Source organism: Enterobacter sp. Taxon_8, from assembly GCF_058354585.1.
Map to the genome: position 1 here is coordinate 4,234,244 of NZ_CM177989.1, position 115,343 is coordinate 4,349,586.

General features: G+C 55.9%; 103 protein-coding genes, 1 tRNA gene and 3 rRNA genes. 31 read left to right on the top strand and 76 right to left on the bottom strand.

Annotated elements, in window-relative coordinates:
- Positions 1-2: 2 nt before the first annotated feature.
- Both AC4IBF_RS20175 and actP read left to right on the top strand, forming a co-directional pair.
- The gene (locus AC4IBF_RS20175; RefSeq protein ID WP_008503396.1) at positions 3-317 is read left to right on the top strand and encodes a DUF485 domain-containing protein; all 315 of its coding nucleotides are present in this window, start codon (positions 3-5) and stop codon (positions 315-317) included.
- On the top strand, positions 314-1,963 hold the full coding sequence (gene actP / locus AC4IBF_RS20180; protein WP_274241769.1) for a cation/acetate symporter ActP: 1,650 nt from the start codon (positions 314-316) through the stop codon (positions 1,961-1,963). Before AC4IBF_RS20175 ends, actP begins: the two co-directional genes overlap by 4 nt.
- 32 nt (positions 1,964-1,995) lie before the next feature.
- On the opposite strand, the gene AC4IBF_RS20185 is transcribed toward actP, so the two are convergent.
- Both AC4IBF_RS20185 and AC4IBF_RS20190 read right to left on the bottom strand, forming a co-directional pair.
- Positions 1,996-2,685 (bottom strand): LrgB family protein, encoded by a 690-nt coding sequence (locus tag AC4IBF_RS20185; protein ID WP_024906731.1) that lies wholly within the window; start codon positions 2,683-2,685, stop codon positions 1,996-1,998.
- Positions 2,678-3,088 (bottom strand): CidA/LrgA family protein, encoded by a 411-nt coding sequence (locus AC4IBF_RS20190; RefSeq protein ID WP_021242769.1) that lies wholly within the window; start codon positions 3,086-3,088, stop codon positions 2,678-2,680. The genes AC4IBF_RS20185 and AC4IBF_RS20190 overlap by 8 nt, the downstream gene beginning before the upstream one ends.
- A gap of 102 nt (positions 3,089-3,190) precedes the next feature.
- On the opposite strand from AC4IBF_RS20190, the gene AC4IBF_RS20195 reads away from it, so the two are divergent.
- The gene (locus tag AC4IBF_RS20195; RefSeq protein ID WP_115876908.1) at positions 3,191-4,078 is read left to right on the top strand and encodes a LysR family transcriptional regulator; all 888 of its coding nucleotides are present in this window, start codon (positions 3,191-3,193) and stop codon (positions 4,076-4,078) included.
- 66 nt (positions 4,079-4,144) lie between these two features.
- Here the strand turns inward: AC4IBF_RS20195 and AC4IBF_RS20200 are convergent, their stop codons facing one another.
- The 4 genes from AC4IBF_RS20200 to soxR all read right to left on the bottom strand — a co-directional run bounded on the left by AC4IBF_RS20200 (position 4,145) and on the right by soxR (position 9,003).
- Positions 4,145-5,791, bottom strand: a complete 1,647-nt coding sequence (locus AC4IBF_RS20200; protein WP_008503391.1) for a Na+/H+ antiporter — start codon at positions 5,789-5,791, stop codon at positions 4,145-4,147.
- 150 nt (positions 5,792-5,941) lie between these two features.
- Complete coding sequence (ghxP, locus tag AC4IBF_RS20205) at positions 5,942-7,291, bottom strand: guanine/hypoxanthine transporter GhxP (RefSeq protein WP_115876909.1); 1,350 nt, start codon at positions 7,289-7,291, stop codon at positions 5,942-5,944.
- 293 nt (positions 7,292-7,584) lie between these two features.
- Positions 7,585-8,256: a glutathione S-transferase family protein gene (locus AC4IBF_RS20210; RefSeq protein ID WP_115876910.1), complete on the bottom strand. Its 672-nt coding sequence runs from the start codon at positions 8,254-8,256 to the stop codon at positions 7,585-7,587.
- Between the two features lie 288 nt (positions 8,257-8,544).
- A complete protein-coding gene (gene soxR / locus AC4IBF_RS20215) occupies positions 8,545-9,003 on the bottom strand; it encodes a redox-sensitive transcriptional activator SoxR (protein WP_008503388.1) in 459 nt (152 codons plus the stop codon).
- A gap of 98 nt (positions 9,004-9,101) precedes the next feature.
- Between soxR and soxS the strand changes: the two genes are divergently transcribed.
- Complete coding sequence (gene soxS / locus AC4IBF_RS20220) at positions 9,102-9,428, top strand: superoxide response transcriptional regulator SoxS (protein WP_008503387.1); 327 nt, start codon at positions 9,102-9,104, stop codon at positions 9,426-9,428.
- A gap of 6 nt (positions 9,429-9,434) precedes the next feature.
- Here the strand turns inward: soxS and AC4IBF_RS20225 are convergent, their stop codons facing one another.
- Positions 9,435-11,000: an EAL domain-containing protein gene (locus AC4IBF_RS20225; protein WP_111964200.1), complete on the bottom strand. Its 1,566-nt coding sequence runs from the start codon at positions 10,998-11,000 to the stop codon at positions 9,435-9,437.
- A 644-nt stretch (positions 11,001-11,644) separates the two neighbouring features.
- On the opposite strand from AC4IBF_RS20225, the gene AC4IBF_RS20230 reads away from it, so the two are divergent.
- The gene (locus AC4IBF_RS20230; RefSeq protein ID WP_136196011.1) at positions 11,645-11,926 is read left to right on the top strand and encodes a YjcB family protein; all 282 of its coding nucleotides are present in this window, start codon (positions 11,645-11,647) and stop codon (positions 11,924-11,926) included.
- A 62-nt stretch (positions 11,927-11,988) separates the two neighbouring features.
- Here AC4IBF_RS20230 and ssb1 read toward each other — a convergent pair whose 3' ends face one another.
- Complete coding sequence (gene ssb1 / locus AC4IBF_RS20235; RefSeq protein ID WP_023310055.1) at positions 11,989-12,519, bottom strand: single-stranded DNA-binding protein SSB1; 531 nt, start codon at positions 12,517-12,519, stop codon at positions 11,989-11,991.
- A 250-nt stretch (positions 12,520-12,769) separates the two neighbouring features.
- Here ssb1 and uvrA point away from each other — a divergent pair, with 250 nt between their 5' ends.
- Positions 12,770-15,592, top strand: coding sequence for an excinuclease ABC subunit UvrA (gene uvrA / locus AC4IBF_RS20240; RefSeq protein ID WP_491463067.1), 2,823 nt, complete (start codon positions 12,770-12,772; stop codon positions 15,590-15,592).
- 3 nt (positions 15,593-15,595) lie between these two features.
- Here the strand turns inward: uvrA and AC4IBF_RS20245 are convergent, their stop codons facing one another.
- The 4 genes from AC4IBF_RS20245 to tyrB form a co-directional block, all read right to left on the bottom strand.
- On the bottom strand, positions 15,596-15,949 hold the full coding sequence (locus AC4IBF_RS20245; RefSeq protein ID WP_111964201.1) for an MmcQ/YjbR family DNA-binding protein: 354 nt from the start codon (positions 15,947-15,949) through the stop codon (positions 15,596-15,598).
- Between the two features lie 2 nt (positions 15,950-15,951).
- Positions 15,952-16,368 (bottom strand): secondary thiamine-phosphate synthase enzyme YjbQ, encoded by a 417-nt coding sequence (locus AC4IBF_RS20250; RefSeq protein ID WP_111964202.1) that lies wholly within the window; start codon positions 16,366-16,368, stop codon positions 15,952-15,954.
- Positions 16,369-16,481: 113 nt separating this feature from the next.
- Entirely contained in the window at positions 16,482-17,195 is a 714-nt protein-coding gene (gene aphA, locus AC4IBF_RS20255; protein WP_133293590.1) for an acid phosphatase AphA, read from the bottom strand.
- 216 nt (positions 17,196-17,411) lie between these two features.
- Positions 17,412-18,605 carry an aromatic amino acid transaminase gene (gene tyrB / locus AC4IBF_RS20260; RefSeq protein WP_491463068.1) on the bottom strand — a complete coding sequence of 398 codons (1,194 nt, stop codon included), beginning with the start codon at positions 18,603-18,605 and terminating at the stop codon, positions 17,412-17,414.
- A 206-nt stretch (positions 18,606-18,811) separates the two neighbouring features.
- Between tyrB and AC4IBF_RS20265 the strand changes: the two genes are divergently transcribed.
- The 6 genes from AC4IBF_RS20265 to AC4IBF_RS20290 all read left to right on the top strand — a co-directional run bounded on the left by AC4IBF_RS20265 (position 18,812) and on the right by AC4IBF_RS20290 (position 21,760).
- Positions 18,812-19,369: a DUF2589 domain-containing protein gene (locus AC4IBF_RS20265; RefSeq protein WP_045335167.1), complete on the top strand. Its 558-nt coding sequence runs from the start codon at positions 18,812-18,814 to the stop codon at positions 19,367-19,369.
- 75 nt (positions 19,370-19,444) lie between these two features.
- Complete coding sequence (locus AC4IBF_RS20270) at positions 19,445-20,047, top strand: DUF2589 domain-containing protein (protein ID WP_491463069.1); 603 nt, start codon at positions 19,445-19,447, stop codon at positions 20,045-20,047.
- On the top strand, positions 20,047-20,496 hold the full coding sequence (locus AC4IBF_RS20275; protein WP_213802735.1) for a lysozyme: 450 nt from the start codon (positions 20,047-20,049) through the stop codon (positions 20,494-20,496). Before AC4IBF_RS20270 ends, AC4IBF_RS20275 begins: the two co-directional genes overlap by 1 nt.
- Positions 20,497-20,513: 17 nt before the next feature.
- Positions 20,514-20,996 (top strand): ribonuclease domain-containing protein, encoded by a 483-nt coding sequence (locus tag AC4IBF_RS20280; protein WP_115876917.1) that lies wholly within the window; start codon positions 20,514-20,516, stop codon positions 20,994-20,996.
- A gap of 65 nt (positions 20,997-21,061) precedes the next feature.
- A complete protein-coding gene (locus AC4IBF_RS20285; protein WP_115876918.1) occupies positions 21,062-21,469 on the top strand; it encodes a hypothetical protein in 408 nt (135 codons plus the stop codon).
- On the top strand, positions 21,470-21,760 hold the full coding sequence (locus tag AC4IBF_RS20290; RefSeq protein WP_111967849.1) for a hypothetical protein: 291 nt from the start codon (positions 21,470-21,472) through the stop codon (positions 21,758-21,760).
- Positions 21,761-21,840: 80 nt separating this feature from the next.
- On the opposite strand, the gene AC4IBF_RS20295 is transcribed toward AC4IBF_RS20290, so the two are convergent.
- Complete coding sequence (locus AC4IBF_RS20295; RefSeq protein ID WP_491463070.1) at positions 21,841-22,434, bottom strand: response regulator transcription factor; 594 nt, start codon at positions 22,432-22,434, stop codon at positions 21,841-21,843.
- 304 nt (positions 22,435-22,738) lie between these two features.
- Between AC4IBF_RS20295 and AC4IBF_RS20300 the strand changes: the two genes are divergently transcribed.
- Positions 22,739-23,881, top strand: a complete 1,143-nt coding sequence (locus AC4IBF_RS20300; RefSeq protein ID WP_254208642.1) for an ENY2 family protein — start codon at positions 22,739-22,741, stop codon at positions 23,879-23,881.
- 51 nt (positions 23,882-23,932) lie between these two features.
- On the opposite strand, the gene alr is transcribed toward AC4IBF_RS20300, so the two are convergent.
- Together alr and dnaB are read right to left on the bottom strand one after the other, a co-directional pair.
- Positions 23,933-25,012, bottom strand: coding sequence for an alanine racemase (gene alr / locus AC4IBF_RS20305; RefSeq protein WP_491463071.1), 1,080 nt, complete (start codon positions 25,010-25,012; stop codon positions 23,933-23,935).
- Between the two features lie 16 nt (positions 25,013-25,028).
- A complete protein-coding gene (gene dnaB / locus AC4IBF_RS20310) occupies positions 25,029-26,441 on the bottom strand; it encodes a replicative DNA helicase (protein ID WP_023310046.1) in 1,413 nt (470 codons plus the stop codon).
- A 66-nt stretch (positions 26,442-26,507) separates the two neighbouring features.
- Between dnaB and AC4IBF_RS20315 the strand changes: the two genes are divergently transcribed.
- A complete protein-coding gene (locus AC4IBF_RS20315) occupies positions 26,508-27,491 on the top strand; it encodes a quinone oxidoreductase (RefSeq protein ID WP_133293585.1) in 984 nt (327 codons plus the stop codon).
- Positions 27,492-27,675: 184 nt separating this feature from the next.
- Here the strand turns inward: AC4IBF_RS20315 and pspG are convergent, their stop codons facing one another.
- The 4 genes from pspG to AC4IBF_RS20335 form a co-directional block, all read right to left on the bottom strand.
- Complete coding sequence (pspG, locus tag AC4IBF_RS20320) at positions 27,676-27,918, bottom strand: envelope stress response protein PspG (RefSeq protein WP_111964222.1); 243 nt, start codon at positions 27,916-27,918, stop codon at positions 27,676-27,678.
- A gap of 136 nt (positions 27,919-28,054) precedes the next feature.
- Entirely contained in the window at positions 28,055-29,050 is a 996-nt protein-coding gene (gene dusA / locus AC4IBF_RS20325; protein WP_133293584.1) for a tRNA dihydrouridine(20/20a) synthase DusA, read from the bottom strand.
- An 82-nt stretch (positions 29,051-29,132) separates the two neighbouring features.
- Positions 29,133-30,443 (bottom strand): conjugal transfer protein TraF, encoded by a 1,311-nt coding sequence (locus AC4IBF_RS20330; RefSeq protein ID WP_115876924.1) that lies wholly within the window; start codon positions 30,441-30,443, stop codon positions 29,133-29,135.
- 172 nt (positions 30,444-30,615) lie between these two features.
- The gene (locus AC4IBF_RS20335) at positions 30,616-31,104 is read right to left on the bottom strand and encodes a cupin domain-containing protein (protein WP_115876925.1); all 489 of its coding nucleotides are present in this window, start codon (positions 31,102-31,104) and stop codon (positions 30,616-30,618) included.
- Positions 31,105-31,219: 115 nt separating this feature from the next.
- Here AC4IBF_RS20335 and zur point away from each other — a divergent pair, with 115 nt between their 5' ends.
- A complete protein-coding gene (zur, locus tag AC4IBF_RS20340; RefSeq protein ID WP_008503369.1) occupies positions 31,220-31,732 on the top strand; it encodes a zinc uptake transcriptional repressor Zur in 513 nt (170 codons plus the stop codon).
- 47 nt (positions 31,733-31,779) lie between these two features.
- Here zur and AC4IBF_RS20345 read toward each other — a convergent pair whose 3' ends face one another.
- The 4 genes from AC4IBF_RS20345 to AC4IBF_RS20360 form a co-directional block, all read right to left on the bottom strand.
- The gene (locus AC4IBF_RS20345; RefSeq protein WP_024906712.1) at positions 31,780-31,989 is read right to left on the bottom strand and encodes a CsbD family protein; all 210 of its coding nucleotides are present in this window, start codon (positions 31,987-31,989) and stop codon (positions 31,780-31,782) included.
- 120 nt (positions 31,990-32,109) lie between these two features.
- Positions 32,110-33,447: an MATE family efflux transporter DinF gene (dinF, locus tag AC4IBF_RS20350; RefSeq protein ID WP_136196006.1), complete on the bottom strand. Its 1,338-nt coding sequence runs from the start codon at positions 33,445-33,447 to the stop codon at positions 32,110-32,112.
- 63 nt (positions 33,448-33,510) lie between these two features.
- A complete protein-coding gene (lexA, locus tag AC4IBF_RS20355) occupies positions 33,511-34,119 on the bottom strand; it encodes a transcriptional repressor LexA (protein ID WP_111964211.1) in 609 nt (202 codons plus the stop codon).
- Positions 34,120-34,227: 108 nt separating this feature from the next.
- Positions 34,228-34,596: a diacylglycerol kinase gene (locus tag AC4IBF_RS20360; protein ID WP_111964212.1), complete on the bottom strand. Its 369-nt coding sequence runs from the start codon at positions 34,594-34,596 to the stop codon at positions 34,228-34,230.
- 154 nt (positions 34,597-34,750) lie between these two features.
- On the opposite strand from AC4IBF_RS20360, the gene plsB reads away from it, so the two are divergent.
- Positions 34,751-37,171 (top strand): glycerol-3-phosphate 1-O-acyltransferase PlsB, encoded by a 2,421-nt coding sequence (plsB, locus tag AC4IBF_RS20365; protein ID WP_136196005.1) that lies wholly within the window; start codon positions 34,751-34,753, stop codon positions 37,169-37,171.
- Positions 37,172-37,287: 116 nt separating this feature from the next.
- Here the strand turns inward: plsB and gntU are convergent, their stop codons facing one another.
- The 5 genes from gntU to AC4IBF_RS20390 all read right to left on the bottom strand — a co-directional run bounded on the left by gntU (position 37,288) and on the right by AC4IBF_RS20390 (position 42,239).
- Complete coding sequence (gene gntU, locus AC4IBF_RS20370) at positions 37,288-38,628, bottom strand: gluconate transporter (RefSeq protein ID WP_127729256.1); 1,341 nt, start codon at positions 38,626-38,628, stop codon at positions 37,288-37,290.
- Between the two features lie 3 nt (positions 38,629-38,631).
- A complete protein-coding gene (gntK, locus tag AC4IBF_RS20375) occupies positions 38,632-39,159 on the bottom strand; it encodes a gluconokinase (RefSeq protein WP_008503362.1) in 528 nt (175 codons plus the stop codon).
- Positions 39,160-39,285: 126 nt separating this feature from the next.
- A complete protein-coding gene (gene gntR, locus AC4IBF_RS20380; protein WP_021242747.1) occupies positions 39,286-40,281 on the bottom strand; it encodes a gluconate operon transcriptional repressor GntR in 996 nt (331 codons plus the stop codon).
- Positions 40,282-40,382: 101 nt separating this feature from the next.
- On the bottom strand, positions 40,383-41,078 hold the full coding sequence (locus AC4IBF_RS20385) for a pirin family protein (protein WP_021242746.1): 696 nt from the start codon (positions 41,076-41,078) through the stop codon (positions 40,383-40,385).
- Between the two features lie 123 nt (positions 41,079-41,201).
- Positions 41,202-42,239, bottom strand: a complete 1,038-nt coding sequence (locus AC4IBF_RS20390) for an oxidoreductase (protein ID WP_491463072.1) — start codon at positions 42,237-42,239, stop codon at positions 41,202-41,204.
- Between the two features lie 256 nt (positions 42,240-42,495).
- On the opposite strand from AC4IBF_RS20390, the gene yhhY reads away from it, so the two are divergent.
- A complete protein-coding gene (gene yhhY / locus AC4IBF_RS20395; RefSeq protein WP_021242744.1) occupies positions 42,496-42,984 on the top strand; it encodes an N-acetyltransferase in 489 nt (162 codons plus the stop codon).
- 86 nt (positions 42,985-43,070) lie between these two features.
- Here yhhY and ggt read toward each other — a convergent pair whose 3' ends face one another.
- A complete protein-coding gene (ggt, locus tag AC4IBF_RS20400) occupies positions 43,071-44,816 on the bottom strand; it encodes a gamma-glutamyltransferase (protein ID WP_248260583.1) in 1,746 nt (581 codons plus the stop codon).
- 123 nt (positions 44,817-44,939) lie between these two features.
- Here ggt and AC4IBF_RS20405 point away from each other — a divergent pair, with 123 nt between their 5' ends.
- Entirely contained in the window at positions 44,940-45,317 is a 378-nt protein-coding gene (locus tag AC4IBF_RS20405; RefSeq protein ID WP_021242742.1) for a DUF2756 family protein, read from the top strand.
- Here the strand turns inward: AC4IBF_RS20405 and ugpQ are convergent.
- From ugpQ to livK, 10 genes are all read right to left on the bottom strand, one after another.
- The gene (ugpQ, locus tag AC4IBF_RS20410) at positions 45,301-46,047 is read right to left on the bottom strand and encodes a glycerophosphodiester phosphodiesterase (protein ID WP_008503355.1); all 747 of its coding nucleotides are present in this window, start codon (positions 46,045-46,047) and stop codon (positions 45,301-45,303) included. The two genes, AC4IBF_RS20405 and ugpQ, sit on opposite strands and share 17 nt — an antisense overlap.
- Complete coding sequence (locus AC4IBF_RS20415; protein ID WP_133293579.1) at positions 46,044-47,114, bottom strand: sn-glycerol-3-phosphate import ATP-binding protein UgpC; 1,071 nt, start codon at positions 47,112-47,114, stop codon at positions 46,044-46,046. The genes ugpQ and AC4IBF_RS20415 overlap by 4 nt, the downstream gene beginning before the upstream one ends.
- A gap of 1 nt (position 47,115) precedes the next feature.
- On the bottom strand, positions 47,116-47,961 hold the full coding sequence (ugpE, locus tag AC4IBF_RS20420) for a sn-glycerol-3-phosphate ABC transporter permease UgpE (RefSeq protein ID WP_111964220.1): 846 nt from the start codon (positions 47,959-47,961) through the stop codon (positions 47,116-47,118).
- Positions 47,958-48,845: a sn-glycerol-3-phosphate ABC transporter permease UgpA gene (gene ugpA / locus AC4IBF_RS20425; RefSeq protein WP_023618241.1), complete on the bottom strand. Its 888-nt coding sequence runs from the start codon at positions 48,843-48,845 to the stop codon at positions 47,958-47,960. The genes ugpE and ugpA overlap by 4 nt, the downstream gene beginning before the upstream one ends.
- 127 nt (positions 48,846-48,972) lie before the next feature.
- On the bottom strand, positions 48,973-50,289 hold the full coding sequence (gene ugpB, locus AC4IBF_RS20430) for a sn-glycerol-3-phosphate ABC transporter substrate-binding protein UgpB (RefSeq protein WP_023310025.1): 1,317 nt from the start codon (positions 50,287-50,289) through the stop codon (positions 48,973-48,975).
- Between the two features lie 252 nt (positions 50,290-50,541).
- Positions 50,542-51,255, bottom strand: coding sequence for a high-affinity branched-chain amino acid ABC transporter ATP-binding protein LivF (livF, locus tag AC4IBF_RS20435; protein ID WP_008500102.1), 714 nt, complete (start codon positions 51,253-51,255; stop codon positions 50,542-50,544).
- A gap of 1 nt (position 51,256) precedes the next feature.
- Entirely contained in the window at positions 51,257-52,024 is a 768-nt protein-coding gene (livG, locus tag AC4IBF_RS20440; protein WP_024906698.1) for a high-affinity branched-chain amino acid ABC transporter ATP-binding protein LivG, read from the bottom strand.
- Positions 52,021-53,298, bottom strand: a complete 1,278-nt coding sequence (gene livM, locus AC4IBF_RS20445; RefSeq protein WP_048226437.1) for a branched chain amino acid ABC transporter permease LivM — start codon at positions 53,296-53,298, stop codon at positions 52,021-52,023. Before livM ends, livG begins: the two co-directional genes overlap by 4 nt.
- Positions 53,295-54,221: a high-affinity branched-chain amino acid ABC transporter permease LivH gene (livH, locus tag AC4IBF_RS20450; RefSeq protein ID WP_133293577.1), complete on the bottom strand. Its 927-nt coding sequence runs from the start codon at positions 54,219-54,221 to the stop codon at positions 53,295-53,297. The genes livM and livH overlap by 4 nt, the downstream gene beginning before the upstream one ends.
- Before the next feature lie 46 nt (positions 54,222-54,267).
- Positions 54,268-55,377 (bottom strand): high-affinity branched-chain amino acid ABC transporter substrate-binding protein LivK, encoded by a 1,110-nt coding sequence (livK, locus tag AC4IBF_RS20455; protein WP_047653117.1) that lies wholly within the window; start codon positions 55,375-55,377, stop codon positions 54,268-54,270.
- A 424-nt stretch (positions 55,378-55,801) separates the two neighbouring features.
- Here livK and panM point away from each other — a divergent pair, with 424 nt between their 5' ends.
- Positions 55,802-56,185, top strand: a complete 384-nt coding sequence (gene panM, locus AC4IBF_RS20460; RefSeq protein ID WP_023334145.1) for an aspartate 1-decarboxylase autocleavage activator PanM — start codon at positions 55,802-55,804, stop codon at positions 56,183-56,185.
- A 177-nt stretch (positions 56,186-56,362) separates the two neighbouring features.
- Here panM and livJ read toward each other — a convergent pair whose 3' ends face one another.
- From livJ to ftsY, 6 genes are all read right to left on the bottom strand, one after another.
- Positions 56,363-57,463: a branched chain amino acid ABC transporter substrate-binding protein LivJ gene (livJ, locus tag AC4IBF_RS20465; protein WP_143344528.1), complete on the bottom strand. Its 1,101-nt coding sequence runs from the start codon at positions 57,461-57,463 to the stop codon at positions 56,363-56,365.
- A 197-nt stretch (positions 57,464-57,660) separates the two neighbouring features.
- Positions 57,661-58,926: a 4-aminobutyrate--2-oxoglutarate transaminase gene (locus AC4IBF_RS20470; RefSeq protein WP_133293574.1), complete on the bottom strand. Its 1,266-nt coding sequence runs from the start codon at positions 58,924-58,926 to the stop codon at positions 57,661-57,663.
- Between the two features lie 136 nt (positions 58,927-59,062).
- Positions 59,063-59,920 (bottom strand): RNA polymerase sigma factor RpoH, encoded by an 858-nt coding sequence (gene rpoH / locus AC4IBF_RS20475; protein ID WP_115876938.1) that lies wholly within the window; start codon positions 59,918-59,920, stop codon positions 59,063-59,065.
- Positions 59,921-60,171: 251 nt separating this feature from the next.
- On the bottom strand, positions 60,172-61,227 hold the full coding sequence (gene ftsX / locus AC4IBF_RS20480; protein ID WP_045909157.1) for a permease-like cell division protein FtsX: 1,056 nt from the start codon (positions 61,225-61,227) through the stop codon (positions 60,172-60,174).
- Entirely contained in the window at positions 61,220-61,885 is a 666-nt protein-coding gene (gene ftsE, locus AC4IBF_RS20485; protein WP_045402529.1) for a cell division ATP-binding protein FtsE, read from the bottom strand. Before ftsE ends, ftsX begins: the two co-directional genes overlap by 8 nt.
- A gap of 2 nt (positions 61,886-61,887) precedes the next feature.
- Positions 61,888-63,348, bottom strand: a complete 1,461-nt coding sequence (gene ftsY / locus AC4IBF_RS20490; protein WP_133293573.1) for a signal recognition particle-docking protein FtsY — start codon at positions 63,346-63,348, stop codon at positions 61,888-61,890.
- Between the two features lie 127 nt (positions 63,349-63,475).
- On the opposite strand from ftsY, the gene rsmD reads away from it, so the two are divergent.
- Both rsmD and AC4IBF_RS20500 read left to right on the top strand, forming a co-directional pair.
- Positions 63,476-64,078 (top strand): 16S rRNA (guanine(966)-N(2))-methyltransferase, encoded by a 603-nt coding sequence (rsmD, locus tag AC4IBF_RS20495; protein ID WP_023310014.1) that lies wholly within the window; start codon positions 63,476-63,478, stop codon positions 64,076-64,078.
- On the top strand, positions 64,062-64,343 hold the full coding sequence (locus AC4IBF_RS20500; protein WP_010436509.1) for a DUF1145 family protein: 282 nt from the start codon (positions 64,062-64,064) through the stop codon (positions 64,341-64,343). The genes rsmD and AC4IBF_RS20500 overlap by 17 nt, the downstream gene beginning before the upstream one ends.
- Before the next feature lie 60 nt (positions 64,344-64,403).
- Here the strand turns inward: AC4IBF_RS20500 and AC4IBF_RS20505 are convergent, their stop codons facing one another.
- Positions 64,404-64,760 carry a DUF2500 domain-containing protein gene (locus tag AC4IBF_RS20505; protein WP_136195998.1) on the bottom strand — a complete coding sequence of 119 codons (357 nt, stop codon included), beginning with the start codon at positions 64,758-64,760 and terminating at the stop codon, positions 64,404-64,406.
- A gap of 129 nt (positions 64,761-64,889) precedes the next feature.
- Here AC4IBF_RS20505 and AC4IBF_RS20510 point away from each other — a divergent pair, with 129 nt between their 5' ends.
- Complete coding sequence (locus AC4IBF_RS20510) at positions 64,890-65,516, top strand: lysoplasmalogenase (protein ID WP_024906687.1); 627 nt, start codon at positions 64,890-64,892, stop codon at positions 65,514-65,516.
- Positions 65,517-65,592: 76 nt separating this feature from the next.
- Complete coding sequence (gene zntA / locus AC4IBF_RS20515) at positions 65,593-67,764, top strand: Zn(II)/Cd(II)/Pb(II) translocating P-type ATPase ZntA (protein ID WP_133293572.1); 2,172 nt, start codon at positions 65,593-65,595, stop codon at positions 67,762-67,764.
- Positions 67,765-67,851: 87 nt separating this feature from the next.
- Here the strand turns inward: zntA and ubiA are convergent, their stop codons facing one another.
- The 5 genes from ubiA to malK all read right to left on the bottom strand — a co-directional run bounded on the left by ubiA (position 67,852) and on the right by malK (position 72,989).
- Positions 67,852-68,721 (bottom strand): 4-hydroxybenzoate octaprenyltransferase, encoded by an 870-nt coding sequence (gene ubiA / locus AC4IBF_RS20520; protein WP_111965826.1) that lies wholly within the window; start codon positions 68,719-68,721, stop codon positions 67,852-67,854.
- A gap of 12 nt (positions 68,722-68,733) precedes the next feature.
- Entirely contained in the window at positions 68,734-69,231 is a 498-nt protein-coding gene (gene ubiC / locus AC4IBF_RS20525) for a chorismate lyase (protein WP_021242729.1), read from the bottom strand.
- Between the two features lie 180 nt (positions 69,232-69,411).
- Positions 69,412-70,371, bottom strand: coding sequence for a maltose operon protein MalM (malM, locus tag AC4IBF_RS20530; RefSeq protein WP_133295391.1), 960 nt, complete (start codon positions 70,369-70,371; stop codon positions 69,412-69,414).
- 111 nt (positions 70,372-70,482) lie between these two features.
- Entirely contained in the window at positions 70,483-71,808 is a 1,326-nt protein-coding gene (locus AC4IBF_RS20535) for a maltoporin (protein WP_047173657.1), read from the bottom strand.
- A 71-nt stretch (positions 71,809-71,879) separates the two neighbouring features.
- Positions 71,880-72,989: a maltose/maltodextrin ABC transporter ATP-binding protein MalK gene (gene malK / locus AC4IBF_RS20540; RefSeq protein ID WP_023310005.1), complete on the bottom strand. Its 1,110-nt coding sequence runs from the start codon at positions 72,987-72,989 to the stop codon at positions 71,880-71,882.
- Positions 72,990-73,359: 370 nt separating this feature from the next.
- On the opposite strand from malK, the gene malE reads away from it, so the two are divergent.
- The 3 genes from malE (at position 73,360) to malG (ending at position 77,125) form a co-directional block, all read left to right on the top strand.
- Entirely contained in the window at positions 73,360-74,550 is a 1,191-nt protein-coding gene (gene malE / locus AC4IBF_RS20545; protein WP_461842292.1) for a maltose/maltodextrin ABC transporter substrate-binding protein MalE, read from the top strand.
- A 125-nt stretch (positions 74,551-74,675) separates the two neighbouring features.
- Positions 74,676-76,220, top strand: a complete 1,545-nt coding sequence (gene malF, locus AC4IBF_RS20550; RefSeq protein WP_136195996.1) for a maltose ABC transporter permease MalF — start codon at positions 74,676-74,678, stop codon at positions 76,218-76,220.
- A 14-nt stretch (positions 76,221-76,234) separates the two neighbouring features.
- Entirely contained in the window at positions 76,235-77,125 is an 891-nt protein-coding gene (gene malG, locus AC4IBF_RS20555) for a maltose ABC transporter permease MalG (RefSeq protein ID WP_023310002.1), read from the top strand.
- A 97-nt stretch (positions 77,126-77,222) separates the two neighbouring features.
- On the opposite strand, the gene psiE is transcribed toward malG, so the two are convergent.
- The 6 genes from psiE to pgi form a co-directional block, all read right to left on the bottom strand.
- Positions 77,223-77,633: a phosphate-starvation-inducible protein PsiE gene (gene psiE, locus AC4IBF_RS20560; RefSeq protein ID WP_136195995.1), complete on the bottom strand. Its 411-nt coding sequence runs from the start codon at positions 77,631-77,633 to the stop codon at positions 77,223-77,225.
- 193 nt (positions 77,634-77,826) lie between these two features.
- Positions 77,827-79,923, bottom strand: coding sequence for a YjbH domain-containing protein (locus tag AC4IBF_RS20565; protein WP_133293571.1), 2,097 nt, complete (start codon positions 79,921-79,923; stop codon positions 77,827-77,829).
- Positions 79,923-80,660, bottom strand: coding sequence for a capsule biosynthesis GfcC family protein (locus AC4IBF_RS20570; RefSeq protein WP_133293570.1), 738 nt, complete (start codon positions 80,658-80,660; stop codon positions 79,923-79,925). The genes AC4IBF_RS20565 and AC4IBF_RS20570 overlap by 1 nt, the downstream gene beginning before the upstream one ends.
- Positions 80,657-81,295 carry a YjbF family lipoprotein gene (locus tag AC4IBF_RS20575; RefSeq protein ID WP_127729233.1) on the bottom strand — a complete coding sequence of 213 codons (639 nt, stop codon included), beginning with the start codon at positions 81,293-81,295 and terminating at the stop codon, positions 80,657-80,659. The genes AC4IBF_RS20570 and AC4IBF_RS20575 overlap by 4 nt, the downstream gene beginning before the upstream one ends.
- A 63-nt stretch (positions 81,296-81,358) precedes the next feature.
- Positions 81,359-81,601, bottom strand: coding sequence for an exopolysaccharide production protein YjbE (gene yjbE, locus AC4IBF_RS20580; protein ID WP_008503423.1), 243 nt, complete (start codon positions 81,599-81,601; stop codon positions 81,359-81,361).
- 367 nt (positions 81,602-81,968) lie between these two features.
- Positions 81,969-83,618, bottom strand: coding sequence for a glucose-6-phosphate isomerase (pgi, locus tag AC4IBF_RS20585; RefSeq protein WP_115876949.1), 1,650 nt, complete (start codon positions 83,616-83,618; stop codon positions 81,969-81,971).
- Positions 83,619-83,992: 374 nt separating this feature from the next.
- Here pgi and lysC point away from each other — a divergent pair, with 374 nt between their 5' ends.
- Positions 83,993-85,342 (top strand): lysine-sensitive aspartokinase 3, encoded by a 1,350-nt coding sequence (gene lysC / locus AC4IBF_RS20590; RefSeq protein ID WP_033144379.1) that lies wholly within the window; start codon positions 83,993-83,995, stop codon positions 85,340-85,342.
- 41 nt (positions 85,343-85,383) lie between these two features.
- On the opposite strand, the gene AC4IBF_RS20595 is transcribed toward lysC, so the two are convergent.
- The 3 genes from AC4IBF_RS20595 to AC4IBF_RS20605 are packed head-to-tail and all read right to left on the bottom strand — an operon-like array spanning position 85,384 to position 88,535.
- Positions 85,384-86,172 (bottom strand): nucleotidyltransferase domain-containing protein, encoded by a 789-nt coding sequence (locus AC4IBF_RS20595; protein WP_115876950.1) that lies wholly within the window; start codon positions 86,170-86,172, stop codon positions 85,384-85,386.
- 4 nt (positions 86,173-86,176) lie between these two features.
- Positions 86,177-87,403 carry an RtcB family protein gene (locus AC4IBF_RS20600; RefSeq protein ID WP_491463073.1) on the bottom strand — a complete coding sequence of 409 codons (1,227 nt, stop codon included), beginning with the start codon at positions 87,401-87,403 and terminating at the stop codon, positions 86,177-86,179.
- 4 nt (positions 87,404-87,407) lie between these two features.
- Complete coding sequence (locus AC4IBF_RS20605; RefSeq protein WP_023618733.1) at positions 87,408-88,535, bottom strand: slipin family protein; 1,128 nt, start codon at positions 88,533-88,535, stop codon at positions 87,408-87,410.
- 441 nt (positions 88,536-88,976) lie between these two features.
- Between AC4IBF_RS20605 and rtcR the strand changes: the two genes are divergently transcribed.
- The 3 genes from rtcR to AC4IBF_RS20620 all read left to right on the top strand — a co-directional run bounded on the left by rtcR (position 88,977) and on the right by AC4IBF_RS20620 (position 91,924).
- On the top strand, positions 88,977-90,551 hold the full coding sequence (rtcR, locus tag AC4IBF_RS20610; RefSeq protein WP_039024657.1) for an RNA repair transcriptional activator RtcR: 1,575 nt from the start codon (positions 88,977-88,979) through the stop codon (positions 90,549-90,551).
- Between the two features lie 105 nt (positions 90,552-90,656).
- On the top strand, positions 90,657-91,601 hold the full coding sequence (gene panS / locus AC4IBF_RS20615; protein ID WP_252093648.1) for a ketopantoate/pantoate/pantothenate transporter PanS: 945 nt from the start codon (positions 90,657-90,659) through the stop codon (positions 91,599-91,601).
- Between the two features lie 50 nt (positions 91,602-91,651).
- Positions 91,652-91,924, top strand: a complete 273-nt coding sequence (locus AC4IBF_RS20620; protein WP_023309994.1) for a YjbD family protein — start codon at positions 91,652-91,654, stop codon at positions 91,922-91,924.
- On the opposite strand, the gene rluF is transcribed toward AC4IBF_RS20620, so the two are convergent.
- From rluF to metH, 4 genes are all read right to left on the bottom strand, one after another.
- Positions 91,925-92,797, bottom strand: coding sequence for a 23S rRNA pseudouridine(2604) synthase RluF (gene rluF, locus AC4IBF_RS20625; RefSeq protein ID WP_252093647.1), 873 nt, complete (start codon positions 92,795-92,797; stop codon positions 91,925-91,927).
- Positions 92,798-92,964: 167 nt separating this feature from the next.
- Positions 92,965-93,168 (bottom strand): type II toxin-antitoxin system CcdA family antitoxin, encoded by a 204-nt coding sequence (locus AC4IBF_RS20630; RefSeq protein WP_127729223.1) that lies wholly within the window; start codon positions 93,166-93,168, stop codon positions 92,965-92,967.
- Between the two features lie 49 nt (positions 93,169-93,217).
- Positions 93,218-94,849, bottom strand: a complete 1,632-nt coding sequence (locus AC4IBF_RS20635; protein ID WP_252093646.1) for a Na/Pi cotransporter family protein — start codon at positions 94,847-94,849, stop codon at positions 93,218-93,220.
- Between the two features lie 116 nt (positions 94,850-94,965).
- A complete protein-coding gene (gene metH, locus AC4IBF_RS20640; protein WP_491463074.1) occupies positions 94,966-98,649 on the bottom strand; it encodes a methionine synthase in 3,684 nt (1,227 codons plus the stop codon).
- A 193-nt stretch (positions 98,650-98,842) separates the two neighbouring features.
- On the opposite strand from metH, the gene iclR reads away from it, so the two are divergent.
- A complete protein-coding gene (gene iclR, locus AC4IBF_RS20645; protein ID WP_127729219.1) occupies positions 98,843-99,670 on the top strand; it encodes a glyoxylate bypass operon transcriptional repressor IclR in 828 nt (275 codons plus the stop codon).
- Between the two features lie 37 nt (positions 99,671-99,707).
- On the opposite strand, the gene aceK is transcribed toward iclR, so the two are convergent.
- The 12 genes from aceK to pepQ all read right to left on the bottom strand — a co-directional run bounded on the left by aceK (position 99,708) and on the right by pepQ (position 115,184).
- On the bottom strand, positions 99,708-101,444 hold the full coding sequence (gene aceK, locus AC4IBF_RS20650; RefSeq protein WP_491463075.1) for a bifunctional isocitrate dehydrogenase kinase/phosphatase: 1,737 nt from the start codon (positions 101,442-101,444) through the stop codon (positions 99,708-99,710).
- A 51-nt stretch (positions 101,445-101,495) separates the two neighbouring features.
- Positions 101,496-102,800 (bottom strand): isocitrate lyase, encoded by a 1,305-nt coding sequence (aceA, locus tag AC4IBF_RS20655; protein WP_024906665.1) that lies wholly within the window; start codon positions 102,798-102,800, stop codon positions 101,496-101,498.
- A gap of 31 nt (positions 102,801-102,831) precedes the next feature.
- A complete protein-coding gene (aceB, locus tag AC4IBF_RS20660) occupies positions 102,832-104,433 on the bottom strand; it encodes a malate synthase A (protein ID WP_133293562.1) in 1,602 nt (533 codons plus the stop codon).
- Positions 104,434-104,703: 270 nt separating this feature from the next.
- Positions 104,704-105,633, bottom strand: coding sequence for a homoserine O-acetyltransferase MetA (gene metA, locus AC4IBF_RS20665; protein ID WP_133293561.1), 930 nt, complete (start codon positions 105,631-105,633; stop codon positions 104,704-104,706).
- A 224-nt stretch (positions 105,634-105,857) separates the two neighbouring features.
- Positions 105,858-105,973 (bottom strand): 5S ribosomal RNA (rrf, locus tag AC4IBF_RS20670).
- Between the two features lie 72 nt (positions 105,974-106,045).
- A 23S ribosomal RNA gene (locus tag AC4IBF_RS20675) occupies positions 106,046-108,951 on the bottom strand.
- A gap of 183 nt (positions 108,952-109,134) precedes the next feature.
- Positions 109,135-109,210: transfer RNA gene (locus tag AC4IBF_RS20680), tRNA-Glu, on the bottom strand.
- A gap of 85 nt (positions 109,211-109,295) precedes the next feature.
- Positions 109,296-110,837: ribosomal RNA gene (locus tag AC4IBF_RS20685) — 16S ribosomal RNA — on the bottom strand.
- The 16S, 23S and 5S rRNA genes sit together here with 1 tRNA gene alongside, the layout of an rRNA operon.
- A 354-nt stretch (positions 110,838-111,191) precedes the next feature.
- Positions 111,192-111,737, bottom strand: a complete 546-nt coding sequence (gene hemG, locus AC4IBF_RS20690; RefSeq protein ID WP_115877030.1) for a menaquinone-dependent protoporphyrinogen IX dehydrogenase — start codon at positions 111,735-111,737, stop codon at positions 111,192-111,194.
- Positions 111,738-111,747: 10 nt separating this feature from the next.
- Positions 111,748-113,199: a Trk system potassium transporter TrkH gene (gene trkH / locus AC4IBF_RS20695; RefSeq protein WP_023309600.1), complete on the bottom strand. Its 1,452-nt coding sequence runs from the start codon at positions 113,197-113,199 to the stop codon at positions 111,748-111,750.
- A 39-nt stretch (positions 113,200-113,238) separates the two neighbouring features.
- On the bottom strand, positions 113,239-113,853 hold the full coding sequence (locus tag AC4IBF_RS20700) for an IMPACT family protein (RefSeq protein WP_024908007.1): 615 nt from the start codon (positions 113,851-113,853) through the stop codon (positions 113,239-113,241).
- Positions 113,853-115,184 (bottom strand): Xaa-Pro dipeptidase, encoded by a 1,332-nt coding sequence (gene pepQ / locus AC4IBF_RS20705; RefSeq protein WP_111963551.1) that lies wholly within the window; start codon positions 115,182-115,184, stop codon positions 113,853-113,855. The genes AC4IBF_RS20700 and pepQ overlap by 1 nt, the downstream gene beginning before the upstream one ends.
- Between the last annotated feature and the right edge of the window lie 159 nt (positions 115,185-115,343).

Consider the following 115,343-nt stretch of genomic DNA (forward strand, 5'->3'; position numbering starts at 1 on the left):
TGATGAATGACCATATTTGTCAGCAGATAGAGAATAGTGCGCACTACAGGGAGCTCGTCGATAAGCGGCAACGGTTTGCCTTCACCCTTTCCATCATCATGCTGATTATCTATGTCGGCTTTATTCTGCTGATTGCCTTTGCGCCGCACTGGCTGGGCACCCCGTTACACGAGGGTACCAGCGTGACGCGCGGTATCCCCATTGGCATTGGCGTGATCGTGATTTCATTTGTGCTAACCGGCGTCTACGTTTGGCGCGCGAACGGTGAATTCGATCGTCTTAATAAAGCGGTACTGCAAGAGGTAAAAGCATCATGAAGCGAGTCCTGACGGCGCTAGCCGCCACACTTCCCTTTGCCGCCCACGCGGCGGATGCCATTACCGGCGAGGTACAGCGCCAGCCAACCAACTGGCAGGCGATTGTGATGTTCCTGATTTTCGTGGTGCTGACGCTGTACATCACCTACTGGGCGTCGAAACGCGTGCGCTCCCGTAACGATTACTACACCGCAGGCGGCAATATTACCGGCTTCCAGAACGGGCTGGCGATTGCGGGTGACTTTATGTCCGCCGCCTCGTTCCTCGGGATCTCCGCGCTGGTGTACACCTCCGGCTATGATGGTCTGATCTACTCCCTCGGCTTCCTCGTCGGCTGGCCGATCATTCTGTTCCTGATTGCCGAGCGCCTGCGCAATCTGGGCCGCTACACCTTCGCCGACGTGGCCTCGTATCGCCTGAAGCAGGGACCGATTCGCACCCTCTCCGCCTGCGGTTCGCTGGTGGTGGTGGCGCTGTACCTGATTGCGCAGATGGTGGGTGCGGGTAAATTGATCGAACTGCTGTTCGGCCTGAACTACCACATCGCGGTAGTGCTGGTGGGCGTGCTGATGGTGATGTACGTGCTATTCGGCGGCATGCTCGCCACCACCTGGGTGCAGATCATCAAAGCCGTTCTGCTGCTGTTCGGCGCCAGCTTTATGGCCTTTATGGTGATGAAGCACGTTGGCTTCAGCTTCAATAACCTGTTCACCGAAGCGATGGCGGTCCACCCGAAAGGGGAAGCCATTATGAGCCCGGGCGGGCTGGTGAAAGACCCTATATCTGCACTCTCGCTTGGTCTCGGCCTGATGTTCGGTACCGCGGGTCTGCCGCATATACTGATGCGCTTCTTCACCGTGAGCGATGCGCGTGAAGCGCGCAAGAGCGTCTTCTACGCTACCGGCTTCATGGGCTACTTCTATATTCTGACCTTCATCATCGGCTTTGGCGCGATCATGCTGGTGGGGGCGAACCCGGCGTTTAAAGACGCGGCGGGCGCGCTGATTGGCGGTAACAACATGGCGGCGGTGCATCTGGCGGACGCGGTGGGCGGCAACCTGTTCCTCGGCTTTATCTCCGCCGTGGCCTTCGCCACCATTCTTGCGGTGGTTGCGGGTTTAACGCTGGCCGGCGCGTCGGCGGTTTCGCATGACCTCTACGCCAACGTCTTCCGCAAAGGCGCAAGCGAGCGCGATGAACTGAAGGTCTCGAAAATTACCGTGCTGGTGCTGGGCGTCGTGGCGATTCTGTTGGGCATTCTGTTCGAGAAGCAAAACATCGCCTTTATGGTGGGGCTAGCCTTCTCGATTGCGGCCAGCTGTAACTTCCCGATCATCCTGCTCTCCATGTACTGGTCGAAACTGACCACCCGTGGGGCGATGATTGGCGGCTGGCTGGGGCTGCTGACGGCGGTGATCCTGATGATTCTGGGCCCAACCATTTGGGTGCAGATCCTCGGTCACGCAAGCGCCATCTTCCCGTATGAATACCCGGCGCTGTTCTCTATTGCCGTGGCGTTTATCGGTATCTGGGTCTTCTCGGCCACCGACAATTCGCCGGAGGGTAACCTGGAGCGTGAGAAATTCCGCGCCCAGTTTATCCGTTCACAAACCGGTCTCGGTGTTGAGCAGGGCCGCGCGCACTAAGCCTTTCTCCCCGGTCATTCTGGCCGGGGAGCTTAAAACATCACCCACGCCACCAGCGGCGCAACCAGCACCATTACCACGCCCGACAGCATCATGACCAGGCTCGCGACAACGCCCTCCTGCTGGCCCAGCTCATAGGAACGTGCCGTGCCCGCGCCGTGCGACGCCGCGCCAAACCCCGCGCCTTTGGCCATCCCTTCCCGAATAGAAAGCCGCAGAAAGAGCATATCGCCCACCGCCATCCCAAAGACGCCCGTCACCACCACAAACAGCGCCACCAGGTCCGGCTGTCCGCCGAGGGGTTTAGCCGCCGCCAGCGCGAACGGCGTGGTCACCGAGCGCACGGCCAGGCTGCGCTGAATTTCGTCGGGCAGCGTAAACAGCCGCGCCAGCCAGACGGAGCTACAGACCGCGACCACCGTGGCGGTAATCACGCCTGCGCTGAGCGACATCCAGTGGCGTTTGATAATCGCCAGGTTGTCGTAAACGGGCACGGCAAAGGCGATGGTCGCCGGGCCGAGCAGCCACAGCAGCCAGTGGGATTCACCAATATAGTTTTGCCAGGAGATATGGCCGAAGACCAGCATCAGCACCAGCAGGATCGGCGTGAAGACCAGCGGCATCAGCGGCAGGGCATGAAAACGGCGATACAGCCGCTTGTTGGCAAAGTAGATCCCAAGCGTCGCGATCAGGCACAGGACGCTGATCTGAAAGTTAGTCATGTTTGTGCCTGCTGATTTCAAACCGGTAGACTTTATCCACAACCCAGGCGGTCGCCCCCAGCACCATCAACGTACTCAGCGCGATGACCGCAAAGATTCGCCAGCCGTCCACCATCAGCAGCTGCGCATAGTTCACCACCGCCACCACGGCAGGGACAAAGAACAGCAGCATCTCCGCCAGCAGCCAGCGCGCCCCGGCTCGCACCCAGTTAAGGGGGATCACGCGACAGAGGATGAGCGTCAGCATCAGCAGCATCCCCACCAGGTTGGCAGGCAGCGGCAGATGGAGCCAGCCGACAAGATATTCGGCGAAAACAAACAGTCCCGCGTAGAGCAGTACCTGAACCGGGACCTGGAGTCGTTGTACAACGGCAGGCGTAACACGGCTTAACGCCACGGCCATGGGGGTTTTCCTCAAAAATGAGACGAAGCGCCAGTATAGTGAGCGCACGGTGTGGACTGAAATGAATTAAAATCATCAAAGGTATAGTTTCGAGGAATAATCATGGACATAAGAACGCTGCGCTATTTTGTCGAAGTGGTTCGTCAGCAAAGTTTTACCCGCGCAGCGGAGAAGTTGTTTGTTACCCAGCCCACCATCAGCAAGATGCTGAAAAACCTCGAAGATGAACTGAACTGTACCCTGCTGATCCGCGACGGGCGCAAGCTGCTGCTGACCGACACCGGACGCGTGGTGTTCGAGCGCGGGCTGGCTATTCTGGCGGAGTTCCGCCAGCTGAAAGCAGAGCTGGACGATATTAATCATCTGACCAAAGGGGTGCTTCGCCTCGGCATTCCACCGATGGTGGGGATGATGATGGCCGGGCCGATTAGCCTGTTTCGCCAGCGCTATCCCGGCGTAGAGCTGAAGATTTCGGAGTTTGGTGGGTTAACCGTCCAGCAGGCCGTCACTAACGGCGAGCTCGACGTTGCCATGACTGCCCTCCCCGTTGAGGAAGAGAGCGGCCTTGCGACGCTTCCGCTCTTTAGCCACCCGCTGTGCGTGCTGGTGCCCCGCTCCGGCGACTGGCTAAAGAGGGAGTCGGTGAAGCCTGAACTGCTCGGCGAGCACCCTCTGCTGATCTACAACGAAGACTTCGCCCTCAGCCGCCAGCTTATGACGCTGTTTAACCAGCATAACGTCAAGCCACGCATTGCGGTACGCAGCGGACAGTGGGATTTCCTGGCGGCGATGGTGCAGGCCGGCGTGGGGATTGCCATTCTGCCGCAGCCGATTTGCGAGCGTCTGGATAAAAACACGCTGCGCTGGATCCCACTGGAGAGCGATCTGCACTGGCAACTGGGCATGATCTGGCGTGAAGGGGTCTATTTGTCGCAGAGCGCGCAGGCGTGGCTGCAGTGTTGTGAGGGGTTTTGGGTGCCCACACCCTAACCCCTGGGCTCGATCGGTTCCCTCTCCCCTAAGGGGAGAGGGCCAGGGTGAGGGGCACAAACAGCGCTACTGATTCTCTATCAACAGCGCTTCCAGCAGGTCCAGATCGTGCAGCAGCTTTTGCAGCGTCTCGTTGCTGATCTGGCGCGTGGCGCGCAGGTGGTACAGTTCGGCACGCTCTGAGCGCAGCGCTGCCAGACGGAACCGGCGTTCCAGGTTCTCCTCCTGCAGCGAGCTTTCCACATCGTTACGCCCGTCCGCGCGGCGGCGAAGGTTACCAATTACGCGGGAACTCACTTCCGTCAGCAGCTGATTATCGATGTTCTCTTCCGCATCCGCGGCCAGACGCTCTTCCATTTTCTGGATGGCGACAATCGCCACTTCGGCGGTGGCCGCACGCGCAATGCGCTCTTCCTTGTGCTGCTGGGTCGAATCGCCAACATCAATATGCTGCAGCAGGATCGGCAGCATAATCACGCCGACAAACAGTGAGAAGAGAATCACGCCCGCCGCCAGGAAGACCAGCTCGTAGCGTGCCGGGAAGACATCGCCTGTCGGCAGCAGCAGCGGAATGGAGAGCACACCGGCAAGGGTGATCGCCCCGCGTACGCCCGCAAAAGAGGCAATCAGCAGTTCACGCGTTGTCCACGAGCCGAACTCCATCGGTTTTTTCTTCAGGAAGCGGACGCTGAAGTTTTTCATCGTCCACAGCCAGCCGAAACGAACCAGCATCAGCGCCAGGTAGATCAGCACGATGTCGGTAAACAGCATCCAGACCTCAACGTTCGGGTCGGCCTCCGCCGCCACCAGCGAGGACTCCATAATGCCAGGCAGCTGCAGGCCCAGGAGCAGGAACACCATGCCGTTAAAGACAAACTCCAGCATGGCCCAGGTGCTGTTTGCACGCAGGCGCATGGCCAGCGGCGCGCGGCGCATTACGCCGGAACGGGTAATGGTCATCCCTGCCGCAACCGCTGCCAGAATGCCCGACACGCCGATATGTTCGGCAATCAGATAAGAGGCAAACGGCAGCAGGAACAGCAGTACGATCTGCGTAGCGGGCTCATCGCCGCCCCAGCGGCTGAGGAAGCGCAGCGAGCGGCCGTACAGCCAGCTCACCACGAAGCCTGCGAGAATACCGCCAATCGCCACCTTGAAGAATTCCAGCGTTGCGCCGCCGACGGTAAAGACCATCGTACCCATCGCTACGGCCACGGCAAACTTCAGGGCGACCAGGCCGGAGGCGTCGTTCATCAGCGCCTCACCCTGTAAAATCCCCATGATTTTCTTCGGAATACGGCCTTCACCCACAATGCCGGACAGCGCCACGGCATCGGTTGGCGACAGCACGGCGGCCAGCGCAAAAGCCGGTATTAACGGAATGCCCGGCACCGTCCAGTAGATCAGGAAACCAATCCCGACGACGGTGACCACCACCAGCGCAAGCGCCAGGCCGAAGATCTCTCGCCCGTGCTCAAGGAATTCGCGCGTGGGCGTTTTCCAGCCATCGGCAAACAGCAGTGGCGGAATAAACAGCACGAGGAACAGTTCGGGGTCAAATTCCACGTGCAGGCCAAACGTCGGCCACGCCAGCAGCGCGCCGATGGCAATTTGCATTAATGGCAGGGGGACCTGAAAGGGCAGTACGCGTGTAACCACCCCGGATAGCGAGACCACAAGGGTCATGATGAGTATTGTGAAGAAGATTTCCATGCGTTCCCTGTTTGCTGTGTTGCTTATGTACTCCGGAAGGCGTCGTGCCTTTTATTCTATCTTCCCCAGAGTAACGCAAAAGGCAACAGGATGAGTCCTGAAAATAAAAACGGGCGGCCTGAGCCACCCGTTTTCGCATCAAAGGACAACTTAGATTGCCCAGCCGCCCGCGTAGAACGCCACCAGCGCAACGGCGATAACAACGGTGCCAACGTTCAGCTTGCGCCATTCACCGGAGACTAGACGACCGATCACCAGCGACGCGAAGCCGATCATAATGCCGGTCACGATGTTACAGGTCAGTACGATGAAGACCGCAGTAATCAGGCCAGACATCGCGTCCACAAAATCCGCAAAGTCGATTTTCGCCACGTTGCTCAGCATCAGCAGGCCAACGTACATCAGCGCTGGCGCGGTCGCGTACGCCGGAACCAGGTACGAGAGTGGAGAGAGAAACAGGATCAGCATGAACAGCACGCCGACGGTGATCGCCGTCAGGCCAGTTTTACCGCCTGCCGCCGTACCCGCCGCGGACTCGATGTATACCGCCGCAGGCGCCGCACCCACCAGACCAGAGAAGACGCTGCTCAGGGAGTCAGTGGTCAGCGCTTTGCCGCCGTCAATAATCTGACCGTCTTTATCCAGCAGGTTCGCCTGACCGGCCACCGCACGAATAGTACCGGTCGCGTCAAACACGGCGGTCATCACCAGCGCCAGCACGCTTGGGAGGATCACCGGGTTCAGCGCGCCAACGATATCCAGGCTGCCAATCAGGGAGTTGCCTTTGTCATCGCTCAGCGACGGCATGGCGAAAATGCCGGAGAAGTGGACGTTCGGATCGAAAATCAGGCCCACAATCGACACGCCGATAATGGTCAGCAGGATGCCGCCCGGGACTTTCAGTTTTTCCAGACCGATAATCACCGCCAGGCCGATCAGCGACATGATCACCGGGAAGCTGGCGAAATGGCCGAGCGCCACCGGCAGGCCGTCCAGCGGGTTCTTGATGACCAGACCGACGCCGTTGGCGGCGATCAGCAGCAGGAACAGGCCGATGCCGATGCCGGTACCGTGCGCCACGCCCTGCGGCAGGTTGCGCAAGATCCAGCTACGGATGCCGGTCGCTGAAATAATGGTAAACAGCACACCCATCAGGAACACGGCGCCCAGCGCAACCGGTACGCTGATGTGCTGACCCAGCACCAGGCTGAACGCGGTAAACGCGGTCAGGGAGATGGCGCAACCAATCGCCAGCGGCAGGTTCGCCCACAGGCCCATCACGATAGAGCCCACGCCGGCCACAAGACAGGTCGCTACAAAGACAGCCGCTGGCGGGAAGCCCGCTTTGCCCAGCATGCCCGGCACAACGATGACGGAATAAACCATCGCCAGAAACGTTGTCAAACCAGCAACGATTTCCTGACGCACGGTGCTGCCGCGGGCCGAAATTTTAAACATGGCGTCAAGTGAACCGCCAGTACGCGCAGATGGCGTAGACATAGAAAACATCCCCTGAGAGTTTTTTAGGAAGTCCGTAAGCGAGGTGGAGACGCCACTGCCAGCTAAACGTCAAATCCTTGTGTTGCGTTTGCGACGAAAGGGCGTCACAAAAAAAGCAAACGTTTAGCTCCGCGCTTACAAACGGGTGGTCAAATTAAGGCAAACGATTATCCAGCCTAATCCCCGCCCTTTTCAACTGAACTTTATCGTTTTTCGCTAAAATTCACTTATGACGCTGAAGAAATAAACAGAGGATGCGCAAACGTTATCGTCAATGCGCAATTTGTTTACATTTAATCCTCACCCGGGATGGATAACGGCCCCCCTTGCTCCAGAGTTCTTTGCCAGCCAGGGCTGTTCTCAACCTTACTTTTCCATGCCTGAATATGCGGCAGGTTGTTAATACCGCCGCGCGCCAGCAGGGCAAAAATCGGAAAGCTCATCTGGATGTCGGCCATGCTGAGCGTATCCCCGGCAAACCAGCTGTTTTTAGCCAGATGTGATTCAATAAAGCGCGCATGGGTTTCCAGCTGGCGGTTGAGGTACGCTTTCTGCACCCCCTGCCCCAGCGCTTTCCCCAGGGTTCGGATACCAAACGGCACCGGCGGTTTTCCGAGGCTGCTGAAGACCAGCTTCATTAACAACAGCGGCATCAGCGATCCTTCCGCGTAGTGCAGCCAGAAGCGGTACTGCACCTTATGCGCCGGATCTAAAGGCTTAAGCCGCGACTCGGGATCGTAAGTTTCCTGCAGGTACTCCAGAATGGCGCCAGACTCCGCAAGGATCAGCCCGTTATCTTCGATAACCGGTGATTTACCCAACGGATGTACCTTTTTGAGAGCCTCCGGCGCCAGCATGTTTTTTTGGCGCTGATAGTGAACGATCTCATAAGGCAGGCCGAGTTCTTCCAGCGCCCAGATCGCGCGGTGCGAGCGCGACTGGTTAAGGTGGTGTACCGTGAGCATGGCTTTCTCCTGTTATTCATACTTTTTAACTATAGAAAATTGAACAACATCGCGAAAAAAATTCGGCTAAAAACCGGTCAGCGACGCTGGCGAAAAAACGGGTCTTGCATAGAATTAAAGTGTCAGCACAATCCGGAACCTCCCCAACCAGCTCGACACTGAGGGGTGCTGACGTCGGGGGAAACCCTCCCGTGAACCAGCGGGATAGAGTGAAAGACAAAGACCGGGAAAAACTAAAGCGCCCTTATGTGGCGCTTTAGTTCTTTATGTGCTTTTTGCCGCGCAATCTCAATCCTCTTCCAGCAGCCGCGCCCCCGTCCCCTGCTCGCCCAGTTTGTCGCCGGGGTTACGCAGCGGGCAGTCGCTGCGCGACAGGCAGCCGCAGCCGATGCAGCCATCCAGCTCGTCACGCAGAGCGACCAGCGTGTGAATACGCCTGTCCAGCTCTTCACGCCACTGGGACGACAGCTCTTTCCACTCTTTCGGACTCAGCGTGTGCCCTTCCGGCAGTACCCCAAAGGCCTCACCGATCGTGGCCAGGGGAATTCCGATTCGTTGCGCAATTTTGATTATCGCCACGTAGCGGAGCACGTCGCGAGTATAGCGACGCTGGTTACCCCCGTTACGGATGCTCTTGATTAACCCTTTGCTTTCATAGAAGTGGAGCGCCGATACCGCAACGCCGCTTCGCTTCGCCACTTCACCGGGAGTTAAAAGCGCTTTAATTCGCGGCAATCTCTTTTCCATAAAACCTCTTTACCTCAAGTTAACTTGAGGAATTATACTCCCCCGCAGAGAAAACGACGAATTAACCGAGATAGTTGTATCTACAGAGGGGCAACCTTATGTCGCATCAGCAGATTATTCAGACGCTTATTGAATGGATTGATGACCATATCGACCAACCGTTGAACATTGATGTGGTCGCGAAAAAGTCGGGCTATTCGAAATGGTATTTACAGAGAATGTTCCGCACGGTCATGCATCAGACGCTGGGTGAGTACATTCGCCAGCGCAGACTTCTGCTGGCAGCGCAGGCGCTACGCTCAACGCAGCGGCCCATTTTTGATATCGCGATGGACCTTGGCTATGTGTCGCAACAAACCTTTTCCCGCGTGTTTCGCCGCGAGTTTGACCGTACGCCGAGCGACTATCGCCACCAGTTGAATTAATCACTCTCAGTGCAAAGGCTGCTGCTGCCAGGTCATAAATTCCTGGGGCGGCATCGCTTTCGCGAAGTGCCATCCCTGACAAAACTGGACGCCGCGCTTCAACAGCCAGCTCACCTGCTCTGCCGTCTCTACCCCTTCCGCAATGGTTTTCAGGCGCAGGCTCTGCGCCATCTCGATAATATGCTCGGCGATCAGGTGGCTGGTACTGTTGGTCGTTAAGGTATCGATAAACGATTTATCGATCTTCAGGATATCCACGTTCAGCGAGTAGAGGTTGTGCAGGTTCGAGTAGCCGGTACCGAAGTCATCGATCGCGACTTCATAACCCGCCTGACGGAAAGCCTGAATCACCGGCGTGGTTTTTGGCACATCGATAAAACCACGTTCCGTCACTTCAATTTTGATTTGCTGCGCGCGGACGGCGTAGTGGCGAGCCTTGTCGGAAATCATGGCGATCAGCCGCGAGGAGTGGAAATCCGTGGCCGACAGGTTAATCGAAATATAGAGATGCGGATGCTCCGCCAGGAAATGGCCCAGATCGTTGAACACCTCCTCAACGACATAGTCCGTAATCCGCTCGCTCATTCCCTCATTTTCCGCCAGCGGAATAAACTCAGCCGGGCTCATCACCTGCCCGTTAAAACCCGGCCAGCGTAACAACGCTTCCGCACCCACACACTGGTTGTTCTTGATATCAATAATCGGCTGATAGTGGACGCAAAGCTGTCGCTTGTTCAGCGCCCGGTGCAGTAAGCGCCCCGGCGAATTAAGCTCACGATGGGTACGGGACCATACCAGCAAAATAATAATGCTGCAGATCATGCCCAGCGGTAGCGTCAACGTCGCCTGGTGATAAAGCGTTTCATAAAAGCGTTTATTCGATGTCGACACAATGGCCGCAATAGGTCTTTTGGGGGACGTTACGATCGTATAAAAGCGGTTATCTTTTTGAAATACCGATTCCTTATCTCGAATCATCGAATTTAATAAAGAAACATTGGCTTTCTGGCTAACCGAAAAGAAAGCATTGGTTACCGTGTCGTACACACCCCACGAGAGAGAATGATCCGCTGACATGACTTCGCTGTATGAAAGCGGATTGACGACCACCACATAATTTCCGCGCTGCATATATGTCATTTTATAGCCAGTATAAAATGGGGTATCGCGATAATAATAGATAGCGACGTCAGGTTTACGCGTGTAATTAGCGACAGGAATGGCGTAGGGATGATCCGGTGTAAAAACGGTCGAACAAAGAAAATTCTGACCTTCAGCGTAAATTAAATCGGCGACAAACAGGCGGCCACGAACAACGTTCAGCATATATTGACGGTGTCCCGGCGTGCAAAGCTCACCCTGATATTTTTCAGCCTCGTCCCGGGCCAGCTCAACCTGTTGAATAACCAGCTCTGTTTTGTCTAAAGCCAGTTCAGCAAATGTGCGTAGCTGTGCGCTTGTTTCAGACACGGCGCGTAGCTGGGCAAACCATAGGGCAAGCATCACCGGCAGCATAACTACCATGATGATCCCTACCACCCTGAGCATTTTGCGCCGCGCGCTACGATTCATTTCCCGCCCTATATCCCTGCATGTTGTACGCCTGTAGTAATGAAGGCCGGATGCTTTGTTAAACAGGTGATTACGTTGCATGAATCATGCAAAGTTAGCAACTGACTTTTAGTATTAAAAATCTTAAATTTCGTTATGACGATAATATTTTCCCGTAAGTTAAACTGTAAGTATTCGTTCCGTTTCAATTAAGGGAAATAATTATCCAGCCCGCCGGGGCCGACAGAAAGATAACACAACAGACGATCGTTGATTAAGCCAAACGTCTAACAGCATGAAAAAAGTACAACATCGTCATGACGTTTTATGCTATTTGCTCCAGGTACTGTGTTTGTTGATTTATAAATAATCGGTCTTTACCACACTATTTTCAGTAATGGCGGAGAATAACGCCCCTGTTATAAAAACCGAATTTGCGGTATCCCCACTTGCCCGACGGGCGTTTCCGGCACGTTGTGGGTTCATCTCCTCATGCGCCGAGGCTGGTCCTGCCTACAGAATCGCTTTTCCTGGGGAATAAAATCCTCTTTTTTGATCGCACAGGCACTGGCGAATAAATCATCAATTGTGATATAGTTCACACATATTTTGTAACGAGAAACACTGTTTCATGCAGTTCGTCTGATTTGTAGAGGATGGGTTTTATGGCAACCATTACTACCAGCATGGTTCTCATGCGCTGGCCTTTGTTAAGTGCGGTACTGATGTTTTTAGCCAGCACGCTGAACATTCAGTTTCGTAAATCTGACTATGCGGGTCTTGCTGTCATCAGCACCCTGCTGGGGCTGGGTGCGGCCTGCTGGTTTGCAACGGGTCTGCTTGGTATCACCCTGTTGGATATCGCTGCCGTCTGGGAAAACATTAAAGTGGTGATGGTTGAGGCGATGAGCCACACGCCGCCAGACTGGCCGATGGTGATTACCTGATCCCTTACGGAATAAAAAAACCCAGACGATGGTCTGGGTTTTTTGTTTTTAGCACGCGGAAATCAGAACGGAATGTCGTCGTCGAAATCCATTGGCGGTTCGTTAGACGGCGCCGGAGCAGACTGCTGCTGCGGACGAGACTGTGCGCCGCCGCTGAACTGGTTGCCACCCTGCGGCTGCTGAGGCTGACCCCAACCGCCCTGCTGCTGGCTCTGACCGCCACCTGCAGGTGCGCCACCGCCCTGACGGCCACCCAGCATCTGCATGGTGCCGCCCACGTTGACCACTACTTCAGTCGTGTACTTCTCAGCACCGGACTGATCGGTCCATTTGCGGGTACGCAGCTGGCCTTCGATATAGACCTGAGAACCTTTACGCAGATATTCTCCGGCCACTTCGGCCAGTTTGCCAAACAGCACAACACGGTGCCATTCGGTCTGCTCTTTCATCTCACCGGTCGCTTTATCACGCCAGGATTCGGAAGTAGCCAGCGTAATGTTGGCAACTGCGCCACCACTCGGCATGTAGCGTACTTCCGGGTCCTGGCCCAGATTACCGACGAGAATCACCTTGTTTACGCCTCTGCTGGCCATGTTCGTGTCTCCTGAATACGTTTCTTAATAGTGTAAACGCGCGAGTGTACCATTTCCATGCTGCACTTTGATAGTTGCGTAGCACGTTCCAGAGTTCTCCCGCAACTCAACATTGTTACACAGCGAATCAGAAAATGCATTCCAATACTGTATATTCAAACAGGTCAAATTGTGTCATAATTAGCCGTTTCTGACAGCCGTTTGTCCTTCAAACAAACCAGGCAATCCGTGTTCCAACCGGGAAAGGTGAATGGATAAGATCGAAGTTCGGGGCGCCCGCACCCACAATCTCAAGAATATCAACCTGATAATCCCTCGCGACAAACTCATTGTCGTGACCGGGCTTTCGGGGTCTGGCAAATCCTCACTGGCTTTCGACACTCTGTATGCCGAAGGACAGCGTCGTTACGTTGAATCGCTCTCGGCGTACGCTCGTCAGTTCCTGTCGCTGATGGAAAAACCGGATGTCGACCATATTGAAGGGTTGTCACCTGCTATCTCTATTGAGCAGAAGTCCACGTCGCATAACCCGCGCTCAACGGTCGGTACCATTACCGAAATTCATGACTACCTGCGTCTGCTGTATGCCCGCGTGGGCGAGCCGCGCTGCCCGGACCACGACGTCCCGCTGGCGGCGCAAACCGTGAGCCAGATGGTCGATAACGTGCTGTCGCAGCCGGAAGGCAAACGCCTGATGCTCCTTGCGCCAATCATCAAAGAGCGTAAGGGCGAACACACCAAAACGCTGGAAAATCTGGCAAGCCAGGGCTATATCCGCGCCCGTATCGACGGCGAAGTGTGTGACCTGTCCGATCCACCACAGCTGGAGCTGCAGAAGAAGCACACCATCGAAGTGGTGATTGACCGCTTTAAGGTGCGCGACGATCTCGCCACGCGCCTGGCGGAATCCTTTGAAACGGCGCTGGAACTCTCTGGCGGTACGGCCGTGGTCTCCGACATGGACGATCCAGAAGCGGAAGAGCTGCTCTTCTCCGCCAACTTTGCCTGCCCGATTTGCGGCTACAGCATGCGCGAGCTGGAACCGCGCCTGTTCTCCTTTAACAACCCGGCGGGCGCGTGCCCGACGTGTGACGGCCTGGGCGTGCAGCAGTATTTCGATCCGGATCGCGTGATCCAGAACCCGGAGCTGTCGCTGGCGGGCGGGGCCATTCGCGGCTGGGACAAGCGTAACTTCTACTACTTCCAGATGCTGAAATCGCTGGCAGAACACTACAAGTTCGACGTTGAAGCGCCGTGGGCCAGCCTGAGCCCGAACGTGCACAAAGTGATCCTGTTCGGTTCCGGTAAAGAGCACATCGAGTTCAAATACATGAACGATCGCGGCGATACCTCCGTGCGTCGCCACCCGTTCGAAGGGGTGCTGCACAACATGGAGCGCCGCTACAAAGAGACTGAATCCAGCGCGGTGCGCGAGGAGCTGGCGAAGTTCATCAGCAACCGCTCCTGTGCCACCTGTGAAGGAACGCGCCTGCGCCGCGAAGCGCGCCACGTGTTTGTGGAAAACACGGCGCTGCCGACCATCTCAGACATGAGCATCGGCCACGCGATGGACTTCTTCAATAACCTGAAGCTCTCCGGCCAGCGCGCGAAAATAGCCGAAAAAGTGCTGAAAGAGATTGGCGATCGCCTGAAATTCCTGGTGAACGTCGGCCTGAACTACCTGACGTTATCCCGCTCGGCAGAAACGCTCTCCGGCGGTGAAGCGCAGCGTATACGTCTGGCGAGCCAGATTGGCGCGGGTCTGGTAGGCGTGATGTACGTACTGGATGAGCCGTCCATCGGCTTGCACCAGCGCGACAACGAGCGTCTGCTCGGCACGCTGGTCCACCTGCGCAATCTCGGCAACACGGTAATCGTGGTCGAGCACGATGAAGATGCGATCCGCGCGGCTGATCACGTGATCGATATTGGTCCGGGCGCAGGCGTACACGGCGGGCAGGTGGTTGCAGAAGGGACGCTGAAGGACATCATGGCGGTGCCCGAATCGCTGACCGGCCAGTACATGAGCGGCAAGCGTAAGATTGAGGTGCCAAAACAGCGCGTAGCGGCAGATCCAGAAAAAGTGCTGAAGCTGACCGGCGCGCGCGGCAACAACCTCAAAGACGTCACCCTGACGCTGCCTGTTGGCCTGTTTACCTGTATCACCGGCGTATCCGGTTCCGGTAAATCGACGCTGATCAACGATACGCTGTTCCCGATTGCGCAGACGGCGCTGAACGGCGCGACGCTGGCCGAGCCGGCGCCGTACCGTGACATCCAGGGGCTGGAGCATTTCGATAAAGTTATCGACATTGACCAGAGCCCGATTGGCCGTACCCCGCGCTCTAACCCGGCAACCTATACCGGCGTCTTCACGCCCGTACGTGAACTGTTTGCCGGTGTGCCGGAAGCACGCTCCCGCGGCTATACGCCAGGACGTTTCAGCTTTAACGTACGCGGTGGCCGCTGCGAAGCGTGCCAGGGCGACGGTGTGATCAAGGTTGAGATGCACTTCCTGCCGGATATCTACGTCCCGTGCGACCAGTGCAAAGGCAAGCGCTATAACCGAGAAACGCTGGAGATTAAGTACAAAGGCAAGACCATCCACGAAGTGCTGGACATGACCATCGAAGAGGCGCGCGAATTCTTTGATGCCGTTCCTGCGCTGGCGCGTAAGCTGCAGACGCTGATGGACGTGGGCCTGACCTACATTCGTCTGGGGCAATCAGCAACCACGCTGTCCGGCGGCGAAGCGCAGCGCGTGAAGCTGGCGCGCGAGCTGTCAAAACGCGGCACCGGTCAGACGCTCTACATTCTGGACGAGCCGACCACCGGCCTGCACTTTGCCGATATCCAGCAGCTGCTCGACGTGCTGCATCAGCTGCGCGATCAGGGCAACACTATCGTGGTCATCGAACATAACCTGGACGTGATTAAAACCGCGGACTGGATTGTCGATCTCGGCCCGGAAGGCGGCAGCGGCGGCGGTGAAATCCTCGTCTCCGGTACGCCAGAGACGGTTGCAGAGTGCGAAGCCTCGCACACCGCGCGCTTCCTTAAACCGTTGCTGTAATTGTCACACGGAGAGCTGCTGTCGGGTCGTTTCCGGCAGCAGCTCAACCGCCTGCTGATAGGATGCGTCCACCAGGTAGTAAATTTGCGAGCCTGGAATCGATCCATCCAGATAGACGGTGCTCCAGTGCGCCTTATTGAGGTGCTTGCTCGGCCTCACGTCATCATGCTGTTGACGTAGCAAATCCGCCAGTTCAGGGCTGGTTTTCAGCGACGCCGCCGGACGGCCTTCCACCTCTTTCACCATCGCAAACAGCACATCCCCCACCTTAACCTGCGTGGCTTTCCAGTCGCTATGGACGCTCTGCTCCGCGCCGGGCTTGCTCATGCAGTACTGAAGTATCTCCGAAATTGTCATCTTTATTCCCCTTGTAGCGTGGCGATAATTTTACGCGAACCACCGTGAATGCGATGCTCTCCCAGCCAGATCCCCTGCCACGTTCCCAACAGCAGCCGCCCGTTGTGAACCGGCAGCATAAGCGATACGCCCAACAGGGAGGATTTAATATGCGAAGGCATATCGTCTGCCCCCTCATAGTCATGCTCATAAGGAGCGTTGTCCGGGACGCTCTTCAGAAAATGGTGCTCCATGTCTGACCGGACGGTGGGATCGCAATTTTCATTAAGCGTGAGAGAGGCAGACGTGTGCTGAAGGAGCAGATGCAGCAAACCCGTTTTGACCCGCGGCAGGTCGCGGATTTGCCCGATGACTTCGTCCGTCACCAGATGAAATCCGCGTGGTTTAGCGCTTAAGGTCAGGGTCTGTTGATACCACATGTGCTGCTCCGTAATGAAAGATGAATCTTTCTAAGTGTGCAGCAAGAAGGCGAAAGGTAAAACCCGCAGCGACGAGATTTGTTTAAAAAAGAGTCAAACTCGTCGCCTGCGGTTTAATACTCAGAGTTCACAATGACCTCTTCGCCAAACTTTCCGGCCATCGGCAGCGGTCGATAGGTCGAGTTAGAGGCACGCAATACCCTGATCCCTCTGGCACCCACGTCATGCGCGGCAGTGATGTCGTTATCCGAATCGCCGTAGAATACTTTGATATTTTTCTTTTCCAGCCACTGGGTTTTGGTGTTTTGCCCTTCTTTGTCACCGGCAAAAATCACCGGATTCATGCTGGCTACCGGGATCTGAAAATCATCCTGCAGGGTTTTGGAGACGGTTTCCGTTTTGGTCTGACTGCGGCCGGTGACAAAGTAGATGCTGTCTCCGCGCTTCACGTGCATAGCAATAAGCGCACGGGCAACCTCTTTCGGGATGCTGAATTCGTCCCAGCCGTTATTCATTTTTTCCCAGAATTCCGGGTTCTTCAGATACGCTTCGCTGTCGGGCGAATACATTTTTTTGCCGCGCCAGAAGCCCGGGCTGGAGAAGAGAACGGTATCGTCAATGTCAAAACCCACGGCCATTGGCGCACGGCCCATCAGGCTGTTTTCGATTTGAGCCACGGAAACCCAGTGAATGGGCGCCTGCTCGGCAAGCATGGCTGCAGTGGTACCGGTGTAAAGCGGCGTCGGGGCAGAAGCTCGCGCGACGACGGCGCTATTAAGCGAGAACAATAAGCAGGCGGCGCTGAGCGCCAGTGTGATCTTGCGCATGTTTTCCCCTGAAAATTCAGTTTGTTATCGTTTTAATTTGAGCGGATGGTCAAAAAACTATCCGACCATAACCCCAGCGGGAGGTGAAGGGAAGGAGTTTTTGCTTATGAAGGGGAATAAAAAGAAGACGATCACAAAAGCCGGGCAACGTTTTTGTGCGGCCTGATGCCCTCACCCCGACCCTCTCCCACAGGGAGAGGGTGAGTTGGTAAGTACTTACATTACAGCAGCAAACGCCTGCACCACGCGATGAACGTTGCTGGCATTCAGGCCCGCCACGCACATACGGCCGCTGGCAATCAGGTAGACGCCGAACTCTTCGCGCAGACGATCGACCTGGGCCGCACTCAGTCCGGTATAGCTGAACATCCCGCGCTGCTTGAGCAGATAGTCGAAGTTATGTCCCGGCACGGCCTCTTTCAGGACGTTAACCAGTTCCTGACGCATCGACAGAATGCGCTTACGCATCGCCTCCACTTCGCCAAGCCAGGACGCTTTCAGCTGCTCGTCACCGAGAACCGTCGCCACCACCTGCGCACCAAAGTTTGGCGGGCTGGAGTAGATACGGCGTACCGTCGCTTTCAGCTGGCCGAGCACGCGGCTGGCTGCTTCGGCATCCTCACAGACTACTGACAGACCGCCAACGCGTTCACCGTACAGGGAGAAAATTTTAGAGAAGGAGTTACTTACCAGAGCAGGCAGCCCGGCGCTGGCTACGGCGCGGATGGCGTAAGCATCTTCTTCCATGCCCGCGCCAAAGCCCTGGTAGGCAATGTCGAGGAATGGGATCAGGTCACGGGCCTTCAGTACCTCAATCACCGTATCCCACTGGGCGTTAGTGAGATCTGCACCGGTCGGGTTATGGCAGCATGGGTGCAGCAGCACAATACTGCGCGCCGGCAGCGTGTTCAGTTTTTCCAGCAGCGCTTCAACGCGCACGCCGTTAGTTTTGCTGTCGAACCACGGATAGGTCTCGACCTTGAAGCCTGCGCCCTCGAAAATCGCAACGTGGTTTTCCCACGTCGGGTCACTGACCCACACGCCTGAATCCGGGAAGTATTTTTTCAGGAAGTCTGCACCCACTTTCAGCGCACCCGAGCCGCCCAGCGTCTGGATGGTCGCCACGCGTTTTTGCGCGAGCACCGCGTGATCGGCGCCGAACAGCAGCGGTGCAATGGTGTTGCGATAAGCGTTTAGCCCTTCCATTGGCAGATAAAGAGAAGCGCCGTGTGGAACAGCGTTCAGACGCGCTTCGGCTTCGGCAACGGCTTTTAATTGAGGAATAATGCCATCCTCGTTGTAATACAGACCGATGCTGAGGTTCACTTTGTCGCTGCGAGGATCTTCTTTGAAACGCTCCATTAAGGAGAGGATAGGGTCGCCGGCATAGGCGTCAACTTTCTGAAACACGCGATGGTTCTCCGGAATTCGATGAGGCAGGGATTTCAACAATAAACCGGAATATCACGCAACACCACCCCTTAGGATTATCCTGCGATCGGCATAGGTTTTTTGCGTCCTTTAGCCATGACATTTACCCAATATTTTCCCCTTCTCGCTTTCCGTAATGTGACTCCTGCGCAACCGCGCATTCACTGATTCAAGGAGTTCACATCATGGATTCACAATTTATTGGTTCAGTTATTAACGCCCTGCCGCTGGAGCATATGATCGGCGGTCCGCTGCAGGCGATGATCAAAGCACAGGTTCAGGCGAGCAAGTCCTATACCGACTTCCTGCTCTCTGTCTGCATTAAAGACGGCAAAGCCGTCGCGATCGAGTTCGACTACGACGAAACCGTGGTAGACGAACAAGGCGTGAACAAAGGCAGCGTGACCCGCAAGATGAGCATTCCGCTGCTGGCGGCGATCACGCACCCTATCATCTGTATCGAAGACGGCACCATCGACTTTGAGCTGGAAGTGAGCCAGAGCGAAGCCAGTTCCAGCAGTACCGAAGCGGAGGCCTCCGTGGAAGCGTCCGTCGGCTGGGGTGTCTTTAAAGCCAAAATGACCGGCAAAGTCTCCCATAAATCGGAGCAGACCCGTTCGACCGACACACGCGCGAAATACTCCATTCATACCCAGATCAAACGCCAGGAGCCACCAGAAGCTCTGCAGCGCGTAATTGACTACCTGACCAACGCCAAAACCAAGCCTGTCGCCGCGCAATAATCTTCCACGCCGCGACATACGTGCGATTCCGTAACGCAGGGGCTACCCGGGTAGCCCTTTTTCCAGGAGCGAAATATGTCTTTTAAAAAATGGCTGCGCGGCGGCAAGGATGAAGAGCCGGAAAACAGGATGGGCAAAGAGGATGAAGGCACGCCGCCTGTACAGGAAAACACGCCCCCTACGCCGCCAGCCGATATTCCCGGCGTGCCGATCTCGCTTGAAGATATTACGCGCGGGATGCAGTACGCGGCCACGGCGGCCAACGAACTGATTGCTCAGCAGTATATGAAAGCGCTGGATCCCTTTTTCGAACCTGCTGAGGACGGTTCGTTGGTTCCACGCACGGTACAGCTGGCACTGGATGAAAAGCACTGCTTTGACCTGCCCTTGGTCGCACTTTCAACGCCGCGCGGGCTGATGCTGGAGAAAATGAAGGTCAACCTGACGATCCGTACGGAAGGCATGCAGGCACCTTCCCGCCAGTCCGGTGAAAACGAATTTGGTCGCTTTCACGTCAGCCTTTCGCCTTCCAGCGATAACAAAGGCGGGCGTGACAGCCGCCACGTCGATGTGGAGATGCAGTTTACCGCGCTTGAGCCACCGGAAAGCGTTATGCGCTTGATTGACGAATACACCAACAAGGTGATTCCCCGTCCGAAAGCAGAGGAGACTCCGTAATGCACACACAACCAGAACGTACAGGTGACAAGGGTATTCAGCTGATTTGCCAGTTTGAAGGACTAAAGCTGGAGCGTTATCGCGATGCCGTAGGTTTATGGACCATCGGCTATGGCCATTTGATCCTCAAAGAGGAGATGGAAAAGCTCACTAAAATTACTACCGGCGAAGCCAAAGATCTGCTGCGCAAAGATCTAAAACGCACCGAGGACGGCGTGAAAAAGCTGCTGAACCAGCCAGCAACGCAGGCGCAATTCGACGCGCTGGTTTCCTTCGCCTTCAACCTCGGCGTTGGCAATTTGAAGAAATCAACGCTGCTCAAAAAATTCAACGCTGGCGATGTTCAGGGCGCCGCACTGCAGTTCAAAAGCTGGAATAAGGCAGGCGGGAAGGTATTGGCTGGTCTGACGCGTCGCCGCGAGGCGGAAATGAAGTTATTTCTCAGTTAACTCGACAGGAAAAACACATGAAATCATTATCCATAGTGCAAATGGCCGTTCTTTCTGCTTCCTTATTCGCCGTTTTACAGGCTACTGCCGCCATGCCAACCTGCGAAGATGAAATAAAGGAAGTTAACGCCTTTTTATCTTCTCAGGGTGTACCGCCCGTCAATAATGTGACCGAGCTGGCGACAACCCTTCGCCATATAAAAAATTTTGGCCGCCTGCCCGACCGCTATATCACGTCGGAAGAAGCCAAACGCCTCGGCTGGTCGGGGAGTGAAAGCGAGTCACTTTGGGGGTTGAAACTCACTCATCAAAAATGGATCGGAGGCGACAAATACAGCCATAGCGCTCTTCCTGCCGATCAGCCCTGGCTTAGCGCGGATGTGGATGTCGTAAAGGGCTATCGCTCTCCTGAACGTTTGATTTACAGCCTGTCAGGGCAACAGCGCTTTATCACTACCGATAAGTATCAGCATATTGTTGAGCTGGATCCCTGCCAATAATAAGCGCCCGTTACGATAATAAATCCCCTTTTTCGAGGGGGTTTATCCTTGCAGAGGATGAATGTATGTCTGACATCTATCTCCCGACCCTCATCAGCGAAGCCTTGCTGGCATTTTCAGGCTTATTTGGCGGCGTCAGTATTTCGTTTTTCTGGCAACCGCAGCGGCTGCATCAGCACAGCCGATTTATGGCAGGCATTATTTTTGGCGGAATCAGCATGGGTGCGGCCGTCGCATTAGGTGGCTTATCAGCCCGCTGGTTAAAGATAGACCTTAACCAGGCCGATATCACGCTTGGTTTAGGTTATATCCTCGGGGCAATGAGTAATGGTCTGATCGTCTGGCTGGCAAACTTTTTCCGCCGGCACGAACAGCGCGATATTTTTGATGTCGCCAGCGTCATCAAAAGCAAAGTCAGGCACGAGTCACTTTCTCCGCCTGATTTAACCCATAACAATCCCGATGGAGAGTAAATGCTTAACATAATGAATGGCTGGGTTCTTCCCTTTATTATCCTCGTCGACCTTGTCACCTCGCTGCTCATTTTGTTTGCAGCCTATAGTCGAAGAGTCCATGCTCTGCCGGTAATGTGTAAAGTCGGCTTAGCTGCCCTCGCCTTTGGCTTTTTTGGTGAGAGCAGTTTAAACATGAAATTTATCCTTACTGGGGCTGATATACTGAGTGACAGTTTTCCCTTCTGGCTATTGCAGGACTTTGGAACTCTGGTGGTCGTGATATACTATTTCAAATCTCAGTATCATTAAAAAAAGCGCGACAGTATTCTGCCTGTCGCGCTTTTCACTAAACATAGTTTGATACCAATCCTGCGTCTTACAAAAACGGCCTAATTGCCCATATATTTAAAATAGAGCATTGCAGCCTGTGTTCGATTGTTGACCTGCAATCGGTGAAAAATGGATTCCAGATGTACTTTGACCGTACCAGCACTGATATTCAGTTGTCTGCTGATCTGCTTATTTGTTCCTCCATTCGCCAGCAGCTTGAGCACTTCCTTCTGCCGACGACTCAGAGTATGAATCGGTAAACCGCCAGTGGGTTGTTCTCGCTGAATCACGGCCTGCTCCGGAAAGCAGACCACACCCGAGGAAACCATGCTAAGTATCTGGCTGATTTTCTCGGCGGGAAGATCCTTAGTAAAAATGCCCTTAATGCTTTGACGAATGTAGAAGTTGAATATCTTATCCGTCGTTTTTCGTAACATTACCACGATCGGTAGCTCAGGCCAGTTTGACATCAAATTTGTGATAAAATCACGGCATTTCATTTCACCATCCAGCAAAATAATGCTGACTGGCATAGAGGTTAAAATTGGGTGTGCATCTTCAAAGTTGTTCGCTGAAAAAACAGTGCATTCCGGCATTACGCGTTCCAGCTCTGTTTTCATACCGTGAATGAAGATCGGTAATTCATCGATCATTAATATGTTCATTGTAGCATAACCCCGTGTGAAATCTATTTTCTTAGATTATTCAACTAACTTATTCCGAAATTAAGTATGCGTGCTATTGCAGAACTGTAAAAACAGCATTCGGCATAAGGCAAATGTCATATGCCTAAGCACAAAGTTAAGCAGTGCTACACATTAAACATAGCCATATTTAATTAAGAACGAACTTATCGCTATCAAAAATACCCTGGGCTTAATAGCATATTTCTCGAAATATTGCCGACACGTATTATTTAACCGCACGCGTGCCATCCACCTACATATTAATATTTCAATGAGGTCATTTATGACAATACTAACAGTGTATTTCTGTGGTACTGGTTCTAATAAGTTTGATGAGTCTCATGCTAATTACTGGAACGGCGAGCTCATTTCTTCTCTGGCCGCCAATAACAAGGGTAAAGAGTTCGCCGAATGGGTCATTCTTGATGGCCCGGGAAGCGGTAATCTTCAAAGCGATGAACTTTGGGTCAAAAGCGGAGAATATTCTCAGCTTCGGGCCCAGCTTCTGGGCAGCGGCTGGAATGAGAATGTTAAGCACGCGATCAATATTATTAAAGGGCACGTTGACTGGCAGCGAGAAAAGCTCACAAAAGAGAACTATGAGCAGCTCAAAAAGGCGGGCGTGCCGATTCAGGACGTTGAGGTTACCGGATCGTTTTGGTGGCGCAAGTATGATTATGGTGACCGTAAAGTGACCCAGCAGGCGCTGCAGCAGCAAATTATTAAAACCTTCCGTCAGGGCCAGATTCTGCCCACTCAGGTGAACCTTGTGGGATGGAGCCGGGGCGGAATTAGCTGCCATATGCTTGCGAATGCGATGCTGGCCGATCCCCTTTTGACGACTATTCCGGTGAATATTTTTGCTGTCGATCCGGTTCCGGGAATGGGTAATTTCCAGCCGGAAAAAGTCACTCTGGGCAGCAACGTGAAGGAGTATGTGGCTTTCTATGCCCGACACGAGCGTTCAAAAGGTTTCTCGTGCGTCATTCCACAGACCGATAGCACGACAAAGGTACATATTTATCCTATGTCTGGTCGTCACGCTACGCTGGTGGGAAATGCGTCGGCTAATGGGAATAGCGGGGAAAAAGTGGTGCATGAACCGGGCACGATCGTGCGTCATTTTGCCGAAGTTTGCCTGCAAAGATGGGGGGTCACGCTGGATAAAAAGCTCAATCTTGATGGTGTGCAGCTGCTGGAATTGCATCAGGTCATTCAGCGTAACGCTCCGCTGTTCGCCGAAATGCAGAAAACGGTGTACACCATTTCGGAAAACGATGGGGGAGAACGCTATGTCTCACTGGGCAACACAGGAAAACGCTTCTCATCCATTCAGGGCGCGCGCTTCAGTCCAGAGTCAGGGCTGGCGTCAGATTATTTAACGAATCAGGCGATTTATAACGTGTTGAAATAAGCGTTACTTGTCCAACGGCAACGTATGCCGTTGGACTGTTACGTACACGTTTCAGTCGACGTACTTCATCGCCACCCGAGACGTCAGGCGGGTAATAAGTTCGTAAGCACTCACTTTAGTAATTTCAGCAATACGTTCAACGGGTAAACCTTCCCCCCACATCACCACATCGTCGCCGGGTTTATCCTGCGCTTCTGGCCCCAGATCGACGCAAATCATGTCCATCGCCACGCGACCAACGATCTTCACCTCGCGACCGTTGACGAGAACCGGCGTACCCGACGGCGCGGCACGGGGATAACCGTCGCCATAGCCCATCGCCACCACGCCAAGGCGGGTATCACGCTCGCTGGTCCAGGTACCGCCGTAGCCCACCGGCTCACCCGCTTTATGGTCACGCACGGCAATCAGGTTAGAGACCAGCGACATGACCGGCTGGAAGCCAAAATCCGGCCCCCAGGGCTTGTTCTCCAGCGGTGATACGCCGTAAAGAATGATGCCCGGTCGCGCCCAGTCGAAGTGCGACTGCGGCCACAGCAGGATCCCGCCGGAAGCTGCGATCGAGCGCATCCCCGGCTTGCCTTCGCAGAAGGTATTAAAGATATCCAGCTGCCGCTCGGTTGCACCGCACTCGGGCTCATCGGCACGGGCGAAGTGGCTGACAATATTCACCGGCTGGCGCACGTTTTTGCACCGGCATAGACGCTGGTAAAACGCTTCCGCGCTTTCCGGACGTACGCCCAGACGGTGCATGCCCGTGTCTAGCTTCATCCAGACGGTCACCGGCTCGCTCAGCTCGGCGGTTTCAAGTGCGGCCAGCTGTTCTTCATTGTGTACCGCCGTGTGCAGATGCTGGTCAGCAATGGTTGGCAGATCGCTGGCTTCGAAAAAACCTTCGAGGAGAAGAATCGGTTGGGTAATCCCCCCCGCGCGCAGGCGGAGGGCTTCTTCAAGACGGGCGACGCCAAAGGCATCGGCATCGGGGAGCGTTCGCGCGGTCTCAAGAAGACCGTGTCCGTAAGCGTTCGCTTTCACGACTGCAACGAGCTTGCTGACAGGCGCCAGTTGACGCAGACGTTGCAGGTTGTGTCGCAGAGCGCGGCGGTTAATAACAACAGTTGCCGCTTGCATTTGAATTCCTTAGAAATTACTCATCATCATATTGAGGACCGGCATAGTTGTCGAAACGCGACCACTGTCCGTTAAAGGTCAGACGCACCGTTCCGATTGGGCCGTTACGTTGTTTACCAATAATAATTTCGGCGATCCCTTTCAGGTCGCTGTTCTCGTGATAAACCTCATCACGGTAGATAAACATGATTAAGTCGGCATCCTGCTCGATGGAGCCGGATTCACGCAGGTCGGAGTTGACCGGGCGCTTGTCGGCGCGTTGTTCCAGGGAGCGGTTCAGCTGCGACAGCGCGACCACCGGCACGTGCAGCTCTTTGGCTAACGCCTTGAGCGAGCGGGAAATCTCCGCAATCTCCAGCGTACGGTTGTCTGAAAGCGACGGAACGCGCATCAGCTGAAGGTAGTCGATCATGATGAGGCCGATGCCGCCGTGTTCACGGGCGATACGGCGCGCGCGGGAGCGCACTTCCGTCGGCGTCAGGCCGGAAGAGTCATCGATATAGATGTTACGTTTTTCCAGCAGAATGCCCATGGTGCCGGAGATGCGCGCCCAGTCCTCATCGTCAAGCTGGCCGGTACGAATGCGGGTCTGATCCACACGCGACAGCGACGCCAGAGAACGCATCATAATCTGCTCGGAGGGCATCTCAAGACTGAAGATAAGCACCGGCTTATCCTGCAACATCGCCGCATTTTCGACGAGGTTCATCGCAAAAGTGGTTTTACCCATCGACGGACGCGCGGCGACGATAATCAAATCCGACGGCTGAAGGCCGGCGGTTTTCTTGTTCAAATCATCGTAGCCGGTATTCACTCCGGTGACGCCATCGTGCGGCTGCTGGAACAGCTGTTCGATACGGGCGACGGTGGCGTCGAGCACATCGGCGATATTTTTTGGGCCTTCGTCTTTGTTGGCGCGGCTTTCGGCGATTTTGAAGACGCGGGACTCGGCAAGGTCAAGCAGGTCTTCGCTGGTGCGACCCTGCGGATCAAAACCCGCTTCGGCGATCTCGTTCGCCACCGAAATCATCTCGCGGACGACGGCACGTTCGCGCACGATATCGGCATAAGCGCTGATGTTCGCCGCACTAGGCGTGTTTTTTGACAGTTCCGCCAGATAGGCAAACCCACCGCAGCTGTCGAGCTGACCAAGACGCTCCAGTGATTCCGCGAGCGTGATCAGGTCGATCGGGCTGCCCGACTCCTGCAGACGCGCCATTTCGGTAAAGATGTGGCGGTGCGGGCGGGTGTAGAAATCTTCCGCCACGACGCGTTCGGCGACGTCGTCCCAGCGCTCGTTATCCAGCATTAAACCGCCCAACACCGACTGTTCCGCTTCAATCGAGTGCGGCGGGACCTTTAACCCTGCGACCTGGAAATCACGCTCGCGAGGTTCAGTCTGTTTGTTGAAGGGTTTGTTTCCTGCCATAGTGAATGGAGTTACCGAGATAAAGAGTGGGTCGAAAGATTACCATATTTTTCTTACGGAGGGAGCATGGCAACGCGCATTGAATTCCAGAAACACGGTGGGCCAGACGTACTCAAAGCGGTGGAGTTCACCCCCACCGCGCCTGGCGAAAACGAAGTGCAGGTTGAAAACAAAGCCATAGGCATAAACTACATCGACACCTATATTCGCGGCGGGCTCTACCCGCCTCCGTCGATGCCGAGCGGACTGGGCACCGAGGCAGCCGGTGTCGTCGTCAAAGTGGGCAGCGCGGTTAAGCATATTAAAGAGGGCGACCGCGTGGTATATGCGCAGTCTGCGCTGGGCGCTTACAGCTCCGTCCACAACGTTCCGGCGGATAAAGCCGCCCTGCTGCCTAACGCTATCTCCTTCGAACAGGCGGCGGCCTCGTTCCTGAAAGGCTTAACCGTTTACTACCTGCTGCGTAAAACCTATGAAATTAAACCCGACGAGCAGTTCCTGTTTCATGCCGCGGCGGGCGGCGTCGGGCTCATCGCCTGTCAGTGGGCAAAAGCCCTGGGCGCAAAACTGATCGGCACCGTGGGCAATGCCCAAAAAGCGCAGCGCGCGCTGCAGGCGGGCGCCTGGCAGGTGATTAACTATCGTGAAGAGAGCATTGTCGAACGGCTGAAGGAGATCACCAGCGGCAAAAAGGTGCGCGTCGTGTATGACTCGGTTGGGAAAGACACCTGGGAAGCGTCGCTGGACTGTCTGCAGCGTCGTGGGCTGATGGTGAGCTTCGGCAATGCGTCAGGCGCTGTCACCGGCGTGAATCTCGGTATTCTGAATCAGAAAGGTTCGCTATACGTCACGCGCCCTTCCCTGCAGGGCTACATCACCAACCGGGAAGAACTTGAGGAAGCCAGCAACGAGCTGTTCTCGCTGATCGCCAGCGGTGTCATCAAAGTGGACGTGGCAGATGCGCAGAAATTCGCGCTGACCGATGCGCAGCGCGCGCATGAGGTGCTGGAGAGCCGGGCGACGCAGGGGTCGAGCCTGTTGATTCCCTGAGCCCCAAAAAGAAATTGGGCTTCCCGTGGGAAGCCCTTTCTTTTTTTAGTTCGGCTGTATGTAGGGTACAGCACGATGAATTCTTTAACGGCAGTCATAGTGACAGATTCGATAAGTAAATCCTATTCTGTTCTAAGCCATGCTGCCGGAAAAGTTACAACTATGTGACGAACCCCTCAATACCTTAGTAACGGAAGCGGTTATTGCGCTGATAACCGGGCACTTTTGGCGATTTAATCGACCGAATCACCCACACCACAGCAACGGCCAGCAGTAACCACGGCAGCAGTTTGATCGTCAGCGCAAACAGTCCGCCAATAAACATGACCACCGTCGCCACCACGATAGCCGCCAGAATGCCGAGCAACGAAACGCCTGTCGCTAACAGCATGACAAAAAAGCCAATCACAAAAAGTAGTTCCAGCATGGTGCTCTCCCACGAGTTCCCGAGTAATGCATTAAGCATTACAAGATCCATGCCAAAGCTAACGTTTTGTTCTTAAAGCAAAACGCCCCGCGAGAACTCGCAGGGCGTGGTGAATTTGACGAACTTTTAGCGAAAGTTATCGCTTGTCTGCCACCAGTCGCAGCGCATGTTCCAGCACCTCAATATCGGCTCCGGCTTTATGCGCATTCTCGCTCAGGTAGCGGCGCCACTGACGCGCGCCCGGTATACCCTGGAACAGACCCAGCATATGGCGGGTGATATGGCCGAGATACGTACCGTTGCTCAGCTCGCGCTCAATATAAGGATACATCGCCCGCACGACGGCAACCGGATCGGTGTCTGAACCTTCGATGCCAAAGATTTCGCGATCGACCGTCGCCAGAATGCCCGGGTTCTGATACGCCTCGCGGCCGACCATCACGCCATCCATATGCGCCAGATGCGCTTTGGCCTCTTCCAGCGACTTAATGCCGCCGTTGATCGACATCGTCAGGTGCGGGAAGTCACGCTTCAGTTGATACACGCGCGGGTAGTCCAGCGGCGGGATCTCACGGTTCTCTTTCGGGCTCAGGCCGGAGAGCCAGGCTTTTCGCGCGTGGATGATGAACATCTCGCATTCGCCCTTTCCGGAGACCGTATCGATGAAGTTGCACAGGAATTCGTAGCTGTCCTGGTCGTCAATCCCGATACGGGTTTTGACCGTCACCGGAATGGAAACGACGTCGCGCATCGCCTTGATACAGTCCGCTACCAGCTGCGCGTTCCCCATCAGGCAGGCACCGAACATACCGTTTTGCACACGGTCGGACGGGCAGCCAACGTTCAGGTTGATCTCGTCGTAGCCGCGCGCTTCCGCCAGCTTCGCACACTGCGCCAGCGCGGCCGGATCGCTGCCGCCCAGCTGCAGGGCAACCGGATGCTCTTCCTCACTGTAGGCCAGATAGTCGCCCTTCCCGTGAATAATTGCGCCCGTGGTCACCATTTCGGTGTACAGCAGCGTATGGCGGGAGAGCTGGCGCAGGAAATAGCGGCAGTGTCTGTCCGTCCAGTCGAGCATCGGCGCAATGGAGAAACGGTGTGCGGGGAAAGCGGTCTGTGATTCTGACGACATGGCGAAGTTTTAAGCATCTGGTGGAAAAGGGGCGCTACTATAGCACAAAGAAAAGCCGGAGGCGCAGCGCCTCCGGTGGACTTTAGAACGTCATGCTCAGCTGAGCCCCTGCGCCCCAGGTTTCGTCTTCACCGTAAAGGCCCATCAGGTCAACATGCACGGTGCTAAACGGCGCGAAACCGACACCGCCGGTAAAGACATTGCTGTCGTTACCCTTCACGTCTGCACGATAACCCGCACGGACCGCCAGCCAGCTCAGCGGCGTCACCTCGGCACCGACACCCACGTACTGCGACGTATCTTCGCTCTTGAAGCCTTTGGTTTCGGTCAGATCGCCATCGGCGGTCAGCGTCACCAGGTCGTTGTGCCAGGCGGCACCGGCGGTTACCAGCGGGCGGATCTGATAGGTGTCTTTATAGCTCACCACTTCTCCCGTACGGCCATTGCGGATACGGATATCTTTGGTGTCGATATCGCGCGACATCAGGTTTTGTCCGCTCACGCCAACGGTCCAGTGTTCGCCGAAATCGGCCGCAATACCGGCATCCACGTTGAAGCCCGTATCGTCAGTACGGTAGCGGCTGTCGTTCCACTTGTTACTGTCGTAATCGTAGATTGACGTGGTGTAGTTATAGACCCAGGTTTTTTGCAGCTTTGGCGTCACGCCCACGGAAACAGGGACGCCGCCGAGGTCAAACTGGCGGGCAACGGCAACACCATAGTCGGAGACAATCGCTGCCCGGCCAGACGCGGTTGAGTTGAGGTTTTTAGTGATCTGATCCGTGCCGTTCAGCGCAGCGTCCAGGGCAACACCGGCAGCCACCACATTACTGCGTTGAATACCGCGCAGATAATCAATATCCTGCTGATCGATAGACGAGCTCACCCGGCCATGGGCATAGCCTTTCGCCATGAAGGCTACCGAAAGGACATCGTTAGGGATACTCACCGCAAGCCCTGCACCAGCCGTTGCGCGTGCGGTTTTGCCTTTGAGATAGTCCAGCTCATCGGCCAGATCTTTGGCCGCGCCCTGGAATTGATTAATGGAACCTAATGGATTGGTGATAATTTCTCTTGGCGTGAGATTATCAACCACATCCTTGTAGTGATTGATTTTGTCGTTGATGGTATCAATCTCGTCCTGAAGATTGTCCTCATCCGTTACCTGTACGCCAACGGACGGCAAAATGACCGTCACATCATCGTCAGGTTTTGCCTTTGCCAGCAGCGCGGGGTTGATTAATGCCCCACTGCCATAGCTCCCGGAGGCAACGCCAGTGCCACCCATTGCGTCGCTTCGTGATTCTGTCCAGGTATTGGCTGCTCCCGCCTGATTTGCCATAAACAAGGAAACAGCGATACTAACCACCGAAAATTTAAAATTTTTTTTCACAGTATGCCCGTTATAGTCTGTTATGAAATAACCCCTGTCTGTTATCACCCAAACAGGAACGAACTATTGCTGTGAATAAGTAGTAAAAGACCCGCTATTTCTATCCCTAAGTAAAACTCCCTTACGGCCTGTTATATTTTGTGACGGCCCTCAATATTTATAGAAGAGGAAATTATTTTTTCCCAGGTTTTCCATCATGCGGTCCAAAAAACTGGGGCGGGTGGTCTACCCAGCGATCCTCTCGGGTAGCGGCATAAACCGGGTTAAGCGGATAGTATATGCGGTTATGCTTCTTGTTGGCCTCGCCAACGACCAGGAGCCGAACCTCGTCGTCCGTGTTGTTGATAAAGGTATGACAGATGCCGGTACCGGCGGGAAAACCTACGCTGTCGCCAGGCTCCAGCTTCCACAAGTAGCCATTAATCCAGGCGTCAGGGTGGCCTTCAAGCACGTAAATAAACTCTTCTTCGTCGCTCTCCGCGTGCGGATAGGACGTCCTGCGCCCAGGCGGCAGGCGCTCATGATGGATGCCAATACGCCCGAGCCCAAGCTTTCGAGCCAGCGGGGCGCCGATAGAAAAAAGCTCATCGCTATCTGGATAGGTCGAATCATCCGCGACTTCTACGTCGCGCCAGTGCCGAATACAGTCAGGTTTTTTCATTGTTTATTTCCCGGTTTGTAATGGGTCAGGTATAGCACAGACTGGTGGATCTCGGCGTTTTTACCAGAACATGATAAAGTGAGGGTTTTCCGTCCTATAACATCCGGGGTGCTACATGGATAAGTCCACAAAAGAGCTGTTAGCGCAGGCCGAAAAGCTGTGTGCGCAACGCAATGTGCGCCTGACTCCGCAGCGCCTTGAAGTATTACGCCTGATGAGCCTGCAGCAGGGTGCCATCAGCGCCTACGATCTGCTCGACCTGCTCCGCGAAAGCGAGCCGCAGGCAAAGCCGCCGACGGTTTATCGCGCTCTGGATTTCCTGCTTGAACAAGGGTTCGTGCACAAGGTGGAATCCACCAACAGCTATGTGCTGTGCCATCTGTTCGATCAGCCCACCCACACATCGGCGATGTTTATCTGTGACCGCTGCGGCGTGGTGAAAGAAGAGGCTGCGGAAGGCGTGGAAGACATTATGCATACGCTTGCAGCGAAAATGGGGTTTGCCCTGCGTCATAACGTGATTGAAGCGCACGGGCTCTGTTCCGCGTGCGTGGAGGTGGAAGCCTGTCGCCATCAGGACGCGTGTCAGCACGACCACTCTATCCTGGTGAAGAAAAAGCCGCGTTAGCGGCAAAAGATAAGGCGGCCTGGAGCCGCCCTGTGGGTTATTCAGCGTTACCAGCGGTAGTCGTTACGGGTTTCCCAGTCTTTGACTTCGTTTTCCGCCTGATCTTTCGCGTAGCCGTAACGTTCCTGAATTTTACCGACAAGCTGATCGCGTTTACCTTCAATGACGGTCATATCGTCATCAGTCAGCTTACCCCACTTTTCTTTCGCTTTACCTTTGAACTGCTTCCAGTTGCCGCCGATTTCGTCTTTATTCATCATCGTGTCCTCTTAGTTAAGCGTCGGGTCGTAACGTCCGTTACGTTCTTTTCTGCTGGACGTGATAATTATTGTAGTTAAGGATTCCGTAGTTAATTTCATATTCGGAATCTTTAACCGTCACGATATATCGTGGCGCGAAGAGAACCAGGTATCGTTTTGCCAGTGGCGGTGCCAGATAAACGCCAGCGATAACCCGCGCAGCGAGAGGAAGACGGCCAGGGCCAGCCACAAACCGTGATTACCCAGCCAGGGAAGCGTTAGCAGCGTCAGACCAAACCCTGCCGCCGCGACCGCCATGCTGTTGCGCATTTCCGCTCCGCGCGTCGCACCAATAAACATGCCGTCCAGCAGATAACACCAGACGCCGACCACCGGTAAGATGACTTGCCAGAGGAGATAGTGACTCGCCAACTCGCGCAGAGCAGGTATAGACGTCAGCAATGCAACGATCTGCTCACCAAAGCAGGCGTAAACCAGACCAAAGGCCAGCGCCACCAGTCCCGACTGACGGCAGGCTGCCCGCCAGACATCCCGAAGCTGCCCGCTTTTTCGCGCACCGTATGCTTGCCCGGAATGCGCTTCAACCGCGTAGGCAAAACCGTCCAGCGCATAGGCGGTAAAGGTCAGAAGCGTCATCAATATCGCGTTGACCGCCACGATTTCTGGCCCCAGTCGAGCCCCGAAAACCGTCAGCGCGCCGAAGCAGAGCTGAAGAAGCAGCGAGCGCAGCATGATGTCACGGTTGAGGGCCAGCAGCTTACGGATATTGCCGCGCCATGCGGTTTTGAGCAGCGCCAGAGAGATCCCGCGCATCGACAGCACGCGCCAGACCATCCACAAGCCAATGATAAAGGTTCCGTATTCGGCAATCGCCGTCGCCAGCGCCGCGCCCCGCACGTTCATATGCAGGCCCATCACCAGCCAGATATCCAGCACAATGTTGAGAAGGTTGCCCACCACCAGCAAAATCACTGGCGCCCGGGCATACTGAACGCCCAGTAGCCACCCCAGCAGAACCAGGTTAGCCAGCGACGCGGGCGCGCTGAGCCAGCGGATTTCAAGGAAACGTCGCGCCTGATCCAGTACCGCCTCGCTGCCGCCAACGATATGAAGCGCAAGATCGATCAGGGGTGTCCGCAATACAACGATTAATGCACCCGCGCCAAGCGCGAGTATCAGCGGCTGCACCAGCGCACGCGCCAGACGCAGCGGATCTTTCGCACCATAAGCCTGTGCGGTAAGACCGGTGGTGCTCATGCGTAAAAAGAGCAACAGCATAAACAGGAAGCTGGTTGCCGTCGCGCCAATCGCCACGCCGCCAAGATAAACCGGTGAATCAAGATGGCCTATAACGGCAGTATCAACCAGTCCCAGTAAAGGCACGGTAATATTGGAGAAAATCATCGGCAGGGCAAGACGCCACAATGCCTTATCTGATGCCGTCAGTAGTGACATGAAAGATACCGGGAGTGGGGAATGAATCAGGCTACAGCGGTGCCATAGCCTGTCAGGAAGAGGTTACAGCCATTCACCGTTGCGAATCACCCCGACCGCCAGTCCTTCGATAGAGAAGTTCTGTTCGCGGAGATCGACCACAATTGGGGTGAACTCGTTGTTTTCAGGCAGCAACTGAACGGTGTTACCCTGTTTTTTCAGACGTTTGACGGTGACTTCATCGTCAATGCGCGCGACAACCACCTGGCCGTTACGCACATCCTGAGTTTTATGTACCGCAAGCAGATCGCCGTCAAGAATACCGATGTCTTTCATCGACATGCCGCTAACGCGCAGCAGAAAATCAGCGCTCGGCTTGAACATGGCTGGATCGACCTGGTAATGACCTTCAATATGCTGCTGTGCCAGTAAAGGCTCACCGGCAGCAACACGACCTACCAGCGGAATGCCCGTCTCTTCTTCTACAAGCAGTCGGATACCGCGTGACGCGCCTGATACAATCTCAATCACGCCTTTACGCGCCAGCGCTTTCAGGTGTTCTTCGGCAGCATTCGGAGAACGGAAACCCAGACGCTGCGCGATTTCCGCACGCGTAGGTGGCATACCCGTCTGGCCGATATGATCCCGGATGAGATCAAACACCTCTTGCTGCCTGGTCGTTAACGCTTTCATTCCGCCCCCTGGGTGTATATACAGTTATGCTGTGAGTATATACAGTCAAAGGCGATTTTGGAACCAAAAACTGCACAAAAAACCAGGGACTTAATTATTCCTCGAGGCTCATCGGAAATGTGACCAAAGCAGCGTGACCCAGGTGATAACGGCAGTGATAATCGCCAGTAATACGGCAGCAGATCCCATGTCTTTTGCGCGGCCAGAAAGCTCATGGAAATCGGAACCGATGCGATCCACAACGGCCTCAATAGCGCTATTAAGAATTTCCACTATCATCACCAGAAGTACGGAACCGATAAGAAGTACGCGGGTAATAGCATCAACATCAAGGAAACAGGCGACGATCACCGCGATGATAGCGGCGACGCCCTCCTGGCGAAACGCGGCCTCGTTGGCCCATGCGGCACGGAAACCTTTCCATGAATAGCCGGCGGCTTTGATGATACGTGTTAACCCAGTGGTATTATTGGCCATTAAAAGAACCTTTTTTAAAAAAGAGCGTCAGTAACAGGAGCCGTAGAGCGTTTCGCTACAGCCTGAAGTATGACGGGTAACAACAGAAATTTTGCGCGCTTTCTGTTATCCTTGCGCCGCAATTGCATTATTAACCAGAGGCTTTACATCGTTTATGTCCGGCTGGCCACGAATTTACTACAAATTACTTAATTTACCATTAAGCATCCTGGTAAAAAGCAAGTCTATCCCAGCAGAACCCGCGCTGGAACTGGGGCTCGATACGTCGCGTCCCATTATGTACGTTTTGCCTTATAACTCGAAGGCTGACTTACTGACGCTTCGCGCCCAGTGTCTGGCGCATGACTTACCAGATCCGCTTGAACCGCTGGAAGTTGACGGCACGCTGCTGCCGCGCTACGTGTTCATCCACGGCGGGCCGCGCGTGTTTACCTATTACACGCCGAAAGAAGAGTCCATCAAGCTGTTCCATGACTATCTCGACCTGCACCGCAGCAACCCCGATCTGGATGTGCAGATGGTGCCGGTATCGGTGATGTTTGGTCGTCGTCCGGGCCGCGAAAAAGGTGAAGAGAACCCGCCGCTGCGCATGCTTAACGGCATCCAGAAGTTCTTTGCGGTCTCCTGGCTGGGACGCGACAGCTTTGTACGTTTCTCCCCTTCCGTTTCGCTGCGTCGCATGGCGGACGAGCACGGCACCGACAAGATCATCGCGCAAAAACTGGCGCGCGTGGCGCGTATGCACTTCGCTCGTCAGCGCCTCGCTGCCGTAGGGCCACGCCTCCCGGCGCGTCAGGATCTGTTCAACAAGCTGCTGGCTTCCAAAGCGATTGCCCGCGCCGTTGAAGATGAAGCGCGCAGCAAGAAAATTTCGCATGAGAAAGCTCAGCAGAACGCCATTGCGCTGATGGAAGAGATTGCAGCGAACTTCTCTTACGAGATGATTCGCCTTTCCGATCGTATCCTCGGCTTTACGTGGAACCGCCTGTATCAGGGCATCAACGTTCATAACGCCGAACGTGTACGCCAACTGGCGCATGATGGCCATGAGATTGTCTATGTCCCCTGCCACCGCAGTCACATGGACTACCTGCTCCTTTCCTACGTGCTCTATCATCAGGGGCTGGTACCGCCGCACATTGCTGCCGGTATCAACCTGAATTTCTGGCCAGCAGGTCCGATTTTCCGCCGCCTGGGCGCGTTCTTTATTCGTCGTACCTTCAAGGGTAACAAGCTCTACTCCACCGTGTTCCGCGAGTATCTGGGCGAGCTGTTCAGCCGCGGCTATTCCGTGGAGTACTTCGTGGAGGGCGGGCGTTCCCGTACCGGTCGTCTGCTCGATCCGAAGACCGGCACGCTGTCGATGACCATCCAGGCCATGCTGCGCGGAGGTACCCGTCCGATCACGCTGGTGCCTATCTACATCGGCTACGAGCACGTGATGGAAGTGGGCACGTACGCGAAAGAGCTGCGTGGCGCGACCAAAGAGAAAGAGAGCCTGCCGCAGATGCTGCGCGGCTTGAGCAAGTTGCGCAATCTTGGTCAGGGCTACGTTAACTTCGGCGAGCCGATGCCGCTGATGACGTACCTGAATCATCACGTTCCAGAGTGGCGCGAGTCCATCGATCCTATCGAAGCGGTGCGTCCGGCCTGGCTGACGCCAACGGTTAACGGCATCGCGTCCGAGCTGATGGTGCGCATTAACAACGCCGGTGCGGCTAACGCCATGAACCTGTGCTGTACGGCGCTTCTGGCTTCGCGCCAGCGCTCGCTGACCCGTGAACAGCTCACAGAGCAGCTGGATTGCTATCTGGATATGATGCGGAACGTGCCGTATTCGGTTGATTCGACCGTACCTTCTACGACCGCCAGTGAGCTTATCGATCACGCGCTGCAGATGAACAAGTTTGAAGTCGAAAAGGACACGATCGGCGACATCATCATTCTGCCGCGCGAGCAGGCGGTGCTGATGACCTACTACCGCAACAACATCACGCATATGCTGATGCTGCCGTCGCTCATGGCCGCCATTATTACCCAGCATCGTCATATCTCCCGTCAGGAGCTATTGCGCCATCTTGAGACCATCTATCCGATGCTGAAAGCGGAGCTGTTCCTGCGCTGGAGTAAGGATGAGCTGGCGACAGAACTGGATAAGATGACGGAAGAGATGCGTCGCCAGGGGCTGATCGCCGTTTCAAACGACGAGCTGCACATCAATCCGTCACGCTCCCGTACCCTGCAGCTGCTGGCGGCCGGTGCGCGTGAAACGCTGCAGCGCTACGCCATTACGTTCTGGCTGCTGAGTGCGAACCCGTCCATCAACCGCGGTACGCTGGAGAAAGAAAGCCGGACGCTGGCCCAGCGCCTGTCCGTTCTGCACGGCATTAACGCCCCTGAATTCTTCGACAAAGCAGTCTTTAGTTCTCTGGTACTGACGCTGCGTGATGAAGGCTTCATCAGCGATACAGGCGATGCCGAGCCGGAAGAGACGCTGAAGGTTTACCAGATGCTCGCAGAGCTGATTACCTCGGACGTGCGCTTGACGATTGAGAGCGCCACGCAGGGCGAGTGATGTTAAAAAGCCGGGTGATGGTTTCACCTGACCCGGCCTGACGTTCTGCATAATAAAAGGCCCGGTAAGCGTTAACGCTACCGGGCCTTTTTTTCTGCCTTGTTAAATCATTGCATTTAGCTGAGCAGCGTAAAGGCAATCATCCCGACAATCGCACCCGTCGTGCCGAGTATGGTTTCCATCAGCGTCCAGGTTTTCAGGGTTTGCGCTTCGGTGGCGCCGGTAAACTTACCGAACAGCCAGAAGCCGGCGTCGTTAACGTGAGAGACCACAATCGAACCGCCCGCGATACAGATAGAGAGCGCGGCCATCTGGGCACCGGAGTAGTTCAGCTGTTCAATCACCGGCATCACCAGACCCACGGCGGTTAAACACGCCACGGTGGCGGAACCCTGAATGATACGAACCGCCGCAGCCAACACAAAACAGGTTACCGCAATCGGCAGGCCCATCCCGGTCAGCGCTTCACCCAGAGCCGGGCCCACGCCGGAATCCACCAGCACCTGCTTGAACACGCCGCCGGCACCGATCACCAGCAGGATAATGCCTGCAGGCTGCAGCGCCGCACCGCAGATCTCCATCACCCGATCTTTTGGCATCCCCTGACGCATCGCCAGGCCGTAAATCGCCACCAGGCACGCCACCAGAATCGCCGTGAACGGGTGACCGATGAACTCAAACCATTCGTAGGCAGTGGACCCCACCGGCACAAAGCGCGCGGCGATGGTTTTTAGACCCACCAGCACCAGCGGCAGCAGGATCAGCGACAGGCTGAAGCCGAAGGACGGCATTTTGCCCTCGCCCAGGTGCGGCTCGGTGACGTCATCCGGAATATGCAGCTCAACGTAACGGCTGATGAAGTTGCCCCACAGCGGACCGGCGATAATCATCCCCGGGATTGCCGCGCACAGGCCAATCAGGATCATCCAGCCAAAGTCGGCGTGCATCTGGGAGGCAAGCAGCATCGGCGCAGGCCCCGGCAGCAGAAACGCCGCAGCCGCCGCCACCCCCGCAAACAGCGGAATGACCAGCTTCACGAGGTTAGTACCAGTATGGCGCGCCATGGAGAATGCGACGCTTATCAGCAGCACAACGGCCACTTCGAAGAACAGCGGCAGCGCGCAAATCAGCCCTGCCAGGCCAATCGCGTAGTGCGCACGGCTGTGGCCAAAGGATTTCAGCATCTTCACTGCAATCTGGTCGACCGCGCCCGTCTCGTGCAAAATCTTGCCAAACATCGCGCCCAGCGCGACCACAATCGCCAGGAAGCCCAGCGTACCGCCCATCCCTTTTTCCATCGTCGCGGCGATCTTGTCGAGCGGCATACCGGAAAAGAGACCAGCACCAATAGAAACCACCATCAAAGCAACAAAGGCGTGCATGCGCGCCTTCATCACTAAAAACAGCAGCAGCAATACCGAACCCACTGCTGTCAAAACTAGCGTTAATGTACTCAAAACTTACTGCCTTTTATTAATGACCTCGATGGTGCTGGCAACAACACCCTCCAGTGACTGATCGATATCAACCACTAAGACGTCTTTTTCGTCTTCACCCGGCTCCTGCAGCGCTTCAAACTGCGTCACCAGCATCTGGGTTTTGAAGAAGTGACCTTTACGCGCCTTCAGGCGGCTTTCAATCACTTCGAAATCCCCTTTCAGGTAGATGAAAGAGAGATTCGGGTTGCCGTCACGCAGCAGGTCGCGGTAGGTTTTTTTCAGCGCGGAGCAGACGATCAGGGAGACTTTATTGGTACGCTGCATCGCGAACGCGGCGTCATTCAGCGCCTGCAACCACGGTTTGCGGTCGTCATCGTTCAGCGGCTCGCCGGAGGCCATTTTCATGATGTTGCTGCGCGGATGGAGGAAGTCGCCATCAAGAAACGCAGCCTGGAGTTGATGCGCCACTTCGCTGGCCACGGCTGATTTCCCGCTACCGGAAACGCCCATCAGGACGTAGACGTGGTGATCGTGATTAGTCGTGCTCAAAGGGTGTCCCTCAGTCAATTGTTACGGGTAACAGTTATCGGTAACATTGTCCTGCTGGGGCAAAAGAGAAGCAATATCCAAACGTGCGCGAAGTGAATAAGTGTGAGCTACTTCAAATTTGTCAGTTCAAATAGATCCACCCGGTGACAAGGTGAAACCTAAATCTAACATTTTCGGGGTCACCGTCTCGCCACGAATGCGCGCCAGCAGGCGTTCTGCGCCAATGCGGCCCATACGTTCACGCGGGGTCAGGACGCTCGCCAGACGCGGCTCCATCACCTGGCCAATGTCGTGGCCGTGGAAACCGGCGATCGCCATATCATCAGGGATCTTCAGCCCCAGACGCTGACACTCAAATGCTGCGCCGACCGCAAGGTCATCGTTGGTACAGAAAATACCGTCCAGTTGCGGATACTCACGTCGTGCCTGACGCATCAGCTCAATACCCGACGTATAGGAAGAGGACTGCTCCACCATCACGCTGTAGGGGGTTAAGTTCGCGTCAAGCATCGCCTGCTCGTATCCCTTCTGTTTGATGATAGTACGTTCATCAAGACGCGCACCCAGATAGGCGATATGACGGTGCCCGCGGGCGATAATGGCCGCCGTCATCTGACGCGCCGCTTCGAAGTTATCAAACCCCACGGCGATGTCGAGGCACGGCGACTGGCTGTCCATCAGCTCCACGACCGGAATACCGGCCACTTCAATCATTTTGAGCGTGCGGGCAGTGTGGGTACGTTCGGTTAAAATCAGGCCGTCAATGTTCCAGGAAAGCATCGATTCCAGACGTTCCTCTTCGAGTTCCGGCTTGTACCCGTAGTGGGCGAGCATGGTCTGGTAGCCAAACGCATCGGTGACGCTTTCGATTCCACGTAATACTTCGGCAAATACCTGGTTGGTCAGAGAAGGAAGCAGGACGCCCACCGCGCGGCTGGTCGCATTGGAGAGGATATCGGGCGCGCGGTTGGGGATATAACCCAGTTCATCAAGGGCAGCGGCAATCTTACCACGTAACGCTACGGAAACCTGTTCCGGGTTACGTAAAAAACGGCTGACCGTCATTTTGGTCACACCGACGCGATCGGCGACATCCTGAAGTACGGGGCGTTTCTTTTTCATCGTCCTGAGAAATCTTGAAGTGAGAGATTTGCTCAGTTTACCACGGACAAAGCCCATCCTTCCCCTGTCAAAGGGAAGGATGGGGATTTATTTATGTTTTATTACACCGGCGGCAGGTCAAACAGCAGAATTTCGCTTTCGCTGTCGGCGTGCACGGAGATCGCCTGCTCGTCCCAGATGGCCAGACCATCGGCGGTTGTCGCTTTGGTCCCGTTGATGGACACGTCACCTTTCACCACCTGGATCCAGACGCGGCGGTTAGCGGCAATCTGATGCACGGACTGTTCATCTTTCGCCAGCGCCCAGCGGTACAGCTCCATATCCTGATGCACTTTCAGGGAACCTTCACGCGCATCCGGGGACAGCACCAGCTGTTTGCCTTGTTTCGCGTCGAAGCGGCGCTGCTCGTAGCGCGGCGTGATGCCGGTCTCTTCTGGAATGATCCAGATTTGATACAGGTGCAGTTTTTCCGTTTTGCTCGGGTTGTACTCGGAGTGACGCACCCCGGTACCCGCGCTCATAATCTGGAACTCGCCCGCCGGAACCTGCTCTTTGTTGCCCATGCTGTCCTGGTGCTCAACCGCGCCTTCCAGCACATAGGTAAGGATTTCCATGTCTTTGTGCGGGTGGGTACCGAAGCCCTGGCCTGCATCAATCACGTCGTCGTTAATCACGCGCAGCGCGGAGAAGCCCATGAAGTTCGGGTCGTAGTAGTCGGCAAACGAGAATGAATGCCATGAGTCCAGCCAGCCATGATTCGCGTGACCACGTTCGTTTGCTTTGCGTAAGTAGATCATTGTTTTCACCCTCAGTTCGTTTCGATGGAGTAAGTGTGGACGCAAACGGCCTGGGATCATAGAGGGTGAAAATTGACTCCTCTGTTCAAAAATTATGAACAAGCACAGAGGAGCCGTTTTTGCTTATTTCGCGAGGGTTATCGTGGCAGGAGAAGCCTGCTCGAAGGCCCGTTCAAGGATTTCGAGGTTGGTCAGAACGTCAGATTCCTTGACGTAATTCGCCGTGCCGTTTGTGAGGGTCTCAAACAGCGCATCGTAGACGCGGCCATAGTCGCCGGTTTCCGGCTTCAGCGTTTCTTTGACCGTCATGCCCTCGTCGTTCACATACTCCAGCACGCCCACGGAATCGTCTGCGGCAAATCCCGGCTCGCCCGGCATGATATTGGCCTTCAGGCTGGTCTCCTGCTGGTCAATGCCGTACTTAATGAACGAACCCCGGGTACCGTGAACGATAAATTTCGGGTAGTCGATCTTCACCAGGTGGCTGGTTTTGACGATGGCCTTCAGGTCGCCGTAGAACAGCTGGGCTTCGAAGGTATCGTCCGGGTTGGCTTTGTTGCGCAGGCTGCGAATGTCATACGCCACGTGGTCCGGGCGGCCAAACAGGGAGATGATCTGGTCCATGGTGTGCACGCCCAGACCATAGAACGAACCATCCTGAGGCAGTCCGGGCTGCGTTTCCGCCACCGGACGGTAGTAATCGAAGTGACTTTCGATTTCCACGATGTTGCCGAGCTTGCCGCTTTCAATCGCTTTTTTCGCCGTCAGGAAGCAGCTGTCAAAGCGACGGTTCTGATACGGCGTGACGGTCAGGCCTTTGCTTTTCGCCAGCGCGAACAGCTCTTTCGCTTCGGCAATAGTCGGGGTGAACGGCTTTTCTACCAGCACGTTTTTACCCGCATTGAGCGCGCGTTTGGCATAGTCAAAATGGCTGTCGGCGTGGGTGCAGACAATCACCAGCTTCACCTGCGGGTCGTTAAGCACCTCATCGAGATCGCTGGTGAAGTGGATGCGGGAGTACTGCGGAGACTGCTCTTCCGGCTTCGCGCGGCGGCGGTAGATATGGGCCACATGCCAGGTATCTTTACGGTTGAGGACATACGGCAGGTGGTAGCGGGTGGTGCTTTTACCAAATCCAATAAATGCGCAATGTAGTGTCATGGCTCAGTCCTTTTGGAAGGTTACTGAGTCTAACCATAACAAAAAAAAAGCCAGCTAAAAGCTGGCTAAAGTAATACTGGAAGCAATGTGAGCAATGTCGTGCTTTCAGGTTCCCGTAGCGGTCTTCCTGAATGCAGAGCAATAATAATCATTCTCATTCGCACTTGTCCAATACTTTTTGCAAAAAATAGCGGTTGACTCAAATTTTAAAGTCATTGATGTTGGAAGGGACTTTTAACTGACTGAGGAACAAGGAATGAGTGAGATAGTGATACGCCATATCGAACCCAGCGATGCAGAAGCTTTACGTGACATCATGTCGCATCCTGATGTGTATCACGACACGCTACAACTCCCTCATCCTTCTATGGAAATGTGGCACGAACGCGTTGCGACAAAACCAGGCCGGCGCCATCTCGTTGCCTGTCTGGACCAGCGCGTTATTGGACATATGGCGCTGGACGTAATGGAAAACCCGCGTCGCAGCCATGTTGCCACATTCGGCATCAGCGTGGCTGCGGATATGCAGGGACGCGGCGTAGGCCGCAGGCTCATGAGCGAGATGATCAACCTGTGTGACAACTGGTTGCGCATTGAACGTATCGAACTGACGGTCTTTGCCGATAACCCCGCGGCAGTTGCCCTCTATAAAAATTTTGGTTTTGAAATCGAAGGGACCGGCAAGAAATTTGCCCTGCGCAACGGCGAGTATGTGGATGCGTATTATATGGCGAGAATGAAGTAGTGATTTGCCGGGTGGCGGCTTCGCCTTACCCGGACTACGTTCGTGCAGTTGTAGGCCCGGTAAGCGCAGCGCCACCGGGCAATACATCAATACCCCGCCGTCAAATCATCCACCGAACGCGGATCTGATGCGCCAAACAGCGCTCCGTCCGGCCCTACCATAATGCTCTGGGTGCTGCCCATCGCCTCTTTCACCGCCACCTTCTGCCCACGCTGCTCCAGCAGTTTAATGGTGTCCGGGCTAAAGCCCTTCTCGACGCGCAGCTCGTCCGGCAGCCACTGATGATGGAAGCGCGGGGCGTTGGTGGCTTCGGCGACGTTCATCCCAAAGTCAATGCTGTTCACCACCATCTGCAATACTGTGGTGATAATTCGGCTGCCGCCCGGGCTGCCGGTTACCAGCCAGGTTTTGCCCTCTTTCACCACGATTGTGGGCGACATGGACGACAGCGGACGTTTCTTCGGTCCTACCGCATTCGCATCGCCGCCGACCAGCCCGTAGACGTTCGGCACGCCCGGCTTGGCGGAGAAGTCATCCATCTCGTTGTTCAGCAGAATGCCGCTGTTGCCCGCCACAATCCCGGTGCCAAACGTGGTGTTGAGCGTATAGGTCACCGCGACCGCGTTACCGTCTTTATCCACCACCGAGAAGTGGGTGGTCTGGTTGCTTTCATACGGCGCCAGCTTGCCGGGGCGGATCTCGCTCGACGGCCTGGCCTTGTTGATATCGATCTGATCGGCAATGGATTTGGCGTACGCCTTGTTGGTCAGCGCCTGCCACGGCACCTTCACGAAGTCCGGGTCGCCGAGATATTCCGAGCGGTCGGCGTAGGCGCGTTTTTCCGCTTCCGCCATTATCTGCATGGCATCCGCGCTGCCGAAGCCGAACTTGTGCATATCGAAGTTTTCAAGAATGTTGAGGATCTGCACGATGTGAATGCCCCCGGAAGACGGCGGCGGCATGGAGAAGACCTCGTAGCCGCGGTAGGTGCCGCTAATCGGCTCGCGCTCCACCGCCCTGTAGTCCGCCAGATCCGCTTTGGTGATGAGCCCGCCGTTCTTCTGCATCTCTTCCGCAATCTGGTCGGCAATCGCCCCTTTGTAGAAGGCGTCCGGACCGTGCTCCGCAATCAGCTCCAGGCTTTTAGCGAGGTTTTTTTGCACCAGCTTATCGCCCTTCTTCAGCGGTTCACCGTCTTTCCAGAAGATGGCCTTGCTGTTTTCATGATTCGGAATGACTTCGCTGCCGTAGGTTTTGAGGTCGTCTGCCAGCGCGTCATTCACCACAAAGCCCTCCCGCGCCAGCTTGATAGCAGGCTGCACCACCTTGTTCAGCGGCATCGTGCCGTATTTTTCCAGCGCCAGCGAGAAGCCCGCAACGGTGCCCGGCGTGCCGGAGGCCAGGTGCGAGGTCAGGGATTTTTTACTGTCCGGGTTGCCCTGGTCATCGAGGAACATGTCGCGTGACGCCTGAGAAGGCGCCATTTCACGGAAGTCGATGGCGGTGGTTTTCCCGTCTTTGGTGCGCAGCATCATAAAGCCGCCGCCGCCCAGGTTCCCCGCCTGCGGGTGCGTCACCGCCAGCGCATAGCCGACGGCGACCGCCGCATCCACCGCGTTACCGCCCTGCCTGAGAATATCGACACCCACGCGGGTCGCCAGCGCATCCACCGACGCCACCATGCCGTGGGTTGCCCGCACGGGATGAAAGACATCTTCCTCCACGCCGTAAGAGACCGGAGGCGCCGCGGGCGGGTTGGCCGCCACGCTAAATGTACCGCCTGCCATCAGCGCGGCGAGGGCGACCCAGCGCAAAAACGTTGGTTTCATCATTATTGTTCTCCAGGTGAAGGGATCCATATTCCCCGCTTAAGCCTGGTTCACAACTCCTAAAAAATCATCGTCATGGTGAAATCAGGGTAAACTTAAGAGAGACCTCAAAAGGAGGAAATGACAATGAAACGCTTATTGATTCTTACGGCGCTGATCCCCTTTGCCGCGCTCGCACAGCCACTCAACACCATGAATAACCCGAACCAGCAGGGTTACGTCATCCCGAGCCAGCAGCGTATGCAGACCGAGATGATGAGCCAGCAACAGCAGCAAAAAGGGATGCTTAACCAGCAGTTGAGAACGCAGACCCAGATGCAGCAGCAGAGCCTGCAAAATCAGATGAACGCCAACACCCAGCGGGTGCAGCAGGGTCAGGTGCGCGAGCAGCCGCTGCCGAACAGAAACGGCGGAATGTTAGGCGGGATGACCTCGTCAGGCAGCGGACAGCAGCATATGCTGCCGCCGCAGTCGAATGGCAGTATGCTTAATCCGCAGAACTAAAGTCCGGGCCGATCAGGTCGATTGCATCGGTACAGATGCTGTCCACGCCCCAGCGCAGCAGTTCGGCTGCACGCTGGGGTTTGTTAACGGTGTAAACCAGAATATGCAGTCCCGCATCTTTCAGCATCTTCACCCGCGCCTCATCCAGCAGCTTGTGATTAAGATGAATAGAGACACACGCTAAGCGCGTCGTCAGCTCGCGCCAGTCTTCGCGCCACTCGTCCAACAATAGCCCGCGCGGCAGCTCCGGCGCGGCAGCCTGCGCCGCCTCCAGCGCGTCGATTTCAAACGAGGAGAGCAGCGGCGCGGTCATCCCTTCCCACAGCTCGCGCGCGGCAAGGGCAATCACTTTGCCGGTCAGCGGCCCGGTGCCGGTGGTCGGTTTAATTTCGATATTGGCCATCATGCCGTGCTGGCGACAGCGATCGGCCACTTCCGCCAGCAGCGGCAGCGGTTCGCCTTTGAATTCGCCGCTGTACCAGCTTCCGGCGTCGACTTTCAGCAGATCGCGCCACGGCAGCTCGCCCGCGACGCCCCAGCCGTTGCTGGTGCGTTCGAGGTTATCGTCATGCAGCAGGAAAATCTCGCCGTCTTTCGACAGCTTGGCGTCGAACTCGATCATGGTGTGGCCGTAACGCGCGCCAACATCAATCGCCGCCAGGGTGTTCTCCGGCGCCAGTTTACCGCCGCCGCGGTGGGCGACGACGTGGGGATAAGGCCAGTTGCTCATACTCGTTGTCCTGTTTCACCGTCAAAAAGGTGCAGATGATTTTCCGGCAGGTGCAGCCACAGCGTGCTGCCTGCTTTAGGGCGCTCCTGATGCACCAGACGCACCACCATCTTTTGCTCGCCCCAGCGCCCGTGCGCCAGGTTATCTGCACCTAGCATCTCCAGCGTGTCCATCACCAGCGGCACGCCGCCTTCCGCCTGAGAGGTTAAACCGATATGTTCCGGGCGGATACCGAGCGTCATCTTACGCCCGGCGTAGCCACGATAGTACCAGTTGATCGGCAATGCCATCCCGCTTTCCAGCTCAAAGTGCGTGCCCGTGCTGCTGATGCGCCCTTCGAGCAGGTTCATCGCCGGGCTGCCGATAAAGCTCGCCACAAAGCGGGTAGCCGGTTTCTCATACACTTCCACCGGGGTACCAATCTGCTCGGCAACGCCTTTGTTCATCACCATCACGCGCTGGGCGAGGGTCATGGCTTCGACCTGATCGTGGGTAACGTACAGCGAGGTGGTTTTCAGACGACGGTGCAATTGCTGCAGCTCAAGACGCATCTGCACGCGCAGCTTGGCATCGAGGTTAGAGAGCGGCTCGTCGAACAGGAATACCGCCGGATCGCGCACGATGGCGCGCCCCATCGCTACGCGCTGGCGCTGGCCGCCTGAGAGCTCGCGCGGGCGGCGCTTGAGCAGGCCGTCCAGCTCCAGAATGCGGGCGGCTTCTTTCACGCGCTCCTCGATATGGCCTTTGCCCATGCCGCGGATTTTCAGCCCCCAGGCCATGTTCTCCTCCACGCTCATGTGCGGGTAGAGAGCGTAGTTCTGGAAGACCATCGCGATACCTCTGTCTTTCGGCTCCATCTCGGTGACGCGCTGGCGGTCAATCCAGATGTCCCCGGACGTCACGCGCTCCAGCCCCGCCACCATGCGCAGCAGGGTGGATTTGCCGCAGCCGGACGGGCCGACCATCACGATAAACTCCCCGTCCGCCACGTCGAGCGTCAGCGGCTGGATCACCTGGGTTTTGCCGTCCCAGCTTTTGGTTACTGCCTGAAGTTTTAAACCTGCCATCTTATTTCTCGCTATCGACCAGGCCGCGGACAAACGCGCGCTGCATGGCTAAAACAATGACTACGGGTGGGATAAGGGTGAGCAGCATCGCCGCCATCACCTGGTTCCAGAGGGTGGTGCCTTCGCCGGTGGCAATCATGCCTTTGATGCCCGCCACGGCGGTGCCGAGATTGACGTCCTGAATAATCAGCAGCGGCCACAGGTACTGGTTCCAGCCGTAGATAAAGGTGATCACAAACAGCGCCGCAAGGTTGGTTTTCGACAGCGGCAGCACGATGTCGCGGAAGAAGCGCATCGGTGAGGCGCCGTCGATGCGCGCGGCTTCAATCAGCTCGTCCGGCAGAGTCATAAAGAACTGGCGGAAGAGGAAGGTGGCGGTCGCCGAGGCCATCAGCGGCAGGGTTAAGCCCGCGTAGCTGTCGAGCATCTTCAGGTTGGCGATCACCTCCACCGTCGGGAAGATACGCACCTCAACCGGCAGCATCAACGTGATGAAGATCATCCAGAAGAAGAGGTTACGCAGCGGAAAGCGGAACCAGACGATGGCGAACGCCGAAAGCATCGACACCGTAATTTTGCCGACCGTAATGCCAAACGCCATGATGAAGCTGTTGAGCATCATCAGCCAGAACGGTGCGCTGTTGACGCCCACGCCCTGGGTCCAGATGGTCTTCATGTTCTCAAAGAGGTGGCCGCCGGGGATCAGCGTCATCGGCGTATCGAACACCGCTTTGGTGTCCAGCGTGGCGGCGACAAAGGCCACGTACAGCGGGAAGAGGATGACGATGATCCCTAAAATCAGCATGGTATGGCTGAAAATCGTCAGCCCGCGACGGTTCTCAATCATTGATAGCGCACCTTACTTTCGACATAGCGGAACTGCACCACCGTGAGGATGATGACGAGGAACATCAGCACAACCGACTGCGCGGCAGAGGCGGAGAGATCCAGCCCGGCGAAGCCTTCGCGATAGATTTTGTAAATCAGCGTGGTGGTCGCCTGCACCGGGCCGCCTGCGGTGGCCGCATCGATTACCGGGAAGGTGTCGAAGAAGGCGTAAACGAGGTTAACCACCAGCAGGAAGAAGCTTACCGGGGCGATCAGCGGCAGCGACAGCCTGAAGAAGCGACGAATCGGCCCTGCGCCGTCAATCGCGGCGGCTTCCACCAGCGAACGCGGAATGGACTGCAGCGCGGCAAAGAAGAACAGGAAGTTATAGCTAATCTGCTTCCACACCGAGGCGAACACCACCAGGAACATGGCCTGACCGCTGTTCTGGGCGTGGTTCCAGTCGTAGCCGAACTCTGCCAGGAAGTGGGTAATCAGCCCGCGACCGGGGTTAAACAGGAAAATCCACAGCACGGCGGCGACGGCGGGCGCCACGGCGTAAGGCAGCAGCATCAGGGTCTGATACAGGCGGCTGCCGCGCACCACGTAATCGACCAGCGCGGCGAAAAACAGCGAGGCAACAAGGCCGCTGACGGTGACCAGCGCGCTGAACTTCATCGTCGTCCAGAAGGAGTCCAGGTAGTAGCTGTCATGGAACAGCGCGGTAAAGTTGTCCAGCCCGACAAACTGGCTGGAAAGCCCAAACGGATCGACGCTTTGTACCGAGTACCACAGCGCTTCGCCCGCAGGCCAGATAAAGAAGATAACGGTGATGACCAGCTGAGGCGCGACCAGCAGGTACGGCAGCCAGCGGGAACGGAACACCGGACGGGATGATGACATAGGTTAGCTCTGTAGGTATTCACCCCTCACCCTAGCCCTCTCCCCAGAAGGGAGAGTGGACTGCACGGAGCCGTCTTTTCTCCCTCGCCCCTTTGGGGAGAGGGCCGGGGTGAGGGGCAGGTTTGAATTACGATTTCGTCGACTGCTCAAAGCGGCGCAGCAGCTGATTCCCGCGCTCTACCGCGGAATCCAGCGCCTGCTGTGGCGTTTTCTTCCCGGTCCAGACGCTTTCCAGCTCTTCATCCACAATGGTGCGGATCTGCGGCATGTTGCCCAGGCGCAGGCCTTTGGTGAACGGCAACGGCGGCTTGTTCAGCATCTGGCGCGTCGCGATGTCCGCCCCTGGGTTCTTGCTGTAGAAGCCCTGCTCGCGGGTCAGGTCATACGCGGCTTTGGTGATCGGCAGGTAGCCGGTCTTCTGGTGCCATTCGGCGGCGTTTTCCGGCTTCGCCAGGAAGTCGAGGAACTCGGCCACGCCTTTATAGGTGCCCTTGTCTTTACCCTGCATCACCCACAGGCTCGCCCCGCCGATGATGGCGTTCTGCGGCGCGCCCTTCACGTCAGCGTCATACGGCATCATGCCCACGCCGTAGTTAAATTTGGCGTAGTGGCGGATATCCGCCAGAGAGCCGGACGAGGCGGTGGTAATGGCGCAGTCGCCGTTGTAGAACTTCTCGGTGGATTCGTCTTTACGCCCGAAGTAGCTGAAGTCGCCCTTCTTGTTCAGATCGGCAAGCAGCGCAATGTGCTTCACCTGCTCCGGCTTGTTGAACTCCAGTACCGCATCGGTGCCGTCGAAGCCGTTGTTTTTGGTCGCAACCGGCAGGCCGTGCCAGGCGCTGAAGTTTTCAATCTGGATCCAGCCCTGCCAGCCGCTGGCGTAGCCGCACTTCATTCCCGCCGCTTTCAGCTTCGCGGTGTATTCGGCCAGGTCCTGCCAGGTTTTTGGCGGCTGCTCCGGGTCTAAACCGGCTTTTTTGAATGCGTCTTTGTTGTAGTACAGCACCGGCGTAGAGCTGTTAAACGGCTGGGACAGCAGATGGCCGGTTTTGGAATCGGTGTAGTAACCCGCTACGGTCGGTACAAACTGGGATTCATCGAAGTTGATACCCGCTTCTTTGAATACTTCATAGACCGGCTTGATGGCTTTGGAGGCCATCATCGTAGCGGTGCCCACTTCATAAACCTGTAACAGTGCAGGCGCGTTGCCTGTACGGAAGGCGGCGATGCCCGCGCTCAGGCTCTGCTCGTAGTTGCCTTTGTACACCGGCACAATTTTGTAATCCGGGTGGGTGTCGTTGAAACGCTGCGCCAGGGAGTCAACTTCTTTACCCAACTCCCCTTCCATGGAATGCCAGAACGGAATGGTCGTCACAGCCATTGCGTTCGTCGCAAAAGCCAGACCCAGTGCCAGACCCAAAGCTGTGTGTCGTAACGATGTCATTGTCATCTCTCTTATTGTGCCGGATGCGCGATATCACGCGTTTTATGCTCGCGAGGTAACATGACATGCTCGAATGACAGAAAAATAACTGTTTGTTTACAGATAAGTGACAGTAAAGGGTCAGAGGGATGATGGTTATGTGAAGGGGGTTGGATGGTTGGGTGCGGTCTGGTGCCCTCACCCCGGCCCTCTCCCACAGGGAGAGGGAGAAAACACTAAAAAAGGCAACTTGCGTTGCCTTTTTGCTTTTACCTATCCGCCCAGATACGCGCTCCGCACCGCTTCGTTCGCCAGCAGCGCGTCGCCGGTGTCTTCCAGCACCACGCGGCCGTTCTCCAGCACGTAGCCACGGTCGGCGAGCTTCAGCGCCTGGTTGGCGTTCTGCTCGACGAGGAAGATGGTCATCCCCTCTTTGCGCAGCTGCTCGATGGTGTCGAATATCTGCTGGATGATGATTGGCGCCAGGCCGAGCGACGGCTCATCCAGCAGCAGCAGGCGCGGCTGGCTCATCAGCGCGCGGCCGATCGCCAGCATCTGCTGCTCACCGCCGGACATGGTGCCCGCACGCTGAATGCGGCGCTCCCACAGGCGCGGGAAGAGTTCGTACACCCACTTGATGCGGGTCTGGTATTCATCGCGGTGGGCGAAGAACCCGCCCATCGCCAGGTTCTCTTCCACCGTCATACGCGAGAACACGCGGCGCCCTTCCGGAACAATCGCCACCGCCTCGCGCATGATTCTGGCGGTCTGCCAGTCGGTAATGTCTTTGCCATCAAACACAATCCGCCCGCTGGTGGCGCGCGGGTCGCCGCACAGGGTGCCGAGCAGCGTGGTTTTGCCCGCGCCGTTGGCGCCAATCAGGGTCACGATTTCACCCTGATTGATATGCAGGCTGACGTCGTGCAGCGCCTGGATCTTGCCGTAGTGCGCGTTGACCTTGTCGAACGTTAACATCGCTTTTTCCATCTTATGCCTCACCCAGGTATGCGCGGATCACGTCCGGGTTGTTGCGGATCTCTTCCGGCGTGCCGTTTGCCAGCGGCGTACCCTGGTTAACCACGTAGATACGGTCGGAAATGCCCATTACCAGCTTCATGTCGTGCTCAATCAGCAGAATGGTGGTGTCGTGGTGATCGCGCAGCTCAGCAATCAGCTCGTCCAGCTCTTTGGTCTCTTTCGGGTTGAGGCCCGCCGCCGGTTCGTCGAGCATCAGGATTTCCGGCTGGGTGACCATGCAGCGCACAATCTCCAGACGACGCTGGTCGCCGTAGGCCAGATTGCTCGCCTGGCGGTTAGCGTGCTGCAGCAGGCCAATTCGGTCGAGCCAGGTGGCGGCGCGATCGAGCGCTTCATCCTGGGCGCGGCGGAAGGCCGGGGTTTTCAGCAGACCGGAGAACAGCCCGGTTTTCAGCTGCTGATGCTGCGCAACCAGCAGGTTCTCAATCACCGTCATCTCGCGGAACAGACGCACGTGCTGGAAGGTACGCACCACGCCCATGCGGGCAATCTGCTGGCCCGGCAGCCCTTCAAGGTGCTTGTCGCGCAGCATGATGGTGCCGCCCGTCGGCTTGTAGAAGCCGGTCAGGCAGTTAAAGACCGTGGTTTTCCCCGCGCCGTTCGGGCCAATCAGGGAGACAATCTCTTTCTTGTGCAGATCCAGTGACACATTGTTGACCGCCAGCAGGCCGCCAAAACGCATCATCAGACCGTTAACGGATAATAATGGCTGACTCATGCCTGCTCTCCTTTCGCTTGCCCGTTCTTCAGCTTCAGCTGTGGACGGGTCATCGGCAGCAAGCCCTGCGGACGCCAGATCATCATCAGCACCATCAAACCACCCAGCATTAACATGCTGTATTCGTTAAAGTCGCGCATCAGCTCGCGCGAAACCACCAGCAGGATGGCCGCGAGGATAACGGCGAACTGCGAGCCCATCCCGCCGAGCACCACAATCGCCAGCACAAAAGCGGATTCGGCAAAGGTGAACGATTCCGGGCTGACGAAGCCCTGACGCGCGGCAAACAGCGTCCCGGCGAAACCGGCAAACGCGGCGCTGATGGTGAACGCGGTCAGCTTGATGCGTGTCGGGTTCAGGCCCAGGGAACGGCAGGCGATCTCATCCTCGCGCAGCGCTTCCCACGCGCGGCCCAGCGGCATGCGCAGCAGGCGGTTAATCACGAACAGGGTGATCACCACCAGCAGCAGCGCTACCAGATAGAGCCAGATCACGCGGTCGGACGGGTCATACTTCACGCCGAAGAAGTTACTGAAGGTATCCCAGCCGCCTTCGCGGGCGGTACGGCTGAACTCCAGACCGAAGAAGGTCGGTTTCGGGATCTGGCTGATGCCGTTCGGGCCGCCGGTCACTTCGGTGTTGTTCAGCAGCAGGATACGGACGATTTCACCGAAGCCTAAGGTCACGATCGCCAGGTAGTCACCGCGCAGGCGCAGCACCGGGAAGCCAAGCAGGAAACCGGCTGCGGCGGAGACCAGCCCCGCCAGCGGCAGACAGGTCCAGAAGCCGAGGCCGTAATAGTGGTTCAGCAGCGCGAAGGTGTAGGCGCCGATGGCGTAGAAGCCGCCGTAGCCAAGCACCAGCAGGCCAGATAGCCCCACCACCACATTCAGACCAAGACCAAGAATCACGTAGATCATGGTCAGGGTAGCGATATCTACGGTTCCACGAGAGACCACAAACGGCCACGCCACGGCGGCCACCAGCAGCGCCACGAGGAACAGCTTCTGCTTAACGGTTGACCCGTCGATGGCCGGCAGAACGAATTTCGGCCCGGAGACGTTTTTCAGCGACTTCTGGAACAGCGGACGCAGCAGCTGGAACAGGAACACCACGGCAGTGCCGATAAATACCCACTGCCAGCGGATGTCGGGGGCGGCGTCTACCACCAGCTTCGTCCCGTCCAGACCTAACTGGACGCCCATAAAGACGCCCGCCAGCACGAAGAACATGGCGGCAGAGAGCAGCGCCATTGCAAAATGCATCGGTTTCATACTTTCTCTACCTCCGGACGGCCCAGAATACCGGTAGGCATCACCAGCAGAACCAGAATCAGCAGGGCAAACGACACCACATCTTTATACTCAGTGCTCAGATACGCCGAGGAGAGCGCTTCCGCCACACCCAGGATCAGGCCGCCGATCATCGCCCCCGGAATACTGCCGATACCGCCCAGAACCGCCGCGGTAAACGCTTTCATCCCGGCCATAAAGCCGATGTACGGGTTGATCACGCCGTAGAACTGGCCGAGCAGCACGCCTGCGACGGCCGCCATCGCGGCGCCAATCACGAAGGTCAGGGCAATCACGCGGTCGGTGTTGATGCCGAGCAGGCTCGCCATCTTCAGGTCTTCTGCGCAGGCGCGGCAGGCGCGTCCCATCCGCGAGTAGCGGATGAACAGCGTCAGGGCCAGCATCGCAATAAAGGTCACGACCCAGATAACCAGCTGCATGGTGGTGATTGAGGCCGAGAAGTTTTCACTGGCCCCCACAATCCACTGGCCGTTAAACAGGCTTGGCAGCGCCACGTCGCGCGAGCCTTCGGTCAGGCTGACGTAGTTTTGCAGGAAGATCGACATCCCGATCGCGGAAATCAACGCAATCAGACGCTTGGAGCTGCGCACCGGCCGGTAGGCCACGCGCTCGATGCTCCAGCCGTAGGTGCTGGCAATCACAATCGCGCCAACAAACCCGGCGGCGACCAGCAGCCAGCTGCTGTCGATGCCCATCATCATCAGCGCGGCGATGATCATAAAGGAGACATAGCTACCGATCATGTAGACCTCGCCGTGGGCGAAGTTGATCATGCCGATAATGCCGTAAACCATCGTATAGCCGATGGCGATCAGCGCGTAGGTGCTTCCCAGCGTAACGCCGTTAAACATCTGCTGCAGGAAATAGAGAAACTGCTCGGACATATGCAAACCTTTTTATACCCGCCCGTCAGTCCGGGCGGTGGGATAATTATTTGGCGGCCGAAGATGAACCGTCGGCGTGCCACTTAAAGACACCAAACTCAAATCCCTTCAGATCGCCTTTCTCATCCCAGTTCAGCGGCCCAATCACGGTGTTCGCCCCGTGTGCTTTTAAATCTTTCACCAGATCCAGCGGTTCTTTGCTGCCGGAGCGTTCCAGCGCGGTGGCCAGAGACTGTACGGCGGCGTAGGTGATCCAGACGTACGGACCACTCGGATCTTTCTTCTGCGCCTTGAGCGCATCCACGATAGCCTTGTTGGCCGGATCCTGGTCATAGCGTTTTGGCATCGTCACCAGCATGCCTTCAGCAGAATCCCCGGCGATGTTTGACAGAGAGGCATTGCCCACGCCCTCTGGCCCCATAAACTGGGTCTTCAGACCGGTGGCGCGCGCCTGACGCAGCATCTGGCCCATCTCCGGGTAGTAGCCGCCGTAGTAAACAAAGTCGATATTCTCTTTTTGCAGGCGGGCGATCAGCGCGGAAAAGTCTTTCTCACCGGCGGTAATCCCGTCGAAAAAGACGATGTTTGCGCCGCCTTTTTTCAGGCCGTCCTGAACGGAGCGCGCCAGGCCTTCGCCGTACTGCTGCTTGTCATGAATAATGGCGATACGCTGCGGCTTGACGGTTTCAAGGATGTATTTGGCGGCGGTTGGCCCCTGAGAGGAGTCCAGCCCCGCGGTACGCATGATGTGCTGGTATCCGCGCTGGGTCAGCTCAGGGTTAGTGGCGCCAGGGGTGATCATCAGAATGCCTTCGTCTTCGTAGATATCAGAAGCGGGCTGGGTGGACGACGAGCACAGGTGGCCGATAACATACTGGATGCCGTCGTTAACGATTTTGTTGGCGACCGCGACGGCCTGTTTCGGATCGCAGGCGTCGTCATATTCTACGCCCACCAGCTTGTCGCCTTTGATGCCGCCCTTAGCGTTGATGTCTTTGATGGCCTGGCGCGCACCGTTGAACTCCATATCACCCCACTGGGCAACAGGGCCGGACATCGCGCCCACTACCGCAACTTTAATGTCCTCCGCCATGGCGGCATGCGAGATCGACAGTGCGACCATCCCCGCGATTAACGTCTTCGCGTTCCTTTTCATCTCTGAATCCCCATTCGTGATGTCGTGTTTATATTTTGTTTTATTATGGTTAAAAAGCATTCTGTACTTTTAATGAACAACGCTATTTTTACCAGTGCCTTTAATGGTTTAGCGCAGGTTTTTGTCAAAAACCAGACTAAAATCTCTATTTTTCAGGCGATTAAGCAAAGATAATATTCTGAAATCAGGCAGAGATAAACAAATAAAAGTGCAGTTTGCAGCATAAAATAACGGTACAAAGCGCCGAATAAATCACTACCATTCAGGTTAAAATTCTGCTTATTTTTCGATCCATGTGTTTTCAAACTGCCCATCGCGTTGCCAAAAAACTAATCACCTGGTTAATGAGAATAAAAAGAGGAAGCCGCTGAGTGAATAAATTGAGTACACTGCCTCTACTCAATTTGATTTGGACAAGTAGCTAATGAAACTGACTATCGTGCGTCTGGTGACCTTTAGCGACCAGGATCATATCGACCTGGGCAAGATCTGGCCGGAATATTCCCCTTCGTCGCTGCGCGTTGATGAGACCCACCGCATTTATGCCGCGCGTTTTAACGAGCGCCTGCTGGCTGCGGTTCGCGTCACCCTGAGCGGTACAGAAGGAGCGCTGGACTCACTGCGCGTTCGTGACGTCACCCGTCGTCGCGGCGTGGGACAGTATTTAATTGAAGAAGTGATCCGCGAAAACCCAAGCGTGACCTCATGGTGGATGGCCGACGTGGGCGTGGAAGACCGCGGCGTGATGGCAGCGTTTATGCAGGCGTTAGGCTTTACGGCGCAGGAGAGCGGGTGGGAGAAGCGCTAAAAGAAAGCCGGGTGGCGGCTGCGCCTTACCCGGCCTACATTCTCCACTGTATTTTCCCAAGCATTTCGTGTTGCAGGAAGGCGGCAAGTTATGAAATCCCCGGGAGCTTACATAAGTAAGTGACCGGGGTTGAATAACGCAGCCAACGCACCTGCGGCGCGAAAGGAGACGGGAAAATTATTTTGCGTCTGTCGCCGTGCCATTGGCATGCCAGTCAAACACGCCGAACTCGAAGCCCTTCAGGTCGCCCTTCTCGTCCCAGGAGAGTGGCCCCATAACGGTCTGAACCGTATTCGCTTTCAGCCAGGTGGCAATTTCAGCCGGATCGGCTGACTGGTTCAGACCTGCCTGCAGAGACTGCAGCGCCGCGTAGGTGGTCCAGACGAACGCGCCGCTTGGATCCTGTTTCTTCGCCTTGATGGCATCTACGATAGGTTTGTTCGCAGGGACCTGGTCGTAGTTCTTCGGTTTGGTCACCAGCAGACCTTCGGCTGATTCACCCGCAATGTTAGACAGAGAAACGTTCGCCACGCCTTCCGGGCCCATAAACTGGGTTTTCAGGCCCGCAGCGCGCGCCTGACGCAGGATCTGGCCCATTTCCGGATGGTAGCCGCCGTAGTATACGAAGTCGATATTCTCTTTCTTCAGACGCGCCACCAGGGTGGAGAAGTCTTTCTCACCGGCGGTGATCCCGTCGAAGAACACCACGTCGGCATTGGCTTTCTTGAGGTTGTCCTGCACTGAACGCGCCAGACCTTCACCGTACTGCTGCTTGTCATGAACGATAGCAATGCGCTTCGGCTTCACTTTTTCAACGATGTATTTCGCCGCGGTTGGGCCCTGGTCTGAGTCCAGGCCGGTGGTGCGCAGGGTCAGCTTGTAGCCACGCGCAGTCAGCTCCGGTGCGGTCGCTGCCGGAGTGATCATCAGAATACCTTCGTCTTCGTAGATGTCAGACGCGGGCTGAGTAGAGGAAGAGCACAGGTGACCGATAACGTATTTGATCCCGTCGTTCACCACTTTGTTCGCGACCGCGACCGCTTGTTTCGGGTCACAGGCATCATCATATTTTACGATCTGCAGTTTTTCGCCTTTGATACCGCCCTTAGCATTAATGTCTGCAACCGCCTGTTCAGCGCCGGTAAATTCCTGGTCGCCGTACTGTGCTACCGGACCGGACATCGCGCCAACCACAGCCACCTTGATGTCTGCCTGTGCCATGGTGCTGAATGCCAACGCGATACATCCTGCCAGTAACGCTTTACCCTTCATGTTCATCCTGAGATTCCCCATTATTATGGTTATTACGATTGTTGTGATGTTGTTGTGCAGCGCTTTATGTCAGTTATAGGTGTGCTGTCCGCGCTTTTTCAGCATACTCTGCTAAAACATACCCGATTTTTATGATTTTGGAATAGCTAATTTGAAATGAATATATGATAAGCCCGGCAGGATTTACCGCCGGGCTTGCGGCTTTAACGTGTCAGCGACGCGGAGATTATATCCAGCGCTTTCCGGAACTGCGCTTCAGGGATAGTCAGCGGATAGAGGAAACGAATGACGTTGCCGTAGACGCCGCAGCTCAGCAGAAGCAGCCCTTGGTTCAACGCACGTTCCTGCACCTGGCGGGTAAATTCCGGAGAAGGCTGGCCCGTTTGCGGGTCGTTAAACTCTACCGCCACCATCGAGCCCTGCCCGCGAATGTCAGCGATATACGGGCAGTGTTCCTTGGCTTTGTTGAGCACTTCCACCAGGTGATGGCCGAGATGCGCCGAGCGCGTGCAGAGATCTTCCTCGTCAATCACGTCCAGCACCGCGTGCGCTGCGGCAATCGCCAGCGGATTACCCGCGTAGGTGCCGCCCAGCCCGCCCGGCGCAGGCGCGTCCATCACGTCGGCACGGCCCGATACCGCCGAGAGCGGCATCCCGCCCGCCAGGCTTTTTGCCATGGTGATCAGGTCCGGCTTCACGCAGTGGTGTTCCATCGAGAAAAGCTTGCCGGTGCGGGCGAAGCCGCTTTGCACCTCGTCGGCAATCAGCAAAATACCGTGGGTATCGCACAGGGCGCGAAGAGCCTGCATAAAATCAGCAGGCGCAATGTTGAAGCCGCCCTCCCCCTGAACCGGTTCGAGAATAATCGCCGCGACCTGGTCAGGAGCAATATCCGCTTTAAAGATACGTTCCAGGCTTTTTAACGCCTCAGCGGTGCTGACGCCGTGTAGGTCATTCGGATACTGCGCGTGGTAAACCGAGCCGGGGAAGGGTCCGAAGCCGATCTTGTACGGCGCAACTTTGCCGGTCAGCGCCATAGTCATAAAGGTGCGGCCGTGGAACGCGCCGCCGAAGGTGATAAGGCCAGGACGTTTGGTATAGGCGCGCGCAATTTTGACCGCGTTTTCGACCGCCTCAGCCCCCGTGGAGAAGAACGCCGTTTTGGCAGGACCTTCTACGGGCACGCGTGCGTTGATACGCTCGGCAAGCGCCACGTAGCCTTCGTACGGCACAATCTGGTAGGCCGTGTGGGTAAACGCGTGAAGTTGTTTTTCGATTGCGGAAATGACTTTGGGATGCCGATGGCCGGTATTCAGCACCGCGATCCCGGCGGCGAAGTCGATATACTCATTGCCTTCCACGTCCCACACCGTGGCGTTTTCGGCTTTATCGGCATAGAAGTTACACATCACGCCGATGCCGCGCGGCGTCGCCTGTAAACGCCGGTCGTTCAGTTCGTTGTTTTTCACCCTGTCCCCCTGAGAAAGTCGCCTGCTTAGCGCATCAGTAAGTGTTTGCCAGGGGGAGGGAATTCGCCAGAGCGGGCGCTAAAAAAACAAAACCCCCAGACTCTCATCCAGGGGTTCTCGGTGTACTTCGCGGAAATTACGCTTCGATAGCGGCGCGAAGTTTTTTCATGGCGTTCTTTTCAAGCTGACGCACACGTTCTGCAGAGACGCCGTAACGGTCAGCCAGCTCCTGCAGCGTGGACTTGTTGTCTTCGTCCAGCCAGCGGGCGCGGATAATATCCTGGCTACGTTCGTCGAGGCCTTCCATCGCATGGGTCAGCTTGTTCGCGGCCTGATCTTCCCAGTTGTCCTCTTCGATGCCATCAGCAAAGTTAGAGGTTTTATCCTGCAGATACAGAACCGGTGCCATCGGCTGGCTGTCGGAGGCGTCGTCGTCGGAGGACATATCAAAGGTCATGTCCTGCGCGGCCATACGGGATTCCATCTCACGCACGTCTTTGCTGGTTACGCCCAGCTCGCGCGCCACCATTTCCACTTCATCCTGGTTGAACCAGCCCAGACGCTGCTTGGTTTTACGCAGGTTAAAGAACAGTTTGCGTTGCGCTTTTGTCGTGGCGACTTTCACGATACGCCAGTTGCGCAGCACGTATTCATGAATTTCTGCCTTGATCCAGTGTACGGCGAAGGAGACGAGTCGCACACCCACTTCCGGGTTGAAGCGACGCACAGCCTTCATCAGGCCGATGTTACCTTCCTGAATCAAGTCCGCCTGCGGCAGGCCATAGCCCGCATAATTACGAGCAATGTGAACAACAAAGCGCAGGTGAGACAGGATCAGCTTTTTCGCTGCTTCCAGATCGCCCTGGTAATGCAGCTTTTCAGCAAGCTCCTTTTCTTCCTCGGCCGTTAACATCGGCCAGGTGTTCGCAGCCCGGATATAAGATTCCAGGTTACCAACAGGGGCTAAAGCTAAAGTTTGCATTTCTTTGGTCATTCATTCCTCTCAGTGTTTCTTCTGGTCCAGGTTGTCCCCGTCAGGCAACAACCATGCCATAGCGTTTGAGCAACGAGATTAGCATTCACTCTTTTATCAGACAGTGATTTTATCCACAAGTTCCAGGTGCAACGGTGAATAAATTACGCACAAAATGTGACATGGAGATGATAACAGGGGAAGAGACAACAGGGACGCTTTCCCTGCAGAGCGAACATCTCGGTGCAGGGAAAGATTATATCACGCTTTTATTAGTCGGGAGTAAAGTGACGTAAATGTTGAACGGTTGCCAGCCACGCTGCCACCCACCCAATCATCGAACACACCAGCAGCAGTAACAGGCACTCATCGAACCCTAAGCCACTGATATCAAACTTCGTTCCGAAAACCTGCGCCACTTCAGTCACGGCAGACGAAAGCCGCATCACCAAAATTTCTGACAATATCAGTGAAAGAAATGCGCCGGAAAAACCGAGCAGTGCGCCACCGTAAAGGAACGGTCGGAGGATGAAGCCATCCGTCGCACCAATCAGTTTCTGCACGTTGATGGTATCGCGACGGGCAAAGATGCTCAGGCGCACGCTGTTGCCGATGACGAGGAAGACCGCCGCCACCATCAACACGCCAATCATCGCCGCGACGCGGCCTACCAGCCCGGTGAGAGCAGAAAGGCGCGCAAACCAGCTGTCATCCATGCGCACTTCATCAATGCCCTTAATGCGCGTGATGCGATCGCGCAGGGTGTTAAGCGAATCGGTCCCCTGGAAATCCAGCTTCGGGATCACCACCGCCACGGCGGGCAGCGGGTTCTCTTCAAGCATATCCAGTGCGCCGCCAAAGCCAGACCAGTTACGGAACTCGCCCAGCGCGTCTTCACGTGAGAGATAGTTGACCTTCTCCACGCCCTGCTCGGCCTGGATTTGCCCAACCACCTGCGCCGCCGCGTTATCGTCGAGCGCTTTATCCAGATAGACCGTGATCTGCGGAGACGGATAATACTGCGACGCCGCCTGATTGACGTTTTTATAGACCATATAGCAGACGCTTGGAAGCGTGAGGGAGATGGCAATCACCATCACCGTCAGGAACGTCGCCAGCGGTTTGCTTTTCAGGTCCTGCAGCGCGCCGTGGAACGCGTAGCGCACCTGCTCGTTAAACACGTTGGTTTTACGGGAGGCCGGTTTTGGCGCGGCCTTCTGGCGCTTCGGCGCATTACGATTGCCGTCACCCCCGCCCTGCGGCTTACGGAAACGGTCAAACCGGTTCCCGAACTGCCGAATCTGGTTTATTGCATCACGCTTATTCACCGTGGCCTCCGTGCAAATGACCGTCGCTCAGGGTCAGCATGCGGTACGAACGACGGGAAATCAGCCCGATGTCGTGCGTCGCCATCAATACGGTAACCCCCACGCGGTTAAATTCCTCAAACAGACGCAAAATCCCTTCTGACAGAGCATCGTCCAGGTTACCGGTCGGTTCATCCGCCAGCAGCACCGCAGGCTTGTTCACCACCGCGCGGGCGATACCCACGCGCTGCTGTTCACCGCCGGAGAGCTGGATCGGGAAGTTCTTCGCTTTGTCCAGTAGCCCGACCTTATCCAGCGCCGCAGAGACGCGGCGGCGGATATCGTCATAGCTGGCGCCGGCAATAATCAGCGGAATGGCCACGTTATCGAAAACGGTGCGATCCATCAGCAGGTGGTGATCCTGGAAAATCATGCCGATCTGGCGACGCAGGAACGGCACCTCACGGTTTTTCAGGCGGCTGATCTCATGGCCGCTGAAAAAGATCTTCCCGGCGCTTGGCCGCTCGATCCCACAGATAAGCTTGAGCAGGGTACTTTTCCCCGCGCCGGAATGGCCGGTCAGGAATGCCATCTCGCCCGGCTGCAGGTGGAATGTGACCCCCTGCAGCGCTTGTCTCCCACCGAGATAGGCCTTGCTGACGTGTTCAAAGCGAATCATTGTTAGTCCTCTCGGGCAAATAATGCCTCAATAAAGTCGTCCGCCTTAAACGGACGTAAATCCTCAATACGCTCGCCCACACCGATGTAACGGATAGGAATGCCGAACTGGTCAGCCACGGAGAAAATCACCCCGCCTTTCGCGGTGCCGTCCAGTTTGGTCAGCGTGATCCCCGTCAGTCCTACCGCTTCATGGAACAGTTTTGCCTGGCTGATGGCGTTCTGTCCGGTGCTGGCATCAATGGTCAGCATAATTTCATGCGGTGCGTCTTCGTCCAGCTTCTTCATGACGCGAACGATTTTCTTCAATTCTTCCATCAGGTGCGATTTGTTCTGCAAACGCCCTGCGGTATCGGCAATCAGCACGTCCACGTTGCGCGCCTTCGCCGCCTGGATGGCGTCAAAGATCACGGACGCGGAATCCGCGCCGGTATGCTGGGCAATCACCGGAATGTTGTTGCGCTGGCCCCACACCTGCAGCTGCTCAACCGCCGCTGCACGGAAGGTATCGCCCGCCGCCAGCATCACCGATTTGCCCTGCTGCTCGAACTGGCGCGCCAGCTTGCCGATGGTGGTAGTTTTACCCACGCCGTTCACGCCGACCATCAGAATAACAAATGGCGTTTTGCCTTCAATATTAAGCGGTTCATCAACTTTTGCGAGAATTTCACCCATCTCGTCTTTCAGCAGACCGTACAGCGCTTCGGCGTCGCGCAGCTGTTTGCGGCTCGCCCCTTCGGTCAGATTGGCGATGATCTTACGGGTAGTTTCTACCCCAACGTCAGCAATCAGCAGTTGTTCTTCCAGCTCTTCAAACAGATCGTCGTCGATCTTCTTGCCGCGGAACAGACTGATAAATCCGGAACCTAAGTTTTCTTTGGTTTTAAGCAGGCTGCGCTTCAGGCGCGCGAAGAAACCTTCTTTGGTCGGTTTTTCCTGCTCCTGAACGATCTCGTCTTCGGCCTGCTCTTCTACCGGCACAACGATGACCGCTTCTTCAGCTGCCTCCGCCGCCAGCGCCTGGGCTTCCAGCTCGTCGTCGGTCAGCTCTGGCTCAAGCGTCGCTTCTTCTTCCACCGCCTCAACGATTTCAACGGTTTCCGCTTCGGCCTGCCACTCTTCGGCAGACACCGCTTCGTCTTTGACCTCTTCCGGCAGCGGCAGCTCTTCATGCTCGATAACGGCCTGTGGCGCTTCGGTAACGGCTTCGACGATAATCGGTTCTGGCTTCTCGTTCTCCTGAACCTGTTCAGTGACTTCAATCACCTCTTGTGCAAAGGATTCAATTTCTTCTTTGCTGGGCGCCGTTTCTTCCGCTTCGACAACCGCGGCGGTTTCTACAGGCGTTTCAGGCTGCGACTGCTCTTCAACGGCTTGTTGCTCTTCGGTTTTCTGTTCTGTTTCTTGCTCTTTTTCACCGAAGCCCAGCCAGGAAAAGAAGCCACGTTTTTTTTGTTTTGCCATCTGCGACTACACTCCTCGCGGCGCTATATACATGGAAGCTAAAAAAATGATGAAATAGTCTAACACTTTACTTAATTGACATCACCGCCCGCAATCGCAGGCCAATTGTTAACAGAGCTTTCCTGAGATGAAGAAACCCAACCGCGCCCCGGCCGGTCAAATTCGTATTATCGGCGGTCAGTGGCGAGGCCGGAAATTACCGGTGCCGGACAGCCCCGGTTTACGCCCAACTACCGACCGCGTGCGCGAGACGCTGTTTAACTGGCTGGCTCCGTCTATGGTAGACGCCCACTGTCTGGACTGCTTCGCCGGAAGCGGCGCCCTCGGGCTGGAAGCGCTGTCGCGCTATGCCGCCAGCGCCACGCTGCTGGAGATGGAGCGCGGCGTTGCGCAGACGCTGCAGCAAAATCTGGCGACGCTGAAGGCGAGCAACGCCAAAGTGGTGAACACCAACACGCTGAGCTTCCTCGCGCAAAAGGGCACGCCGCATAACGTGGTGTTTGTCGATCCGCCGTTCCGCAAGGGGCTGCTTGAAGAGACGTTATCCCTGCTGGAGCAAAACGGCTGGCTGGCGGATGACGCGCTGATTTATGTTGAAAGCGAAGTGGAAAACGGTTTACCGCCGGTTCCCGCCCACTGGGATCTGCACCGTGAAAAAGTGGCAGGTCAGGTTGCTTATCGTCTTTATCACCGTCAGGCACAAGGAGGATCCGATGCCGGTACTGATTAACCTGGGACGCTTGCTGATGCTGGGCGTCTGGGCGTTCTTGATTCTGAATCTGGTGCACCCGTTCCCGCGCCCGATGAACATTTTCGTTAACGTGGCGCTGATTTTCACGTCGTTTATGCACGCCCTTCAGATGGTGATGCTGAAAAACGGCCTGCCGAAAGACGGCCCGCAGATGACGGGCTGGCAGCAGCTGCGCGTCTTTATTTTCGGCGTGTTTGAGCTGCTGGTGTGGATGAAAAAATTTAAGGCGCAGGTGAAGAAGTAAGGTGCGGCCTGATGCCCTCACCTTTACCCTCTCCCACAGGGAGAGGGAACCAATCGCGCCTTATTCAGGCGTAAAACCTTCGAATCGCGACCCTTTGTAGCTCAGCGTTCCTTTCTCTCCCACCGTCAGCTGATGGTACTGTTGCGCCTCCAGGCGGAAGGTCATCTCAAGGCCGCCCGTTTCCGGCTTAAAGCTCGCTTCATAGCGCATTGTTGTGCCCGCAGGCGTCACCTGCTGCTGGCGCGAGCGGCGGTCATTGAGCGGTTTTTCGCGTTTGTTCGTCACCACCACGCGCTTTTGCATCAGCGGTGCGGCACCGTTATCCGCCTTCTCGCGGCGCTGCTGCACGAAACGAAACGAGGCGGCAATGACGATAATCGCCACCACGATAATGAAAAAAAGCGGCATCTTGCTCATTGAAAAATCCCATCAGATTATGCGGAATTCAGGATACCTTGCCTTCCCCACCATTGCCAAACGCCCGCCCGCGTCACTACACTGGATCAGAAACTGATTATTCAGGCTTAACAGATACAGGGAGTTAATATGCTTTGGTCATTTATCGCTGTCTGTTTTTCCGCATGGCTTTATGTCGATGCGTCGTACCGTGGTCCCACCTGGCAGCGCTGGTTGTTTAAACCGGTCACGCTGCTGCTCCTGCTGCTGCTGGCCTGGCAAGCGCCAATGTTTAATGCCGTCAGCTATCTGGTGCTCGCCGGGCTGTGCGCCTCTCTGATTGGCGATGCCCTGACCCTGCTGCCGCGCCAGCGCCTGCTGTATGCCGTAGGGGCATTTTTCCTGTCGCATCTGCTGTATACCATCTACTTCGCCAGCCAGATGACGCTCTCTTTCTTCTGGCCGCTGCCGCTGGTCCTGCTGGTGATTGGCGCCCTGCTGATCGCGGTGATCTGGTCGCGTCTGGAAGAGATGCGTTTGCCGGTTTGTACATTTATCGCCATGACGCTGGTAATGGTATGGCTGGCAGGTGAACTGTGGTTCTTCCGTCCGACCGCTCCGGCGATGTCAGCGTTCTTCGGCGCCGCACTGCTGCTGATCGGTAACGTCGTCTGGCTGGGCAGCCACTATCGCCGCCGCTTCCGGGCGGATAACGCGATTGCCGCCGCCTGTTACTTTGCCGGGCATTTCCTGATTGTGCGTTCGCTGTATATCTAAATAGCGCTTGACTCTGGAGTCGACTCCAGAGTGTATGCTGCGGTTAATGAGAAAATTATCATTGCCGGAGACTGCCATGTCGACTCCAGAAATACCTAAAAAAGTTCCTCAATTCTCGGCACTTAAGCTCAGCCCGGCTCCGTCGAAAGACGACTGCTGCTGCGAAGGCGCGTGCGAAACGCAAACTCAACCCCTTCCTGAAAGCGGCAACCGCTACAGCTGGGTCGTCAACGGCATGGACTGCGCCGCCTGCGCGCGCAAAGTGGAAAACGCCGTCAAACAGGTGCCGGGCGTGAGTCACGTTCAGGTGCTGTTCGCCACCGAAAAGCTGCTGGTTAGCGCCGATAACGACGTCAGCAAGCAGGTTGAAGCCGCCGTCAGCAAGGCGGGTTATACCCTGCGCAGCGAAACGGCGCCCGTTGAAAAAGTCTCCTCCCTGAAAGAAAATCTGCCGCTCATTACCCTCATCATCATGATGTCCCTGAGCTGGGGTCTGGAGCAGATTAACCACCCGTTCGGCAATCTGGCGTTTATCGCCACCACCCTGGTCGGTCTGTTCCCGATTGCCCGTCAGGCGCTGCGCCTGATGAAAAGCGGCAGCTGGTTTGCCATCGAAACGCTGATGAGCGTGGCGGCCATCGGCGCGCTGTTCATTGGCGCGACGGCAGAAGCGGCGATGGTGCTGCTGCTGTTCTTAATCGGCGAACGTCTTGAGGGCTGGGCGGCGAGCCGGGCGCGTAAAGGGGTCAGCGCGCTGATGGCGCTGAAGCCGGAAACCGCCACGCGCGTGGTAAACGGTACGCGTGAAACGGTCGCCATCACTACGCTGCGTCCGGGCGACGTGATAGAAGTCGCGGCAGGCGGACGCCTGCCTGCAGACGGCGCGCTGCTTACCGCCACCGCAAGCTTTGATGAAAGCGCCCTGACCGGCGAGTCCATTCCGGTTGAACGTGAGGCGGGTGAAAAAGTGCCTGCAGGCGCCACCAGCGTCGATCGTCTGGTGCAGCTTAAGGTTCTTTCCGAGCCAGGCGACAGCGCCATCGACCGTATCCTGAAGCTGATTGAAGAGGCTGAGGAGCGCCGCGCGCCGGTCGAACGCTTTATCGACCGCTTCAGCCGGATCTACACGCCCGCCATTATGCTGGTGGCTCTGCTGGTTACCGTCGTCCCACCGCTGTTCTTTGGCGCGCCGTGGGAGGGCTGGATTTATAAAGGGCTGACGCTGCTTCTGATCGGCTGCCCATGCGCGCTGGTGATTTCCACCCCGGCGGCGATTACGTCCGGTCTGGCGGCTGCGGCACGTCGCGGGGCGCTGATTAAGGGCGGCGCGGCGCTGGAGCAGCTCAGCCAGGTCCAGCATATCGCTTTTGATAAAACCGGTACGCTGACCGTGGGCAAGCCGCAGGTGACCGGCGTGTATCCGCAGGATATCAGTGAGGATGAACTGCTGGCCCTGGCCGCCGCCGTTGAACAGGGCTCCACCCATCCGCTGGCGCAGGCGATTGTGCGTGAAGCGCAGTCGCGCGGACTAAACATACCTCCGGCAACCGCCCAGCGGGCGCTGGTAGGGTCAGGGATTGAGGCCACCGTTGACGGTAAAAAGGTGCTGATTGTCGCGGCGGGTAAGTCTTCTACTCCAGAGGTGGAGACGTTAGAACAGACCGGACAGACGGTCGTGACCGTCATGCAGGACGGCACCGCAAAAGGGATGCTGGCGCTACGCGACACCCTGCGCGATGACGCAAAAGAGGCCGTGGCGGCGCTGCATCAGCTGGGCGTGAAGGGCGTGATTCTCACCGGTGATAACCCTCGCGCGGCGGCAGCGATTGCCGGTGAGCTGGGGCTGGCGTTTAAAGCCGGATTGCTGCCTGCGGATAAGGTCAGCGCGGTGACGGAGCTGAACGCTCAGGCTCCGCTGGCGATGGTCGGTGACGGGATCAACGATGCCCCGGCGATGAAAGCGTCCACCATTGGTATTGCGATGGGTAGCGGTACTGACGTGGCGCTGGAGACCGCCGACGCGGCGCTGACCCACAACCGCCTGACCGGGCTGGCCCAGATGATCGATCTTGCGCGCGCGACGCGGGCCAATATCCGTCAGAACATCGGCATCGCGCTCGGGCTGAAGGGGATTTTCCTGGTGACGACCCTGCTCGGCATGACCGGACTGTGGCTGGCGGTGCTGGCGGATACCGGGGCAACGGTGCTGGTGACGGCGAACGCGCTTCGGCTGCTGCGTCGCCGGTAAAAAAACGCCCGGTGGCGCTAACGCTACCGGGCCTACATTTCCTGCCAGATCGTGGATCGAGTAAGACGAAGCCGCCACCCGACTTTTTTATAAGAAATAGCTCATCGCCAGGCCTAAAAACAGCACCAGACCGACGTAGTTATTGTTCATAAACGCCTTGAAGCAGGCATCACGTTCACGCTTAGCGATCAGCTTCTGCTGATAAGCAAACAGCAGCCCCGCCACCAGCACGGACCAGTAAAACTCCCAGTTCAGCCCGTTCAGGCGGCCAATCGCCACCATCAGCGCCAATACCGCGACCTGCAGGATACCGATAATCAGCTTGTCGTGACGACCAAAGAGGATGGCGGTGGATTTGATGCCGATTTTCAGGTCATCGTCGCGGTCTACCATTGCATATTGCGTGTCGTAAGCCACCGCCCAGAGAATGTTCGCCAGGAACATCAGCCAGCAGCTGAGCGGTAAGGACTCACTAACCGCCGCAAACGCCATCGGAATCGACCAGCCAAACGCCGCGCCCAGCACCACCTGAGGCAGGTGGGTATAGCGCTTCATAAACGGATAAACCCAGGCCAGGGCCAGCGCCGCAACGGAAAGCAAAATGGTCATGGTGTTCAGGGTTAACACCAGCAGGAAAGAGAGCAGCACCAGAACAATAAACAGCACGCGGGCTTCTTTCCCGGTGACCTGCCCGCTGGGTAACGGACGACCGGCAGTACGCTTAACATGACCGTCGAATTTACGATCGGCATAGTCATTCACCACGCAGCCCGCCGCGCGCATCAGCCAGACGCCGGCAACGAACACGCCCAGGATCCACAGCGGCGGCACGCCCGGCGTGGCAAGCCACAGCGCCCAGAGGGTCGGCCACAGCAGCAGCAACGCGCCAATGGGTTTATCGGTACGCATTAAGCGGTGATACGCCAACAGCTTATTCTGCGTCAGGCTCCACTCCATTTTTTCTTCCTCTTAGTACAACGGTGATGCCGGTAAAAAAAGCTCCGTCAGTATTAACGGTTTACCGCTCAGGCGAAGGCGGGAACGACGCCCCCACAGTTCAGCATCACGACCAATCTCAATAAAATCCCGGGTAAGCTCAGACGAGGTGAAAAGGTAACGCCCCAGAGGCGTTTTCCCCAGACGTTGCAGTGCCAGTTCTGGCCCGGAAAGGGTGGACTCGGGCACTACCGTCCGTCCGGCAAGCCACGGCTCGCCATCGGCACAGAGCAAAATTTCGCGCAGCCAGTAACGTGGCTCGTGCGGCAGCAGCGGCAGCTCGTTGGCGATCTCATCGCCAGAGACAAACCCTTCCTGAATCAGGGTCACCGTGACCGTTTTACCCTGTTGCTCAAAACGTTTCGTCATGGAATCTTCCAGCAGCAACCAGTCCAGCTGCTGCGGATCAAGCGCAGGTATTTGGTCGAAATAGCGCAGCGCACGCAGTTGCGTTAGCGCAGGGTGTGACATGCCAGACTCTCCGATACATAACGTAATGGCATTGTATCGCAGAAACACGGATTGAGGGGGGCCAAACGTTATTTAACGATCACGATCGCAACATGGGCGCAACAGCCTGGCCGATACGAAAAAAAGTGCGCCCACTCAGGCGCACCAAACTACTAACAAATCAGCACTGTGGGGAAACGGTTACCCCTTGCCTTTTACACTGCTGATAAAGGTGGAACGGGCAGTGGTTGAACCTAAACGTTCGGCTTCATCAAGCAGCTTCAGCGCTTTATCGACATCGCCGCGCTTCACCGCCTGCTTAATGGCGTTGTTGAAGTACTCTTCGGTGTCGTTCAGTACCGGCTCGGCTTTCTTCGCCGGGGCAGGCGCTGCAGTCGCTACCGGTGCGGCTGCCGTGGCAGCGGGTGCGGTATAGGCAGGTGCAGGTGCCGCAGTGTTGCCAACGGTGACAGCAGCAGGGCCAGAGGATCCGAATAACGGCCCGACCAGAATACTGGAGCTGGTGTTTGTTTGAACTTTGAGTTTTAGCGTACCGTTCGTCACGTGGCGTGCGACCGGATCAGGAATATCAGGAATAGCGTTACCCGCCCCCTGAGCATAGGATTTTGCCGGATCAATCATTTTGGTGGTGCGCTGCAGATCTTCGGGCGTAGTAAACGCGAGGATATAAATCTTTTGCTGGCCTAAAGCGGGTGTCAGTTTCAGTATGCCCTCAAGGCGGTCAGCCGACATGACGCCGGGTTTCTGATAGGTAAAATAACTGCTTGGGAAAAAAGCTGAAGGCGACATGTTTTGATCAAGCACTAACACGTTTGGTGCAAATACAGAGGGTGTTTTGTCGGCTTCACTGACAAGCGTTAACGTTAACTCACCCACATTTGCAGGGACACTCCATGCAGCAACCGGTCCTGAAATTCCCGGTACATTCAGGGTCTGTCCTGTATTCCCCAACTCGATGGTCTGGGTTTGTGCCACATTCACGGGCACCCAGTTCAGACTTTGCAGTGTGGCAGAGGGGATCGCAGGCGCAGCAGTCGTGTTCTGCGGAACGATATTGACATCAGCCAAGCTCACTGCTGGTAATGCAGCAAACATGCCCGCCGTCAGACAGAGTGCTAAGAGACTTTTTTTCATCGTTATGACCTCATTATTCGAAAGCATGGTAGCCAGGCAATAGCGCATACTTTCCGAGAAATGCGTTATGAGTTAGAGGGGCCTAAGCCCCTCTTTTAAATACATTAACGTCTAAAATTACCACCAGATTTCCATCTGAGCACCGAAGGTCCACTCATCGCTGTCACCACGGCTGGTCGTACCGAACGGAGTTACAGTGCTGTTGCTTGCAGCAGTGGAAGAGAAGTTACCCTCAGAGTCGGTCTTCACGTAACCCCATTTCTCATCCCACTTGGCGTAGGTAGCAAACACGCGAATCGCTGGACGGGACCAGATGCTGTCACCCGCCTGCCACTGTTGTGCCAGAGTGATTTTGTATTGGTCGTTACGATCGCCGGTTTGCTGAGATTTGACGTTGTCATATCCCACTTCCAGCAAGGTGCTCATGATAGGCGTCCATTTGTACATTGGACGCACGCCCACGGTGTACCAGGTGGTACCTTGATTGTTGTCACGATCGATATCCTGATACATACCGACGTACATCAGGTCCCATTTATCCGCCAGCGTGATCGCACCGTGGTCGAGGATACGGATCAGGCTGCCGTCATTATCAACAGCACCCCCACGCGCCTGACCTTTACCCTGAGAAATCATGGAGTCGGTGGCGTACTGCACCACAAACTTGTTGAAGCCTTTCATCATGCTCTGGGTGTGTTCTGCAGTGAACATCCAGCCATCTTTCGATGCACCAGGCTGCAGGTAGTAATCGTCAGGAATGTTGGTATGGCCGTAGTCAACACCCAGTTCCAGAGTACCGCCCGGGTTAATTTCCATACCGGCTAAACGCGCATCAAACACGTCGTTTGGCACTTTGTTGTTATAGGTACGCAGACCGGTATTCGGATCGCGATCGCCAAAAGCCGAGGAGCCGCCGGATTCAGAAGAACGAGTTGCTGCGAGAGAGAGTTTACCTATACCGACATCAACGTTTTCCAGACCTGCACCAGGACCAGAAATATCCCAGTAGTAGAAGTCGATCATGTGAACGTCATGACGTTGATAGAAACGCTTACCTGCCCAAATATTTGCCCCTGGCAGTGAATCAATCAGGTTTTTACCTACGACGTTAAACTCACGCACTGCTGGCGTGTTACTGTCTTCCCAGTCGTTAAGCTGAGCAGTTTTATAGGCGATGTTGGAATCGAAATAGAAGCTCTTGTCCGCTTCTTTCCACACTTCCTGGCCTAATTTAACTTCCGCATAGGTTTCACACTCGTTACCAAGACGATATTTAGAATCCGCACCGGTGGTCTGGAAACATTGTTGTTCACCACCACTCCCGGTCCAGCCGATGCCAGAACGAGCATAACCTTTAAAATCTACAGCACCCGCCTGGGCAGACAGGATGCCTGCCGCAATGGCGATTGCCAGAGGGACTTGTTTGCGCAGAGTAATCATCATTCTATCTCCTGAGATCATTGCTTTTCTTTGAACACTTCACCTGTCGGTTTCGTGTCTTCTTTTGGGATTGCTTAAACGCCTGGCTCTTTATGCAACCGACGACATGCAGTGCCATCCTCACGGAACAGATGGCAACGCTCTGGCGGCAAGCCGATAGCGAATGTGGCACCCTCTTCTACCAACACCACGTCGTTCTGGCGGTAGACCAGGTTCTGACGGATGGCGGGGATCTGGATATGAATCTGTGTTTCGTGACCAAGCTGTTCGACGACCTGAACGTCACCTTCCAGGGTCACATCAGCGATGTGGCTCGGCAGCAGATGCTCAGGACGAATACCGAGGGACATGTTTGCCCCGACCTGTACGTTGGCGCTGTCGACCGGCAGCCAGACCTGCTGGCGGTTTGGCAGCTCCACCTGTACCTGTTCAATGGCTGTCGCGGTCACTTTGACGGGCAGGAAGTTCATCTTTGGCGAGCCAATGAAGCCCGCAACAAAGCGGTCTGCCGGGTAGTGATACAGCTCCAGCGGTTTACCCACCTGCGCCACGCGACCGGCATCCAGCACCACGATTTTGTCGGCGAGGGTCATCGCTTCGACCTGATCGTGGGTGACGTAAATCATCGTGCGGCCAAGACGCTTGTGCAGACGGGAGATTTCGATACGCATCTGGACGCGCAGGGCGGCATCCAGGTTGGAAAGCGGTTCGTCGAGCAGGAAGACGCGCGGCTCGGCGACCAGGGTACGGCCAATCGCCACGCGCTGACGCTGACCGCCGGAAAGCGCTTTCGGCTTACGCTCCAGCAGGTGCGCCAGCTGTAATACTTCAGCTACCTGCGTCACGCGCTGGTTAATGACCTCTTTCTTCGCGCCGGCCAGCTTCAGGCCAAAGGACATGTTCTCGGCAACGGAAAGATGGGGATAGAGTGCATAAGACTGGAACACCATGCCTACGCCACGTTCGGCAGGCGGGATGTCATTCATTCGGGTATCACCAATCAGCAGGTCGCCGCTGGTGATGGTTTCAAGACCGGCAATCATACGCAGCAGAGTAGATTTACCACAGCCTGATGGGCCAACAAACACCACGAATTCGCCTTCGTTGATGTCCAGATTGATGTCTTTCGACACCACAACGTCACCCCAGGCTTTCGTTACATTACGCAGCTGTACGCTCGCCATGCCCTTCTCCCTTCGTTACAACCTGTCACCGACAGAAACATTCAAGATAAGTTCACTATGGGGTATCCATTACTTTCCCGAATCCTCCACCCCCCGCCTTTTTTATGGGGGAGGAGGCGGGAGGATGAGAGAGCAGGCTCTGCGACCGCCGTGGGAGGGCTGAGGCAAAATTCGTGAAGCCGCCTGCAAAATTCGGTGGGTTTTTATGTGCGCCAGCACTCATAACTTAAATTTATGCAACGGAGATCACACAAACGGGGGGTGGGGCGTAGGGGTTGGGAGGATGGAAAGAGGATGTCAAATAAGGAGACTGAGACACGTTGAACCACTGAAGTCATACCATGAGACATCACCAAAAAGGATGGCAGCTATGAATATCAAGACTGGCGCACGCGTTTTCGCATTGTCCGCCCTCGCAGCAATGATGATTTCCGCACCGGCGCTCGCCAAAATTGAAGAAGGCAAACTGGTTATCTGGATTAACGGCGACAAAGGCTATAACGGCCTGGCCGAAGTGGGCAAAAAATTCGAGAAAGACACCGGCATCAAAGTTACCGTAGAACACCCGGACAAACTGGAAGAGAAATTCCCGCAGGTTGCGGCAACCGGCGACGGCCCGGACATCATCTTCTGGGCGCATGACCGTTTCGGTGGTTACGCGCAGTCTGGCCTGCTGGCTGAAGTCACCCCGGACAAAGCTTTCCAGGACAAACTGTTCCCGTTCACCTGGGACGCTGTTCGCTATAACGGCAAGCTGATCGCTTATCCTGTCGCGGTTGAAGCCCTGTCTCTGATTTATAACAAAGACCTGGTACCTAACCCGCCGAAAACCTGGGAAGAGATCCCGAAACTGGATAAAGAGCTGAAGGCGAAAGGTAAATCTGCCCTGATGTTCAACCTGCAAGAGCCGTACTTCACCTGGCCGCTGATTGCTGCCGACGGCGGTTACGCGTTCAAGTTTGAAAACGGCAAGTATGACGTAAAAGACGTGGGCGTCGACAGCGCAGGTGCGAAAGCGGGCCTGAGCTTCCTGGTTGACCTGATCAAGAACAAACACATGAACGCGGATACCGATTACTCCATCGCGGAAGCGGCGTTCAACAAAGGCGAAACCGCGATGACCATCAACGGTCCGTGGGCCTGGACCAACATCGATAAGAGCAAAATCAACTACGGCGTGACGCTGCTGCCAACCTTCAAAGGCAAGCCGTCTAAACCGTTCGTTGGCGTGCTGAGCGCGGGTATCAACGCCGCCAGCCCGAACAAAGAGCTGGCGAAAGAGTTCCTGGAAAACTACCTGCTGACCGATCAGGGTCTGGATGAAGTGAACAAGGACAAACCGCTGGGCGCCGTTGCGCTGAAATCCTTCCAGGATCAGCTGGCGAAAGACCCACGTATCGCGGCTACCATGGATAACGCCCAGAAAGGCGAAATCATGCCGAACATCCCGCAGATGGCTGCGTTCTGGTACGCCACCCGTACCGCGGTCATCAACGCTGCAAGCGGTCGCCAGACCGTTGATGCCGCGCTGAAAGATGCTCAGGGTCGTATTACTAAGTAATGACGTAGTCCCCTCTTCCTTTGGGAGAGGGTTAGGGTGAGGGTTGTCGCTATTCGCACGCCCTCACCCCGGCCCTCTCCCCCAGGAGAGGGAGAAAAGATCAAACGTTGTAGAGGAAAAACCCCATGGATGTCATTAAAAAGAAACGCTGGTGGCAAAGCGACGCGCTGAAGTGGTCAGCGATAGGTCTGCTGTGTCTGCTGGTGGGTTACCTTGTTGTTTTAATGTACGTACAAGGGGAATATCTGTTCGCCATCATGACGCTGATTTTAAGCTCTGCTGGCCTGTATATTTTCGCCAACCGTAAAGCCTATGCCTGGCGTTATGTCTACCCGGGCGTGGCCGGGATGGGGCTGTTTGTCCTGTTCCCGCTGATTTGCACCATCGCCATTGCGTTTACCAACTACAGCAGCACCAACCAGCTTGCGCAGGAACGCGCCCAGCAGGTCCTGCTGGATCGCTCATATCAGGCAGGCAAGACCTTTAACTTCGGCCTCTATCCTGCGGGGAACGAGTGGAAGTTAGCGCTTACTGACGAAGCAAGCGGCAAATACTACGTTTCCGACGCGTTCAAATTTGGCGGCGAGCAGAAGCTGGCCTTAAAAGAGGCCGAGGCCCTGCCGGAAGGTGAACGTGCCAACCTGCGCGTCATTACCCAGAACCGCCAGGCGCTGACCCAGCTCACCGCCGTGCTGCCAGATGAAAGCAAAGTGACCATGAGCTCGCTGCGCCAGTTCTCAGGCACCCAACCGCTCTATACCCTGGCGGATGACGGCACGCTGACCAACAACCAGAGCGGCGTGAAGTACCGTCCGAATAACGACATTGGTTTCTATCAGTCCATTACTGCCGACGGCAAATGGGGTGATGACAAGCTCAGCCCGGGCTACACAGTCACCATCGGCTGGGACAACTTTACCCGCGTGTTTACCGACGAAGGCATTCAGAAACCCTTCTTCGCCATCTTTGTCTGGACGGTGGTCTTCTCGGTGCTGACGGTGATACTGACCGTTGCCGTGGGCATGGTTCTGGCCTGTCTGGTCCAGTGGGAATCCCTGAAGGGCAAAGCAATCTACCGCGTGCTGCTGATTCTGCCGTATGCCGTGCCGTCGTTTATCTCGATTCTGATTTTCAAAGGGCTGTTTAACCAGAGCTTCGGTGAAATCAACATGATGCTGAGCGCCCTGTTCGGCATCAAACCGGCCTGGTTCAGCGACCCAACCACCGCCCGCTCGATGATCATCATCGTGAATACCTGGCTGGGTTATCCGTACATGATGATCCTGTGCATGGGGCTGCTGAAGGCCATCCCGGATGACCTGTACGAAGCTTCGGCGATGGACGGTGCGGGTCCGTTCCAGAACTTCTTTAAGATTACGCTGCCGCTGCTCATCAAGCCGCTCACCCCGCTGATGATTGCCAGCTTCGCCTTTAACTTTAACAACTTCGTGCTGATTCAGCTGTTGACCAACGGCGGCCCGGACCGCCTCGGCACTACGACGCCGGCAGGCTATACCGACCTGCTCGTGAGCTACACCTACCGTATCGCCTTCGAAGGCGGCGGCGGCCAGGACTTCGGTCTGGCGGCAGCGATTGCCACCCTGATCTTCCTGCTGGTAGGCGCACTGGCGATTGTGAACCTGAAAGCTACACGTATGAAATTTGACTAAGGAGGGCATCGATCATGGCAATGGTACAACCCAAATCTCAGAAGTTGCGCCTCCTGGCGACGCACTTAGGCCTGCTGATTTTCATCGCGGCGATCATGTTCCCGCTGCTGATGGTTATCGCCATCTCCCTGCGTTCGGGTAACTTCGCGACAGGAAGCCTGATCCCGGACGAAATCTCCTGGGAGCACTGGAAGCTCGCGCTGGGCTTTAGCGTGGAACACGCGGATGGCCGCGTCACGCCGCCGCCGTTCCCGGTGCTGCTGTGGCTGTGGAACTCGGTGAAAATCGCAGGCATTACCGCCATTGGTATCGTGGCACTTTCCACCACCTGCGCCTACGCCTTTGCCCGTATGCGTTTCCCGGGCAAAGCGACGCTGCTGAAAGGGATGCTGATTTTCCAGATGTTCCCGGCGGTGCTGTCGCTGGTGGCGCTGTATGCCCTGTTTGACCGCCTGGGCCAGTACGTCCCGTTTATCGGCCTGAACACCCACGGCGGCGTGATCTTCGCCTACCTTGGCGGTATCGCACTGCATGTGTGGACCATTAAAGGCTATTTCGAAACTATCGACGGCTCGCTGGAAGAAGCCGCCGCGCTGGATGGGGCTACCCCGTGGCAGGCGTTCCGCCTGGTGCTGCTGCCGCTGTCGGTGCCGATTCTGGCGGTGGTGTTTATCCTGTCGTTTATCGCTGCGATCACTGAAGTACCGGTTGCCTCACTGTTACTGCGTGATGTGAACAGCTACACCCTGGCCGTGGGTATGCAGCAATACCTCAACCCGCAAAACTACCTGTGGGGCGACTTTGCCGCGGCGGCCGTACTCTCTGCCATCCCGATTACCGTGGTGTTCCTGCTGGCGCAGCGCTGGCTGGTGAACGGCCTGACGGCGGGCGGTGTGAAAGGTTAAGTTTCATTTTGTTATGCCACTGCAACCCTCAACTTTAGACGTATTGTATTGACCCAACTTGTGACTGTTGTTAGGCGCTCTTCGGAGCGCCATTTTTTTATTCCCGTTTCAGCCGCTTCGAATTGCACAGCCAGAGGGTGATCACCAGCAGCAGGATCGCCGCCGAGTAGATCAGCACGTCGAGCGGGGATTTATGATCGATGATGATCAGCCGCACAATGGCGGTGATCCCAATGTAGACAAAATAACGTAGCGGGAAGTGAAAGCCGGACTGAAAATACTTCACAATCAGGGCGATAAATTCAAAGTAGAGAAAGTAGACCACCAGTCCTTCCACCAGCGCATATTTGCTGGTTTGTTCAGGGGCAAACAGCACATCCGCCAGATGCACCGTCTCTTTACCCAAAAAGACGACCAGTATCAGGCCAAGGCTCAACAGACCGAGGTTCAGCACGGTCTGGAGGATAGTTGAGATAAACTCAACGCGCGGGCGAGTCAGGGATGTCATACAGCACCTCATTCTCCAGGGCGAGGTTTCTGTATAACGCAAAAATGTGACGGAGATCTATATTTTTTGTTTATGTTTAGCGCACCGGAGAGGATTCCCCTCACCCCGGCCCTCTCCCCAAAGGGGCGAGGGGGAAAAGACAGCACCGAGCGATCCCCTCTCCCCTTTGGGGAGAGGGTTAGGGTGAGGGGCATCAGCGGAAGTTAATGTTCTTATCGCTGGTCATGTCGTACAGCTGGAACTTACGTCCAAGCTGCTGGCCGCCGTCGCGCGTCAGCGGCGTCCAGCCAACCGCTGCACGGCTGCGGGTTGGGCCTGACGAGAAGAGATCCAGCGGAATCGACACATAGACTCCCTTGGTGAAGTCCCCTTCCCCGTATTCGTCCGGCGAGACGTTGGTAATGGTGGCGTAGCCGCCCACCACGACGCCGCTATCGAAGTGTTTGGAGATGTCCAGCGTACCGCCCTTATCGCCCGCCAGGTACTGGCCTACGCTGGCTTTCACCAGCACGTCAGGCGCGAACGACGGCGTCCAGTAGGCGGTCAGGTGACCGGTTTTGACGCTGTAGTCGGTGAACTTCATCATGTCCTGCGCGCTGCGCCAGTCACGCTGTTTAACATAGTTAGCATCAATCCCGAACGCCCAGTTGCTGTCGACAGGACGATAAAGCACTTCCGCCCCCGCGCCGCCGTACATGGTTTCCAGATACCCGCCGTACACCTGGCCGTAGAAGCCGTTGCCGAAGTACTGGAAGTAGTTGGCCTGCAGGTTGTTCACGTAAGCATCGTTCTGCACGTACTCACGCACGCGGGTACGCACGCGCGGCAGCGACGAGTCTTTTGGCGGGTTGGTGTAGTTGAACTTGTCATAGTTATTGGCGATGTTGCCGAACAGGCTGCCGGTGGTCAGCAGATGGTCGGTCAGCCACAGATCCGCCGTCGCCATGACGCCCAGCTGATACATGTAGAAGTTTTCCGGCCCACCGACGGACTGGTTCAGCACCGGATCGATATGGAAATCGAAGCGCGACCTGTCGATATACCAGCCCTGCTCTGTGGTTTCTGGGACGATCGGCTCAACGCGTTTTTGCACCAGCTCGGTTTCATGTCCCAGCGGCTCGCCTTCGAGGTGGCGCTTAAGGCTGGCAACATCCGTTTCCGTCGTCACCTGCGGCAGGTTGAGACGATTCTCGGTCACGCGGATCGTGCGGATCCCCTCTGGCAGATCGTTCATGATGATCCGGTTGGCGCGCTCGATCCCTTCCCGCGAGTCGCGGTATTTCACCTGCTCGCCGGTGACGTAAAGCGTATCGCCTTTCACCTGAATTTTCGGATCCGCCAGGCCGGCATTGTATTTCAGCAGCGTCAGCTGGTTTGCCACCACTGAGTGCTGCAGAATCGCATCCTGCGGTTCCGGCTGGTATGCAGGCCGCGCGTTGTCGTTGTAGTGCGGCCGCATGTCGTTAAAGTTGGTGCGCAGCGTGAAGCCGAACATCACCGTATTGCCGCGCTCGTAGCTGAGGTTAACGTCGGCCCAGTCGGTGACGCGATAAATTGCGCCGACGTTAAACTTGCTCTTCTGCTCAATCTTCCCGGCGAAGTCCTGCGAGTAATCATTCCCCTCGTACTCCAGCTTCAGGCGTAACGGCTGCCATGGGGTTTGATACTCCACACCGCCAAACAGCGATGCTGGACCGTGGAACATCTGATCCCCGTTGATGGAGCCCGCTTTCTTATAGCTGTTATCGCGGTAGCAGTATTTATCGCTGTAGGAGCAAAACGGGTTTTTCACGTTTCCGCTGGTGCCGAGATAGCCCCATCCCAGGCCAAGCGAGAAGTCGAACGGCCCCCAGGCCTTGCTGGCCACGATGTATTCCGCATCAAACAGGCCGGTACCGCCGATATCTTTGGCGCCCACGGAGACCTGCGGCATCCAGTAGCTCTCTTCCCACAGGCGCAGCTTGACGTCGAAGGCTTTATCTTTGTAGGTCTGATCGCCTGAGAACGCCTCGACGCTGCTGTATTGTTTCGTCCGCACGTCGGTATAGCGCAGCGTGGTTTCAAGCCACGGGAACAGCTGCACTGACCCCGAGTAGTAGCGATACTGGTCGTTATCACGGTAGTTAAGGCTAATTTCCCCTTCGCGCGCCATACGCGCGGTGGGCGTTTGCAGTAAACCGACGCCGCCGAAGTCTGACTGAGACGGGCCAATGGGTGCCGGATACGTTTCTGCATGGCAGGCGGCACTCACGCAGAGCGCCAGCATGCTGTAGAGATAGGTTCTTTTCATTATTCCGGTATCCGCTGAATCAGGGAGTGAAGGATATCGGCGTTAAGCCCGTCATACGCCTTCGTCCAGAAATGGTCGGCAAAACCGACAAAAATAATGCTGCCCGGCATGGGTTCGATATGACGTTTATTCCAGTAAGCAACGGGGGCTTTTTGCGTGTGGCCGTCGGGGTAAATCACCCAGGCGTAGCTGTTATCCGCGCCGCTCAGCCGACTCTGCTCGTCGAGATAACTCGCCACGTCACGACCGGGGGTAAAGGGCTTGTTACCCGGGCTGCCGATCAGCCCCATCACGGTCACCGTCGTCGGCTTCGCCGGAAGCCAGAGCGTATAGTCCCCTTCCAGGGTCGGGTTGCCGTTTTCCGTGACGCGCACGTCATCCGGGTCAAGATTGACGTTCTGTCGGCCCGTCACCTTCAGCGCCTGCAGCTGCTGGCGAACGCTATTAATCGCCGCCGCGTCGTCGCCGTCTTCCTGCTCCGCTAATCCCGTTAGCCTGGCAAGGAGCGCCTTGTGCTGCTGTTCCGCTTCAGCGGTCTTCTGCCGTTCAGCGATGACCGCGCCTGGCCACCAGCTGTTGGCGAGCCTTGGCTGTCCGACGAGATCGAGAAGATGCTCGGCGTGGGTTAAGGTTTTGGGTTTTTCACTGTCCGGCGTGTAGACCTTCACAGTCCCGGCGGACCATGCCAGCGGCGCGGCAAAACTGGCGATAAGCGCAGCGTGGATGAGCATTTTCATGATTTCGCCGCCTTGATCAGGGTGGTTTTGACCGGAAAGAATCCGGCACCAAGATACTGTAATGACTGGCGGATCTGCCCTTCCTCGTCAATCCAGAAGCGGTTGTGCCAGGTGGCCTGGTCGGTGATGACCTCTTCATCCAGCACGCGAACCTGCGTTTCGTCGCTGCCGACCTTCACGCTGTCGGTGCCGTCCCAGCGGAAGGTCGAGCGTGCCGTGGCGTAACGCACCTGCTTGTGTTCAGTCCAGCCCATCGTGCGCGTCCAGCCTGCGCCGTCGACGATCTGGTTCGGCTTGATCAGCGGGTCGTCGGCGAGATTATTCACCTCCAGCAGGTTGTCGCCGCCCAGCAGGGTTTTCACGATACGGCCATGCTGCGTCACGATGGTGGCCTGATCCTGCGTCACCCATTTCTGCTGCCCGTTTTCATCGAAAGCGAGCACCACAAAAAGCTGCGGGCCATCGTTAAGCTGCATGTACTGACTGGCATAAGGCATGTTCTGAAGTTCGTCATCGGTCAGATGCACGCCCGGCGTGCCGAACATGCTTTCCCACAGTGAATTTCCCAGCCCTTTAGTGGTGGCCGAGCACGCCTGCAGCAGCAGGCAAATCAGAATGATTGCAGGTCGCTTCACGACTCTTCTCCGAAGGGGCGAAATAACCACACCGAAGTGTGGTTATGATTAAAACACCCGCTATTACTGGGTGCTGGTTGTCGTGGTGGTCGTGGTTCCGGTGTTGGAGCCATCACCGCCACCGGTTGCCGCCAGCGCGACACCCACGGCTGAACTTACGGTGCTGGCGCTGGCTGCGGTAGAACTTCCCGCAGACGCAGACGTCGCAGCCGACCCTGCCGCTTCCCCGACCTGAACCGGAGCTGCATAAACAGATGTCGCCGCAAGCGCAGATATGGCAAAAATGCCATACAGTACTTTCTTCATAACAATTTCCCTTCAATGAATGAATGGAGATTTGCCCGAAAAGAATTTCAGGCGGAATCGAGTATACACAACTCATGCCGTGGGTTTGCCGTAAGGGGAAATAGGGAGCGGGTTTTCGGAATAATGGTTAAAATGGAAATGAAGGACAAATCCAAAAAATACAAAAGAAATACAAAACAAATACTTATAATATATTTACATTATCTGATTTCTGCGTATTTTCTTAAAATAAACCGCAGCAATTAACGGGTTAAGCGTCTTTTTCGGATTAAACTCAGATCCAGAATTTGAGTTAACTAACAGACATCAGGAATTATCCGATAAAAAAATGCCGGCATTAAGCCGGCACGTTTTCATGTCGTTTTAATTACGCACGCCATGCTTTATAACGGTTGATCAAACCATTTGTCGAGCTATCATGGCTGGTAATCGCTTTATCGTCACCCAGCTCTGGCAGAATACGGTTTGCCAGCTGTTTGCCCAGCTCAACGCCCCACTGGTCAAAGGTGAAGATGTTCAGGATCGCGCCCTGCGTGAAGATTTTGTGCTCGTACAGGGCAATCAGCGCGCCCAGGCTGAACGGCGTGATTTCGCGCAGCAGGATGGAGTTGGTTGGACGGTTGCCTTCAAACACTTTGAACGGTACCACGTGCTCCAGCGTGGCAGGATCTTTACCCTGGTCACGGTATTCCTGCTCAACCACCTCGCGGGATTTACCGAACGCCAGCGCTTCGGTCTGGGCGAAGAAGTTGGACAGCAGCTTCGGATGGTGGTCGGACAGCGGGTTATGGGTGATAGCCGGAGCGATGAAATCGCACGGTACCATTTTGGTGCCCTGGTGAATCAGCTGGTAGAAAGCATGCTGACCGTTAGTGCCCGGCTCGCCCCAGATAATTGGGCCAGTCTGGTAGTCCACCGCGTTGCCGTTACGGTCAACGTACTTACCGTTGGATTCCATGTTGCCCTGCTGGAAGTAAGCCGCAAAGCGGTGCATATACTGGTCGTACGGCAGGATCGCTTCGGTTTCAGCGCCGAAGAAGTTGTTGTACCAGATCCCGATCAGCGCCAGCAGTACCGGCAGGTTTTTCTCAGGCGCGGTAGTGGAGAAGTGTTTGTCCATCGCGTGCGCGCCGGAGAGCAGCTCGACGAAGTTGTCGAAGCCCACGGACAGGATGATGGACAGGCCAATCGCAGACCACAGGGAGTAGCGGCCACCAACCCAGTCCCAGAACTCGAACATGTTCGCGGTGTCGATACCGAACTCGCTGACGGCTTTACCGTTGGTAGAAAGCGCCGCGAAGTGTTTCGCCACGTGCTTGTTGTCGCCAGCGGTTTTCAGGAACCAGTCGCGCGCGCTGTGGGCGTTGGTCATGGTTTCCTGAGTGGTGAAGGTTTTGGACGCAACCAGGAACAGGGTGGTTTCCGGGTTCACGTTCTTCAGCACTTCGGCGATGTGGGTACCATCGACGTTAGACACAAAGTGCATATTGAGGTGGTTTTTATACGGACGCAGCGCTTCGGTCACCATGAACGGGCCGAGGTCAGAACCGCCGATACCGATGTTAACCACGTCGGTGATCGGTTTGCCGGTGTAGCCTTTCCAGCTACCGGAGATAATCGCTTCGGAGAACGCTTTCATCTTTTCCAGCACCGCGTTCACTTCCGGCATGACGTCTTTGCCGTCAACGATGATTGGCGTATTGCTACGGTTACGCAGGGCCACGTGCAGCACGGCACGGTCTTCGGTGCGGTTGATCTTCTCGCCGGAGAACATGGATTTGATGGCGTCTGCAAGCTCAGTCTCTTTCGCCAGATCCTGCAGTTTTGCCAGCGTCTCTTCGGTAATGCGGTTTTTGGAGAAATCCACCAGCATCAGGTCGTCGAAGGTCGCGGAGAACTTGTTGAAACGATCGGCATCTTTCGCGAAAAGATCCGCGATGGTGACGTCTTTCATTTCATCATAATGTTTCTGGAGTGCCTGCCAGGCAGCGGTCTGCGTTGGGTTGATGTTTTTCATTAGCAATACTCTTCTGATTTGAGAATTGTGACTGCGGTCGATTGTAGCGCCTGCAAATAAAAATTGTGATGGTTTTTATGCCATTGCCCTGGCCTGCATCAAACACAGGTGAAAAGACCCGAAAAGTATAGCTGCTGAAGCGCCCTCCCGGAGCGGAGAAATGTCGGTCAAAATGCCCTAAAACGGAGCATAAAATCTGGCCCTGTTATAAGTCCTGTTTCTCAGGGGTACCCCCCCATAAAAAATCCGCATAATCCCAGCATTGACAGGACCTCCCCCGCATTTTATTTATAGGGCCGTATTTTGCGCCTGCACCTGTTTTCGTTTCACTCTTGTGCCAAGGTCGCTTATTCATTCCCTGACACGAGGTTGTTATGACGAGTTTTGTGGTCGCCAAGTTTGGCGGCACCAGTGTGGCCGATTACGATGCCATGAACCGCAGCGCCGATGTGGTGCTGGCCGATCCGAATACCCGCCTGGTGGTGCTGTCTGCATCAGCCGGCGTGACGAACCTGCTGGTTTCTCTGTCTGAAGGACTGGAAGCGACAGAACGTTTCGTGAAGCTGGATGCACTGCGCAAAATTCAGTTCGACATTCTTGAACGTCTGCAGAACCCTAACGTCATCCGCGAGGAAGTGGAACGTCTGCTGGAAAATATCACCACCCTGGCAGAAGCGGCTTCTCTGGCAACCTCCACCGCCCTGACCGACGAGCTGGTCAGCCACGGTGAGCTGATGTCCACCCTGCTGTTTGTTGAAATCATGCGCGAGCGTAACGTTCAGGCGCAGTGGTTTGACGTGCGTAAAGTGATGCGCACCAGCGACCGCTTTGGCCGCGCCGAGCCGGACGTTGAGGCGCTGGCGGAACTGACCAATCAGCAGCTGGCCCCGCGTCTGGCAGACGGCATCGTAATCACACAGGGCTTTATCGGCAGCGAAGCGAAGGGCCGCACCACCACGCTTGGCCGTGGCGGCAGCGACTACACCGCAGCGCTACTGGGCGAGGCCCTGCATGCCACGCGCGTGGATATCTGGACTGACGTTCCGGGCATTTACACCACCGACCCGCGCGTCGTTTCTGCGGCGAAACGTATTGATGTGATCGCGTTTGAAGAAGCGGCGGAAATGGCCACCTTCGGCGCGAAAGTGCTGCACCCGGCCACGCTGCTGCCAGCCGTACGCAGCGATATTCCGGTCTTTGTCGGCTCCAGTAAAGATCCGAAAGCGGGCGGGACGCTGGTCTGCAAGAAAACGGAAAACCCGCCGCTGTTCCGCGCCCTGGCCCTGCGCCGTCGCCAGACGCTGGTCACCCTGCACAGCCACAATATGCTGCACTCCCGCGGTTTCCTGGCGGAAGTGTTTGGCATTCTGGCACGCCACAACATCTCCGTGGATCTGATCACCACCTCGGAAGTGAGCATTGCGCTGACGCTGGACACCACCGGTTCAACCTCAACGGGTGACACCCTGCTGACGCAGTCGCTGCTGATTGAGCTGTCTGAGCTGTGCCGCGTGGAAGTGGAAGAAGACCTGGCGCTGGTTGCCATCATTGGCAACAAGCTGTCGCGCGCCTGCGGCGTGGGCAAAGAGGTATTTGGCGTGCTCGACCCGTTCAACATCCGCATGATTTGCTACGGTGCGTCCAGCTATAACCTCTGCTTCCTGGTGCCAGCCGATCAGGCCGAGCAGGTCGTGCAGAAACTTCATCAGAATTTGTTTGAATAAGCGCAAGAGTGGCCCGGGCGTTTTCACTACCGGGCCATTCTCTAGCTTTTCATAACTGTTCTCATCAGCAGCGAATCCAGATCTTTTAAATTTCCTTCTCTGCTGTCGGGTAGTACCGGCGGCACTTCTCCTCTCACCAGCTCACTTTGCAAAAAAGCGTGGAGTAAGGGCCGTTTAGGACCATATTCCGCTTCACCTGCGCGCTGTTTTATTTCCAGTAATGCATCGATTTCCGCACGTAACGGCGCGCACAGTTCGCTCCCGGCAAGCAGTTCGGCAAAACGCATCGGTGGAACGCCTTTCCCCGCTTCTACCCACCGCGCCGCCAGCAAAGGGCGCAGAACATAAAAGTACTTTTTCAGCCGAACCGTTTCCCCCTGTAAATATCCACGGAAGTTTTTTCGGGCCATTGAGTAATAATGCCAGCGGGCGCGCAATGGCGAAAACCACGCAGGTATCAGCGCACGCAACTCGGCCACTACCGTCTCATCCTCCTGATAAACAACAGGGGAATCCAGCCACTCGATAAGCGTCGGGTTTGCCCCCTTCAGCAGGCCCAGTGCCTTGCGCCATTCCCAGCCACAAACGTCCAGTTCATCATCTATCGGCAGCTCGATCACATCCCGCTGGGATTCGACGCGCAGATACCATTCTGGGTGGTGAACGTACAAAAACCGCACATCATAATCGCTATCCGGTGAGGCAAATCCCCATCCCCGGCTGCCCGATTCACAGGCGTAGAGCACGCGCACGTTATAGCGCTGCTCTATATCGCGAAGTTGCGCGCAGACACGTGCGCGCATCGCGCTATCAACATCGTTGTTGCTCATTTTTTTATCCTTTTACACACACTACCTGACGCAGGGTGTGAACGATCTCCACCAGAGACGATTGCGCGGCCATCACGGCGTCAATGTCTTTATAGGCCATCGGCGTTTCATCGATCACCTCATTGTCTTTGCGACACTCTACGTGAGAGGTCGCCTGAATATGGTCGCTAAGGGTATAGCGTTTTTTTGCCGCCGTTCGGCTCATCACTCGCCCGGCGCCGTGGCTGCAGGAACAGAAGCTTTGCTCGTTGCCGAGGCCACGCACGATGAAGCTCTTTGCGCCCATTGAGCCCGGAATAATCCCCATCTGCCCTTTCTGCGCCGACACCGCACCTTTGCGCGTGATCAGTACCTCTTCCCCAAAGTGATGCTCTTTCTGCACATAGTTGTGATGGCAGTTAACCGCCTCCTGCTGCGTAATAAAGGGCTTTGTCACTTCGCGAGAGAGCGCCGCCAGCACGCGCGACATCATCACTTCCCGATTGTGGCGGGCAAAATCCTGCGCCCACTCCACCGCCTCAATGTAGTCCTCATAGTGACGACTCCCCTCCTGAAAATAGGCCAGATTTTTATCCGGCAGATGTCCCAGGTGATGCTGCATATCCTGCTGTGCCAGGGCGATAAACACATTACCGATGGCGTTTCCTACGCCGCGCGAGCCGCTGTGCAACATCACCCAGACGCGCTGCTGCTCATCGAGGCAAATTTCAATAAAGTGGTTTCCGGTACCCAGCGTGCCCAGATGCTGGTAGTTGTTGGTTTTCCGCAACTGCGGGTATTTTTCCGTGAGTTGTTTAAAACGTGGGGCCAACACCAACCAGCGATCGTCCACTTCTTTCGGTGGCGTTTCCCACGCGCCTTTATCCCGTCGAGAACGCGTATTGGTTCTCCCATGCGGTACTGCCTGTTCAATGGCGCTACGTAAACCGCTGAGATTATCCGGCAAATCACCGGCCACCAGCGACGTGCGAACGGCAATCATCCCGCAGCCAATATCCACGCCAACCGCCGCAGGAATAATTGCCCCTTTGGTCGGAATCACGCTGCCGATGGTTGAGCCTTTACCGAGATGAACGTCGGGCATCACCGCAAGGTGTTTGAAAATAAACGGCATCTTTGCAGTATTCAGTAACTGCGCCTGTGCCTCTGGCTCCACGGGAACGCCGTGAGTCCACATTTTGATCGGGGCGCCGTTTGACGCCGTCAGTAATTCAAAATCATTCTGTTGCATTGCGTTATCCTTTCAGGTTAACAAGGCCGTGTAATACCTGGTCCAGGCCACCAAATACTGAAATTTTGTCGATACGCTCCGCGACCCTTTCCAGGGTTTCCAGCTCTTTTAAACGCAGCGCCACCGGGTTGTTCTCCATCACCTTTGCGGTGTTTAACAGCGATCGTGTCGCCGCCGTTTCTTCACGTCGGCGAATAACATTCGCCTGGGCCGATTTTTCGGCCTCTACCAGACGGGATAAAATTGTTTTCATATCACCAGGTAAAACAATATCTTTTACCCCAAGCGACGCAATTTCCATTCCAAAGGATGACAGGCGGCCTTGCACCTGTTTGCTGACCACCTCATCAATGATCTGCTTATCTTCCAGTAACTCATCGAGCGTGCGGGTGCCGACCGCCTCACGCAGTGCGAACTGGAGTTCGCGGTACAAATGTTCCAGCGGTTTCGTAAGCTGTCCGCAGGCCTGCAGCACGTCGCTGTAGCGCCAGTTAGCCGCCAGGTTCAGGCGCAGGTTAACTTTGTCCTTCGTCAGGATCTCCTGCCCGCTCACTTCCACCACCTGAAGGCGCGTATCCACTACCTCTGCCTCAACCAGATGGTTAATTTTCCAGTAAGCCGTCAGTCCCGGCGGTAACAGTGCCTGAATTTCTCCGTCGATTTTCACCACCCCGACGTGCCAGGCAGGTACCTGTACGACCAGCATCGCGTCGCGCCCCTTTAGCGCGCCATTACGACGCGGTTGCAGAGCAGCATTCATCACGTCCACTGGCACCCGCACGTCGCGGGTATCGATTCTTTGCAGGGTCAACGCCGCATCCTGCTGCCAGTACAGACGACGAGTCGAAGGCGGCACAATTTCCTGCAATACGCCGTTGTTCGATAACACCCCGATTTCATCTGCAGTAAGGTCAACCGCCAGGCAGTAACGTACCACCCAGTCAGGCTGAAAGCGGCGCAGATAATCCGCCAGCGCACCCGGCACCTCGCTGCCATCCTGGCTCACCACCAGCACGTCGTCAGTATTGAACCAACCCAGACGGTGTTCACCCGCCTCCAGTACCCGGTAATAATCGCCAGCTTTTGCTACCAGTCCTAACTGACCTTTTTTTATCGTGATTTTTTTAGCCATTTTATATTCCTTAAAGTCAGGCGCGGGTGCAGGCACGAAATCACAGGGGAATGCCTTTTCGCCTGCGATCCGGCGCCATTACCGGCGACCTTCATTGGGATTACTGACTGCGCAATACCCGTTTTTACTTTGATGTTTACAACCAGTTTTCATTGGGAGAATGAATCGGGAATCGAACCCTTCTATCTGTCATTGGTTGACGGAACGCCCCCGGAAAACAGCCTTGCCGTTCCTGGTGCGCCGACGGGGCCTTAACCCCCAGTGTGCTCAACGTCGTGACGTTATCTTTATTGCCAGAAGCGTGCCAAAAACAAAAATCGCTGTTTTATTTTTTTATTTTATTGATAATTAATGATTTTTATTTATCGCGCTTTTCATGCATTGCCGTTCGGCTCAACATTTCTTATCCTGCTATATCGACAATTATCTTTCTGGATAAACATGAAGAAGCGGAAGGTGGTGATCGGGGTGCTTGGCACCGTGATGGATAAACGGGGAAAGCGGGCTAATCGCTTTCGCAAATGGCGACCGACCGTCGGGCTGTGCCAACAGCCGGATTTCCCGGTCGACAGGCTGGAGCTGCTACATCAACCGCGAGATCTCGGCATGGCTCAGCAACTGGCGGAAGATATTGTGCTGGTTTCCCCCCACACCGAGGTGCGTCCAAGCACGGTAATCATTGAAGACCCGTGGGATTTCGAAGAGGTTTATGCCGCGTTTCTCGATTTCGCCACCCAGTACACTTTTGATACCGATCGCGAAGAGTATTTCGTCCACATCACCACCGGCACGCATGTGGCGCAGATCTGCTGGTTCCTGCTGACGGAAGCCCGCTATCTTCCCGCCAGCCTTTTGCAGACTGGCCCTGCCAGAAAAGAAGCCTCTGCTGAGGAGACTGCAGCCGGAACTTACTCAATTATCGACCTGGATTTAAGCCGCTACACGACCCTTACCAACCGTTTTCAGCGCGAGCAGCAGCAGTCAATCTCATTTCTGAAAGCGGGTATTGAGACGCGAAATGCCACCTTTAACAGTCTGATCGACAAGATTGAACGCGTGGCGCTACGTTCAACAGCCCCGATCCTGCTGACCGGCCCCACCGGCGCGGGCAAGTCGTTCCTCGCGAACCGCATTTATCAGCTTAAGCAGTCACGCCATCAGGTTTCCGGAAAACTGGTTTCCGTCAACTGCGCGACCCTGCGCGGTGATAACGCCATGTCCACGCTGTTCGGCCATGTGAAAGGGGCCTTTACCGGCGCACTGTCGGCGCGCAGCGGCCTGCTGCGTGAAGCCGATGGCGGTGTCCTTTTCCTCGACGAGATTGCCGAACTAGGCCTGGATGAACAGGCGATGCTGCTCAAAGCCATTGAAGAGAAAACTTTTTTCCCGTTTGGCTCCGATAAAGAAGTTCACAGCGATTTTCAACTTATCGCCGGAACCCACCGTGATATGCGCCAGTGGGTGGCAGAAGGACGTTTTCGTGAAGATCTCTATGCCCGTATTAATATGTGGAGCTTTGCATTACCCGGCCTTGCCCAACGGAAAGAAGACATCACGCCGAATGTTGACTACGAACTTCAACGTTTCTCTCGCGAAAGCCAGACGCAAATCCGCTTCGATAAAGAGGCACGCGAAGGCTATCTGGCCTTTGCCTGTTCCAGCAGAGCGCTGTGGCGGGGCAACTTTCGCGAACTGAGCGCCAGCGTCGCACGCATGGCGACGCTGGCGGAACGAGGGCGTATTACTCAGGATCTGGTGCTGGAGGAGATCTCCCGGCTTCAGACCGACTGGCAAACTGACGTGACGCAGCCTGCAACTGACATGGAGATTGACCTCTTTGACCAGCGGCAACTGGAAACGGTGCTGGAGGTATGTCGCCGCAGCGCATCGTTGTCTGAAGCCGGACGTGAGCTGTTTGCCGTTTCACGGCTCAAAAAAGCCAATCCTAACGACGCCGACCGACTGCGCAAATATCTGGCTCGCTTTAGTCTGAGCTGGGAAAGCATCCGGTCATAATTCATTTGAATATTACTTCCTTACGCGATAAACAATAACTATAGCCGGGCTCGATCCCGGCTTTTTATAACAAACACACGCAACATTCATCGCAAGGAAATCATTATGTTATCCGCTATTACGCGGCTGTTCCCGTTATGGGCGCTGCTGCTCTCCGTACTCGCGTATTACACGCCCACCACGTTCACCGGTATTGGTCCGTGGGTCACCACGCTGCTGATGCTGATCATGTTCGGTATGGGCGTGCATCTGAAAGTCGACGACTTCAAACGCGTGCTGTCTCGCCCTGCGCCCGTCGCGGCAGGAATATTTCTGCACTATCTGGTGATGCCGCTCGCGGCGTGGCTGCTGGCGATGGCTTTTAAGATGCCGCCCGATCTCTCCGCCGGGATGGTGCTGGTGGGCAGCGTCGCCAGCGGCACGGCGTCCAACGTCATGATCTATCTGGCGAAAGGCGACGTGGCGCTCTCCGTCACTATCTCGTCCGTCTCCACGCTGGTGGGCGTGATTGCCACGCCGCTGTTAACCCGCCTGTACGTGGATGCGCATATTCAGGTGGACGTGATGGGGATGCTGCTGAGCATTCTGCAAATCGTGGTGATCCCGATTGCGCTGGGGCTGGTCATTCACCACCTGTTCCCTCGCGTGGTGAAGGCCGTTGAGCCGTATCTGCCCGCGTTTTCGATGATCTGCATTCTGGCCATCATCAGCGCCGTGGTGGCGGGCTCCGCCTCGCACATTGCTTCCGTAGGCTTTGTGGTGATCGTCGCGGTTGTGCTGCATAACACCATCGGCCTGCTGGGCGGCTACTGGGGCGGGAAACTGTTTGGCTTCGACGAATCGACCTGCCGCACGCTGGCAATCGAGGTAGGGATGCAGAACTCCGGCCTGGCGGCGGCGCTCGGTAAAATCTACTTCTCGCCGCTGGCGGCCCTGCCGGGTGCGCTGTTCTCCGTCTGGCACAATCTCTCCGGCTCTCTGCTGGCGGGCTACTGGTCCGGCAAACCGATTGAGGAACAAACGAAAAAAGATGCGGTGAAGCAGGGTTAATTTACGCTGCTTGCTTTACACTGAAGCCTCCACATCAGGAGGCTTCAGCAATGGCTACACCACGTTTGACCCAGAAAGACATGACGGAAGCCGAGCAGCGCGAGCTGAAAACGCTTCTCGACCGCGCTCGTATCGCACATGGCCGCACGCTGACGAACGCCGAAACCAATCAGGTGAAAAAAGAGTACATCGATAAGCTGATGGCGCAACGTGACGCCGCGGCGAAAAAGGCCCGCAAGCTGAAAAAAGAGCAGGCTTATAAACCTGATGCAGAAGCGACCTTTTCCTGGTCCGCCACCACATCAACCCGTGGAAGGCGCTAATCAGCGCCCTTTCTTTTTACGCCCCGGCTGGGTAAAGCGTTTTCCGTTGCCCGGCTTGCCTCGCCCCTTATCTTCCGCCTGCGGCGCCTTCACCACCGGGCGCTTAATCGCCTGGGTTTTCGGTTTTGCTTTGGCCTTCGGCTTCGCTTCGGACGAGGAATTCTCGATAAGCTTGAAGAGTTCAATCAGCTCGTCATCCGTTAAATCGCGCCACTCGCCCAGCGGGATGCCTGACAGGCTGACGTTCATGATGCGCGTGCGCTCCAGCTTCGTCACTTCATAACCGAAGTACTCGCACATGCGGCGGATCTGGCGGTTTAAGCCCTGCACCAGCGTAATGCGGAACGCGAACGGCGCTTCTTTCTTCACCTTACACTTTTTCGTGACGGTACCGAGGATCGGCACACCGGCGCCCATGCCGCGAATAAAGTCGTCCGTGACCGGCTTATTCACCGTCACAATGTACTCTTTTTCGTGATCGTTACCGGCACGCAGGATCTTGTTGACCAGATCGCCGTGGTTGGTGAGGAAAATCAGCCCCTGAGAGTCTTTATCCAGACGGCCGATCGGGAAGATACGGCTGCTGTGGTTCACGAAATCAACGATGTTGTCCCGCTCGCCGTCTTCCGTGGTGCTGACAATCCCAACCGGTTTGTTCAACGCGATAAACACCAGGTCTTCAGCATCACGCGGTTCGATGACCTGACCATTCACTTTAACCACATCGCCAGGGACCACCTGGTCGCCGATGGTGGCGCGTTTGCCGTTAAGAAACACGTTACCTTGTTCAATGTAACGGTCAGCCTCGCGACGTGAGCAGATTCCGCTCTCGCTAATGTATTTGTTTAATCGGGTTGATTGAGTTGGCAGCATAGTTTCTCCTGTGAAGGGCGAAATATACCTTACCTTGCGGCTGACAAAAAAGTGTTAGTAACCGTTGATCAAAAAATCGAGTGCATCCCGCAATGAAGCACTGTTTTGCGTAAGATCGGCGATACGCTCGCCTAACTCTTTTGGCGATATGCCTGCCTATTGATCCATCAGAATGACCTCTGAAAGTCACTAAAGGAGCCGTTTTCATCAACCCACTGGTTAATGGCCTCGATAGAAACTTTATTTTCTGCTAACCACTCTGCGCGCTGATGCGCACGAAACTGCTCCTGCAGTGCAGCCATGAGTAGTGCGCATGAGCCCCCCATCGGAATGCGCATGAATTGGCGAAGTGTAGTGTGTAAATGGCGCATGATAAGGTGTCACGCCTCGCAAAAAAGTTTTGCGAGGCGCTTTCAGAGATTAATACTCATCCCGCTCGTCATCTTCATCCGGCTGTTCCATCACGCTGTAGGCCACCGCGCAGAACAACGAGTTGAGACGCTTCATATCCCCCAGCAGCCCCAGATGAAGCGAGCTGGTTTCGATGCTCTGCACGTTCTGCTGGTGAAGACGCTCAACGTGGGCGTGCGAATAGCGGCGGTTCAGGATACGGAAACGATGCTTGTTGCGGCGCAGGCGGCGCGCGCTCGGCACGTCGCTGGAAAAGAAGACCAGCATCGCCAGCTTGAGGTTGCTGACCAGCTGTTCGTGCAGCGCTTCAAGCTCTTTTAAGCCTTCAACGGAGAACGCCCGGCGTGCGGCCAGCGATTTATCGGCTATCTCGCTGCCCATGCGCTCAACAATATCGGAGGCCTGCTCAAGGTTAAGCGACATCTCAATGATTTCCGCCCAGCGGCGGGACTCCTCTTCCGCCAGTTCGTCCTGCGGCATGCGCGCCAGGTAAAGCTTAATGGCGGTATAGAGCACGTTGATATCGTCCGCCAGTCTGCGCAGCTCTTTCTCCTCTCGCGGCTCGCCGTGCATCACCTTTTGCAGGCCTTCGAGCATGGTTTCAATCGCGTCGCCCATGCGCAGCGTCTCGCGCGCGGCATTCGCCAGCGCCAGTGCCGGGGTATCCAGCGCGGACGTATCCAGGTGCTTCGGCTTCAGGCGCGCATCCAGCTCCGGTTCGTCCTGAATGAGACGTTCGCAGAAGCGGGCCATCGGCCCGGCAAAAGGCACCATCGACAGGCAGCGCACCAGGTTATAAAACACGTGGAAGTAGATCACCAGCTCCGCCTTCGGCAGCGGGAGGTTGTCCATCAGGTTCGCCAGCGGATGGATAAAGGGCAGGATAATCAGGCTGCCCACCAGCTTAAACAGCAGGCTACCGAGCGCCACGCGGCGGGCGGCAGCGTTGGCCGCGCTGTTATTGAGCATCGCCAGCAGGCCAGAGCCGAGGTTGGCACCTATCACCAGACACAGCGCCACCGGGAAGGAGATCGCCCCGGCGGCGGTAAGCGTGGCCGTCAGCAGCACGGCGGCCAGGCTGGAGTAGCTGACGATGGCAAACACCGCGCCAATCAGCGCGTCGAGCATGATGTCCCCGGTCAGGGAAGCGAAGATGACCTGAACGCCGTTGGCCTCGGTAATAGGGGTGACCGCCTGCACAATCAGCTCCAGCGCCAGCAGAATCAGCCCCAGGCCAATGCCCACGCGTCCAAGCTGGCCGGCGCGCGTCTGTTTGCGGCCGAGGAAGAAGATGACGCCGACAAAAATCAGCAGCGGCGACAGCCAGGAGAGATCGAAGGTCAGGATACGCGCCATCAGCGCGGTCCCCACGTCGGCCCCCAGCACAATGACCAGCGCCGGAGCCAGCGCCACCAGATCCTGCGCCACAAAGGAGGTGACAAGCAGGGTTGTGGCGTTACTGCTCTGCACCAGTGCCGTTACGCCAATACCCGCGCAGAAGGCGAGCGGCTTCTTCTCAACGCTGCTGCTGAGAACGGTACGCAAGCGCGCGCCAAAGACGCGCATCACGCCGGTACGAACGATATGGGTGCCCCATACGAGCAGTGCGACTGCAGAAAGCAGGTGTAACAAGGTCAGCACGAAAGGTTTTCCTCCTTATCGTTATTCGTTTTCCATAGGTTCAGTATAAGGGTTTAAGCGTAAGAAAGAGACAAGGCACCCTTGAGGTGCCCTGTTTGTTGTAAGGAAAAGTGACGTTAGTCTGCGTCGTAGCCTAAATTCGGTGCCAGCCAGCGCTCGACTTCTGATACGCTCATGCCTTTGCGCAGGGCGTAATCTTCAATCTGATCGCGCTGCAGCTGCGCCACGGCAAAGTACTTGCTGTCCGGGTGGCTGAAGTACCAGCCGGAGACGGACGCACCCGGCCACATGGCGAACGACTCGGTGAGCTTCATTCCGGTATGGGCTTCGACATCCAGCAGTTGCCAGATAGTGCCCTTTTCGGTGTGTTCCGGACAGGCCGGATATCCCGGTGCCGGACGAATACCCTGGTAGTTTTCGCGGATCAGCTCCTCGTTGCTGAGGTTTTCGTTCGCCGCGTAGCCCCAGTGCACCTTGCGCACGCGCTCGTGCAGGTACTCGGCGAAGGCTTCCGCCAGGCGGTCGGCTATCGCTTTCACCATGATTTTATTGTAATCGTCGTGCTGCGCTTCGTACGCGTCCGCCAGCGCATCTTCTTCCAGACCGCCGGTTACCGCAAAGGCGCCGATATAGTCGGCTTTTCCGCTCAGCTTCGGCGCGACAAAATCGGCCAGGCAGTAGTTGGCAAAGCCCACTTTCTCGGTTTGCTGACGCAGATGGCGGCTGACCGCCAGCACGTGGGTGCGGGTTTCATCGCGATAAATTTCGATGTCGTCTCCCACGCGGTTGGCCGGGAATAGCCCCACCACGCCGCGCGGATTGAGGGTTTTCTCAGCACTCAGCGTGTCGAGCATATCGTTGGCATCTTTAAACAGGCGTTTCGCTTCTTCACCTACGACCTCATCTTCCAGGATGCGCGGATATTTGCCCGCCAGCGACCAGGTCATAAAGAACGGCGTCCAGTCGATGTAGTTGCGCAGCGTTTCTATGCTGGCGCTGACCTCCTGAACGCCCAGCCGATGCGCGACCGGCGGCTTATAGCTCGACCAGTCAAAAGCCAGATCGTTATCGCGCGCCGCCTGGAGTGAAACTGGCGGGGTGCGCGGTTTCTTGCGCCCGTGCTGGATGCGAACGGTTTCGTACTCTTTGCGGGTGCGCTCAACAAACTCGTCGCGCTGGGTGTCAGAGAGCAGTGCGGAGACCACGCCCACCGTGCGCGAGGCGTTTTGCACGTACACCGTCGGGCCGCTGTAGTTCTGCTCGATTTTCACCGCCGTGTGCGCTTTGGAGGTGGTCGCCCCACCAATCAGCAGAGGAATGGTGAAGCCCTGGCGCTCCATCTCCTTCGCCACGTTAACCATCTCGTCCAGCGACGGGGTGATCAGCCCGGAGAGGCCAATCAGGTCGGCATTCACTTCGCGCGCGGTCTTGAGGATTTTATCCGCCGGGACCATGACGCCAAGGTCGATAATCTCGTAGTTATTGCACTGCAGCACCACACCGACAATGTTCTTGCCGATGTCGTGCACGTCGCCCTTGACGGTGGCAATGACCATTTTGCCGTTGCTGGAGCCTTTCTCTTTGCTGGCCTCGATAAACGGCTCCAGGTACGCCACGGCCTGCTTCATCACGCGGGCAGATTTCACCACCTGCGGCAGGAACATTTTGCCCTCACCGAACAGATCGCCTACCACGTTCATGCCGTCCATCAGCGGCCCTTCGATCACCTCGATCGGGCGGGCTGACTGCTGACGCGCCTCTTCGGTATCCTGCTCGATAAACTCGGTGATGCCTTTTACCAGCGAATATTCCAGACGCTTTTTCACGTCCCAGGCGCGCCACTCGGCCTGCTGAACGTTGGCCGATTCATCCGATTTGCTGCCGCGGTATTTTTCCGCCAGGTCCAGCATGCGCTCGGTGGCGTCATCGCGACGGTTAAGGATCACGTCTTCAACCGCGTCGCGCAGCTCTGCGGGCAGGTCGTCGTAAATCGCCAGCTGGCCGGCGTTGACGATCCCCATGTCCATCCCGTTGCGGATGGCGTAGTAGAGGAACACGGCGTGGATCGCTTCGCGCACCGGGTCGTTACCGCGGAACGAGAACGACACGTTCGACACGCCGCCGGAGATCAGCGCATGCGGCAGCTCGCGCTTAATGTCCTCGCACGCGCCGATAAAGTCCTGGGCGTAGTTATTGTGCTCTTCGATACCGGTCGCCACGGCGAAGATGTTCGGGTCAAAGATGATGTCTTCCGGGGGGAAGCCTACCTCTTCGGTTAAAATTTTGTATGCCCGGCGGCAAATCTCAATTTTACGCGCGCGGGTATCGGCCTGGCCCACTTCGTCAAAGGCCATCACCACCACGGCGGCACCGTAGCGGCGCACCATTTTCGCGTGGTGGATAAAGATCTCCACGCCCTCTTTCATCGAGATAGAGTTGACGATGCCTTTTCCCTGAATGCACTTGAGCCCCTTCTCGATCACTTCCCATTTGGAGGAGTCGATCATGATCGGCACGCGGGCGATGTCCGGCTCACCGGCAATCAGGTTGAGGAAACGCACCATCGCCGCTTCGGCGTCGAGCATCCCCTCATCCATGTTGATATCAATAATCTGCGCGCCGTTTTCCACCTGCTGACGCGCGACGTCCAGCGCTTCGCTGTACTTCTCTTCTTTGATCAGGCGTTTGAACTTCGCGGAACCGGTAACGTTCGTACGCTCGCCCACGTTCACAAACAGGCTGTCTTCGCCGATGGTCAACGGCTCAAGGCCGGAGAGACGACAGGCAACCGGAAGCTCGGGCAGCTTGCGCGGCGGCAGCCCCGCCACGGCGTTGCTCATAGCAGCGATATGTTCAGGCGTGGTGCCGCAGCAGCCGCCGACGATGTTCAGAAACCCAGACTCGGCCCACTCGCGGATTTGCGCCGCCATGGTATCGGCATCAAGATCGTATTCGCCGAAGGCGTTCGGCAGACCGGCGTTCGGGTGGGCGGTGACGTAGCATTCCGCAATGCGCGAAAGCTCCTGCACGTACTGGCGCAGTTCATCCGGCCCCAGCGCGCAGTTCAGGCCGAAGGAGAGCGCGTCGGCGTGACGCAGGGAGTTATAAAACGCTTCGGTGGTCTGGCCGGACAGAGTGCGTCCGGAAGCGTCGGTGATGGTACCGGAAATCATGATCGGCAGGTCAACGCCCAGCGCCTCAAACTCCTCTTTTACCGCGTAAATCGCGGCCTTGGCGTTGAGGGTGTCGAATACCGTTTCAATCAGGATCAGATCGGAACCGCCTTCCACCAGCGCTTTGGTCGATTCACGGTAGGCAGCAACCAGCTGGTCAAAGGTGATATTACGAAACGCCGGGTCGTTGACGTCCGGTGAAATCGACGCGGTGCGGTTGGTTGGGCCAAGCACCCCGGCAACGTAGCGAGGCTTGTCCGGCGTGCGGGCCGTCCACTCGTCGGCGCAGGCGCGCGCCAGCTTCGCGGCTTCCAGGTTGATTTCCGCCGACAGGGATTCCATCTGGTAATCCGCCATGGCGATGGTTGTCGAGTTAAAGGTGTTGGTTTCAATGATATCCGCACCCGCTTCGAAGTAGGCGTTGTGGATATCTTTAATCACGGACGGCTTGCTGAGCACCAGCAGGTCGTTGTTCCCTTTCAGGTCACATGGCCAGTCAGCGAAGCGTTCGCCGCGGAAATCATCTTCACTCAGACGATACCCCTGGATCATGGTGCCCATGCCGCCGTCCAGCACCAGAATTCGTTCATTTAACTGCGCTCGCAGTTGCTCTACTTTGCTGCTCACACTTGCTCCCGACAACGCTCAACAAGGCCAAAAGGCTGCGTTCCATACTGGCACAATCTCGCAGGGCGGAAAAGTCGCTCAGCGGTAACATGAGACATGTTCACCATCACTCCTCCGATCAGTCAGGATAACGGTTGCAAATTCACCAAATAAAACGAAAATGATTTCCACGATACAGAAAAAGGAGATCGTCATGGTCGCGACCGTTCCCGCTAAACGCGGCAGAAAACCTGCTGCTGCCACCACCGCACAACAGGGCGGACAGGTTCAATCGCTCACGCGCGGTTTGAAGCTGCTGGAGTGGATAGCCGAGTCGCACAGCAGCGTGGCCCTGACGGAGCTTGCCCAGCAGGCTGGCCTGCCGAACTCCACGACGCACCGTCTTCTGACCACCATGCAGCAGCTGGGCTTTGTCCGCCAGGTGGGCGAGCTGGGGCACTGGGCGGTGGGCGCGCATGCATTTATCGTTGGCAGCAGCTTCCTGCAGAGCCGCAACCTGCTGGCGATTGTTCACCCGATTCTGCGCAAGCTGATGGAGGACTCCGGCGAGACCGTAAACCTGGCGGTGCTGGACCAGAGCGACCATCAGGCGATTATCATCGACCAGGTGCAGTGCACGCAGCTGATGCGCATGTCCGCGCCGATTGGCGGCAAGCTGCCGATGCACGCCTCCGGCGCGGGAAAGGCATTTCTCTCGCAGCTGAGCGAAGAGCAGGTGACAGGCCTGCTGCACCGTAAAGGGCTACACGCCTATACCCACGCCACCCTGGTTTCGCCCGTGCATTTAAAAGAAGACCTTGCTCTGACCCGCAAGCGCGGCTATTCGTTTGATGATGAAGAACATGCTCTGGGCCTGCGCTGTATCGCAGCCTGTATTTTTGACGAGCACCGCGAGCCGTTTGCCGCCATCTCCATCTCCGGACCGATTTCGCGCATGACCGATGACCGGGTTACCGAGCTGGGCGCGCTGGTAATTAAGGCGGCGAAAGAGGTGACGCTGGCGTACGGTGGGATTCGTTAAGCATGCATTGCCGGGTGGCGGCTTCGCCATACCCGGCCTACATGATGCCCTCTGAAAACCTGATGCAAAACCGCTGCTTGCGCCGATATGCATACACATCTTCCACGTGCCCATTTTTGATCCGCGTTTGCAGCCCGCGCCAGTAGCTGGCGCGGAACAGATCGTCATGCATCTCTTCGAATAGCGGCCCGATGCGCGGGTCGGCGCACAGCCAGTGGCGAAACTCTTCGGGAAACACATCGCCCGGCAAAACGCTGTACCACGGCTCGCTGGAAAGCTCATCTTCCGGGTAGCGGGGCGGTGGGATATCGCGGAAGTTCACCTCGGTCATGTAGCAAATCTCGTCGTAATCGTAGAACACTACCCGTCCGTGACGGGTGACGCCGAAGTTTTTGAACAGCATATCGCCCGGGAAGATATTAGCGGCGGCAAGCTGGCGAATCGCGTTGCCGTACTCTTCAATCGCATCTCTTAAAGCCTGACCGTCGGACTGCTCCAGCCAGATATTCAGCGGCACCATGCGGCGTTCAATATAGAGATGGCTAATCACGATCTTGTCACCAAGATCGGTGATTTTGGCGGGCGCTTCCTGCAGTAAAAGTGCCATGAGTGCCGGATCGATCTGCTGCTTATCCAGCACAAAGTTTTCGAATTCCTGAGTATCCGCCATGCGCCCGACGCGGTCGTGCTCCTTAACCAGCTGGTAGCAGGCGCGGACGTGCGCGGCGGTCATCTCTTTCTGCGGCGCGAATCTGTCCTTAATCACCTTAAAGACCCGGTCGAAGCCCGGCAGCGTAAACACCAGCATCACCATGCCGCGAATGCCGGGCGCTTCGATAAACTGCTCATCAGCGGTAGTGACATAACGCAGGTATTCCCGGTAGCTTTCCGTTTTGGCATGCTTCTGGCAACCAATGGCCATATACAGCTCGGCGGTGGTTTTGCCCGGCAGGATCTCGCGCAGCCACTCCACCAGCGCGGCAGGCAGCGGAGCATAGACCATAAAATAGGAACGGGCGAAGCCAAACACGATGCTGGCCTCGGCGCTGGTGGTCAGACAGGTATCGACAAACAGTTCCCCACCGTCGGTGCGGTGAATGGGCAGCAGAAACGGCACGATGGCCGTAGGGGTAACCAGTTTACCCACCAGCCAGGCGGCTTTATTGCGGTAGAAAAGCTCGTTGGCAACCTGCAAATGGCTGTGGCTGAGCACCTCCGCGCCGAAGGTTTCGTTGAGATGCGCGTGGATATAACCAATATCCCGGGTTTTATTCTCCCAGGGCAGGCGCAGCGGCAAATCCGTTAGCACGCGGTGCAGGAGCTTTTCCCATCCGCGATCGGGAAAGAAATCTTTCGCCAGCGGACGCGGAATGGTACGAAAGCGCCGCTCGGGCTGGGAGCTGAAGATAAATAACCGCTCAGGAGATAATGAGCGGTGGTCAAATAACCGGCAATAGACGGAGTTGAAAAAGCTCTCCGCAATCTCGAAGCGCGGGTAGTCGGGTAACAGATGGGTGTAGTGCTCCTTCACGCGCAGTAAAAATCCCGCGTCCGGACTTTTACCGTCGGTAATACAGCGCAGCTGCTCCACCACCAGACCCACGTGGTGATCGTAGAGATGGATACGCTGCTTCATGGCCTGCTGAACCGCATGCCAGTCTGCGTGTTCGAAGCGCTGCTGCGCGCCGGAGGTCACTTCAAGAAAACGACCATACTGGGCATCGAAGCCCTGCAAAATAGTTTGGGCAATCAGTAATTCCAGGCCACGCGACATATATTCCCCCTCACCACCAGCCCTCTCCCCAGGGGGGAGAGGGGGAAAAGATTAGAACTGTGCTTCTTCCGTTGAACCCGTCAAGGCGGTGACGGAGGAGGTGCCGCCCTGAATAATCGTGGTCACATTATCAAAGTAGCCGGTGCCCACTTCCTGCTGGTGAGAGACGAAGGTGTAGCCATCTTTGCCCGCCGCAAACTCCGGCTGCTGCACCTTCTCAACGTAGTGCTTCATGCCCTCACCCTGCGCGTAGGCGTGCGCCAGGTCGAACATGTTGAACCACATGCTGTGGATACCGGCCAGGGTAATGAACTGGTATTTGTAGCCCATGTCGGACAGCTGCTGCTGGAAGCTGGCGATGGTTTTGTCATCCAGCTTTTTCTGCCAGTTGAAGGACGGCGAGCAGTTATAGGCCAGCAGTTTGCCCGGATACTTCGCATGAATGGCATCAGCAAAGCGTTTTGCCAGCGCCAGATCCGGCGTGGACGTTTCACACCAGACCAGATCCGCGTACGGCGCGTACGCCAGACCGCGGCTGATCGCCTGCTCGATACCCGCGTGGGTACGATAGAAACCTTCACTGGTACGCTCGCCGGTGATGAACTCGCTGTCGTACGGATCGCAGTCAGAGGTGATCAGGTCAGCCGCGTCCGCATCGGTACGGGCAATGACCAGCGTCGGCACGCCGAGCACGTCAGCAGCCAGACGCGCGGCAACCAGCTTCTGAACCGCTTCCTGTGTGGGAACCAGCACCTTACCGCCCATATGTCCGCACTTCTTCACTGACGCCAGCTGGTCTTCGAAGTGAACGGCCGCTGCACCGGCCTCAATCATCGATTTCATCAGCTCGAAGGCGTTCAGCACGCCGCCGAAGCCCGCTTCCGCATCCGCAACGATCGGCAGGAAGTAATCAATAAAGCGCGGATCGCCAGGTTCGATACCGGCAGCCCACTGGATCTGATCCGCACGACGGAAGGTGTTGTTGATCCGATCCACGACCGACGGCACGGAGTTAGCTGGATAGAGCGACTGATCCGGATACATGCTGGAGGCCAGGTTGGCGTCCGCCGCGACCTGCCAGCCGGAGAGGTAAATAGCCTCAATACCCGCCTTCGCCTGCTGCAGGGCCTGACCGCCGGTCAGCGCACCGAGGCTGTTGATGTAGCCTTTTTTGGAACCGCCGTGCAGCAGCTTCCACATTTTCGCCGCGCCATTTTGCGCCAGCGTGCATTCCGGATTGACCGAGCCGCGTAATTTCACCACTTCCTCAGCGCTGTAAGGACGGCGGATGCCTTCCCAGCGAGGTTGTGTCCACTCTTTCTTCAATTCTTCGATTTGTTGGGTACGGGTTTTCATGTGCAGATGCTCCATATTGTTATGTGGTGGATTACGCCAGGAAGCGGTAGCCCGGCAGGGTCAGGAAGTCGATTAAGTCATCTGATGTCGTGATTTGCTCCATCAGGCGCGCGGCGTCGTCAAAGCGTCCGCTGCTGAAGCGATGTTCGCCCAGCTCGTCCTGGATCACCCGCATCTCTTCGGCCAGCATCTGGCGGAACAGGGATTTGGTCACCGGCTTGCCGTTGCTGAGCGTTTTTTGATGGTGGATCCACTGCCAGATAGAGGTACGTGAGATCTCCGCCGTCGCGGCATCTTCCATCAGGCCGTAGATCGGTACGCAGCCGTTGCCGGAGATCCACGCTTCGATGTACTGCACCGCAACGCGAATATTGGCCCGCATCCCCTCTTCCGTCCGTTCGCCCGCGCACGGGGCCAGCAGCTGTTCTTCAGCCGTTGGGGCATCGTCTTCACGCGTGACAAACAGCTGGTTTTTGTTGTCACCGAGGACGCGGTTGAAGACCTCCATTGCCGTATCGGCCAGGCCGGGATGCGCAATCCACGTGCCGTCGTGACCGTTACGGGCTTCAAGCTCTTTATCGGCTTTCACCTTGTTGAGCACCTGATTGTTGCGCTCTGCGTCTTTGCTCGGGATAAAAGCCGCCATGCCGCCCATCGCAAAGGCGCCGCGCTTGTGGCAGGTTTTGATCAGCAGACGCGAGTAGGCGCTCAGGAACGGTTTATCCATGGTCACGACCTGGCGATCCGGCAGTACGCGATCGGGATAGTTTTTTAGGGTTTTGATGTAGCTGAAAATATAGTCCCAGCGTCCGCAGTTCAGACCGACAATGTGGTCACGCAGGGCGTGCAGAATTTCATTCATCTGGAATACGGCAGGCAGCGTTTCAATCAGCAGCGTGGCTTTGATGGTGCCGCGCGGCAGGTTGAAACGATCTTCCGCGTAGCTGAAGACCTCGCTCCACCAGGCTGCTTCCTGCCAGGCCTGCGTTTTAGGCAGATAGAAATACGGGCCGCTGCCCTTCGCCAGCAGGGCTTTATAGTTGTGGAAGAAATAGAGCGCGAAATCAAACAGGCTGCCCGGAATGGCTTCCCCACGCCAGGTGACATGTTTTTCAGGCAGGTGCAGGCCGCGCACGCGGCAGATCAGCACCGCCGGGTTCGGTTTGAGCTGGTAAATTTTACCGGCTTCGTTGGTATAGCTGATGGTGCCGTTCACGGCGTCGCGCAGGTTGATCTGCCCCTCGATGACCTTACGCCAGTCCGGCGCCAGGGAATCTTCAAAATCGGCCATGAAGACCTTAACGTTCGCGTTCATGGCGTTGATCACCATTTTGCGCTCTACCGGACCGGTGATCTCAACGCGGCGATCCTGTAAATCTTCAGGGATACCGCGGATTTTCCACTCGCCACGGCGAATGGAAGCGGTTTCCGAAATAAAACTAGGCAACTTGCCGTTATCAATTTCCTGCTGCTGATGAATGCGTGCCGCCAGCAGCTTATTACGCTGCGGCGTAAAGCGGGTCACCAGTTCAGTCAGAAATTCTACCGCTTCTGCCGTCAATACCTGCTGTTCTTGCTCACCATACGGCTGGGTAAAGGCCAGTTCATCGACCGTCGTTGCCTGTTGAGTCATTACTCTGCTCCTCATCAAAGATCCAAAATCACGCTCCCGATGCGAACGAAAGATCGTTGGGTAGTTTTCGCTCAGCAGAATTAAGACTATCTCTATTTCTTCTAAAATCAAAAACAATTTCCATTTTAATTATAAATTGAATTTAAATGATTGATTTTATTGAAATTAAAGTTTTAAAGAATGATGAGTGGAATTTCGGAAATAAAAAAGACACCCGAAGGTGCCTGATTTGAATAGCTGAAACGCTTTAGGATCGTTTAGTGCAGACGATTACTCCAGCGTTGGATTCATGTGACGCAGATCGTATGGTGTGATCTGGTAGACGTAATAGTTGAGCCAGTTAGTAAAAAGCAAATTCCCGTGGCTGCGCCAGGTCGCTCTCGGTTTGTTTTGTGGATCGTCCTTCGGGAAATAGTTGTACGGGACATCCGGGTTAAGACCCACTTCGACATCACGGAAATATTCTGCCGCAAGGGTGTGCGGATCGTACTCAGGATGTCCGGTCACAAAGGCAATGCGCTTATCTTTACTGGCAAACAGGTAAGCGTCCCCATCTTCCGTTTCAGCCAGAATCTCCAGATCGGTGTAATCACGAATCAGCTGGGCCGGGAAATCGGCGTAGCGAGAATGCGGGGCCAGGAAAGAATCATCGAAACCACGCGTCAGCAACGCATGTGGATGGAGAATGTGGTGTTCGTATACGCCGGAGAGCTTTTCAGTGCGGGTTTGCTTGGGGATGCCATAAAGAATATTCAGTGCGGCTTGTACCGCCCAACAGACAAACAGCGTGGACGTGACGTGATCTTTTGCCCACTCCAGAACCTGTTTGATCTGCGGCCAGTAAGCGACATCGTTAAATTCCACCAGGCCCAGCGGCGCGCCGGTCACAATCAGTCCGTCGAAATTTTCACCCTGAATGTCATCGAAGTTACAGTAGAAGTTGTTCAGATGCTCGGAAGGCGTGTTACGTGACTCACGGGCATCGATTCGCAGCAGCTGAATATCGACCTGCAGCGGGGAGTTCGACAGAAGACGCAGGAACTGGTTTTCTGTTTCGATCTTTTTTGGCATCAGATTGAGAATAAGCACCTTCAGCGGGCGAATTTCCTGACCTGTCGCACGTGAAGTCGTCATGACAAAGACATTTTCTTCACGCAAGAAATTGACGGCTGGTAGCTCGTCCTGCACCCGAATCGGCATAGCTTTATATCCTCACAGCATACGTATAAACGTTTAGACATCCAGATAGCTAACGATACCCAGAAACGGTTTGAATGTCGAGTCTGCAAGCGGAAGGTGAGAAAGTTTCAAGGAGAGAATGGTACGGTTTGATGCCCTCACCCCGTCTCTCTCCCACAGGGAGAGGGTGAAAAACAAAAGCAAAAAACCCCGCACCTTTCGGTACGGGGTTCTTCTATTTTGATGCCTGGCAGTTCCCTACTCTCACATGGGGAGACCCCACACTACCATCGGCGCTACGGCGTTTCACTTCTGAGTTCGGCATGGGGTCAGGTGGGACCACCGCGCTAAAGCCGCCAGGCAAATTCTGTTAATCTGTATCAGGCTGAAATTTGATTGTTCTGTCTCTTCGCCAAAACATCTTCGGCGTTGTAAGGTTAAGCCTCACGGTTCATTAGTATCGGTTAGCTCAACGCATCGCTGCGCTTACACACCCGACCTATCAACGTCGTCGTCTTCAACGTTCCTTCAGGAGACTTAAAGTCTCAGGGAGAACTCATCTCGGGGCAAGTTTCGTGCTTAGATGCTTTCAGCACTTATCTTTTCCGCATTTAGCTACCGGGCAGTGCCATTGGCATGACAACCCGAACACCAGTGATGCGTCCACTCCGGTCCTCTCGTACTAGGAGCAGCCCCCCTCAATTCTCCAGCGCCCACGGCAGATAGGGACCGAACTGTCTCACGACGTTCTAAACCCAGCTCGCGTACCACTTTAAATGGCGAACAGCCATACCCTTGGGACCTACTTCAGCCCCAGGATGTGATGAGCCGACATCGAGGTGCCAAACACCGCCGTCGATATGAACTCTTGGGCGGTATCAGCCTGTTATCCCCGGAGTACCTTTTATCCGTTGAGCGATGGCCCTTCCATTCAGAACCACCGGATCACTATGACCTGCTTTCGCACCTGCTCGAGCCGTCACTCTCGCAGTCAAGCTAGCTTATGCCATTGCACTAACCTCCTGATGTCCGACCAGGATTAGCTAACCTTCGTGCTCCTCCGTTACTCTTTGGGAGGAGACCGCCCCAGTCAAACTACCCACCAGACACTGTCCGCAACCCGGATCACGGGTCTACGTTAGAACACCAGCCATTAAAGGGTGGTATTTCAAGGACGGCTCCACGCAGACTGGCGTCCACGCTTCAAAGCCTCCCACCTATCCTACACATCAAGGACCAGTGTTCAGTGTCAAGCTATAGTAAAGGTTCACGGGGTCTTTCCGTCTTGCCGCGGGTACACTGCATCTTCACAGCGAGTTCAATTTCACTGAGTCTCGGGTGGAGACAGCCTGGCCATCATTACGCCATTCGTGCAGGTCGGAACTTACCCGACAAGGAATTTCGCTACCTTAGGACCGTTATAGTTACGGCCGCCGTTTACCGGGGCTTCGATCAAGAGCTTCGCGTTGCCGCTAACCCCATCAATTAACCTTCCGGCACCGGGCAGGCGTCACACCGTATACGTCCACTTTCGTGTTTGCACAGTGCTGTGTTTTTAATAAACAGTTGCAGCCAGCTGGTATCTTCGACTGATTTCAGCTCCACCCGCAGGGGCTTCACCTACATATCAGCGTGCCTTCTCCCGAAGTTACGGCACCATTTTGCCTAGTTCCTTCACCCGAGTTCTCTCAAGCGCCTTGGTATTCTCTACCTGACCACCTGTGTCGGTTTGGGGTACGATTTGATGTTACCTGATGCTTAGAGGCTTTTCCTGGAAGCAGGGCATTTGTTACTTCAGCACCGTAGTGCCTCGTCATCACACCTCAGCGTTAATAAGGTACCGGATTTACCTGGAACCTCCGCCTACATGCTTAAACCGGGACAACCGTCGCCCGGCTAACATAGCCTTCTCCGTCCCCCCTTCGCAGTAACACCAAGTACAGGAATATTAACCTGTTTCCCATCGACTACGCCTTTCGGCCTCGCCTTAGGGGTCGACTCACCCTGCCCCGATTAACGTTGGACAGGAACCCTTGGTCTTCCGGCGAGCGGGCTTTTCACCCGCTTTATCGTTACTTATGTCAGCATTCGCACTTCTGATACCTCCAGCAACCCTCACAGGCCACCTTCAACGGCTTACAGAACGCTCCCCTACCCAACAACGCATAAGCGTCGCTGCCGCAGCTTCGGTGCATGGTTTAGCCCCGTTACATCTTCCGCGCAGGCCGACTCGACCAGTGAGCTATTACGCTTTCTTTAAATGATGGCTGCTTCTAAGCCAACATCCTGGCTGTCTGTGCCTTCCCACATCGTTTCCCACTTAACCATGACTTTGGGACCTTAGCTGGCGGTCTGGGTTGTTTCCCTCTTCACGACGGACGTTAGCACCCGCCGTGTGTCTCCCGTGATAACATTCTTCGGTATTCGTAGTTTGCATCGGGTTGGTAAGCCGGGATGGCCCCCTAGCCGAAACAGTGCTCTACCCCCGAAGATGAGTTCACGAGGCGCTACCTAAATAGCTTTCGGGGAGAACCAGCTATCTCCCGGTTTGATTGGCCTTTCACCCCCAGCCACAAGTCATCCGCTAATTTTTCAACATTAGTCGGTTCGGTCCTCCAGTTAGTGTTACCCAACCTTCAACCTGCCCATGGCTAGATCACCGGGTTTCGGGTCTATACCCTGCAACTTAACGCCCAGTTAAGACTCGGTTTCCCTTCGGCTCCCCTATACGGTTAACCTTGCTACAGAATATAAGTCGCTGACCCATTATACAAAAGGTACGCAGTCACACCACGAAGGTGCTCCCACTGCTTGTACGTACACGGTTTCAGGTTCTTTTTCACTCCCCTCGCCGGGGTTCTTTTCGCCTTTCCCTCACGGTACTGGTTCACTATCGGTCAGTCAGGAGTATTTAGCCTTGGAGGATGGTCCCCCCATATTCAGACAGGATACCACGTGTCCCGCCCTACTCTTCGAGTTCACAGCCTGTGTGCTTTCGTGTACGGGACTGTCACCCTGTACCGTGCGACTTTCCAGACGCTTCCACTAACACACAAGCTGATTCAGACTCTGGGCTGCTCCCCGTTCGCTCGCCGCTACTGGGGGAATCTCGGTTGATTTCTTTTCCTCGGGGTACTTAGATGTTTCAGTTCCCCCGGTTCGCCTCGTTAACCTATGTATTCAGTTAACGATAGTGCAACGAATTGCACTGGGTTTCCCCATTCGGACATCGCCGGGTCAAAGGTTCATATCACCTCGCCGGCGCTTTTCGCAGATTAGCACGTCCTTCATCGCCTCTGACTGCCAGGGCATCCACCGTGTACGCTTAGTCGCTTAACCTCACAACCCGAAGATGTTTCACTTCTGATTGCGAAAATTTGAGAGACTCGAACACACCATTAAAGATGTGTCGTTTCAATTTTCAGCTTGATCCAGATTTTTAAAGAGCAAATATCTCAAACGTGACTCGTAAGTCAGTTTTGAGATATGACGGCAGGTGACTTTCACTCACGAACCAGCAAGTGGCGTCCCCTAGGGGATTCGAACCCCTGTTACCGCCGTGAAAGGGCGGTGTCCTGGGCCTCTAGACGAAGGGGACACTGAAGTCTCAATCGCAAGACGCCTTGCTATTTACTTTTCATCAGACAATCTGTGTGAGCACTACAAAGGCAGGTTCTTTAAGGTAAGGAGGTGATCCAACCGCAGGTTCCCCTACGGTTACCTTGTTACGACTTCACCCCAGTCATGAATCACAAAGTGGTAAGCGCCCTCCCGAAGGTTAAGCTACCTACTTCTTTTGCAACCCACTCCCATGGTGTGACGGGCGGTGTGTACAAGGCCCGGGAACGTATTCACCGTAGCATTCTGATCTACGATTACTAGCGATTCCGACTTCATGGAGTCGAGTTGCAGACTCCAATCCGGACTACGACGCACTTTATGAGGTCTGCTTGCTCTCGCGAGGTCGCTTCTCTTTGTATGCGCCATTGTAGCACGTGTGTAGCCCTACTCGTAAGGGCCATGATGACTTGACGTCATCCCCACCTTCCTCCAGTTTATCACTGGCAGTCTCCTTTGAGTTCCCGGCCTAACCGCTGGCAACAAAGGATAAGGGTTGCGCTCGTTGCGGGACTTAACCCAACATTTCACAACACGAGCTGACGACAGCCATGCAGCACCTGTCTCAGAGTTCCCGAAGGCACCAATCCATCTCTGGAAAGTTCTCTGGATGTCAAGAGTAGGTAAGGTTCTTCGCGTTGCATCGAATTAAACCACATGCTCCACCGCTTGTGCGGGCCCCCGTCAATTCATTTGAGTTTTAACCTTGCGGCCGTACTCCCCAGGCGGTCGACTTAACGCGTTAGCTCCGGAAGCCACGCCTCAAGGGCACAACCTCCAAGTCGACATCGTTTACGGCGTGGACTACCAGGGTATCTAATCCTGTTTGCTCCCCACGCTTTCGCACCTGAGCGTCAGTCTTTGTCCAGGGGGCCGCCTTCGCCACCGGTATTCCTCCAGATCTCTACGCATTTCACCGCTACACCTGGAATTCTACCCCCCTCTACAAGACTCTAGCCTGCCAGTTTCGAATGCAGTTCCCAGGTTGAGCCCGGGGATTTCACATCCGACTTGACAGACCGCCTGCGTGCGCTTTACGCCCAGTAATTCCGATTAACGCTTGCACCCTCCGTATTACCGCGGCTGCTGGCACGGAGTTAGCCGGTGCTTCTTCTGCGGGTAACGTCAATTGCTGAGGTTATTAACCTCAACACCTTCCTCCCCGCTGAAAGTACTTTACAACCCGAAGGCCTTCTTCATACACGCGGCATGGCTGCATCAGGCTTGCGCCCATTGTGCAATATTCCCCACTGCTGCCTCCCGTAGGAGTCTGGACCGTGTCTCAGTTCCAGTGTGGCTGGTCATCCTCTCAGACCAGCTAGGGATCGTCGCCTAGGTGAGCCGTTACCCCACCTACTAGCTAATCCCATCTGGGCACATCTGATGGCAAGAGGCCCGAAGGTCCCCCTCTTTGGTCTTGCGACGTTATGCGGTATTAGCTACCGTTTCCAGTAGTTATCCCCCTCCATCAGGCAGTTTCCCAGACATTACTCACCCGTCCGCCGCTCGCCGGCAAAGTAGCAAGCTACTTTCCGCTGCCGCTCGACTTGCATGTGTTAGGCCTGCCGCCAGCGTTCAATCTGAGCCATGATCAAACTCTTCAATTTAAGTTTGATGCTCGTGAATTAAACTTCGTAATGAATTACGCATGTTCACTCAGAGACTTGGTATTCATTTTTCGTCCGAGGACGTTAAGAATCCATGTCACTTTGAGTGCCCACACAGATTGTCTGATAAATTGTTAAAGAGCAGTGCCGCTTCGCTTTTCGCAGCGGCGCGGGGTGTGCATATTACGCTTTCCCGCTTCAGAGTCAAGCGTTTATTTACACTATTCTCTGCTAACCCGGCGGCGTGTGTGCCGTTGTTCCGTGTCAGTGGAGGCGCATTATAGGGAGTTATTCCGACGTGACAAGCACAAAATACAAAAAACTTATCGTTCGCTCACTTTTCAAGCTTAACGCTTATTTAAGTCGCGAATCGCCCGTTAAATGTGCGATTTCCCGAGCAAAACTAGCCACCTGCGACCAGTCGGTATAAACCACTTCTTTACGCGTATCGGTTTCACCTCCGGTCATCTTCATAATAAGACGGATCATAAAGCGGTCATACCAACGATAACGAGGGTAGCGCAGCGCGCCGGCAAAGACAGCGCAAAGGTCTGGCTGCCACGGCGAGCTGAGTAAAAACTTGCGCGTGTAGCTGTTAGTCTGCGGCGTACGCTTCTCTGCTTTACGTGCGACAAGATTTACCGAGTAAAACGCTCCGGGCAATTTATTGAGCACCGCGGTGTGCTTTTTCACAAAGCGATCCAGCGCCGGATGGAAATGCCCGTAACGAATTGACGCGCCAATTACCACGCGATCGTAATCCTGCCAGGCTATCTGATCCGCACGGTTCAGGTTTACCACATCCGAATATATCCCCAGCTCTTTAAGTTCAGATGCCAGATACGCGGCAATCTCACGCGTTTGCCCGTCTCGCGTAGAGAAAAGAATGAGTGTTTTCATCAACGGCTCCTTACTCGCGCCAGAATGTAGGGGTGAAGAGCACCAGCAGCGTAAAGACCTCAAGGCGACCAAACAGCATATTGGCGATGAGGATCCATTTCGCGACGGGGTTCATACTCGCAAAGTTATCCGCCACAACCCCCAGGCCAGGCCCGAGGTTATTCAATGTTGCCACCACGGACGCAAAGGCGGAGAAATCATCCACACCCGTCGCGATAATCGCCAGCATACTGACGATAAAGACCAGCGCATACGCCGAGAAGAATCCCCACACCGCTTCGAGGATACGCTCCGGCAGCGCGCGGTTCCCTAGCTTAATGCTGTAGACCGCGTTCGGGTGGACCAGACGCTTCAGCTCACGGTTGCCCTGCTTGAACAGAAGCAGAATACGAATCACCTTCAGGCCACCGCCCGTGGACCCCGCACAGCCCCCAATAAATGCAGAGCATAAAAGCAGCACCGGCAGGAACAGCGGCCAACGGGCGATACTGTCCGTGGTAAACCCGGCTGTCGTCGCCATCGATACCACCTGGAAGAACGCCTGATTTAGCGTGGTCAGCGCGGAGTTATAGACATCATGGAACCACAGCACCAGAGTACAGATGATCACCAGCGTAAGCTGGACCCCAATGAACATGCGGAACTCAGGGTCACGCCAGTACACCTTCAGGCTGCGCCCGCTCAGTAAAGAGAAGTGCAAACCGTAGTTACAGCCAGAGATCAGCAGGAAAATGGCAATGATAGTGTTAATCGTTGGGCTATCGAAGTAGCCCACGCTGGCATCGTGGGTAGAGAACCCGCCAATGGCAATTGTCGCGAAACTGTGTCCGATGGCGTCGAAAGCAGGCATCCCGGCAAACCATAGCGCCAGCGCACAGGCTACCGTCAGCAAGACATAAATCAGCCACAGGGTTTTCGCCGTCTCGGCAATACGCGGGCGCATCTTGTTATCTTTCAGAGGCCCGGGCATTTCGGCGCGATAGAGCTGCATGCCACCAACGCCCAGAATAGGGAGAATAGCCACTGCCAGAACGATGATCCCCATACCGCCGAACCACTGCAGCATCTGGCGATAAAAGAGAATGGCGTGGGGAAGTGAATCCAGCCCGACCAGCGTCGTCGCCCCAGTGGTTGTTAAACCTGAGAACGATTCAAAAAAGGCATCCGTGATGCTCAGATTAGGCTGTTCAGAGAAGATAAAGGGCAGCGAACCGACGCTCCCCAGCACCGTCCAGAACAGGACCACAATCAAAAATCCTTCGCGAGATTTCAGTTCACCTTTCTGACGACGGTTTGGCCACCACAGCAGCGAGCCAATCGCCAGCGCGACAAAGAAGGTCTGGGTGAATGCCCGCCCCGCACCGTCCCGGTAGATAAGCGCCACCAGTCCTGGGAGAATCATCGTCCCGGAAAAGAGTATGACCAGCAGTCCAACGATTCGGGTTATGGCACGAAAATGCATCTCTGCCGCTTCCTTTGGTATTCAAAAGTGAGGTGGGGATTATTCTTCAATCGGCAGCAATTGCAACGAACCACGACTAAAATCAGCCAGTTTTGCTGAAAAAGCAGCCAGTTCCGCCTGAGGAAGCGCCACGCGTAATTGCACCATTGCCTGATATTCGCTGTGTGCGATGACACCGTTAAACTGCCGCAGCAGCGCTTCAATACCCGATAGCTGGGCGTAATCGCATAATAAAGTATATTCGGTAAGCGGCGTTTTGCGGGTAGTGACCAGCATATTAAGCGCCTGCTGCACGCCCCCGCCATAGGCTTTTACCAGCCCACCGGTGCCTAACAAAATGCCGCCGTAGTAGCGCACCACCACGGCGGTTATTTCGCCCACGCCGCTGCCCATCAGCTGCGAAAGCATAGGCTTACCGGCCGTGCCCGCCGGTTCACCGTCGTCGGAAAACCCCAGCTGTTGTGAATCGTCCGGCGGCCCTGCTACCCACGCCACGCAGTGGTGGCGGGCGTCAGGATGCTCAGCCCGAACGGACTCGACAAACGCCTTTGCCGCCTCTACGCCGTCGGTATGCGCCAGCAGCGTAATAAAGCGGCTTTTCTTGATTTCCTCAACAAAGGTGACCGGTTCAGCCGGTATCAGCCAGCTTTCCATCAGGCCAGCTTCAGGTCTCGCGTCATGTTCTCGATACCGTTTTCATGAACCACAACGTTATCTTCGATGCGAATACCGCCAAACGGCTTCAGCGCGTCAATTTTTTCCCAGTTGAAGTGCTTGCTGAACTGGCCTTCACGCCACGGCGCCAGCAGGGATTCAATAAAGTAGATCCCCGGCTCAATCGTCAGCACCATACGCGGCTCCAGAATACGGGTGCAGCGCAGGTAAGGATATTTAGACGGTGCCGCCAGGTGCGTGCCGGTATCATCCTGCATAAAGCCCGCAACGTCGTGAACCTGCAGGCCCAGCGGGTGGCCGATACCGTGCGGCATGAATGGCCCGGTCAGATCGTTCTCAACCATCGCCTCTTCGCTCATGTCTTTCACAATCTGGTGCTTACGCAGCAGTTTAGCAATGCGCTGATGGAACTGAATGTGGTAATCCACATAGCTGGTTCCCGCCTTCATGGTGCCAATAAGCGCCAGCTGTTCATCGTTCACGTCTTTAATAAGCTGCGCGAAATCGGTATCCGCATTCGCCGCCCAGGTACGGGTCAGATCGGCCGCGTAGCCGTTATATTCTGCCCCTGCGTCCAGCAGGAAGCTGCGCATTTCCGACGGAACATGGTGATCCAGTTTGGTGTAGTGGAGTACAGACGCGTGCTCATTCAGCGCGACGATGTTGCTGTACGGCACGTCGGTATCACGGTGGCCTGTCGCGGTCAGATAAGCCTGATTGATGTCGAACTCGCTCATACCCGACTGGAATGCTTCATGCGCCGCACGGTGACCGTTCACCGCCGTTTTTTGCGCTTCACGCATGCAGTAAAGTTCGTAGTCGGTTTTATACGCGCGGTAATAGTGGAGGTAATCCAGCACCCCTTTCGGGTTGAGTTTGTCTGCCGCAATATCCAGGCCCAATGCACGCTCCGGAACAGGGCCAATATAAGCGATGTTACCACGCGCGGCAGGCAGCTGGCTGCCAATGCCGTCCGCTTTTGGCAGCGCAATGACCTCAATTTCTTCCGTCCAGAAAGAGGTCGGCAGCGGCTCAACGTTGTGCCAGTAATCGACCGGCAGGTAGAACCACAGTTTCGGCTTGTTCACACCATCTACCAGCAGCCAGCAGTTGGGAACCTGCGTCACCGGCACCCAGGCCTTAAACTGTGGGTTCACCTTAAACGGATAGGCGTGGTCATCCAGAAAGGTATTCATTAGCTCGCCGGAGTGGATCAGCAGCGCATCCAGCTTAAAGCGGGCCAGTACATCGCGGGTACGTTCCTGTAGGGTAACGATATGATTTTTATAAAGCGAAGCCAGTGAGTCCATCATTATTCCTTTCGTTTTTTGACCTCAAGTCATCGCATCTTAGCACACCTCACTCCGGCTGCGTGATTTCCACCGACCGTGATCAATGCAGCATTTTCTTAATGAGTAATTTGCATTTTATTAACATAAATCCCACACTCCGATTCATCTGGTATGACC

Coding starts and splice junctions, on each gene's coding strand:
- AC4IBF_RS20175 (WP_008503396.1), top strand. CDS start 3: ATGAATGACCATATTTGTCAGCAGATAGAGAATAGTGCGCACTACAGG.
- actP (WP_274241769.1), top strand. CDS start 314: ATGAAGCGAGTCCTGACGGCGCTAGCCGCCACACTTCCCTTTGCCGCC.
- AC4IBF_RS20185 (WP_024906731.1), bottom strand. CDS start 2,685: ATGACTAACTTTCAGATCAGCGTCCTGTGCCTGATCGCGACGCTTGGG.
- AC4IBF_RS20190 (WP_021242769.1), bottom strand. CDS start 3,088: ATGGCCGTGGCGTTAAGCCGTGTTACGCCTGCCGTTGTACAACGACTC.
- AC4IBF_RS20195 (WP_115876908.1), top strand. CDS start 3,191: ATGGACATAAGAACGCTGCGCTATTTTGTCGAAGTGGTTCGTCAGCAA.
- AC4IBF_RS20200 (WP_008503391.1), bottom strand. CDS start 5,791: ATGGAAATCTTCTTCACAATACTCATCATGACCCTTGTGGTCTCGCTA.
- ghxP (WP_115876909.1), bottom strand. CDS start 7,291: ATGTCTACGCCATCTGCGCGTACTGGCGGTTCACTTGACGCCATGTTT.
- AC4IBF_RS20210 (WP_115876910.1), bottom strand. CDS start 8,256: ATGCTCACGGTACACCACCTTAACCAGTCGCGCTCGCACCGCGCGATC.
- soxR (WP_008503388.1), bottom strand. CDS start 9,003: ATGGAAAAGAGATTGCCGCGAATTAAAGCGCTTTTAACTCCCGGTGAA.
- soxS (WP_008503387.1), top strand. CDS start 9,102: ATGTCGCATCAGCAGATTATTCAGACGCTTATTGAATGGATTGATGAC.
- AC4IBF_RS20225 (WP_111964200.1), bottom strand. CDS start 11,000: ATGAATCGTAGCGCGCGGCGCAAAATGCTCAGGGTGGTAGGGATCATC.
- AC4IBF_RS20230 (WP_136196011.1), top strand. CDS start 11,645: ATGGCAACCATTACTACCAGCATGGTTCTCATGCGCTGGCCTTTGTTA.
- ssb1 (WP_023310055.1), bottom strand. CDS start 12,519: ATGGCCAGCAGAGGCGTAAACAAGGTGATTCTCGTCGGTAATCTGGGC.
- uvrA (WP_491463067.1), top strand. CDS start 12,770: ATGGATAAGATCGAAGTTCGGGGCGCCCGCACCCACAATCTCAAGAAT.
- AC4IBF_RS20245 (WP_111964201.1), bottom strand. CDS start 15,949: ATGACAATTTCGGAGATACTTCAGTACTGCATGAGCAAGCCCGGCGCG.
- AC4IBF_RS20250 (WP_111964202.1), bottom strand. CDS start 16,368: ATGTGGTATCAACAGACCCTGACCTTAAGCGCTAAACCACGCGGATTT.
- aphA (WP_133293590.1), bottom strand. CDS start 17,195: ATGCGCAAGATCACACTGGCGCTCAGCGCCGCCTGCTTATTGTTCTCG.
- AC4IBF_RS20265 (WP_045335167.1), top strand. CDS start 18,812: ATGGATTCACAATTTATTGGTTCAGTTATTAACGCCCTGCCGCTGGAG.
- AC4IBF_RS20270 (WP_491463069.1), top strand. CDS start 19,445: ATGTCTTTTAAAAAATGGCTGCGCGGCGGCAAGGATGAAGAGCCGGAA.
- AC4IBF_RS20275 (WP_213802735.1), top strand. CDS start 20,047: ATGCACACACAACCAGAACGTACAGGTGACAAGGGTATTCAGCTGATT.
- AC4IBF_RS20280 (WP_115876917.1), top strand. CDS start 20,514: ATGAAATCATTATCCATAGTGCAAATGGCCGTTCTTTCTGCTTCCTTA.
- AC4IBF_RS20285 (WP_115876918.1), top strand. CDS start 21,062: ATGTCTGACATCTATCTCCCGACCCTCATCAGCGAAGCCTTGCTGGCA.
- AC4IBF_RS20290 (WP_111967849.1), top strand. CDS start 21,470: ATGCTTAACATAATGAATGGCTGGGTTCTTCCCTTTATTATCCTCGTC.
- AC4IBF_RS20295 (WP_491463070.1), bottom strand. CDS start 22,434: ATGATCGATGAATTACCGATCTTCATTCACGGTATGAAAACAGAGCTG.
- AC4IBF_RS20300 (WP_254208642.1), top strand. CDS start 22,739: ATGAGGTCATTTATGACAATACTAACAGTGTATTTCTGTGGTACTGGT.
- alr (WP_491463071.1), bottom strand. CDS start 25,012: ATGCAAGCGGCAACTGTTGTTATTAACCGCCGCGCTCTGCGACACAAC.
- dnaB (WP_023310046.1), bottom strand. CDS start 26,441: ATGGCAGGAAACAAACCCTTCAACAAACAGACTGAACCTCGCGAGCGT.
- AC4IBF_RS20315 (WP_133293585.1), top strand. CDS start 26,508: ATGGCAACGCGCATTGAATTCCAGAAACACGGTGGGCCAGACGTACTC.
- pspG (WP_111964222.1), bottom strand. CDS start 27,918: ATGCTGGAACTACTTTTTGTGATTGGCTTTTTTGTCATGCTGTTAGCG.
- dusA (WP_133293584.1), bottom strand. CDS start 29,050: ATGTCGTCAGAATCACAGACCGCTTTCCCCGCACACCGTTTCTCCATT.
- AC4IBF_RS20335 (WP_115876925.1), bottom strand. CDS start 31,104: ATGAAAAAACCTGACTGTATTCGGCACTGGCGCGACGTAGAAGTCGCG.
- zur (WP_008503369.1), top strand. CDS start 31,220: ATGGATAAGTCCACAAAAGAGCTGTTAGCGCAGGCCGAAAAGCTGTGT.
- AC4IBF_RS20345 (WP_024906712.1), bottom strand. CDS start 31,989: ATGAATAAAGACGAAATCGGCGGCAACTGGAAGCAGTTCAAAGGTAAA.
- dinF (WP_136196006.1), bottom strand. CDS start 33,447: ATGTCACTACTGACGGCATCAGATAAGGCATTGTGGCGTCTTGCCCTG.
- lexA (WP_111964211.1), bottom strand. CDS start 34,119: ATGAAAGCGTTAACGACCAGGCAGCAAGAGGTGTTTGATCTCATCCGG.
- AC4IBF_RS20360 (WP_111964212.1), bottom strand. CDS start 34,596: ATGGCCAATAATACCACTGGGTTAACACGTATCATCAAAGCCGCCGGC.
- plsB (WP_136196005.1), top strand. CDS start 34,751: ATGTCCGGCTGGCCACGAATTTACTACAAATTACTTAATTTACCATTA.
- gntR (WP_021242747.1), bottom strand. CDS start 40,281: ATGAAAAAGAAACGCCCCGTACTTCAGGATGTCGCCGATCGCGTCGGT.
- AC4IBF_RS20385 (WP_021242746.1), bottom strand. CDS start 41,078: ATGATCTACTTACGCAAAGCAAACGAACGTGGTCACGCGAATCATGGC.
- AC4IBF_RS20390 (WP_491463072.1), bottom strand. CDS start 42,239: ATGACACTACATTGCGCATTTATTGGATTTGGTAAAAGCACCACCCGC.
- yhhY (WP_021242744.1), top strand. CDS start 42,496: ATGAGTGAGATAGTGATACGCCATATCGAACCCAGCGATGCAGAAGCT.
- ggt (WP_248260583.1), bottom strand. CDS start 44,816: ATGATGAAACCAACGTTTTTGCGCTGGGTCGCCCTCGCCGCGCTGATG.
- AC4IBF_RS20405 (WP_021242742.1), top strand. CDS start 44,940: ATGAAACGCTTATTGATTCTTACGGCGCTGATCCCCTTTGCCGCGCTC.
- ugpQ (WP_008503355.1), bottom strand. CDS start 46,047: ATGAGCAACTGGCCTTATCCCCACGTCGTCGCCCACCGCGGCGGCGGT.
- AC4IBF_RS20415 (WP_133293579.1), bottom strand. CDS start 47,114: ATGGCAGGTTTAAAACTTCAGGCAGTAACCAAAAGCTGGGACGGCAAA.
- ugpE (WP_111964220.1), bottom strand. CDS start 47,961: ATGATTGAGAACCGTCGCGGGCTGACGATTTTCAGCCATACCATGCTG.
- ugpA (WP_023618241.1), bottom strand. CDS start 48,845: ATGTCATCATCCCGTCCGGTGTTCCGTTCCCGCTGGCTGCCGTACCTG.
- ugpB (WP_023310025.1), bottom strand. CDS start 50,289: ATGACATCGTTACGACACACAGCTTTGGGTCTGGCACTGGGTCTGGCT.
- livF (WP_008500102.1), bottom strand. CDS start 51,255: ATGGAAAAAGCGATGTTAACGTTCGACAAGGTCAACGCGCACTACGGC.
- livG (WP_024906698.1), bottom strand. CDS start 52,024: ATGAGTCAGCCATTATTATCCGTTAACGGTCTGATGATGCGTTTTGGC.
- livM (WP_048226437.1), bottom strand. CDS start 53,298: ATGAAACCGATGCATTTTGCAATGGCGCTGCTCTCTGCCGCCATGTTC.
- livH (WP_133293577.1), bottom strand. CDS start 54,221: ATGTCCGAGCAGTTTCTCTATTTCCTGCAGCAGATGTTTAACGGCGTT.
- livK (WP_047653117.1), bottom strand. CDS start 55,377: ATGAAAAGGAACGCGAAGACGTTAATCGCGGGGATGGTCGCACTGTCG.
- panM (WP_023334145.1), top strand. CDS start 55,802: ATGAAACTGACTATCGTGCGTCTGGTGACCTTTAGCGACCAGGATCAT.
- livJ (WP_143344528.1), bottom strand. CDS start 57,463: ATGAACATGAAGGGTAAAGCGTTACTGGCAGGATGTATCGCGTTGGCA.
- rpoH (WP_115876938.1), bottom strand. CDS start 59,920: ATGACCAAAGAAATGCAAACTTTAGCTTTAGCCCCTGTTGGTAACCTG.
- ftsE (WP_045402529.1), bottom strand. CDS start 61,885: ATGATTCGCTTTGAACACGTCAGCAAGGCCTATCTCGGTGGGAGACAA.
- ftsY (WP_133293573.1), bottom strand. CDS start 63,348: ATGGCAAAACAAAAAAAACGTGGCTTCTTTTCCTGGCTGGGCTTCGGT.
- rsmD (WP_023310014.1), top strand. CDS start 63,476: ATGAAGAAACCCAACCGCGCCCCGGCCGGTCAAATTCGTATTATCGGC.
- AC4IBF_RS20500 (WP_010436509.1), top strand. CDS start 64,062: ATGCCGGTACTGATTAACCTGGGACGCTTGCTGATGCTGGGCGTCTGG.
- AC4IBF_RS20505 (WP_136195998.1), bottom strand. CDS start 64,760: ATGAGCAAGATGCCGCTTTTTTTCATTATCGTGGTGGCGATTATCGTC.
- AC4IBF_RS20510 (WP_024906687.1), top strand. CDS start 64,890: ATGCTTTGGTCATTTATCGCTGTCTGTTTTTCCGCATGGCTTTATGTC.
- zntA (WP_133293572.1), top strand. CDS start 65,593: ATGTCGACTCCAGAAATACCTAAAAAAGTTCCTCAATTCTCGGCACTT.
- ubiA (WP_111965826.1), bottom strand. CDS start 68,721: ATGGAGTGGAGCCTGACGCAGAATAAGCTGTTGGCGTATCACCGCTTA.
- ubiC (WP_021242729.1), bottom strand. CDS start 69,231: ATGTCACACCCTGCGCTAACGCAACTGCGTGCGCTGCGCTATTTCGAC.
- AC4IBF_RS20535 (WP_047173657.1), bottom strand. CDS start 71,808: ATGATGATTACTCTGCGCAAACAAGTCCCTCTGGCAATCGCCATTGCG.
- malK (WP_023310005.1), bottom strand. CDS start 72,989: ATGGCGAGCGTACAGCTGCGTAATGTAACGAAAGCCTGGGGTGACGTT.
- malE (WP_461842292.1), top strand. CDS start 73,360: ATGAATATCAAGACTGGCGCACGCGTTTTCGCATTGTCCGCCCTCGCA.
- malF (WP_136195996.1), top strand. CDS start 74,676: ATGGATGTCATTAAAAAGAAACGCTGGTGGCAAAGCGACGCGCTGAAG.
- malG (WP_023310002.1), top strand. CDS start 76,235: ATGGCAATGGTACAACCCAAATCTCAGAAGTTGCGCCTCCTGGCGACG.
- psiE (WP_136195995.1), bottom strand. CDS start 77,633: ATGACATCCCTGACTCGCCCGCGCGTTGAGTTTATCTCAACTATCCTC.
- AC4IBF_RS20565 (WP_133293571.1), bottom strand. CDS start 79,923: ATGAAAAGAACCTATCTCTACAGCATGCTGGCGCTCTGCGTGAGTGCC.
- AC4IBF_RS20570 (WP_133293570.1), bottom strand. CDS start 80,660: ATGAAAATGCTCATCCACGCTGCGCTTATCGCCAGTTTTGCCGCGCCG.
- yjbE (WP_008503423.1), bottom strand. CDS start 81,601: ATGAAGAAAGTACTGTATGGCATTTTTGCCATATCTGCGCTTGCGGCG.
- pgi (WP_115876949.1), bottom strand. CDS start 83,618: ATGAAAAACATCAACCCAACGCAGACCGCTGCCTGGCAGGCACTCCAG.
- lysC (WP_033144379.1), top strand. CDS start 83,993: ATGACGAGTTTTGTGGTCGCCAAGTTTGGCGGCACCAGTGTGGCCGAT.
- AC4IBF_RS20595 (WP_115876950.1), bottom strand. CDS start 86,172: ATGAGCAACAACGATGTTGATAGCGCGATGCGCGCACGTGTCTGCGCG.
- AC4IBF_RS20600 (WP_491463073.1), bottom strand. CDS start 87,403: ATGCAACAGAATGATTTTGAATTACTGACGGCGTCAAACGGCGCCCCG.
- AC4IBF_RS20605 (WP_023618733.1), bottom strand. CDS start 88,535: ATGGCTAAAAAAATCACGATAAAAAAAGGTCAGTTAGGACTGGTAGCA.
- rtcR (WP_039024657.1), top strand. CDS start 88,977: ATGAAGAAGCGGAAGGTGGTGATCGGGGTGCTTGGCACCGTGATGGAT.
- panS (WP_252093648.1), top strand. CDS start 90,657: ATGTTATCCGCTATTACGCGGCTGTTCCCGTTATGGGCGCTGCTGCTC.
- AC4IBF_RS20620 (WP_023309994.1), top strand. CDS start 91,652: ATGGCTACACCACGTTTGACCCAGAAAGACATGACGGAAGCCGAGCAG.
- rluF (WP_252093647.1), bottom strand. CDS start 92,797: ATGCTGCCAACTCAATCAACCCGATTAAACAAATACATTAGCGAGAGC.
- AC4IBF_RS20630 (WP_127729223.1), bottom strand. CDS start 93,168: ATGCGCCATTTACACACTACACTTCGCCAATTCATGCGCATTCCGATG.
- iclR (WP_127729219.1), top strand. CDS start 98,843: ATGGTCGCGACCGTTCCCGCTAAACGCGGCAGAAAACCTGCTGCTGCC.
- aceK (WP_491463075.1), bottom strand. CDS start 101,444: ATGTCGCGTGGCCTGGAATTACTGATTGCCCAAACTATTTTGCAGGGC.
- aceA (WP_024906665.1), bottom strand. CDS start 102,800: ATGAAAACCCGTACCCAACAAATCGAAGAATTGAAGAAAGAGTGGACA.
- aceB (WP_133293562.1), bottom strand. CDS start 104,433: ATGACTCAACAGGCAACGACGGTCGATGAACTGGCCTTTACCCAGCCG.
- metA (WP_133293561.1), bottom strand. CDS start 105,633: ATGCCGATTCGGGTGCAGGACGAGCTACCAGCCGTCAATTTCTTGCGT.
- hemG (WP_115877030.1), bottom strand. CDS start 111,737: ATGAAAACACTCATTCTTTTCTCTACGCGAGACGGGCAAACGCGTGAG.
- trkH (WP_023309600.1), bottom strand. CDS start 113,199: ATGCATTTTCGTGCCATAACCCGAATCGTTGGACTGCTGGTCATACTC.
- AC4IBF_RS20700 (WP_024908007.1), bottom strand. CDS start 113,853: ATGGAAAGCTGGCTGATACCGGCTGAACCGGTCACCTTTGTTGAGGAA.
- pepQ (WP_111963551.1), bottom strand. CDS start 115,184: ATGGACTCACTGGCTTCGCTTTATAAAAATCATATCGTTACCCTACAG.